The 109,963-nt window shown below is 34.1% G+C and carries 109 protein-coding genes, 4 pseudogenes and 2 other annotated features (1 of these 115 only partly in view); of the genes and pseudogenes, 22 read left to right on the plus strand and 91 right to left on the minus strand.

The window, feature by feature from the left end:
- Positions 1-784: the 3' portion of an LLM class flavin-dependent oxidoreductase gene (locus B5P42_RS15915; RefSeq protein WP_044444231.1), read on the plus strand. 218 nt of this gene lie to the left of the window's left edge; the window shows 784 of its 1,002 coding nt (coding positions 219-1,002); the start codon falls outside the window, past its left edge; its stop codon occupies positions 782-784.
- 52 nt (positions 785-836) lie between these two features.
- Here B5P42_RS15915 and B5P42_RS15920 read toward each other — a convergent pair whose 3' ends face one another.
- The 3 genes from B5P42_RS15920 to B5P42_RS15930 form a co-directional block, all read right to left on the minus strand.
- The gene (locus B5P42_RS15920; protein WP_002189348.1) at positions 837-1,778 is read right to left on the minus strand and encodes an alpha/beta hydrolase; all 942 of its coding nucleotides are present in this window, start codon (positions 1,776-1,778) and stop codon (positions 837-839) included.
- A 254-nt stretch (positions 1,779-2,032) separates the two neighbouring features.
- Positions 2,033-2,497 carry a DUF3939 domain-containing protein gene (locus B5P42_RS15925; RefSeq protein ID WP_000488199.1) on the minus strand — a complete coding sequence of 155 codons (465 nt, stop codon included), beginning with the start codon at positions 2,495-2,497 and terminating at the stop codon, positions 2,033-2,035.
- A 108-nt stretch (positions 2,498-2,605) separates the two neighbouring features.
- Entirely contained in the window at positions 2,606-3,049 is a 444-nt protein-coding gene (locus B5P42_RS15930) for a Dps family protein (protein WP_002012416.1), read from the minus strand.
- A gap of 241 nt (positions 3,050-3,290) precedes the next feature.
- Here B5P42_RS15930 and B5P42_RS15935 point away from each other — a divergent pair, with 241 nt between their 5' ends.
- Positions 3,291-4,331 (plus strand): YkvI family membrane protein, encoded by a 1,041-nt coding sequence (locus tag B5P42_RS15935; RefSeq protein WP_113734633.1) that lies wholly within the window; start codon positions 3,291-3,293, stop codon positions 4,329-4,331.
- A gap of 33 nt (positions 4,332-4,364) precedes the next feature.
- Here B5P42_RS15935 and B5P42_RS15940 read toward each other — a convergent pair whose 3' ends face one another.
- The 6 genes and pseudogenes from B5P42_RS15940 to B5P42_RS15960 all read right to left on the minus strand — a co-directional run bounded on the left by B5P42_RS15940 (position 4,365) and on the right by B5P42_RS15960 (position 9,420).
- Positions 4,365-4,733 (minus strand): DUF3979 family protein, encoded by a 369-nt coding sequence (locus B5P42_RS15940; protein WP_002086098.1) that lies wholly within the window; start codon positions 4,731-4,733, stop codon positions 4,365-4,367.
- A 266-nt stretch (positions 4,734-4,999) separates the two neighbouring features.
- On the minus strand, positions 5,000-5,305 hold the full coding sequence (locus B5P42_RS15945) for a hypothetical protein (RefSeq protein ID WP_002064965.1): 306 nt from the start codon (positions 5,303-5,305) through the stop codon (positions 5,000-5,002).
- Positions 5,306-5,469: 164 nt separating this feature from the next.
- Positions 5,470-6,417 carry a methyl-accepting chemotaxis protein gene (locus B5P42_RS33525; protein WP_483295820.1) on the minus strand — a complete coding sequence of 316 codons (948 nt, stop codon included), beginning with the start codon at positions 6,415-6,417 and terminating at the stop codon, positions 5,470-5,472.
- Positions 6,412-7,476, minus strand: a pseudogene (locus B5P42_RS33530) (HAMP domain-containing protein); the annotation flags it as partial. The pseudogene B5P42_RS33530 and the gene B5P42_RS33525, both read right to left, overlap by 6 nt.
- 184 nt (positions 7,477-7,660) lie before the next feature.
- Positions 7,661-8,710, minus strand: a complete 1,050-nt coding sequence (gene rsgA / locus B5P42_RS15955; protein ID WP_044444234.1) for a ribosome small subunit-dependent GTPase A — start codon at positions 8,708-8,710, stop codon at positions 7,661-7,663.
- Positions 8,711-8,892: 182 nt separating this feature from the next.
- Positions 8,893-9,420, minus strand: a pseudogene (locus tag B5P42_RS15960) (DinB family protein).
- A 196-nt stretch (positions 9,421-9,616) separates the two neighbouring features.
- Here B5P42_RS15960 and B5P42_RS15965 point away from each other — a divergent pair.
- Both B5P42_RS15965 and B5P42_RS15970 read left to right on the plus strand, forming a co-directional pair.
- Positions 9,617-9,964 carry a DUF4257 domain-containing protein gene (locus tag B5P42_RS15965; protein ID WP_000426320.1) on the plus strand — a complete coding sequence of 116 codons (348 nt, stop codon included), beginning with the start codon at positions 9,617-9,619 and terminating at the stop codon, positions 9,962-9,964.
- A gap of 84 nt (positions 9,965-10,048) precedes the next feature.
- Positions 10,049-10,270: pseudogene (locus B5P42_RS15970) on the plus strand (hypothetical protein); the annotation flags it as partial.
- Between the two features lie 47 nt (positions 10,271-10,317).
- Here B5P42_RS15970 and B5P42_RS33140 read toward each other — a convergent pair.
- The gene (locus tag B5P42_RS33140; protein ID WP_113734634.1) at positions 10,318-10,521 is read right to left on the minus strand and encodes a hypothetical protein; all 204 of its coding nucleotides are present in this window, start codon (positions 10,519-10,521) and stop codon (positions 10,318-10,320) included.
- 49 nt (positions 10,522-10,570) lie between these two features.
- The gene (locus B5P42_RS15980) at positions 10,571-11,506 is read right to left on the minus strand and encodes an aldo/keto reductase (RefSeq protein ID WP_113734635.1); all 936 of its coding nucleotides are present in this window, start codon (positions 11,504-11,506) and stop codon (positions 10,571-10,573) included.
- 65 nt (positions 11,507-11,571) lie between these two features.
- On the opposite strand from B5P42_RS15980, the gene B5P42_RS15985 reads away from it, so the two are divergent.
- Positions 11,572-11,880 (plus strand): ArsR/SmtB family transcription factor, encoded by a 309-nt coding sequence (locus B5P42_RS15985; protein WP_113734636.1) that lies wholly within the window; start codon positions 11,572-11,574, stop codon positions 11,878-11,880.
- A gap of 40 nt (positions 11,881-11,920) precedes the next feature.
- On the opposite strand, the gene B5P42_RS15990 is transcribed toward B5P42_RS15985, so the two are convergent.
- From B5P42_RS15990 to B5P42_RS16000, 3 genes are all read right to left on the minus strand, one after another.
- The gene (locus B5P42_RS15990; RefSeq protein WP_002012402.1) at positions 11,921-12,871 is read right to left on the minus strand and encodes a serine protease; all 951 of its coding nucleotides are present in this window, start codon (positions 12,869-12,871) and stop codon (positions 11,921-11,923) included.
- 334 nt (positions 12,872-13,205) lie between these two features.
- Positions 13,206-13,493 (minus strand): AbrB/MazE/SpoVT family DNA-binding domain-containing protein, encoded by a 288-nt coding sequence (locus tag B5P42_RS15995; RefSeq protein WP_002012401.1) that lies wholly within the window; start codon positions 13,491-13,493, stop codon positions 13,206-13,208.
- Between the two features lie 119 nt (positions 13,494-13,612).
- Complete coding sequence (locus tag B5P42_RS16000) at positions 13,613-15,493, minus strand: FtsX-like permease family protein (protein ID WP_113734637.1); 1,881 nt, start codon at positions 15,491-15,493, stop codon at positions 13,613-13,615.
- A gap of 270 nt (positions 15,494-15,763) precedes the next feature.
- Here B5P42_RS16000 and nadE point away from each other — a divergent pair, with 270 nt between their 5' ends.
- A complete protein-coding gene (nadE, locus tag B5P42_RS16005; RefSeq protein ID WP_044444240.1) occupies positions 15,764-16,582 on the plus strand; it encodes an ammonia-dependent NAD(+) synthetase in 819 nt (272 codons plus the stop codon).
- 44 nt (positions 16,583-16,626) lie between these two features.
- Here the strand turns inward: nadE and B5P42_RS16010 are convergent, their stop codons facing one another.
- From B5P42_RS16010 to B5P42_RS16025, 4 genes are all read right to left on the minus strand, one after another.
- Positions 16,627-17,088, minus strand: coding sequence for an NUDIX hydrolase (locus B5P42_RS16010; protein WP_002130989.1), 462 nt, complete (start codon positions 17,086-17,088; stop codon positions 16,627-16,629).
- A 27-nt stretch (positions 17,089-17,115) separates the two neighbouring features.
- Positions 17,116-17,316 carry a DUF4083 domain-containing protein gene (locus B5P42_RS16015; protein ID WP_113734638.1) on the minus strand — a complete coding sequence of 67 codons (201 nt, stop codon included), beginning with the start codon at positions 17,314-17,316 and terminating at the stop codon, positions 17,116-17,118.
- A gap of 108 nt (positions 17,317-17,424) precedes the next feature.
- Positions 17,425-18,585: a transglutaminase domain-containing protein gene (locus tag B5P42_RS16020; RefSeq protein ID WP_088032600.1), complete on the minus strand. Its 1,161-nt coding sequence runs from the start codon at positions 18,583-18,585 to the stop codon at positions 17,425-17,427.
- A 146-nt stretch (positions 18,586-18,731) separates the two neighbouring features.
- Positions 18,732-19,484 carry a YwqG family protein gene (locus B5P42_RS16025; RefSeq protein WP_113734639.1) on the minus strand — a complete coding sequence of 251 codons (753 nt, stop codon included), beginning with the start codon at positions 19,482-19,484 and terminating at the stop codon, positions 18,732-18,734.
- 224 nt (positions 19,485-19,708) lie between these two features.
- On the opposite strand from B5P42_RS16025, the gene B5P42_RS16030 reads away from it, so the two are divergent.
- Positions 19,709-19,870 (plus strand): YjcZ family sporulation protein, encoded by a 162-nt coding sequence (locus tag B5P42_RS16030; RefSeq protein WP_002012392.1) that lies wholly within the window; start codon positions 19,709-19,711, stop codon positions 19,868-19,870.
- 81 nt (positions 19,871-19,951) lie between these two features.
- Positions 19,952-20,917, plus strand: coding sequence for a patatin-like phospholipase family protein (locus tag B5P42_RS16035; RefSeq protein ID WP_113734640.1), 966 nt, complete (start codon positions 19,952-19,954; stop codon positions 20,915-20,917).
- A gap of 95 nt (positions 20,918-21,012) precedes the next feature.
- On the opposite strand, the gene B5P42_RS16040 is transcribed toward B5P42_RS16035, so the two are convergent.
- Positions 21,013-21,180, minus strand: coding sequence for a DUF3933 family protein (locus tag B5P42_RS16040; protein ID WP_002086120.1), 168 nt, complete (start codon positions 21,178-21,180; stop codon positions 21,013-21,015).
- A gap of 12 nt (positions 21,181-21,192) precedes the next feature.
- Positions 21,193-22,635: an aminotransferase-like domain-containing protein gene (locus B5P42_RS16045; RefSeq protein ID WP_113734641.1), complete on the minus strand. Its 1,443-nt coding sequence runs from the start codon at positions 22,633-22,635 to the stop codon at positions 21,193-21,195.
- Between the two features lie 122 nt (positions 22,636-22,757).
- On the opposite strand from B5P42_RS16045, the gene B5P42_RS16050 reads away from it, so the two are divergent.
- Positions 22,758-23,375 carry a LysE/ArgO family amino acid transporter gene (locus tag B5P42_RS16050; protein WP_113734642.1) on the plus strand — a complete coding sequence of 206 codons (618 nt, stop codon included), beginning with the start codon at positions 22,758-22,760 and terminating at the stop codon, positions 23,373-23,375.
- A gap of 48 nt (positions 23,376-23,423) precedes the next feature.
- Here B5P42_RS16050 and bcbE read toward each other — a convergent pair whose 3' ends face one another.
- The 22 genes from bcbE to B5P42_RS16160 all read right to left on the minus strand — a co-directional run bounded on the left by bcbE (position 23,424) and on the right by B5P42_RS16160 (position 48,121).
- Complete coding sequence (bcbE, locus tag B5P42_RS16055; RefSeq protein WP_113734643.1) at positions 23,424-24,674, minus strand: bacillibactin exporter BcbE; 1,251 nt, start codon at positions 24,672-24,674, stop codon at positions 23,424-23,426.
- A 217-nt stretch (positions 24,675-24,891) separates the two neighbouring features.
- Positions 24,892-25,098, minus strand: coding sequence for an alpha/beta-type small acid-soluble spore protein (locus B5P42_RS16060; RefSeq protein ID WP_113734644.1), 207 nt, complete (start codon positions 25,096-25,098; stop codon positions 24,892-24,894).
- Between the two features lie 122 nt (positions 25,099-25,220).
- On the minus strand, positions 25,221-26,063 hold the full coding sequence (locus tag B5P42_RS16065; RefSeq protein WP_113734645.1) for a sugar phosphate isomerase/epimerase family protein: 843 nt from the start codon (positions 26,061-26,063) through the stop codon (positions 25,221-25,223).
- A 14-nt stretch (positions 26,064-26,077) separates the two neighbouring features.
- Entirely contained in the window at positions 26,078-27,082 is a 1,005-nt protein-coding gene (locus B5P42_RS16070) for a DUF6005 family protein (RefSeq protein WP_044444246.1), read from the minus strand.
- Between the two features lie 24 nt (positions 27,083-27,106).
- Positions 27,107-27,382: a petrobactin biosynthesis protein AsbD gene (asbD, locus tag B5P42_RS16075; RefSeq protein ID WP_002064932.1), complete on the minus strand. Its 276-nt coding sequence runs from the start codon at positions 27,380-27,382 to the stop codon at positions 27,107-27,109.
- A complete protein-coding gene (locus B5P42_RS16080; protein WP_113734646.1) occupies positions 27,379-28,617 on the minus strand; it encodes an AMP-binding protein in 1,239 nt (412 codons plus the stop codon). The genes asbD and B5P42_RS16080 overlap by 4 nt, the downstream gene beginning before the upstream one ends.
- Entirely contained in the window at positions 28,604-30,445 is a 1,842-nt protein-coding gene (locus B5P42_RS16085) for an IucA/IucC family protein (RefSeq protein WP_016120048.1), read from the minus strand. The genes B5P42_RS16080 and B5P42_RS16085 overlap by 14 nt, the downstream gene beginning before the upstream one ends.
- A gap of 67 nt (positions 30,446-30,512) precedes the next feature.
- Positions 30,513-32,321, minus strand: a complete 1,809-nt coding sequence (locus B5P42_RS16090; protein ID WP_113734647.1) for an IucA/IucC family protein — start codon at positions 32,319-32,321, stop codon at positions 30,513-30,515.
- Between the two features lie 250 nt (positions 32,322-32,571).
- Positions 32,572-33,108, minus strand: a complete 537-nt coding sequence (locus B5P42_RS16095) for a GNAT family N-acetyltransferase (RefSeq protein ID WP_088032589.1) — start codon at positions 33,106-33,108, stop codon at positions 32,572-32,574.
- 77 nt (positions 33,109-33,185) lie between these two features.
- The gene (locus tag B5P42_RS16100) at positions 33,186-33,866 is read right to left on the minus strand and encodes an MgtC/SapB family protein (RefSeq protein WP_002012374.1); all 681 of its coding nucleotides are present in this window, start codon (positions 33,864-33,866) and stop codon (positions 33,186-33,188) included.
- Between the two features lie 158 nt (positions 33,867-34,024).
- The gene (locus B5P42_RS16105; RefSeq protein WP_113734648.1) at positions 34,025-34,681 is read right to left on the minus strand and encodes a YkyA family protein; all 657 of its coding nucleotides are present in this window, start codon (positions 34,679-34,681) and stop codon (positions 34,025-34,027) included.
- 15 nt (positions 34,682-34,696) lie between these two features.
- Positions 34,697-35,518 (minus strand): peptidoglycan-N-acetylglucosamine deacetylase, encoded by an 822-nt coding sequence (locus B5P42_RS16110; RefSeq protein WP_088032587.1) that lies wholly within the window; start codon positions 35,516-35,518, stop codon positions 34,697-34,699.
- 97 nt (positions 35,519-35,615) lie between these two features.
- Complete coding sequence (locus B5P42_RS16115; protein ID WP_088032586.1) at positions 35,616-36,977, minus strand: sensor histidine kinase; 1,362 nt, start codon at positions 36,975-36,977, stop codon at positions 35,616-35,618.
- Complete coding sequence (locus tag B5P42_RS16120) at positions 36,974-37,663, minus strand: response regulator transcription factor (RefSeq protein ID WP_113734649.1); 690 nt, start codon at positions 37,661-37,663, stop codon at positions 36,974-36,976. The genes B5P42_RS16115 and B5P42_RS16120 overlap by 4 nt, the downstream gene beginning before the upstream one ends.
- 13 nt (positions 37,664-37,676) lie before the next feature.
- Entirely contained in the window at positions 37,677-38,924 is a 1,248-nt protein-coding gene (locus B5P42_RS16125) for a hypothetical protein (protein WP_113734650.1), read from the minus strand.
- A 162-nt stretch (positions 38,925-39,086) separates the two neighbouring features.
- Entirely contained in the window at positions 39,087-40,088 is a 1,002-nt protein-coding gene (locus B5P42_RS16130) for an LCP family protein (protein WP_113734682.1), read from the minus strand.
- 358 nt (positions 40,089-40,446) lie between these two features.
- Entirely contained in the window at positions 40,447-42,750 is a 2,304-nt protein-coding gene (locus tag B5P42_RS16135) for a glycoside hydrolase (protein WP_113734651.1), read from the minus strand.
- A gap of 219 nt (positions 42,751-42,969) precedes the next feature.
- Positions 42,970-43,182: a DUF6366 family protein gene (locus B5P42_RS16140; RefSeq protein ID WP_002031378.1), complete on the minus strand. Its 213-nt coding sequence runs from the start codon at positions 43,180-43,182 to the stop codon at positions 42,970-42,972.
- 92 nt (positions 43,183-43,274) lie between these two features.
- A complete protein-coding gene (thrB, locus tag B5P42_RS16145) occupies positions 43,275-44,168 on the minus strand; it encodes a homoserine kinase (protein WP_002189304.1) in 894 nt (297 codons plus the stop codon).
- A complete protein-coding gene (thrC, locus tag B5P42_RS16150) occupies positions 44,165-45,223 on the minus strand; it encodes a threonine synthase (protein WP_002189302.1) in 1,059 nt (352 codons plus the stop codon). The genes thrB and thrC overlap by 4 nt, the downstream gene beginning before the upstream one ends.
- A complete protein-coding gene (locus B5P42_RS16155; RefSeq protein ID WP_113734652.1) occupies positions 45,216-46,511 on the minus strand; it encodes a homoserine dehydrogenase in 1,296 nt (431 codons plus the stop codon). The genes thrC and B5P42_RS16155 overlap by 8 nt, the downstream gene beginning before the upstream one ends.
- A 155-nt stretch (positions 46,512-46,666) precedes the next feature.
- Positions 46,667-46,898 (minus strand) — a binding site (T-box leader).
- A gap of 116 nt (positions 46,899-47,014) precedes the next feature.
- Positions 47,015-47,246, minus strand: a binding site (T-box leader).
- Between the two features lie 236 nt (positions 47,247-47,482).
- Positions 47,483-48,121, minus strand: a complete 639-nt coding sequence (locus tag B5P42_RS16160) for a pyridoxamine 5'-phosphate oxidase family protein (RefSeq protein ID WP_002012360.1) — start codon at positions 48,119-48,121, stop codon at positions 47,483-47,485.
- Between the two features lie 81 nt (positions 48,122-48,202).
- Between B5P42_RS16160 and B5P42_RS16165 the strand changes: the two genes are divergently transcribed.
- On the plus strand, positions 48,203-48,811 hold the full coding sequence (locus B5P42_RS16165) for an NUDIX hydrolase (RefSeq protein ID WP_113734653.1): 609 nt from the start codon (positions 48,203-48,205) through the stop codon (positions 48,809-48,811).
- Between the two features lie 43 nt (positions 48,812-48,854).
- Here the strand turns inward: B5P42_RS16165 and B5P42_RS16170 are convergent, their stop codons facing one another.
- From B5P42_RS16170 to B5P42_RS16205, 8 genes are all read right to left on the minus strand, one after another.
- Complete coding sequence (locus B5P42_RS16170; RefSeq protein WP_002012358.1) at positions 48,855-49,193, minus strand: SdpI family protein; 339 nt, start codon at positions 49,191-49,193, stop codon at positions 48,855-48,857.
- A 70-nt stretch (positions 49,194-49,263) separates the two neighbouring features.
- Complete coding sequence (locus B5P42_RS16175) at positions 49,264-50,094, minus strand: peptidoglycan-N-acetylglucosamine deacetylase (protein ID WP_002031366.1); 831 nt, start codon at positions 50,092-50,094, stop codon at positions 49,264-49,266.
- A gap of 160 nt (positions 50,095-50,254) precedes the next feature.
- On the minus strand, positions 50,255-51,133 hold the full coding sequence (locus B5P42_RS16180; RefSeq protein ID WP_060752142.1) for an aminoglycoside 6-adenylyltransferase: 879 nt from the start codon (positions 51,131-51,133) through the stop codon (positions 50,255-50,257).
- Between the two features lie 133 nt (positions 51,134-51,266).
- A complete protein-coding gene (locus tag B5P42_RS16185; RefSeq protein WP_060752147.1) occupies positions 51,267-51,938 on the minus strand; it encodes an O-methyltransferase in 672 nt (223 codons plus the stop codon).
- 149 nt (positions 51,939-52,087) lie between these two features.
- Positions 52,088-52,807: a 3-ketoacyl-ACP reductase gene (locus B5P42_RS16190; protein WP_000818985.1), complete on the minus strand. Its 720-nt coding sequence runs from the start codon at positions 52,805-52,807 to the stop codon at positions 52,088-52,090.
- Between the two features lie 168 nt (positions 52,808-52,975).
- Positions 52,976-54,049 (minus strand): envelope stress sensor histidine kinase HitS, encoded by a 1,074-nt coding sequence (gene hitS, locus B5P42_RS16195; protein WP_060752143.1) that lies wholly within the window; start codon positions 54,047-54,049, stop codon positions 52,976-52,978.
- Positions 54,046-54,723, minus strand: coding sequence for an envelope stress response regulator transcription factor HitR (gene hitR, locus B5P42_RS16200; RefSeq protein WP_002031358.1), 678 nt, complete (start codon positions 54,721-54,723; stop codon positions 54,046-54,048). The genes hitS and hitR overlap by 4 nt, the downstream gene beginning before the upstream one ends.
- 86 nt (positions 54,724-54,809) lie before the next feature.
- Complete coding sequence (locus B5P42_RS16205) at positions 54,810-56,570, minus strand: ABC transporter ATP-binding protein (RefSeq protein WP_002189288.1); 1,761 nt, start codon at positions 56,568-56,570, stop codon at positions 54,810-54,812.
- A gap of 275 nt (positions 56,571-56,845) precedes the next feature.
- Between B5P42_RS16205 and B5P42_RS16210 the strand changes: the two genes are divergently transcribed.
- A complete protein-coding gene (locus B5P42_RS16210; protein ID WP_002086164.1) occupies positions 56,846-57,610 on the plus strand; it encodes an alpha/beta fold hydrolase in 765 nt (254 codons plus the stop codon).
- Between the two features lie 167 nt (positions 57,611-57,777).
- Here B5P42_RS16210 and entFM read toward each other — a convergent pair whose 3' ends face one another.
- Positions 57,778-59,049 (minus strand): enterotoxin EntFM, encoded by a 1,272-nt coding sequence (entFM, locus tag B5P42_RS16215; RefSeq protein WP_113734654.1) that lies wholly within the window; start codon positions 59,047-59,049, stop codon positions 57,778-57,780.
- A 704-nt stretch (positions 59,050-59,753) separates the two neighbouring features.
- Here entFM and B5P42_RS16220 point away from each other — a divergent pair.
- Positions 59,754-59,924: a hypothetical protein gene (locus B5P42_RS16220; RefSeq protein ID WP_002086168.1), complete on the plus strand. Its 171-nt coding sequence runs from the start codon at positions 59,754-59,756 to the stop codon at positions 59,922-59,924.
- A gap of 43 nt (positions 59,925-59,967) precedes the next feature.
- Here the strand turns inward: B5P42_RS16220 and B5P42_RS16225 are convergent, their stop codons facing one another.
- The gene (locus tag B5P42_RS16225) at positions 59,968-60,567 is read right to left on the minus strand and encodes a nitroreductase family protein (protein ID WP_002141347.1); all 600 of its coding nucleotides are present in this window, start codon (positions 60,565-60,567) and stop codon (positions 59,968-59,970) included.
- Positions 60,568-60,815: 248 nt separating this feature from the next.
- The gene (locus tag B5P42_RS16230; protein ID WP_088032571.1) at positions 60,816-61,769 is read right to left on the minus strand and encodes a D-alanyl-D-alanine carboxypeptidase family protein; all 954 of its coding nucleotides are present in this window, start codon (positions 61,767-61,769) and stop codon (positions 60,816-60,818) included.
- 219 nt (positions 61,770-61,988) lie between these two features.
- Here B5P42_RS16230 and B5P42_RS16235 point away from each other — a divergent pair, with 219 nt between their 5' ends.
- The 3 genes from B5P42_RS16235 to B5P42_RS16245 all read left to right on the plus strand — a co-directional run bounded on the left by B5P42_RS16235 (position 61,989) and on the right by B5P42_RS16245 (position 63,936).
- Complete coding sequence (locus tag B5P42_RS16235) at positions 61,989-62,990, plus strand: S66 family peptidase (protein ID WP_113734655.1); 1,002 nt, start codon at positions 61,989-61,991, stop codon at positions 62,988-62,990.
- 273 nt (positions 62,991-63,263) lie between these two features.
- Positions 63,264-63,605, plus strand: a complete 342-nt coding sequence (locus B5P42_RS16240; protein ID WP_113734656.1) for an EamA family transporter — start codon at positions 63,264-63,266, stop codon at positions 63,603-63,605.
- Positions 63,598-63,936 (plus strand): EamA family transporter, encoded by a 339-nt coding sequence (locus B5P42_RS16245; RefSeq protein WP_002168608.1) that lies wholly within the window; start codon positions 63,598-63,600, stop codon positions 63,934-63,936. The genes B5P42_RS16240 and B5P42_RS16245 overlap by 8 nt, the downstream gene beginning before the upstream one ends.
- A gap of 35 nt (positions 63,937-63,971) precedes the next feature.
- On the opposite strand, the gene B5P42_RS16250 is transcribed toward B5P42_RS16245, so the two are convergent.
- The 12 genes from B5P42_RS16250 to B5P42_RS16305 all read right to left on the minus strand — a co-directional run bounded on the left by B5P42_RS16250 (position 63,972) and on the right by B5P42_RS16305 (position 75,490).
- Positions 63,972-64,421, minus strand: coding sequence for a DUF6376 family protein (locus B5P42_RS16250; protein WP_002012340.1), 450 nt, complete (start codon positions 64,419-64,421; stop codon positions 63,972-63,974).
- Between the two features lie 244 nt (positions 64,422-64,665).
- The gene (locus B5P42_RS16255) at positions 64,666-64,887 is read right to left on the minus strand and encodes a hypothetical protein (protein ID WP_002031341.1); all 222 of its coding nucleotides are present in this window, start codon (positions 64,885-64,887) and stop codon (positions 64,666-64,668) included.
- 195 nt (positions 64,888-65,082) lie between these two features.
- A complete protein-coding gene (gene cydC, locus B5P42_RS16260) occupies positions 65,083-66,807 on the minus strand; it encodes a thiol reductant ABC exporter subunit CydC (protein ID WP_113734657.1) in 1,725 nt (574 codons plus the stop codon).
- Entirely contained in the window at positions 66,804-68,525 is a 1,722-nt protein-coding gene (gene cydD / locus B5P42_RS16265; RefSeq protein WP_113734658.1) for a thiol reductant ABC exporter subunit CydD, read from the minus strand. Before cydD ends, cydC begins: the two co-directional genes overlap by 4 nt.
- Positions 68,525-69,541, minus strand: a complete 1,017-nt coding sequence (gene cydB / locus B5P42_RS16270) for a cytochrome d ubiquinol oxidase subunit II (protein ID WP_113734659.1) — start codon at positions 69,539-69,541, stop codon at positions 68,525-68,527. The genes cydD and cydB overlap by 1 nt, the downstream gene beginning before the upstream one ends.
- A complete protein-coding gene (cydA, locus tag B5P42_RS16275) occupies positions 69,528-70,931 on the minus strand; it encodes a cytochrome ubiquinol oxidase subunit I (RefSeq protein WP_002012335.1) in 1,404 nt (467 codons plus the stop codon). Before cydA ends, cydB begins: the two co-directional genes overlap by 14 nt.
- Before the next feature lie 626 nt (positions 70,932-71,557).
- Entirely contained in the window at positions 71,558-72,613 is a 1,056-nt protein-coding gene (locus B5P42_RS16280) for an LLM class flavin-dependent oxidoreductase (protein WP_113734660.1), read from the minus strand.
- Positions 72,614-72,629: 16 nt separating this feature from the next.
- Positions 72,630-73,571: a ring-cleaving dioxygenase gene (locus B5P42_RS16285; protein ID WP_002126899.1), complete on the minus strand. Its 942-nt coding sequence runs from the start codon at positions 73,569-73,571 to the stop codon at positions 72,630-72,632.
- A 52-nt stretch (positions 73,572-73,623) separates the two neighbouring features.
- Positions 73,624-74,067 carry a MarR family winged helix-turn-helix transcriptional regulator gene (locus B5P42_RS16290; protein ID WP_060752042.1) on the minus strand — a complete coding sequence of 148 codons (444 nt, stop codon included), beginning with the start codon at positions 74,065-74,067 and terminating at the stop codon, positions 73,624-73,626.
- A 101-nt stretch (positions 74,068-74,168) separates the two neighbouring features.
- Complete coding sequence (locus B5P42_RS16295; protein ID WP_258397503.1) at positions 74,169-74,492, minus strand: carboxymuconolactone decarboxylase family protein; 324 nt, start codon at positions 74,490-74,492, stop codon at positions 74,169-74,171.
- Positions 74,489-74,899 (minus strand): tautomerase family protein, encoded by a 411-nt coding sequence (locus tag B5P42_RS16300; protein WP_113734662.1) that lies wholly within the window; start codon positions 74,897-74,899, stop codon positions 74,489-74,491. The genes B5P42_RS16295 and B5P42_RS16300 overlap by 4 nt, the downstream gene beginning before the upstream one ends.
- Before the next feature lie 45 nt (positions 74,900-74,944).
- On the minus strand, positions 74,945-75,490 hold the full coding sequence (locus B5P42_RS16305; RefSeq protein WP_113734663.1) for a DUF4865 family protein: 546 nt from the start codon (positions 75,488-75,490) through the stop codon (positions 74,945-74,947).
- Positions 75,491-75,610: 120 nt separating this feature from the next.
- Between B5P42_RS16305 and B5P42_RS16310 the strand changes: the two genes are divergently transcribed.
- On the plus strand, positions 75,611-76,399 hold the full coding sequence (locus tag B5P42_RS16310; protein ID WP_002031321.1) for a LysR family transcriptional regulator: 789 nt from the start codon (positions 75,611-75,613) through the stop codon (positions 76,397-76,399).
- 164 nt (positions 76,400-76,563) lie between these two features.
- On the opposite strand, the gene B5P42_RS16315 is transcribed toward B5P42_RS16310, so the two are convergent.
- From B5P42_RS16315 to B5P42_RS16385, 13 genes are all read right to left on the minus strand, one after another.
- Positions 76,564-77,517 (minus strand): branched-chain amino acid ABC transporter permease, encoded by a 954-nt coding sequence (locus B5P42_RS16315; RefSeq protein WP_002126891.1) that lies wholly within the window; start codon positions 77,515-77,517, stop codon positions 76,564-76,566.
- Positions 77,518-77,566: 49 nt separating this feature from the next.
- The gene (locus tag B5P42_RS16320; RefSeq protein WP_113734664.1) at positions 77,567-78,427 is read right to left on the minus strand and encodes a branched-chain amino acid ABC transporter permease; all 861 of its coding nucleotides are present in this window, start codon (positions 78,425-78,427) and stop codon (positions 77,567-77,569) included.
- A 21-nt stretch (positions 78,428-78,448) separates the two neighbouring features.
- A complete protein-coding gene (locus tag B5P42_RS16325; RefSeq protein WP_001196706.1) occupies positions 78,449-79,150 on the minus strand; it encodes a branched-chain amino acid ABC transporter ATP-binding protein in 702 nt (233 codons plus the stop codon).
- Positions 79,128-79,901, minus strand: a complete 774-nt coding sequence (locus tag B5P42_RS16330; RefSeq protein WP_000149306.1) for an ABC transporter ATP-binding protein — start codon at positions 79,899-79,901, stop codon at positions 79,128-79,130. The genes B5P42_RS16325 and B5P42_RS16330 overlap by 23 nt, the downstream gene beginning before the upstream one ends.
- A gap of 91 nt (positions 79,902-79,992) precedes the next feature.
- Positions 79,993-81,210: a substrate-binding domain-containing protein gene (locus B5P42_RS16335; RefSeq protein ID WP_113734665.1), complete on the minus strand. Its 1,218-nt coding sequence runs from the start codon at positions 81,208-81,210 to the stop codon at positions 79,993-79,995.
- Between the two features lie 234 nt (positions 81,211-81,444).
- Positions 81,445-83,241 carry a 6-bladed beta-propeller gene (locus B5P42_RS16340; RefSeq protein WP_113734683.1) on the minus strand — a complete coding sequence of 599 codons (1,797 nt, stop codon included), beginning with the start codon at positions 83,239-83,241 and terminating at the stop codon, positions 81,445-81,447.
- A 62-nt stretch (positions 83,242-83,303) separates the two neighbouring features.
- Positions 83,304-84,299 (minus strand): 3-oxoacyl-ACP synthase, encoded by a 996-nt coding sequence (locus B5P42_RS16345; RefSeq protein WP_001219349.1) that lies wholly within the window; start codon positions 84,297-84,299, stop codon positions 83,304-83,306.
- Positions 84,299-84,715, minus strand: a complete 417-nt coding sequence (locus B5P42_RS16350) for a MaoC family dehydratase (protein ID WP_002012316.1) — start codon at positions 84,713-84,715, stop codon at positions 84,299-84,301. Before B5P42_RS16350 ends, B5P42_RS16345 begins: the two co-directional genes overlap by 1 nt.
- A gap of 4 nt (positions 84,716-84,719) precedes the next feature.
- Positions 84,720-86,210, minus strand: coding sequence for an o-succinylbenzoate--CoA ligase (locus tag B5P42_RS16355; protein ID WP_113734666.1), 1,491 nt, complete (start codon positions 86,208-86,210; stop codon positions 84,720-84,722).
- A 15-nt stretch (positions 86,211-86,225) separates the two neighbouring features.
- Entirely contained in the window at positions 86,226-86,831 is a 606-nt protein-coding gene (locus B5P42_RS16360) for a TetR/AcrR family transcriptional regulator (protein ID WP_113734667.1), read from the minus strand.
- Positions 86,832-86,961: 130 nt separating this feature from the next.
- Complete coding sequence (locus B5P42_RS16365) at positions 86,962-87,885, minus strand: CobW family GTP-binding protein (RefSeq protein WP_181458803.1); 924 nt, start codon at positions 87,883-87,885, stop codon at positions 86,962-86,964.
- A 246-nt stretch (positions 87,886-88,131) separates the two neighbouring features.
- Positions 88,132-89,211: an RNA-guided endonuclease TnpB family protein gene (locus tag B5P42_RS16370; RefSeq protein WP_113734669.1), complete on the minus strand. Its 1,080-nt coding sequence runs from the start codon at positions 89,209-89,211 to the stop codon at positions 88,132-88,134.
- A gap of 321 nt (positions 89,212-89,532) precedes the next feature.
- On the minus strand, positions 89,533-90,969 hold the full coding sequence (locus B5P42_RS16385; protein ID WP_113734670.1) for a flavin monoamine oxidase family protein: 1,437 nt from the start codon (positions 90,967-90,969) through the stop codon (positions 89,533-89,535).
- Between the two features lie 200 nt (positions 90,970-91,169).
- Here B5P42_RS16385 and B5P42_RS16390 point away from each other — a divergent pair, with 200 nt between their 5' ends.
- Together B5P42_RS16390 and B5P42_RS16395 are read left to right on the plus strand one after the other, a co-directional pair.
- On the plus strand, positions 91,170-92,114 hold the full coding sequence (locus B5P42_RS16390) for an L-lactate dehydrogenase (RefSeq protein WP_002012312.1): 945 nt from the start codon (positions 91,170-91,172) through the stop codon (positions 92,112-92,114).
- 112 nt (positions 92,115-92,226) lie between these two features.
- Positions 92,227-92,511: a YesK family protein gene (locus tag B5P42_RS16395; protein ID WP_002086206.1), complete on the plus strand. Its 285-nt coding sequence runs from the start codon at positions 92,227-92,229 to the stop codon at positions 92,509-92,511.
- Positions 92,512-92,557: 46 nt separating this feature from the next.
- Here the strand turns inward: B5P42_RS16395 and B5P42_RS16400 are convergent, their stop codons facing one another.
- From B5P42_RS16400 to B5P42_RS32730, 3 genes and pseudogenes are all read right to left on the minus strand, one after another.
- Entirely contained in the window at positions 92,558-93,577 is a 1,020-nt protein-coding gene (locus tag B5P42_RS16400) for an AI-2E family transporter (protein ID WP_002126875.1), read from the minus strand.
- Between the two features lie 159 nt (positions 93,578-93,736).
- Positions 93,737-95,347: pseudogene (locus B5P42_RS16405) on the minus strand (amidase family protein).
- A gap of 115 nt (positions 95,348-95,462) precedes the next feature.
- Positions 95,463-95,597: a hypothetical protein gene (locus B5P42_RS32730; RefSeq protein ID WP_002012306.1), complete on the minus strand. Its 135-nt coding sequence runs from the start codon at positions 95,595-95,597 to the stop codon at positions 95,463-95,465.
- Positions 95,598-95,787: 190 nt separating this feature from the next.
- Between B5P42_RS32730 and B5P42_RS16410 the strand changes: the two genes are divergently transcribed.
- Positions 95,788-96,207: a GNAT family N-acetyltransferase gene (locus tag B5P42_RS16410; protein WP_002126872.1), complete on the plus strand. Its 420-nt coding sequence runs from the start codon at positions 95,788-95,790 to the stop codon at positions 96,205-96,207.
- 190 nt (positions 96,208-96,397) lie between these two features.
- On the opposite strand, the gene B5P42_RS16415 is transcribed toward B5P42_RS16410, so the two are convergent.
- The 4 genes from B5P42_RS16415 to B5P42_RS16430 all read right to left on the minus strand — a co-directional run bounded on the left by B5P42_RS16415 (position 96,398) and on the right by B5P42_RS16430 (position 99,248).
- On the minus strand, positions 96,398-97,000 hold the full coding sequence (locus tag B5P42_RS16415) for a nitroreductase family protein (RefSeq protein ID WP_002135720.1): 603 nt from the start codon (positions 96,998-97,000) through the stop codon (positions 96,398-96,400).
- Between the two features lie 73 nt (positions 97,001-97,073).
- Positions 97,074-97,724: a DsbA family oxidoreductase gene (locus B5P42_RS16420; RefSeq protein ID WP_107887671.1), complete on the minus strand. Its 651-nt coding sequence runs from the start codon at positions 97,722-97,724 to the stop codon at positions 97,074-97,076.
- Positions 97,725-97,827: 103 nt separating this feature from the next.
- Positions 97,828-98,259 (minus strand): Rrf2 family transcriptional regulator, encoded by a 432-nt coding sequence (locus tag B5P42_RS16425; protein WP_002064865.1) that lies wholly within the window; start codon positions 98,257-98,259, stop codon positions 97,828-97,830.
- Positions 98,260-98,378: 119 nt separating this feature from the next.
- The gene (locus B5P42_RS16430) at positions 98,379-99,248 is read right to left on the minus strand and encodes a LysR family transcriptional regulator (RefSeq protein ID WP_002012297.1); all 870 of its coding nucleotides are present in this window, start codon (positions 99,246-99,248) and stop codon (positions 98,379-98,381) included.
- Positions 99,249-99,345: 97 nt separating this feature from the next.
- Between B5P42_RS16430 and B5P42_RS16435 the strand changes: the two genes are divergently transcribed.
- Both B5P42_RS16435 and B5P42_RS16440 read left to right on the plus strand, forming a co-directional pair.
- A complete protein-coding gene (locus tag B5P42_RS16435; RefSeq protein WP_113734671.1) occupies positions 99,346-100,251 on the plus strand; it encodes a DMT family transporter in 906 nt (301 codons plus the stop codon).
- 185 nt (positions 100,252-100,436) lie between these two features.
- Complete coding sequence (locus B5P42_RS16440; protein WP_113734672.1) at positions 100,437-101,213, plus strand: alpha/beta fold hydrolase; 777 nt, start codon at positions 100,437-100,439, stop codon at positions 101,211-101,213.
- Positions 101,214-101,330: 117 nt separating this feature from the next.
- Here the strand turns inward: B5P42_RS16440 and B5P42_RS16445 are convergent, their stop codons facing one another.
- From B5P42_RS16445 to B5P42_RS16465, 5 genes are all read right to left on the minus strand, one after another.
- Positions 101,331-101,951, minus strand: coding sequence for a YcnI family copper-binding membrane protein (locus B5P42_RS16445; RefSeq protein WP_113734673.1), 621 nt, complete (start codon positions 101,949-101,951; stop codon positions 101,331-101,333).
- 35 nt (positions 101,952-101,986) lie between these two features.
- The gene (locus tag B5P42_RS16450; RefSeq protein WP_107887673.1) at positions 101,987-103,636 is read right to left on the minus strand and encodes a copper resistance CopC/CopD family protein; all 1,650 of its coding nucleotides are present in this window, start codon (positions 103,634-103,636) and stop codon (positions 101,987-101,989) included.
- Between the two features lie 355 nt (positions 103,637-103,991).
- A complete protein-coding gene (locus B5P42_RS16455; protein WP_113734674.1) occupies positions 103,992-104,411 on the minus strand; it encodes a VOC family protein in 420 nt (139 codons plus the stop codon).
- Positions 104,412-104,497: 86 nt separating this feature from the next.
- The gene (brnQ, locus tag B5P42_RS16460; protein ID WP_044444552.1) at positions 104,498-105,856 is read right to left on the minus strand and encodes a branched-chain amino acid transport system II carrier protein; all 1,359 of its coding nucleotides are present in this window, start codon (positions 105,854-105,856) and stop codon (positions 104,498-104,500) included.
- 236 nt (positions 105,857-106,092) lie between these two features.
- On the minus strand, positions 106,093-106,785 hold the full coding sequence (locus tag B5P42_RS16465; RefSeq protein ID WP_113734675.1) for an FMN-dependent NADH-azoreductase: 693 nt from the start codon (positions 106,783-106,785) through the stop codon (positions 106,093-106,095).
- Between the two features lie 312 nt (positions 106,786-107,097).
- Between B5P42_RS16465 and B5P42_RS16470 the strand changes: the two genes are divergently transcribed.
- On the plus strand, positions 107,098-108,063 hold the full coding sequence (locus B5P42_RS16470) for an arsenic resistance protein (RefSeq protein WP_113734676.1): 966 nt from the start codon (positions 107,098-107,100) through the stop codon (positions 108,061-108,063).
- 132 nt (positions 108,064-108,195) lie between these two features.
- Here B5P42_RS16470 and B5P42_RS16475 read toward each other — a convergent pair whose 3' ends face one another.
- Positions 108,196-109,443, minus strand: coding sequence for a DUF4153 domain-containing protein (locus B5P42_RS16475; RefSeq protein ID WP_113734677.1), 1,248 nt, complete (start codon positions 109,441-109,443; stop codon positions 108,196-108,198).
- Positions 109,444-109,963: the final 520 nt, after the last annotated feature.

Genomic DNA, 109,963 nt, shown 5'->3' on the forward strand with positions numbered 1-109,963 from the left:
TTCTGGTGGTGTTATGCTACCACATTATAGTCCATATAAAGTTGCCGAGAATTTCCGCGTTTTAGAAGCACTTTATAGGGGCCGCATCGACCTTGGTGTCGGGAGAGCGCCTGGTGGTATGCCGATAGCAACTCGCGCACTTCAAGAAGGTAAAATGGTCTCACTTGATCAATATCCAGAACAAATTGCAGATGTTGCTATGTACTTACATGATCAAGTACCAGAAAACCATCATTATGCAAACTTAAAGGCTACTCCAGTTATCCCAACATCTCCTGAAATGTGGATGCTCGGTTCTAGCGGAGAAAGTGCAATGATTGCCGCAAAGCAAGGCGCTTCTTTTGCATTTGCACAGTTCATTAACGGATACGGTGGCCCTGAAGTAATGAAGGCTTACCAAGAACAATTCCAACCTTCCTATTTAGGTGATAAACCAAAATCAATCGTATCTATTTTTGTTATTTGCGGAGAAACAAATGAAGAAGCGGAGAAGATTGCATCAAGCCTTGATTTATCGATTTTACTATTAGAACAAGGAAAACGGACTACTGGTACTCCTTCTATTGAAACTGCTCAAAATTATTCGTATAGTGCTTATGATCTATTCCGCATAAAAGAAAATCGTCAACGTATGATTGTCGGTGATCCGTCTTCTGTGAAAGAAAAAATATTAAACTTAAGCAAAGCGTATAATACTGACGAATTTATGATTGTCACGATTACTCATCAATTTGAACATAAATTAAACTCTTATCGCCTATTGGCAGATGCTTTTAATTTATAATAACGAAAAGGAGATGCATCACATATGATGCATCTCCTTTTCTTACTACCAATCAATTGTTTTTGCTTCCTATATATTCAATAGCTTCTTTTAATAACTCATCAAAATTATGAGGATAATCATGATTTAAGTTAGGCACAACTTTATACTTATGTTCTATATTTTTATCCTTTAATAACGTTACAAATTGCTGTGTACCTTCAAAACAATCTTCATCTTGATCCCCACATATTATATATCCTTTTATGCTTTTATCATGCAATATTCCAATCATCTCTTCCCATTCTTCCATTTCCGGAAGCCACGGTGCCACAAAAATAAAACCGTTCACTTCTATTTCACCTTGTAACATGGAATGTAACGCTACTCTTGCCCCAGCAGAAAAGCCACCAATAATAATATTCCCAAATGTTTTATTCACTTTAATCTTATTGTAATGTCCTTTTAACTCTTCTCTGCCTCTTTCGATATTATCCCACACATATCCATCTGAAAATTGAATTTGGGAAGATTGAGGCAATGCTAGCATAAAACCTTGTTCCATTACAGAGTTCCAATATGGTTCTATTATTTGTATATTTTCTTGATCCCCATGCAGTGTTATTAGTAGATTTTCATTTTGTTTGCTGTATTTATATTTCACGTCTGCTTGTTCCGATTTCTTTGCTAATTCTTCTCTTTCTTTACATAATTGAACCATTCTATGAAACTCTTCAAATTTATGTAGTGGTTTTAAATCATCATCGGAAATTAAATACTCACTTCCGTACCAAAATCCATTTTCTATAATTGCTTTCTTCATTAAATGCAACGCTTCTTCTTCAAGTCCTGCTGCACTTGCTAATGCATATTTAAAATTATATATTTGTGCTTCATTACCCATTACATCTTTAGCATTATTCATTATATAAGAATACGCTTCAAAACTTCCTTTATTTGCATAACAATGTAACGTTTCATTTAATAACTTAATATAAGTCATATTATTTTCCATATAGGAATTCCCCCGTAACCTTTTATAATAATTGCTTCTCCAATCTTCCTATCATTCTAGGGTCACGGTATAAGTAGTTAAATTCTACAATTCAACTTAACAATACCTGATTCTCAGAATGATATTTAATAGTTAATGTATGTATACGCATAATACACCACTCCTTCCTATCCACTAGTTGTAGTATAAAGTTAAATAAACTGAAAAATCAATATTTTAATAAAAAAAAGACAACAATAATATTATTGTTGTTCTCATAACATCTGCCCACTATTCTTTTTTTTCTTATCTGGTTTACTTGAAACTAAATAATGCTTTTCTGAAATATATAAGTTTCTTTTTAATATACGATTTAAATATGGTCCTAGCTTCACTCCGCATATGAGGCGATCTTCGCTATCTTCAACAATTGGGAACATTTCTTTTTCTGTTACATATTGATCTACAGCCTTTTGTACGATATCAATTTCTTTAACTAGGTTTAAATTTTCTTCTGTATGTTCAAATACTTCAAGCGTTTCCTTCGTTATCAGAAAAAAATTTGTTGGAAATGCAGGTAAATAGGGCTTTAACAAATCATAATTTACTGTGTAATCATCATTTACTAAAACTGTATAAACGATATTAGCATTCGTTTCTAGAAACTTCGCCATCGCTTGTTCTAATTCATCTTTCGTAATTTCCCTATCTTCTTTTCCAGTTCTGAAAAAGCGAAACATTGTATCGCCTCCTTTTTACTATATTATAGCATAAAAGAAAACTGAAAAATTATAAAAAACTCTATTGAAAGAATTTTTCAATAGAGTTTTTCTTTAATCCATTTATGTTTATTTTAAGAATGCACTTAACATCCATACATGTTGTTCTAATGTCGTATGAATTGCTAATAGCATATCAGCCGATGTTTCATCATCAGCTTCATCAGCTACTTCCATACCTTCTTTTAATTCTTGAATAAGTGCAGAAAAATCGTTTACTAAAATTTGCACCATTTCTTCTGCAGACTCTTTGCTTGTCCCTTCGATTACAGTTGAAGTTGCTAAATACTCTTTCATTGTCGCTAACGGTTTTCCTTCTAACGCTAAAATACGCTCTGCTAACTCATCAATGTATGTTCCTGCTTCATTATAAAACTCTTCAAATTTCTCATGTAATGTAAAGAAGTGCGGTCCTGTCACATACCAATGATAATTATGCAGTTTGACATATAATACATTCCAGTTTGCTACCTGCTTGTTTAATACTTCAACAACATTCGTTTTCGTACTCATACTCATACAATCCACTCCTCTTATCATGTTACTATCTTTTAATGACCTAACTTCATTTTACCATACATTCCCTATTCTTTTGAATGAACAGCTTATATGTAACAAAGTTTTAACAACCTTAATATTTCCCTAATATCATATAATTCATGTATCCTTTCAACTACTTCATATGTCTAATTGTCCAAGCTCACACATATGCATAATAGTAAGTCAAGCTCATCATAGAAGAAAGAGGGATAACATGGACAATCAACAATGGCAAGTAGCAAAGAAAGTCGCTGCTACTTATATCGGAACGGTCGTTGGAGCTGGATTTGCTACTGGGCGAGAAATTGTCGAATTTTTTACAGTTAACGGATTGTACGGAACCATTGGCATATGTATAAGTGGATTTTTTTTTATTTGGCTCGGTACAAAAATGATGTTACTTTCATCACAAATCGGGGCATTTTCAGCGCAAGAATTTAATAAATATTTATTTGGGGATGTATTTGGAAATGTCGTAAATACTTTATTATTACTCGTATTATTTGGCGTAACTAGCGTTATGTTATCAGGAGCCGGGGCAGTATTTGAAGAACAACTTCGTCTCCCGAGACAACTTGGTATTTTCATCACAGTCATCGCCTGCCTCATTATTGGGAGCCGGGGATTACAAGGTGTTTTTGAAGTGAATACACTTGTCGTACCTATTATGATGATTTTCATTATCGGACTTGCTATTACAACCTTTATTCATGGTACAACTCCTATTATTGACACCGTTCCTACAGAAAGTTGGAATATGAAATGGATTACTAGCCCTATTACATATGTTGCATTAAATCTTTCTCTCGCCCAAAGTGTTCTCGTCCCATTGGCCAGTGAAGTAAAAGATCGAAAAGCTATTTTATGGGGTGGTATTTTAGGCGGCGCAGGGCTTTGCTTTATTTTATTATGTAGCCATTTAGCAATATTATCAGTTGAACAATTTTATCAATATAACATCCCAATGGCTGAAGTTGTAAGAAGGTTTAATGCAACTTTCCATTTTTTCTTTGTTCTTATCATTTTTGGTGAAATATTCACAACATTAGTTGGGAATATATTCGGAATGACAAAACAAATGCAATCCATTACCGGATGGAAAAGTAATAACATTATTTACTTCATATTACTAATTAGTTATTGCTTTAGTTTCATTGGATATAGTGAATTACTTCATATTCTATACCCTATTATCGGTTGGGTGAGCATCATTTTACTACCGATTATTGCCTTTAAACAACTTCAAAAAACATAAAAAAACATCCGTGTATACGGATGTTTTTCATCTTCATTCACAGTCTTCACATACTTCCCAGTACGGCCCCATTTCTACTGCAAGATATGGCTTTAATTGCAAACGAATCATTCGACTTGGCATGCGTTCCAATACGAATTGAATGCCGTCTTCCTCTTCATCCAACTCAACTTTTGAAATAGCAATTCTTTGCATAGTAGTAATAGGGCTTCCATCTTTATATAAAGTGATTTTCACCTCATCATACTCATTAAAATACAATTCAACATTCATTTGCTTTTTTAACATTTCATCAACAATTTCATAATTATCATTTTGTTCCTGGATTATATATTTCCATCCGCCTCTATCTAATTCTATCGGAGCAGCTTGGAATAATGTCATCAAATCCTCGTATAGCATAAGATAACCCCTCTCTTACTAAAAAACGATGAGTATTTTATATACCCTTTATCTCTATCACTATCCATGTTTATTGTACCATATATCACAAATCTTACCGCATTCATTTGCTTTATAAACACATACAAAACATATAGTATTTTCAGTTCACTCTCTATTCACTAGTATGTTCCCTTACTGATAACTTATCACTTTCCTTATTTCCTACACACTACTTATAACTCTTAAAAAACCACAAAAAAGAAGAGTAATTTATATCACTCTCCTCATAAGATTTTTCCTGTAGCTGCTAATGCTAACACTATAATTAAACTTGCAAATAATAGTGATACAATTAAACTAAAAATCGGTAATATTTTCTTTTCATTCTTCTTAAATAATAACCTTAAACTAAGAATGATATTTAATGGAACAAATATAAAATAAAAGTATTTAACGATTTGTAATGAGCTATTTGAAAGTGTTTTAAATACAAACACTTCAATTAAAAAAGCAACAAAGAATAAAATGCTTAACCAAAACGAGACATAGCTAAGCCAAGAATGTCTTTTCGTTCCCCAATACACTCCCATACTGATCTCCTTTAAACGTAGTCTGTATTATATTAATTATACACCCGCTTAACAAATCCCTCTATTTTTCGACAAACATTAAATACATTAAACCTCTAATCCGTTTATCAGCTAAAAGACTGTCTCTAATAGCACTAATGCTATTTTGAGACAGCCTCCCCTTTTTATACTTTAAATCTTTCAATTAATACTTGTAACTCTTCAGCCATTTGAGATAGTGTACCAGCTGCAGAACCAATTTCTTCCATAGAAGCTAACTGCTCCTCAGCTGACGCTGCAACACTTTGTGTACTCGTCGCATTATTTTGTGCCGTCATAGCAATTTGACCAACCGAAATAGATACTTCATTTGCACCTTTTGACATCCCATTAGCTGTTTCAACCATCGTTTTAATTTGGTTAGCAATTTCATTTGTAGATTGTAAAATTTCAGTGAAATTTTGTTTTGTTTCATTTGCAATTACAAGTCCAGATTGCACTTCTTCATTTACATTATTCATAGATTTTACTGTCTTACTCATATCATCTTGTATTTCACAAATTAATTTACTAATTTCACTTGATGATACACTAGATTGTTCTGCTAATTTTCGTACTTCATCAGCAACAATTGCAAAGCCTCTTCCATGCTCACCAGCTCTTGCAGCCTCAATTGCTGCATTTAAAGCTAGAAGATTTGTCTGATCTGCAATATTTTGAATAACTTCTAAAATATCACCAATTTGCTTTGATTTGTTATTCAACAACTGAATAACAGCATCTGACTGTGAAACAGATTCCGCAATAGATTGCATTTGATTTACTGTTTTTCCAACTAGCTTTCCACCATCTTCTGCTTTTTCGCGAGTGTGAGCAGAAGCAGTATTAATAGATGATGAGCTATTTGCTACATGCTGAATCCCTTCTGTTACATCAAACAGTAACATAGCACCATTTTCTACGCTTGCTGTTTGCGTCGTTGCCCCACTTGATATTTCATCCATTGCCATTGTAATTTGTTCCGTTGCTTCACTCGCTTGTCTTACACTCGCAGTTAGCTCTTCTGATGCCGCTGCTACATGCCCGGCCGAATCATTAATTCTTCCAATTAACGTTCTTAGTGAATCTGTCATTTCATTAAAACCTTTTGCAAGTTGACCGATTTCATCGTTTGAATGAATTTCAATTGTTTGCGTTAAATCTCCTTCACTTATTTCTTTAGAAGTGGCAACTAATCTCTTTAAAGGTTTTGTAATAGAAAGAGTTACGAAATAAATAAGTGCCCCTCCTACAACTAATGAAATAAGCATAACAATTAACATATTATAAAATACAGGCTGAGCAGCTTCAATTACTTCATTTGAGTACATCGTTCCACCGATTTTCCAACCTGTTTTTAAGTTTGTAGCAAATACCATTTTCTTTTCACTACCATCATACGTGTATGAAAAAGTGCCTTGATTATCTTCGTAAATTCTCTTCGCCCAAGAATCAGCTGCTTTATCCCCTGGTTTTTCTTGAGGATGCGCAATTATTTTTTGTTTTCCATCTAAAATGAAAGTATATCCTTTTTTACCAATATTGATTAACTTTGTTGTTTTCAATAAATTCTCTAAACTTAAATCTACCGCAACAACACCATTTTTATCTTCTGTTTGTTTCGCAATCGTTACGACAATATGTCCATTTCCTTTCGCCTTATACGGTTCAGTGACCACGATTCCACCTTGTTTACTCACTGCATCTTTATACCAAGAACGAGTTGTTGGATCATAATCTGCTGCCATTTGTATATTTGGTTCTTGCACAAACTTCTTATCATTGCCGGCAACATATACTTGTTCAATATCTTTATTCAAATTAATATATTGAGATAATACCTTTCTTAATTCATCTTGATTATCTCCTTGATACATATCACTATGAATCACTCGTGCAAAGTTATTTACTTCGTTAAATTTCGCCTCAATCATTTGATTGATTAAATTATCTAATATTTTTATATTATCGTGAGCACTACTCGTAATTTGTGATTCAAAATTCTTTTTAGCCGTTTGATAAGACATTCCTCCAATAATAGAGACAGCTGCAATTAAAATTATCAAAAATGAAATTAATAGCTTTTTTGCTACTTTTATATCTCGAAACCACCTTAACAGTTTACTCATTATAAACCTCCTGCATTTAAACATTAAGTTTTAAAGATAAATAACCAATTATGAATATATCCCATTCCCTATCCTCTATTTTTACAATTCGTTTTTGATAAACACCTTGTAAAGTTTAAACAAATATTCCCCCTTTGTCTATATATATGAATAATATTATTATAAAATTTACAAATACAAAAAACCAAAGGAATAGTCCTTTGGTTTTTTACATTTTTTTATGTTGTTTAGAAATCTTCTTCCACTTATCACGCTCAGCTCTTGCGAGAATAGCATCTTGTTTTCTCATAAAATACGCCAATTCTCTTTGCAACTTTTTATAGCTTTGCAAACGATTTATCGTCATTAGCCCGTTATCAATTGCTTTATGCACTGCGCATCCTGGTTCATTCTCATGTTTACAATCTCGAAAGCGGCAAGTATTTGCAAGATCTTCAATATCAGAAAATGTAGTTTGAATTGCCGCGCTTCCTTCCCAAAGCTGAAGTTCCCTCATACCAGGAGTATCAATTACTAAACCGCCACTCGGTAATTGGAACAATTCACGGTGAGTTGTCGTATGTCTTCCTTTACTATCTTCTTCACGTATATCTCCGGTTTTTGCTACATCTGTTCCTATTAATGCATTTAACAAAGTAGATTTTCCTGCACCTGAAGATCCAACTAAAGCAACTGTTTTTCCTGGTGAGACAAATTGTTGCAATGATTCTATTCCGACGTACACTAAGCTATCAACAACAAATATAGGAACACCGATTGCTACCGCTTCAGTTTCTGCAATTTTCTGTTCCACATCTTCACATAAACTACTCTTCGTTAAAACAATAACAGGCATTGCACCGCTCTCATAAGCCACCAGCAAATAACGTTCCATCCTTCTTACGTTGAAATCATGGTTAAGTGCATTCACTAAAAATAGATAATCTACATTTGTTGCGATAATTTGTTCTTCAGTTCTGTTACCAGCTTCTTGTCTTGAAAAAGAACTTCTTCTCGGAAAAATACGGTGAATAATTGCCTTTTTCTCATTTTCTATTTTCTTTATATACACCCAATCCCCAACTGCCGGATAATCTCCCTTCGTTAACGCTTCATGACGAAACTTCCCAGACAGTTCCGCTACATATTCACCATCATTACAAATAATCCGATATATATGCTTATGCTCAAGTAAAATACGCCCTACTTCATAGTTCTCTACAGCTTGTTCTTCAAAAAAAGAATCCCATCCGAAAGATTCTAAAATATTTTGATCCAAATTGATATCCTCCCTAGTTTGAACTTAGTGGAAGGATTGTGCGCTCACTTATAGAGTATCGCCCTTTCCGTCCACCTTTGTATTTAATTTATTATTCATTACAGTCATATTCGCCATAATACATCACTCCGATCTTATTTTAATTACTCTCATTATATGGAATATTGATTTAAAAAGCTACCTCATTTGACGTAATTTTCAAATAACTTTCTTTTTAACATTCTAATTTGTCCACGATGACTAATTTCATCTTCTATCACATGAAACCAAAGATAGTGCTGGTTATACGCTACACCGTTAGGTCACTTTCTTTCTGACATTAGCCATGTATCATCTACTTCACTCAAATACTTTAGCGACTCTTCTCGAACACTTTGCAAAAGTTGTACATAATACTGTATTTCATGACCATGAATCGTTCTCCCAACTTCCCCTAAATACAGTGCATCTTCCCATATTTCTAATTCTTCTTTTGTAAAGTCACGATTTTGAAATGAAATAAGCTGATGGGCTTTTTCTATAGCCGCTATATGCTTTAGTAACGCTCCGATGGAATTCCCTCCACTCCGCATAATTAAATCTAATTGCTCAACTGATAGATCGTTTATTTCCTGTAATGTTACAGCCCTCGTATGTTCCAGCATGCTTACTAATTCCCCGATATTTTTTGTATAACCATCTACACTTCTTATTCGATAATCTATATTCATATCACGCACCCCTTTCTACATTCATATTAACGAATAACCGCTTCATACAATAGACTGAAATATATCAGATTTTTCTGTTATAATTAAATTGAATACGGAATAAACCTAAACAAACTTTCTCAATATGCTTATATGAAATATTAAAAGGAATCAATATCAAATTATCGAATCTTATTCACTAAAAGGAGTGGATTCGATGGAAATGTATCAATGGCTAACCGCTGTTCTCGTTGGTGGCATTACTGGCTTCGTTTCCCATCTGATCAATAACCAAGGCAAGTTATTGCTTCCACGCCGTTTAAAAACTTTTTTTCATTTTGGATTTTTAACTGATATTTTTACAGGTAGCCTCGCCGCACTTCTTGGACTCGTTTTATTCGATGTCACCTTAATAAAAGAAATTATAAAAGTCTCCATTGTGACCGCTATTTCCGGTCAAACGTTTTTACTTCACCAAGCTCTTGGTGGTGAACAGGCTAAAAATACGCAAATTGGGAAAGCTGATGAGAAAATCCAAGAAATTGACAAACTATTACGACGTTAGTCTATACTTTCTCTAAAAATTATTGTTATAATAAAAAATAAATATTTTCTATTGCGTCGTTTGTCAGAAGAAAGGGTGTTTCGTATGACAAAAAAGAAAATAGAAGATTTCTTAACAAACACCGAAAAAGAGGAACTGCTAGAAAACTATAAATGTTTACGAGAAGCCCGTACAAAAAGCGAAGCTAACTATTTTGGCGAAGAAGTAAACCATCTACTAAATAAAGCAAAACAACGAATTATTAAAGATGCAGGCATACATGATGAAAATGCAGCAACTGTTCAATCAAAGAGAAAAGCACTGTTTTANNACAGTGCTTTTCTCTTTGCAAAGATTTTCACCATAAGCATTTTTCACATTACTTTCACATCTATTTCACAATTATAAGTAATCCTATATGTTAAACTAAGTATATCCTTTTCCAAGGAACTATATGCCGATATATAAATCCCTATCTCTTTAGGGATTTTTATTTTTGGATTCCCCATAATTTTACTACAATACATTTCTATTATTTGTCTACTTTTTTTACCCCCTGCACTCAAAAGCTCCTTCATGTATTTCTTTTCCTTTTATATAAAAAGAGGGAACTATCCCTCTTTTCAACTAATCTTCTAAAATAGATTCAATCTCTTTCATAACTTTTTCATTCAATGAAACATCCACTGCTCTTACACTTTCTCTTATTTGCTCTGCCCGCTTCCCGCCAGGAATAACAGTATCAATTCCTTTTTTGTTTAATAACCACGCTAAAGCTAAATGCGATACTTCGAGATTCTTTTCTTTAGATAAGCCTTTTAACTTCTCAACTTTCTTAAAGTTACTCTTATATGTATTTTCTTCAAATAGATTTACACTTTGACGCCAATCCCCTTCATCCAATTTAAAATCTTCTGTATATTTCCCGCCTAGTATCCCAAAGGCAAGAGGCCCGTACGGAATAAATGAAATACCTGATTCTATACAATATGGCAAAAGTTCTTCCCCAGCAGCACGATCCAACATATTATACGGTGATTGTACAACATCTATATGTCCGTGCTGATTCGCTTCTTTTAGTTGCTCTACATTTACGTTAGATATTCCAATTGAACGAACTTTCCCTTCTTCTTTTAGACGAGTAAGCTCTCCAATTGAATCTATGTAACTTGTTTCAGGATTTGTAAAATGTAAATAATATAAATCAATATAATCAGTTTGTAATCTTCTTAAGCTATTTTCCACAGCATTTCTTAAATAGCTTCGTTCATTATTAATATGAACCTCTCCATTTAATAACGGCTGAATTCCACCTTTTGTAGCAAGTACAAACTCGTGGCGTTTTCCTTTTAATACTTCTCCTACCAATTCCTCTGATCTACCGAAACCGTATGAATCTGCTGTATCAAAAAATGTAATCCCTTGCTGAATTGCTTCTTCTATTAATCTTTTTCCTTCTTCCTCATTCACATCAGCATATAAATTATGTCCCCCAACAGCGTTTGTTCCTAACCCCAACTTCGAAATATTTAGTCCTACCTTTTGCAATTTTGTATACTTCATTTTTTATCCCCCTATATTTCTATGTTATAGTGCAAATATATTAACTTATACAAGCAGGTGAAAAAATGCGTACTCTCTATCATCCAAATCGAGAAGAAATTCAATTCTCTTCTGTCTTATATGCACTTAGCGATCAAATTCGTTTACAAATTGTAACTATATTACTAGAGAAAAATGAACAATCTTGTGGTGCGTTAAACATTCCAATTGCGAAATCAACTTTATCTCATCATTTCAAAGTTTTACGTGAATCTGGTGTTATGTATACACGCCTTGAAGGCACACAACGTTTCATTTCAATTCGTGAAGATGACTTAAATGCTAGATTCCCCGGTTTATTAGACGTCGTAATACATGCAACAGAACCATACTAAAAAACATCTCATATGAATATGAGATGTTTTTTAGTAATTACTATTCTTTTAATAAATCTATTAATCCATTCCCTTCAGATGTACGTTCATACCCTAAAGGTACAGTCCTTTTTATAAGTTGCGCATATATTTCCGGCTCTGATAATTTTCTACCATACTCTCTCTCACACTGCTTTATGAGAAGTGCTAGCGCCCCAGCGACATGCGGCGTCGCCATTGAAGTACCACTTAATACCGCATATTTCCCCTCTGGATACGTAGACAGTATTTCATCACCCGGCGCTACTAAATCAATTTCTTGATTTGAATTACTAAAGCATGAAATTTTCCGCTCTAAATTAACAGCACCTACTTCAATTACTTCAGAATAAGCACCTGGAAAATCTAATTCTTCAGTATCATCGTTACAATCTCCATCATTTCCTGCAGCGCACACGACAAGTACGTCTTGTTTTACCGCATTTTGAATAGCTTCATGTAACTCTGGTACATCTTGCGGACCACCAAGTGACATTGAAATAATTCTCACTTTCTCTTTATTCGGTCCTCTCCAATTTACAGCATAATGAATGGCCTCAATAATTTGCTCATAACTTCCAGAACCATCTCCAGCTAATACTTTTAAAACTAACATTTTAGAAAGTGGTGCGACTCCTAGTACACCCACTCCATTTTCAGTCGCTGCAATTGTCCCCGCTACATGAGTACCATGCCCATTATTATCAAGATAAATATTGGGATTTCCTTCATAATCTTTTGTGAAATTTCTCCCACCAATAATACGATCTTTTAAATCTACATGATTTACATCACAACCTGTATCTAAAACAGCAACGACAATGTCTTTTCCTTTCGCGCTCTTTTCCCATACTTGCGGAGCATGAATCAATTGTACACCTGGTGGAATTTCATTTACTTGTTCAACCACTTTATTTACAGTAAACGGAATTAATTTAATGCCTTTTTGTTTATTCGCTGTACTACTATTCATCGTAATCCCTCCTGAAAATATATTATTTTCATTTCAGACCACTATTGAATGCGTTTAGATTTAACATTCGTTTTATTCGTTCCATTTCCCTTCCTCTCAAATGTTTCTCAATAAACAAAAGAAAAGGACCATTAATGGTCCTTTTCTTTTTCAGTTTTTCAATAGAATAATATAAAGTGAAACTATAATCAGTGGGTGGTGTTCATCCCCCACTGATTATTAGCCCTCACCAATCGGGCTTTTACGGGCAGTTGATCTCCCACCTAACTTCTTTGCTTCAGCCGAGTTTTGAGGTGGGAGTTTTACTGCCCACAAATAGCGGGATAAATTAAGACTAAATCTTACTCTTGTTCAAAAACTGCTCAATTTCTTTTATTACATGTTTTGCGCCTTCTATACTAACAGTAATGTTTCCATTTGCTAATGAAATATTTTGATCTGAAACATCACCTGTTATTTGACAAGCATTGTATGGTTGATATTTTTGTAAAATGACTTTGTCTTCTTCTACAAAAATTTCAAGTGGTGATTTGATTTGTATTCCTAATACATCCCGTAATTCTTTAGGAATAACTATCCGTCCCAATTCATCTACTTTTCGAATAATTCCTGTTGCTTTCATGTTACTCCCCCCTTACTCTCTATTATTTTTTTCACCTCGCTATTTTCATTTTATCACTATATATTTGGTAATGCCTTACTCTTTTTAGAAAATATAGTACAAAAGTTAAAAAAACACATTTAACGAATATTCAATCTTTCTTTCAATTGTTTTAAATAACGCGATCGTATAATTAAGAAGTATACAACTTGAATACCTACGAAAATACTTAATACAATTGTATTTTCTTTAAACAGTGAGTACTCAAACATTTGTCCTAACGCAGTTAATGCTACTGCCCCGTGTAATGTTGCAACTCCAACTGGAACGAAGAATAAAAGCGCTAAGCGGATTGTGACTACTTTCGATAATTCCCCTCTCGTCAATCCAACTTTTCGAATCATTTCAAATAAACGAGTATCGTCCTCCAAATCTGAAAATAAACGGAAGTAAAGGAAGCTTCCTGCACAAACGAAAAATACAATACCAATAAAGAAACCTACAAATAAAATGGGTCCTGCGATTTGTAGACTTTGATTTTGATCGTACTCTTCTGCACTAAACGTTGCATGTTCTTGATAAGGCTTAATCTGATTCGTAAGCTCTTTACCAACCTCAATTTCATCTTTTGCGGATTGTGTTTTATACATATAATCTTTTTCTTCTTTAAATCCATCTTGTAATGAATCATATTGTTTTTTAGAGATTACATACACATTACCTCTTAGTATTTTACTTAATGAAGAAGTATTAACTTTTTTCACATTTAAAGGGTCATTCATATTTGGTAAAGTAATTTCTTTTCTTTCTTTCATCGGTGGTCCGGGTATTTCGACTGACAAAAATAAAGCCTCTTTATTTGATACAGTATTAAATGGTTCTCCTGTTAACTTTGCATATTCTTTATAATCTGATTCTTTTATAAAAATGACGCTTCTTAACGACTGCTCCTCCGTTTTCTTCGATGAAATATTTATTTTTGAAGCTGCTATATTATGTTTCTTTAATCCTTCGTCAATGATTTTCAGATGCTGTGGCTCATTGCTATTACCTTGCTTAGACTGATAGTGAAACGCAATTGGTCTGTCCATAATTTCTTTCGTCATCGAAGCAAACCCAACCAATGTACCTATTGCTGAAAATGCTACTGTTGAAATAATCGTTACAATAAAGAACATTCTTGCGTTATCTCTCATACGGTATGCTAAATCTGACAAAGTAATAATATTTGTCTGTGTCCAATAGAAACGTTTACTTTTTTTACATAGTCTAATAATAAAGACGCTCAACTGCTTGTACAGCAAATACGTACCAATAATGACTACCGTTGTAACAGGAATCATCATTATAAATACCATTGCACCATGTGACATAAGAGCTCCTGCATAACCAGCACTAAGCAATACTACTGCTAATATAGAAGAAATTATAGATGCCTTCGGTTCTGGCTTCGCCTCTGCTGATCCTCTAAACAATTTCATAATTTTATTTTTACGAACCATTCCTGCACTAAACAATGAAATGATCATAAATAATACGAAAAACATAATACTCGTTACAACAATCGCTTTCATCGGTATGTAATAGGATAAAGAGATATCTAGTTTTAATATCATCGGAGCTACAAATATTAATATTCCTGAAAACAACATACCTGAAAGAATCCCAAAAATTATTGCCCCTATTCCAATCATTATATTTTCAAAGAAGATAAGACGCTTTAATTGATATTTCGTCATACCTAACATCATTAAAATTCCTAGTTCACGCTTTCTCGTTTTTAAAAACATTCCCATTGAATATAAAATAAAAAAGAATGTAAATAAGTAAATAATAGACTGCGCAAAAGACATACTTACGAATACGTACTGTCCTAATTCTCCAGCACTTAATGCCGGATGAAACGCAAAAAATGAATACACAAAAAAGGCCATAATTGCAAATGCACTACTCAAAAAATAAGCTGAGTATGTTCGTCTATTTCGCGTTACATTTCGAAATGCGAGTTCTCTAATGTTCATACTACTTCTCCGCCCTTCTACTAACTATACTTTTATATTAGTAAAGTTCGGAAATACCTTCCATCGATTCAAATGACAAAAACCTTACATTATTGAAAGGTTTTAAACAATTGCTTATATAAAACAGTTTCATTATAATGACTACATTCATATTCATACACGCATCCTATTGTATATTCGTTAGTTTTGCGAAATAATAAAGGATAGAAGTATGTACCAATATACATATAAACTTATTTACCGCTTTAATATGAATAGGAGGAAAACATAATGACATTACAAGAACAAATTATGAAAGCATTACATGTTCAGCCTGTAATTGATCCGAAAGTAGAAATTCGTAAACGAATTGATTTCTTAAAAGCTTATTTAAAAACTACAGGTGCAAAAGGATTTGTACTTGGAATTAGTGGCGGACAAGACTCTACACTGGCAGGACGTTTAGCACAGCTTGCAGTCGAAGAAGTTCGTAATGAAGGTGGTAACGCAACGTTTATCTCCGTACGTCTTCCATACAAAGTACAAAAAGATGAAGATGATGCACAATTAGCATTACAATTTATTCAAGCTGATCAGTCTGTTGCTTTTGATATCGCTTCAACAGTTGATGCCTTCTCAAATCAATACGAAAACTTATTAGGTGAATCATTAACAGATTTCAATAAAGGAAACGTAAAAGCACGCATTCGCATGGTTACACAATACGCAATCGGCGGACAACAAGGGCTACTCGTTATCGGAACTGATCATGCTGCTGAAGCTGTAACAGGTTTCTTCACAAAATTCGGAGATGGCGGTGCAGATTTATTACCATTAACGGGATTAACGAAACGCCAAGGACGTGATTTATTACAAGAATTAGGTGCAGACGAGCGACTTTACTTAAAAATGCCAACAGCTGATTTATTAGATGAAAAACCAGGTCAAGCTGATGAAACAGAGCTAGGCATTACTTACGATCAATTAGATGACTATTTAGAAGGTAAATCCGTTCCAGCTGACGTTGCTGAAAAGATCGAGAAGCGTTATAAAGTGAGTGAACATAAAAGACAAGTACCAGCGTCAATGTTTGATGATTGGTGGAAATAGAACATAAAAAAGAAGCTAATCTCATTTAGCTTCTTTTTTATACGTTAACGATATACCCCTACTCTTTTCTCTAATAAATCCTGTAAGCAATCTTCATGTTGTTTATTAAACAATGGCGGCATTTTGTCTAAAGGGAAAAACTGCAAATCTAACGTTTCATCACCGTCTATTTTTGTATTCCCTCCAACGATTGAAAACTTAAAAAATATTACAATTGCCTGTGCCTGATCTCCATTCGGATATGCTTGAAAATATTTCGTATACACACCAATGAGCTCATCAATTTCCACATCATATCCTGTTTCTTCTTTTATTTCTCGAATCGCAGTTTCTGCCGCAGATTCCCCGATTTCCATTGCACCGCCTGGAAATCCCCAAGCATTAAAGTCTCCTCTTTTTTGCAGAAGCACTTCACCAAATTCATTAAATACACAACCTCCTGCAAAATTCAAAATAACATAATCATGCCCTATTTTTTCACGTAATTCCTTTATATAATTCGCCATCTGCTTCTCCTTTTTATCCATCTTCCATTATTCTTTTTTATCTTTTTCAAGCAATTCAATAATCCGATCTAACTTCTGATCCATATTAATCACATGTTGTTTTTTCATAGTGTTGTTTTGCAATAATCTTTTAATGAACAGAGTAAATGATACAAAAAACAAAACGATAAGTCCGATTACTAGACAAAAATATATCAATGCAAATATATTATTTTCGAACAAATTCATTCAGCTATCACATCCTCTATTTAGAATTATTTTATCACATAATTCTAAATAGTCACTAGAATTATAATCAAACGCAAAAAGAGCACCTTTTAAAGATGCTCTTTTTCATTAATACGTAAATGTAATTGTCGCTAATGAATAACCTGTCATTGCACTATATGGCGCAACTTGATAAGATACACGCTTTGCACCTTTTGGCCAAGTTATTTCATTTAATACTTTCTTTATATCTTGCATCGTTCCATCCATTGACTGCTTATATCGTACTTCTACTTTTTCTGGCTTGGAAGCAAATTGTTGCTGTAATTTTTTCTTAAACTCATTGTAATTTTCCGCTCCGTATTGTGCAGATAAATACTTTAAATTTGTTTCTTTTAACATTTGTTCATATACAGCAGTTTTTGAACTACCGGCTTTTATTTTGCTTGTTAATTCGTTGAAGTAACTTGTAGTTGCCGCTGGATATTCACTACGATCCCATTCATGGTCTTTGCTTAATTGTTCATCAGACATATTAAAATATGAATATGTTACGCGCCCAGCTTTATCAGGAACTGGATCATCGAATGTAGTATCAAGGTGGTACCACTTGTTATCAATGTTCACTAAATTCCATGCGTGAGCTTGTCCATTCCCTGTACCTGTTACAATATGATTTTGAATACCTGCTTCTTTTAGTAATTGATATGTTAACAATGTATATCCTTGGCAAACGGCAGAACGATTCGCTAACGCTTCATACGCTGTATATGCTTGATAAGACGTATCATATGATACTTGTTTCACAACATAATCATGAATAGCTTTCACTTTTTCATGTTCATCCATGCCTTGTTTAATGATAGAATTTACAATTGCTTTCGCCTGAGACTTTACATACTGTGTTTGCTCTTTTGATTCACGATACTTCACTTGTAATGTAAATGTATAATTCCCAGGCATCCCTTTTATAGAATATTTAGTAGACGCTACATTATATTTTACATACTCATCAGCATCTACAATTTTATTAAACTCGCCATACAATTGGTCCATAATATTTCTAGCATTTCTATCTTTTGTTTTATATGTGATTGTAATATTTTCTTCTCTATTATCAATCTGTTTTTTTAATTCTTTTCTGAAATCATTTAACAACTTTGCATCTGATTGTGTTGTCACTGTAGTCGGATTCGTAGCCGCATAAGATACAGCTGACGCCTGTAAGCCTCCCATTACTATAGTTGAACAAAGTGCGGCAGCTGTCACATACTTACTTGTCTTTCCCATCTTGTCACTCCTTACATTCTATAACTATACAAAAAGTATCGTATAGTTTCAGAGTATACAATACTTTTCAAAATAGGTCATATGAGATTATGCATATTTAACATTTTTAAAAGGGTGGTTCTTTTAGAAAAAGAACAACCCTTTTTTTAGCAAGTTTGCAACACACAGCATGTATTTTCAAAATGGCGATTTTTCAAGTCTTCATTTCCAATACAGAAATAAAGCATCCCTAAATCTCCCCACATCATATTACAATTTTTAGTATCTGAATCAATTTGGAATAAGAGCGTCATATGCTGTGGATCTATCCCCATATATTGTCCAGTCTCGTACAATACCTCATCTTGTACAGAGAATGGTTCTCCAAACATTTGATGATTATCATAGTTGTCTGGGATTAGCTCTTCAAGTAATTGCAAGAAACGATCTGAATCCGCCTCATCTTCAATGAAAAGCTCCGGTAATTTATACGTCAGTTCAAAAGTAATTGCACACTGGTTATATTTCGATTGTATTTCATCTGCTCTACGTAATTGCTCTACAGGGATATCATAATAAAGTACACGTCCAGCTTCGGTTGGATCCACATCTTCTTCAAAGTAATTTTCAATACTAAAGAAATATAACATCCCTGTCTTAGGAAGATTATGATCCATACCAACGTTTTGTAAATCACTTAAATTAAATTGTGCGATAAAACGTAACGGATTCTCTTTGTATGTTGGATATTCAAATGTATTTGGCAAATCAGGAACTCCGCCCATTTTCGAACTGCCTATCGCAATTATTTCCTGTTGTTTTGGCACAACTTTTATACAAGGAAATACAGTATTAATAAGTTCCTGTTTCAAATGTGTTAGTTCATATTTATCAATTAATATTTCAATTTTCTGTTCCATAAATTCTCCTTACATTTACATACTTATTTGTATCATAGCACAAAGATTATACTTCATTCATTGTAAATTCAACAAGCCCTCCAAAAAACGGGCTTATCCCTCGTACGCGAACAAGTTTAAAAAAGCATAGTATACATTGTTCCTACAAACACGATAGTTCTTTATTTCTTCCAGTACATTTTCCCCTCGTTCATTTTTATTTTTAATTTAAGGAGGAATTCCACATGGGTTACGGATATAGTTGCGGCGGTTACGGCGGTGGTTACGGTTACGGCGGTAGTTGTGGTGGCGGTTGTGGTTATGGAGGTTTCGCTTTATTAATCGTTTTATTTATCCTTCTAATCATCATCGGAGCTAGCTGTTGGGGCGGCTTTGTAGGCTGCTAGTAAACTTAAAAACTATTGTAAAAAGCACGTACAATACGTGCTTTTTTTCCATTTTCATTTTTTAGAAAGGAAGTATGTTCAATGAAAATTGATGGTGTTTTTGAAGGAGGCGGTGTACGCGGAATTGCTCATGTAGGGGCAATTTGCGCGTTAGCCGAAAAAGGATATGAATGGGAACGTTTAGCTGGAACATCAGCCGGCGCTATTATTGCAGCTCTTCTAGCAGCAGGATATTCTTGTTCCGAATTAAAGACGATTGTAACAGACATTGATTATGAAAAATTCACTAAAAAAACTTTTCTTGATAAAATCCCCTTTATTGGTAAAGGATTAAGCGCTTGGTCTACTCTAGGTATTTATTCAAATGTATTTCTCGAAGAATGGCTAGAAGACCTGCTTAGAAAAAAAGGAATTCATTTGTTTACAGACTTATCCGATTTGAATAAACTCAAAATTATTGCTTCAGATATAAGCAATGGTAAAATGGTTATTTTTCCCGATGACTTACCAAACTACGGATTTTTAAATTACCGCTTCTCTATCGCTAGAGCAGTAAGAATGAGTGGAACCATTCCTTTCTTCTTCGAACCAGTGAAATGGAGAACACCAAAATGGAAGCAGCCTTGTTATATGGTTGACGGCGGTATTTTAAGTAATTACCCAATTTGGATTTTCGATTCACCGACTTCTCCTCGCTGGCCTACCTTTGGATTTCATTTTGTAAAAGATGAGATTCAAGCTGATCCCGCCCACTATGACGAACCTATTTCCATGTTCAAAGGATTATTTAAAACGATGATGCAAGCTCATGATTTACGTCATTTAGATAAAGAATCAAAGGCTAGAACTATTACAATTCCGACAGGAAGCATTACCAGTACTAATTTTCAACTAACTAAAGAAGAGAAAGAATGGCTCTATAACTCTGGTTATAATGCAGCTAATAAGTTTTTACAATCCTGGAACTTCAGACAATATGTTGATGAATATAGAGACGGAAATCAGGATCGAAAAACAAATCGGTATTTCCGTCAACTTGACTCATAATTATATTATTTTCCCTGTCACACTTTAATAGTAAATAAGCCTAATAATATAGTACATTATTAGGCTTATTTACTTCTTATGTACTCTCCCATTATTTAAGGATAAGTTAACCCTTCTGCTTCTTTTGCGGTAATTACTATGTAACGATTTCCAGTTCTTAAACCTAGCAATTCTGCTTTTTCAATTGCATCCTGTTTTGTCTCCGCATAAGCAGCTAAATATTTATCTCCATCAATCATTTGGCAAATCACATATTGTTTCATGGTTTTCTCCTTTTACATTTTAATTAATTGCGCGATCTTTTTTATTCCAACTTCAATTTCTTCTACAGTTGCATAGGAATAAGAAAGACGTAAAAATTGGTTAGCACTTCTATCATACAAAGTGCCTGGGTTTAACAACACCTTTTCTTGTAAAGCTTTTTCAAATAAACTACGATTCGAAATTGGTAGATTTATATGTAGCCAAATGTAAAAGCTTCCTGCTGGCTCATGCCAAGTTGCAATGCCACTACAATACTTTTCTAACATACTTATCATAAAATCTCTACGTTTTTTCAATTCACTTCTTACAAACTGTAAATGTTTATCATACAATCCATTTTCAAACCACTCCGCTGCAATCTGCTGGGATATAGAACTTGAACCATAATCAGTTTGCATTTTTATATCTGCTAATCTTTGAATAACGGATTCTGATCCAACAACCCACCCAATTCTTAAACCAGGACTAATGACTTTGGACATACTTCCAATATGTAGCACGATCCCATTTTTATCATATGCCTTTAAAGGTTTTGAAACTGGTGCATCGAACCATAAATCTTGATATACCGCGTCCTCAATAATAGGTAATCCAATTTCATTACATATATCCATCACTTCTTCCCTCTTCTTAGCGTTCATACTAAAATTGGTCGGATTATGAAAAGATGGGATTGTATATAAAATAGATGCGTTAAATTGTTTCTTATATTTTGTAATGTATGAAGTATTTATACCATTCTCATTCATTGGTATTCCAATCAAGCGCATTCCTGCTGATTGAAATACATTAAGCGAATATAAATATGATGGTTTTTCTAATAAAATTGACGCTCCTTTCGGAAGAAGCCCCATAGAAATAAGCTGCAATGCTTGAATTGCCCCTGAAACAATTAAAATAGAGTCAGGAGATACATATACCCCATGCCCTTTTAAATATTCCGCAATTTTTTCTCTTAAATGGAGATTCCCTTTCGGTTCCTCATACCCAAGTGGAACATTTGATTGTAAAATTTTATTAATAATACCCTTCATCTTTTTCTCAGGTAAGAGACTCGGTGAAAGTTCACCTGTTCCTAATCGAATTACATTGGGAGTAAATTCAGCTTGATTAATCTCTTGTACAGCAGGAAGATTCGGATAATGAAGTCCTGTTTCTACGTAAGACTGCCAGTTTGGAGGCGGGGCATATGTTGAAGTATTCTCACTATTTTTTATAACAATTGTTCCCTTCCGTCCATTCCCCTCAATATACCCTTTTGCTATTAACTCATCGAAAGCCATTACAATTGTACTTCGGTTCACTTCAAACGCATGCGCCAAAGCTCTTTGTGAAGGTAATTTAGTTCCAATTGTCCATTCCCCATTAACAATTCTCTCTTTTATATAAGATTCTATTTGTTTATACAAAGGAATAGATGAAGACATATTAGGTTTCCAAACGAGCCTTTCCATTATATCACCTCACATATTTTATGGTTGGTAACCTATCCAACCATATGGATGGATACAAATTTTCATTTCTTCTATACAATATAGACTATCATAATTAATCAAATTAAGTAGGAGGTAATCTGATGAGTGAAGCAATTATTCACGGGATCATCCTTGCATTTGGTCTTATCATTCCATTAGGTGTCCAAAATGTTTTCGTCTTTAACCAAGGCGCTAGTCAACCAAATATTTGGCGAGCTGCTCCTGTAGTCTTGACTGCATCTATATGTGATACATTATTAATATTAATTGCTGTACAAGGTGTCTCCCTTGTCCTCTTAACTTTCTCTTGGTTAACAACCACCTTGTATATGATTGGATTTTTCTTTCTTATGTATATGGGCTGGGTTATTTGGAGAAGCGATTCTTCAAATGATGTAAAACAAGAAAAAAGCATGCCTTTAAAAAATCAAATTATTTTCGCCGCATCAGTTTCATTACTAAATCCACACGCAATTTTAGACACAATTGGTGTAATCGGAACAAACTCTATACAGTACATAGGAAATGAGAAATGGGCTTTCACTTTTGCAACAATTATAGTTTCTTGGATCTGGTTTATTAGTTTAGCTTTTGCTGGAAAATTTCTAAAAGGATTTGACTCAACAGGAAAAACGATTATAGTATTAAATAAAATTTCAGGGCTACTCATATGGGGAGTCGCACTTTATATGTTAAAACAAGTTGTTTTTCCTAACTAATTAAAGAGAATTGCATGTTATGTAATTGGCATGCAATTCTCTTTCGCATTATGAAGTTGGTTCCGGTTTCTGTTTTAACATCATTTCATCTTTTGCTGGTTTAATCCAAATAATTGCTATGACAGCACCAATAGCAGCGAAGATGCTTGTTAAATAAAACACTTCATGGTCTGCCCCTTTCATAAAAAAAGAATACAGGGGTGGTCCAGCTGCTACACCGATAAATCGCATTGAACTATAAAATGACGTAACTGTCCCCCTCTGCTCTTTTTCAATCCCTTGTGTAATAAGAGCATCTAGACATGGTAACGCCATACCAATTCCTCCCCCCATAATAACGAGACAAAGAAGTAGCAAATAGATTCCTTTTAGAAATAAAGGTAAGAAGACAGATGCAGCAGCCAGTAAAAATCCAATATAGATACACTTTTTCATAATATCTTGTTTATCTCCAATTTTTTTACCAGCCATATATGAGCTAAGTGATAGTACAAGTAAAGGAATAGCGATTACACACCCTTTCCATATACCATGAATATCGTACTTCGACTCCAGTATAGTTGACAGATAAAAAAGTATTCCGAATAAAATAAGCATAATAATTGCACCTAGTATAAAAATGGCAATTAACCATCTTCCCTTTTCTCGAAACGTAGAGATAATAGATTGAATAAATTCCTTAAGTGGTGGGGCTTCTTCTTCTTGTTTCTTCGCCTTTACTAGTACCAGTAGTAAAACAATCGATATTACACATAAAACTGGAATCGCCCAAAATGGTAAGAACCATACAATAGCTGCAAGAGCTGATCCTAATATGGGACTCAATACTTTTCCAAATGTATTTGACGTCTCAATGATTCCTAAACCTGCACTAACCTGTTTTTCATCTTTGTATAAATCACCGACACATGGTATGACAACTGGCATAGCACCAGCAGCACCTATCCCTTGAATTGCTCTTCCGATAAGAATCCAAACATAAGGGTTATCAACTTTCCATGATACCCATCCCGTTATCGCTCCTCCAATAGCTGCAATTAATAAACTTGGAACCATTACCATCTTTCGTCCCCATCTATCTGATAAATAACCAGCAATCGGTATAAGTATAATTGCAATGATAGAATAAATTGTAATTATCATGGATACTTGGAAAGATGAAATATGTAATTTCTTTTCAATGGTTGGCAGGATTGGAATAAGCATTGAATTACCTAGCGTCATAACAAGTGGAACTGATGCAAGTGCAATTAAACAACAGTTTTCTTTTTTTAACATGTTGATTTCGGAACCTTTCATCATATATTTCTTACCATATAATAGCCCTGCTGGAAATTATGTTTACATTCCACCAGGGCTATTTCATCTTTACTACTTTCCATTTACAACAAAAGAAATTGGGTAAAATATAGCATTACTCCTATTCTTTGAATCCTGTTCACAATATATCCATACCAATTAATTGAAAATAAAAAAGAAAGGAAGAATCCTTCCTTTCTCCTATAACCTTCTACATTTAGCGAGTATATCCGCCACCAAGCTGTTGTTCTGCCATCGCTACAAGGCGTTTTGTAATTTCACCGCCTACAGAACCGTTTGCACGTGAAGAAGTATCAGCTCCAAGCTGTACACCAAACTCTTGTGCAATTTCATATTTCATTTGATCTAGAGCTGCTTGTGCTCCATTTGATGCTAATTGATTAGCGTTACGATTTCTAGCCATTACCGATCACCTCCTTATATATATTAAACTGTATCAAATCCGAAATTAAATACATGGTAATTTTTGGTTATTGATAAAATGAAAAAAGAGTCTCCTAAACGAGACTCTTTCATCATTTCACCTTATGAACTTACTACTTCTAATTTTCTATTCGTTAATGCTTTCATTTCTTCTTTCAATATATCTTTCGCATTATGCCCAAACCATTCAAGCGAAGCAAAATGATCAGTATCTCTCACTTCCCGGATGATTTCATCATAGTTTACAATACCTTCAAATAATGGAACCATTCCTATACGACTTCCAGCAGCGGCATATACATTATTTGGTTCAAACACGTGTAAATACTCCGCTGATGATATATTCTTAAAATGGTAATGTTGTATCCACGGCTTTAATCGATGAAAACTATCTACAGGGTCTGCACCAGACTCCCATATATGAAGAAAATCAAGGTTTATTTTTAAATATGGATGATTTACTTCTTCTAACAATTTCAAAGTAGACGGCAAAGTATCCGTTAACGTATTTGGATGTGTTTCTAATAGTATATACATATTATGCTGAGCAAATAGATCACAAATCATGCGAATTCGCTCCACATACTCTTTCCTCTCTTGTTCCGAGAAATCCTCACTACCTTTTTGCCCGGCAAACGTACGAATTTTATTTGTATTAAACCAATTAGCTAGTGTTACCAGCTGTTCACATTTTTCCATCGTTTTTTGAAAATCCGCTAATAATGATATGTCCAAGTAATCACTTATCATCGTAACTTCTAAATTTTTATCCTTTAAATAATCTATTTCTCGTTCTGTCGTTTCACGCTCTTGCATATATAAATTTTGTGCATGGGTCCCCCACAACTCAATTCCTTCAAAACCGTTTTCGTATGCAAATTGAACAATATCAGTAAATGAAATTAGTTGATGGCGAAATGAAATTGTACATAGCGAATATTTCATTGGTTTGAACTCCCTTATCTTAAATTCAATGAACTTGTATTAGTTAAGAAAGACTGATTTGTTATCATTTCTTTCCATAACAGAAACTGTTTCTCTAGTTCATCCTTAATTTGCAGTTCAATTGTATTCATTTCATCAAGTTTCTCAACAATTGGTAATAACATATCTTTATTATTTGTCATTGCCATTTTAATAGCACGGTACTGTACATTTGTAAATCCTTGTACAATGTCTTCCACCCGATCACACCAATAATCAAATTCTTGCTCCGAATATTGTAAAGTTTCACGGAAGTATGCAAAGGCATGTTCATAGCTATATTTACGTATTGCCAATACGGGTATTTGCTTTACTGCCGTTACGAGCCCGGAAAGTGAATACCCACCCTCTTCATTTACCATTTTTATTATTAATTTTTTTAATTCCATTGTTAGTTCATTATCATCTTTTTTGAATGTTTCCATGAAATAACTTTCTACCATCTCTTGTGTTGGCTCCTGAATTCCTTCTATATCAATGAAATAGCCTCCACCAAATGGGTTGTCTTTAACAGAATGGAGCACTTTTTCTCTTTCCATATTCCCTTCCCAGCGAAAATCAGGATCAAGCATGAACCATTCATCTTCTTTCTCTGTCTTCGATATCATTAAGTAATGCGGAAACGGTTTTTGATGAAACTTATTTTCTCTCTCAGGCAATAAAGACATATCAACCATTACAATTACGTAACGATTTTCCGGCTTATTTTCTACTAATTCTAAAAATGTTTCTACATTGCTACTTTTATCTTTTGAATGATCGTACCATTCGTTCACTTTAATGCCATACAATTTTTCATACCAAAGTAAGTAGTTATCATGATTAATGTTTTCGGAATGATAAGAAATAATCCCGTCTTCTGTTATATCAAAATCTCCATCCCATAATCCGAAATAAAATGGACGGAAATCTATATCGCTACGCCTTTTTATAATTTCACAAAAACAACTCACTAAACAGTGAACTTTAATTGAAGTCATACTCTCATCCACTTTCCTAAAAGGTTAGTTATTCACATTTATTTCGTGTAACGGCTGTAACTCTTCCATAAAGTCAAGCAAAGATCCTACAGTAAGAAAAGCCTTTGGGTCTATCTCATCCTCTGGAACGCATAGCTTTAAATCCATTTCTATGTATACTATAAGCTGTAACATCATTACCGAATCTATATATAAATCTTGATTTAAACGCATCGTTTCTTCTAAATGCGTTACATTTTTCAGTTCCATTTTTTCTCTCATAATACTTAAAACTGCTTCTTTTAACATTTCACGACTCATGTTGTTATCTCTCCCATCTCTAATAACTTCCGACTTACTTTCCCTGTTTTATTTTTCGGAATCTCTGCTACATTTTCAATTTCATGTGGCACTTTATAAGACGGTAAATGCTGTATGCACCATTCTCGTATTTGTACTGGTTCAATACGAGAGACTACTTTCGCTTTTACTATTTCTCCCATCGCAGGATGCTTGCCCCGGTATACAATCGCCTCCTGAATACCTTCTAATCGAAGTATCGTTTCTTCCACTTCTATAGGAAATACCTTTAGACCGGACACATTAATAACATCATCTATTCGCCCCATGAAATGAATGCCTTGCTCAGATCTATAACCTAAATCTTTTGTATAAATCTCCTTTTCAGCAATTTTCACTACGATTTCTTCAGGTTCATCTTCATTTGACCCTATGTTAATACTTACATGAGGAAGTGGTTTTCCTAAATCCAAATGTGTTTCCATAGCATGACATATACTAATGCAACCAGCTTCAGAACAGCCGTACTGCTGCATCATGTATTTCGTCATGCCTTTTAACTTATAAAATAGCGTTTCTGGCAAAGGTGATCCTGATGTCATAATTTTATGAAACTGAAAAGTCCCTTGTGGAAAACTCCCCATAATATGTAACATAAGTGGTACTGCGTATATGATATGTTTTTCGGTATTACGAACTATATTTAATGCGAATTTAGGGTTTTTATTTGTAATGATTATAGGCTTACTACCTCTCGTAATTGCTGATAACGTGCCACAAATTAATCCGTATGAATGTGAAACTGGAGCCATTACAATTGGCACTTCGTCTTCTTCACATTTTAAAGCTTCATTGTAAGCAGCAATTTCTGTTTCAATTTCCGTCCATGCTCTACGAATCAGTTTTGGCTCTCCTGTTGTACCTGAACTATACTGCAATAAAGACGGTTCTTCTTGTAATAGATTTGGAACTTCTAATTTTGTAAAGTCGTTACTTTCTCCGTATAAAAGTGCAGTACACTTTGCGCGCTTTGCCATTTCAATAGCTGTATCCTTTGGCGTATCTTCATGAATAAGTAGTACAGATGCTCTTTTTTCTTTTAGGAAAAACACAAGCGTAATAATATCGAATGGATCTTTCAGACAAAGTGCAAATCTATTTCCTTCTGCTTCTTGAAATTGTTCCACTCCCTCGTAACCTTGTAATCTCAATTCAAAATCATATTTGCTAAATTCTTGTTTATTAACGATTAGCATGATTTCCCCCTGTAACAACTGATTTTTGTATTGTAAGTTGCTTTGCTCTATACAATGGATTTGGAACTTCATGAACAAGCGATTCCACATCCATATATAAACGACGCTTCGTTAATTGCTCTGCATGAAATGTAGGTGCATATAATTGTAATGCTTCAAAACGTTCTTTCAAATGCGAAAATCTTTCAAAATGATCTTCTATTTCTTCAACAAGAATGATCCAAAATTGTTCCTCTTTCAACTGATACTCATCTGCCAGCACGAAAGCCAGTTCACCTAGATTGAATAGGAAAAGCGCATCTAAAACCATTTCTTGTAAACATTCAATACGGTCCATTTCAAAGAAATCATTCATTTGACCATTCGCATATGTTTTATGCATTTTAGTAAAGTCAGGACATTTTTCGAGTTCTTTCAAAAATGGACGATAAAACTCCAGTCCTTCATGAAAATCTTTTAGTGCAATACGGACTGGTATTCCCTCTTCATGAACTAAAATCATGTTTTGTCCATGTGATTCTAATGCGACTCCATGCTCTACAACGAGGTGTACAACTGGGATAATTGCTTTTTGAATAAGCAATTGTAACCAGCTTTCTACTCCATATCTCTTTAACCACAAATCAATAGTTGGTGTCCCATTTTTTCCCTTGGCATATAAACCGTTAAATGGGATTGCCTCTTCTTTCTTATCTAAATATTTGTGAACGCTTTCGCGCCAAATACATCCTAATGAGCCATACGTAGCTTTTTTATTCGCATCGTACGTAACACTCGAAAATTCATTTAACAAAATTAAACGCGATTCATCCCTTAAATAAGGGTCATGATTTACTATATCTTTTAACCAATTCGATATAGCAGGTGCACTCACAACCGAATGTGGTTTTAATGTACGGATAGTTGAAGTATTGAGTAAATTCATTGATAACTTTACATATGGTTTCTCTCGATTCGTAACATTTCTTAATGTCCGCATCGACTGCTGCGCGCAATAATCATCTTCTGATTTCCCTAAATAAATAATATATTTATCCTGTATATGGTCAGTATAATTCGGAATAATAAAGTTCTCCCACTGCCAAGGATGAACAGGTATAAACATGTACTTCTTCGAATCACAGTCCATTGTTCGAATACGATCCATATACTCTTCGATTTTCTTTTCACCAATTTCTTCTTTAAAGGTACAGTTATAACTCTCTTCACTTTCATATCCTACAGTCGTATATTTCTCATGAACTGCAATCCATATAATTTTCATTGATTGCATAAATTCAAATCCATATTGAAAATTATCACGATATTGAAACCCGATGCGTGCTTTATAACTAGGATGATACGGGTGTCCATCTATTAAATGACTTTCAAGCTCATCATAAGATTTCGCAAGATAGTCTTCTTCACAACTTCTCTCATATTGTGCAATCGTATCTTTGAAGATTGTTTGTTCTAATTCTTGAATAAAAGAATCCAATTTCGTTCGATCCACTTGAACAATCCGAAAAATCTCCTGTAAAAATTGTGAAACTGATTGTATTTCTTCTTCCTCATCTTGAACTCTCATTATTAATGAGTCATGTAAACAAATACGCCCAAATGTCATACGTTCTTGCCCATAGCATTGGTACATTACATTTTGATCCTTTTCATCAAGACCTTGTATAATAAAAAGTATTTGCTCTCCCTTTTGTATACGAATCGGTGTAATGATCTCTTCATAAATTAACGATTCTACTAATTGCCGGAATACTCTTCTTCTTACTGAAATGTACTCTTTTGATTGGAGTGCCTTCAATATTTTTATGTGATAAACTTCTTCTTTCATAAATCCCTCCGCTATAATACGGAATATCAAATTCCATTATTTGTATTACGTGAAATTTTAGCACTACTTATGAACGAACAGCCACTTCTCTAACGAGTGGATTATCTACTTGTACATAAATTGCTTGCTCTAAAGGATTTGTCAGTTCATCAACATCGAAAAATCTCGTTAGCAAATTTGCTTTACATGCCAATTTATTTTCTTCCAACAATTCACTTAAAAATGTAGAAGGTTCGCGGTTATATGGAAGGAACGCTTCAAGTACAGACCTTAATTCCGAAAGAAGAATTTCCTCCTTTATTAATCCTGCTGTACCAAAACCGTTAATTAGTCCAAACATATGATTAAAAATTAAATAGTAACGAAATCTTTCATCTACAATGTAATCGTCATATAAATTCCCAGTACGTTCGCCAATACCCGCTAGTTCATTATCTAGCACTGACTTCATTGAATTGCAGAAATAAAAACCTTGATTATCACGGAAGTAAAACTTAACTGGATAACCATCTTTCAATTGAACAACACTATTTTGTTGATGCGCTTCTAATGCAACGCCATAACGTAAATACATCCATACCATCGGCTTTAAAGAGATATTCATATATCGTCTAAACCACTCTAAACTTACTTCTTCACAGCTTCTACCTTCTAAATCCGCTAAGCGGTGGATAATATTTGCTAAACGAGTTCTTTCACCCGGAATTGCATCTTGTACTAATCCAGCGATAAGCGTTGCATCATTTTCATTTTCACTATAAAATGTGTTTTCTCGAATAATCACTTCAAATCCAGACTCTTGTGCCCCGTATTTTAAAGTAATAAAGGCCGGATCGCATATAAAATCAAATCCTGGAAACTTTTCTAGCACCTCTCCAATTTTAGTATTCAATATTTCCTTACCTTCAAGTCCACTCTCAAGTTCCTTCAATTTATTAATACGCATTGAATTCGTGACCTTTACAGGGAATGAAAACTTGAACATATACTTCGAATGAGGATGATATAGCGTTCTAAGTGATGATGTCGCCATATAACACTTACCTACTGGACCGATATATTCAAGTACACCTTGATTCATCCAATTTTGCACATAAGATTGATGTAATAGCCATTCTGCTTGTAGCGGATGGATTGGAATTAATGAATATTCATCTTCTTGACAGTACTCTTCAATAAATTCTTGACCTACCTTTTCATCGTTCTTTAATTCCTTTTTTATCATCGCCGTTGTAGAATCTTGTAACAATGACTTTTCACTTACTATACTTTTATGTGCCCGAAAATAGTGAAGTTGGCACTCCCCTTTTAATTCAGGAGAATACATTGAACTTTTCCAATCCAATATACCTTGTCTACTCTTTGGTGTAGGATGAGTTAAATGTCCAAATAATAAAGATTGCTCCGCCTCTATAAAAGTCGTATGAAAACCATATAATTCAGCTGCATCCTGCTCCCTTCCTTGTATAAACTTCTCAATATTTTGACAACTACAGATAACTCGAAGCATAAGTTCATCAGGATTCGTACCTTCTCCATAGTTAATAGACATTTCCTTTATTAAAAACATAATAACCGTAATATAATCTGCTTTAATAACATTTTTATTTTCGCCAATTTGGTAATAAAATTGTTCTCCAAATAGATGACGGTCCGTTGACGATTTATATATAACTTCCCCATACAAAGTAACGTTTTGTGCCGATAACCGACAGCATAAATAAGTGGGGGTAGCGTCTCTTTGAAATGAATGGCAGAAAATATTTTCTATCCTTTTATCCTCCGTAATCCATTCTCCACTTCCTGTTTCTCTTAAATAACAATTTAAAAAGCTTTGTATTGTTGCATGTTCCGCGATTTGTTTCGCATGCTGCATACTGCTCCTCCTCTTTTAGACGAACACTATCATTTTTTTGTGAAACTTCTGACAGTTGAATTTTATTATCAACTATGATTTTAATTGATAATGATAATCATTTCAAGGTATATTTCAGAATTTTTTTATCTAGCTAAACTTTTCACCTTTTCAAAACATTCAATCCGTCAACAAAAAAATACACCAATATAATAATTGATGTATTTTTTCATTCTCGTAAATTAAGTTTACATAATAACATTATCGTTTTCTAGATTGATAGTGATTTGTATAAACAATCCATATCTCGCCAAGCATATGCTATTTCTTCTACATTTAGTCTTTCTAAAAGTTTCGTGTCAATTTTTTCCGGATTATATTTTTCATAAAACTTTTTAGAAGGGTTATTAGCAACAACCCAAACTAAAAGAGATTGCATATTATCTTTTTTACATTCCGATAGCAATGCTTGAAATAATCTTTGTCCTATCTTCATTCCTTGATATTTTTGTAAAATGTATATTGCATATAATTCCCCATCACAATTATATGTACCTGTTCTTTCAACTCCCCCATCGATAAATCCAATTATTTTACCATTTAACGTTTCTGCTACAAACCTAAATTGATGCCCGTCTTCTTTTTGAAATATACTTTCCCATAGCTTTTCTCGTTGGTCATACGTTATATTGTCTAAAATTCCATTAGAGAATATCCCCTTATACGTTGTTTTCCAACTATCCACATGCACTTTTGCAATTGCCGAAATATCATCTTTTATTGCCCTTCTAATATGTATCTCCACCATACTCATCCCCCTTAGAAAATAATTATAGCAAAATGTTTTGTATGCATTAAAAAAAGAGTGAATTTTCATCACTCTTTTTATCTACTTTCAACTTCTACTGAAACAACATGATCGATTTCTTTTAAAGAACTATATAATTCAGTTGTATATAAATCTTCTGGAGCTAAAATGACCATTTCCAATTGCTGAGATGCCCCATTATCAATATCTTTAATTTTCACTCGTTTCACTTGCATATTTAAATTTTTAATTTGCTTAAAAATCCCGTCTAACTCTCGATGTTTGTTTACGGTAATTTTTATAGATAAGTCCTTTTGTCTTAATGAATAAGGGCCTGCAATTTTCACAATTTGCGGAAGTACGTTAATCGCTAATATAATTAAAATCATAGCAACCGTCGCTTGTATATAAAAACCTGCACCAATCGCAATACCTAGTGCTGAAGCGGCCCATACCATAGAGGCTGTCGTTAATCCTGAAATAACGTCATTATTTCTTCGTAAAATTACCCCTGCTCCAAGAAAACCAATCCCACTAACAATTTGAGCGGCGAGACGCATTGGATCCATGTTTGTATGACCCGGTACAGAATAAACATTCACTGATTCAATTGAAACCATTGTAATTAAACAACTCGCTACGGAAATAACCATACTTGTTTTCACACCAAGCGGTTTATTCTTTAGCTGCCTATCTATTCCGATGAATAATCCTAAAAAGAGTGCTAAACCTAATTTGAATAAAAATTCATATGACATAATTCCTTCTCCTTACTTTACAATGTTTCCCTTCGAATATTTCACTATAACTCTTTTATGATATCAATTCCAGTCTTTTCTATTCATTTAAAGTAAAAAACCGAAAAAACATTTTTGACAATGTTTCCCCGGCTTTTTATTATAATTAAGATCTTTCTTTATTTTTGTTCTTTAATTTTAATTTGTGCATCTTTATAAAATGCTAATTTATTATCATTATACTCTTTTGTATGTTTATTAAATTGTTCTTTCGCCTTTTGCGCTTCCACATTTAACTCATTAACAGTTTTAACGTTTTCACCAATTTCTTTTAACTTCGTTTCTTTTACTTTTAATTTTTCATACAGTTCTTTTTCAGTCGCTAACGCCTTCGTGTAATTCTCATTCATCTTTTGGAAGGCATCATAACGATTTTTATACGATTCTTCTACTGCTTTTGCTTGTTTTTGCAATTTCTTATCTTCAAGCTTCTCTATATTGCTTTGAACCGATTTCGTTTCCTTCTGAGCTTTTTCTAACAGTTCTCTCTCGTTTTTCAATACTTTTTCACGCTCATCTACATTTGTAGTAGCTTGCTCAATCTTCTTCGTAACTGCTTCATTATGTTCTTTACCTTCTTGTAAAATTTGAGAATATAGTTCTTGCCCTTGCTTTTCTAATTGCTCTAATTTTTTCGTATCCTCAACTAAAGATTTTTCTTGTGTCGCTGCTGCTTCAAAAGCCGTATGTAAATTTTCTTCTGGCTTTTCACCGAAACAACCTGATAATAATCCTACTGATAATGCTCCAACAACTGCTACTTTTCCATACTTCAACTTCAATTCCTCCAATTACATACGGTTATCATGCCAGAAGTTCACTGGGAAGTGACTCTCTTCATGATATGCTTCAAATTCATAACCTTTTTCTTTTAGACCCTTTAAAATTGCTGGCACAGCAGCAACTGATTGCGGGTGAATGTCATGCATTAAAATGACTTCTTGCGGTTTTGTTGCACCAGCTAATACATTTTGAGCGATTTGCGCTGCTGCTGCATCAACTGGTACTTTATTATATTTCCAGTCTAAAGAATCAATTGTCCAGTCCCACACTTTTAAACCATCCTCAACTACTTTATTTCGGAGACCTTCATTTAAACCAGGCATCGATCCGTATGGAGGACGTGTTAATTTAGGGGCTTTCCCAATAATGTTTGCGATTAAGCCTTGATCTTCTTTCATTTCATTAACATATTCGCCATTTTTATATAACTTCGCAAAATTGTGTGTCATACTATGCATTCCAACATAATGACCCTCTGCATTTTCACGTTTTACTAAATCAGGAAACGCTTTTACATTCGCTCCTATTAAAAAGAATGTCGCCTTCGCATCATGCTGTTTTAACATATTTAATAATTCAGCCGTATATTTCCCTGGCCCATCATCAAATGTAAGATAAGCAACTTTTCTTTCCATTCCGTTAAAACGACTTGGCGCCGTTTTATTCATTTCAACTTTCGATTGTTCACTTGCAAGCTGCACTATATTTTCTTGCTTCGCAACAGCTTTTGCTGGTGAAGTAATAGATTGAAACATGAAATACCCAATAGCTACTATTGCAATCGCTATTAAAACAACTGCAACTCGTTTAATTTTAAAAGCCTTTTCCATTCTATCGAATTCCTCTCCCTATTAATCTCATATATAAATCACCCAATATAATTATACATCTATTTATTTTTATTACACTATATAAACTTTATATAAATTATAGTGGGAGTTTTATCAAAATTGTTGTTCCTACACTTTCTCTACTTGTAATACTAAGCGTACCACCATGAAGCTCCACCATTTTTTTTACAATAGCTAATCCAATGCCTGCGCCTTCAATATGGTTATTAATCTGATAAAATGACTGCTCTATAAATGGTAGATGCTCTTTAGCAATTCCAATACCTTGATCTGTCACCTTAATCACGGCTTGTCCTTCACTTTTGGTCGCTTCAATGTAAACTGTACTTTTTTCATTTGAATATTTAATAGCATTATGAATAATATTTAGAAAAACTTGTTTTAGTCTATTTCGATCTCCTACTAGTTCTACTCGTTCTAAATTAGCAACTAGATGAATCTGTTTCTCTTCTGATTTAGGAGTCAATTGCCAAATCGTCTCTTCTAGTATATCGTACAATTGCACTTTTTGTTTATATAAATTAAAATGATTTGACTGCAATCTTGAAAAATCTAGTAACTCTTCTACTAAATGAATCAATCGGTCTGTTTCACCTGAAATAATTCCCATACCTACCTTTACTTCTTCATCTGTTAAATGATCTACTGTTTTTAACGTCTCACTCCACCCTTTAATTCCTGTTAAAGGTGTTCGTATTTCATGAGAAATAGAGGCAATAAATTCATTTTTCATTTGCTCAGCCTTTTCTATTTTATCGGCCATATAATTTAAACTATGCGCTAACTCACCTAATTCACCAGGATAATCCTCTTTAATTTGCTCCTTTAATGTACCTTCCGCAATTTGCGAAGAAGCATGAATAATAGATTCGATAGGTTTCACAAACGAATTCGCCAATCGTCTACTGATTAAGAATACGATACCTGAAATGACAATTCCAACTGAAATAGTAAACAAAATAATTTCAATAATCTTTGCATTTACATGTGTTAAAACAGTCGTATATTTTAAAACACCGATAGTTTGCCCTTGATGAATAAGTGGACTAAATACTTCTAATTGTTTCACGTTATCTTTCGTAGTAATAACTTGGTGATACATTTCCCCCTCTAGTAAAGAATAAGGAATACTCACTTTACCTTCAACCTTTTGCCCACTTGACGATTGTATAATTGTACCGTGACGATCAATCAATTGTAATTCCGTTCCTTCTAATTGGAAACTCTCAATTATTTCTCCGCTATATTCTTGCAAACGAATAAAATATAGTGAATTGTATTCCGAGAAAAAACGTGTACTGGTCTTTGCATGAGATTCAACATATTGCACAATGCCGTTATAATAATATCGATAAATAGAAACTGAAAATGCTACTTCAAATAATACAAGCATTAGTGTAATGACCGTCATAAAATATAAAGTCACTTTCCGTCTCATCTTATAGTTTCCTTCCACACATATCCTTTTCCCCACACAGTATGGATAAACTCTGGTTCTGACGGATTACATTCTATCTTTTGACGTAATCGTCTCATATTTACATCGACTACTTTCGTCTCGCCTACGTAATTGGTTCCCCAAATCATATTTAGAATTTCATCACGCGAGACCGGCTTTGAAGCCTGATTCATTAAATACTGTAATATCATGTACTCTGTAGGGGTTAAATCAACTAATTGTCCACCTTTATATAATCTTTCTTCTATAATATTTAACGAAAACGGACCAGACGTGATTGTATTCGTTTTTTCTTCATGTACTTCTATTCTTCTTAATAAAGATTGTATACGTGCAGTTAACTCTACTGGACTAAACGGCTTTGCGATATAATCATCTGCACCAATTCCTAACCCTTGTACTTTATCTTCATCTTGTACACGTGCGGTTAACATAATAATACCCATTTTTTTATTTTCTTCTCGGATAGCTTTACAAACTTGAAAACCATCAATCCCTGGTAACATAACATCAAGTAACGCTACATCAACAATATGTTCACTTAAAATCTGTAACGCTTCTTCTCCATTACTAGCTTCTAATACATAAAATCCAGCACGTTTCAAATTTAAGACAATAAAGCTACGGATTGGTATTTCATCTTCTAAAACTAAAATTGTTGACATAATTCCCACCTCCCTACTCTTGTTGATAATCCGCTAGCGGTTTTATATATGCTTTTACCTTTTCAAATTTTGATTGCTTCGGTACTGCATATACATGAGAAGCCGTTTTAACTGCTGCCTCGTATCCTTTTATTTTGAACCATTCTTTCCGCTTAAAAATATGGACTTCAAGCCATGTTTCATTTGTAGTTGCATCTATAAATTTTTGAACATCCGGTGCTTCTTGCTGAACTGGGACAGTTATTTTTCCAATTAGCGCTTGAGGGATTTTGACAAAATAACCTTTCTCTATATTGACATATCTTTCTTCTATCAGTTTAATTCCCTCTTCACTCCACTGTATATAACGCTCAAACATCGTGCTCTCTCCGTACGATACCTCCTCCCAACCTTTTGGACGCACAGTACGAACAAATTCAATAATGCCGTCTTCATTAACGTCTTTACTTTCCACAACATAATCATTGAATAAATCTTCTTTCCCGTCTATAGGTAGCCCCTCATAATGATCCTTATCAAATTTTGCTACATATGTTATACCTGAATGAGCCCCAACTCCTGCATCAATTACAACTGCCTTTGACTTGTTAGAAATACGTCCCATTTGTATTCGTTGAATACTATTTATATATGGATCAAATGTAACTTCAGACATAGTGTTAAACTGTTCAATGAACTCAACTTTTAATTGCTCATCTTTTTTATAAGTAACAAGGCTTATATCATTAAGGCCATTTTTATTTAAATCCTCTATAAATAACTTCGTATATTGCCGATTATAAATCTCCTTCATATCATCATTTTCTTCCGAAAAGACATACATTACATGTTCTAAAGATTCACGACTTACAGAGATTCCAATTAATAACTCTCGCTTTCCGTTCCCTGTAAAATCACCGACTTTAACGATATCTATATTCTCACCATCAAATGTATGAGTGGACTTTAATTTCCAGCCATTGCTGCTTTCCGCATAAATCGCTAAATATATACTCCGATCTTCATTCGGTACTTTATAAAATACGATCGCTTCTTTCTTATTATCTTGTTTAAAATCCATTGACCAAATCATCTGTTTATCTTTATTAGACATTGGAGTAAGCAACCGATAATTAAGTGGCAAATCTTTATCTATTTGCTCTTTTAATTCATTAATCCACTTTTCATTTGCAGGAGCTCCCATTAAACTTGTTGGAGCTTCAGACATTTTACATCCAGTCAATATAAAAATGATTCCCAAAATGCTTATCCATTTCTGCATATGATATCTTTCCTTACTACAAATTTTAAGTATTTTTTATACTATGTGCCTCTCCAATATTCTCATACATATGAGTATAGTTTTTCTAATATAAAAAATCGTTACAGAAAAGTTACAACTATATTTCCATAAAAAAAGATTGGCAAAGGCCAATCTTTTTTACTATTCATTTCGAGTTGGTTTTGGTGTAACACCTAAATGCTCATTTAACTTAGTCGAAATATCTTTCACATTTTTTTCGTTTGGAATGTAATAATAAATACCACCAATACGTTTATCCGTTCCTTCTATTTGCATCTTTTCCATTTGCAAATCTGATCCTGCCATATTTTTCGTAATAGCAAGCATATCATCAAACGTTAAGTTTGTTTTCATGTTGTTATCCACTGCATCAAGTAAAGAGCCCATTTTACTAATTGATTGAACAGACATTGCTTTTTTCGCAATTGCTTCAATTACAAGTTGTTGCCTTTGACCACGCATTGCGTCACTGTCAATTTTACGCGTTCTAGCAAGTGCAAGGGCTTGTTCACCATTTAAATGTTGGTAACCTTTTTCTAAATGGATCATACCTGCTTGGTCTTTACTATCTTGTTCTGTGAAAGTAACCGGTACATCAATATCAATACCACCAATTGAATCTACAATTTGTACAAATGACTCAAAGTTAAACTTCACATAATAATCAACTGGAACATTTAAAAATCTTTCCACTGTATCTCTTGTACTTTCAACACCGCCAAATACGTGTGCGTGTGTAATTTTATCTAATTTCTTTCTAGATGGAATATAAACGCGTGAATCACGCGGAATACTTACTAATTTAACGGATTTATCATCTTTATTAATTGTCGCTAATAAAAGTGCATCTGTCCGAACTGCTTCGCCGTATTGGCTTTTTCTCATTTCACTTCCGTCTACACCCATGATTAAAATCGAAATATTATCCTTTAAAGGTTCCACTTCTTTGTCCCTTTTTGATGACTTATCAATTTTTGCATATGCATCACTTACAACCGCTTTTGCTTTGTTATATATAAACGATCCATATCCTACTCCTCCAAAAATAAGTAGGAAAAATGGAATTAAAATGAACCATTTTATTGACTTTCGTTTAGAACGTTTTTTATTGCTTCTCGTATTTTGTTCTAATTCAGAGCTCATACCCATTCGCCTCTCTTTCTCTTTCCCTAGTATAATGTAAGTCTATTAATCTTCATATTGAATTTCCTTTCAATTACCTTACATTTTTGTAAGGTTACTTCATGAATCCAACATGTATTCCATTTCACATTATACTCTTGTGCTTATTTTTGGCAAGTCACTATTTATCAACTTAAAAAATCCAACACTTCGGAATATTCGAATTTACATATTTATTATTCTGTTATTTGCAGGTAGTAAGATTTTCACCTCACAATTTAGCAAGAATAAAGAGTCAAGTTTGTGCCGTACCATCTTGATTGGTGATGACTAATAATCAGTGAGGGATAAATCCCCCACTGATTAAAGTTTCACTTTATTATTTCTCATTTGGTGTGTATATCATTTGCTTCCCATTATTATTAATTAAAGCTGACTTTGCTTTTATTTTCGTTTTTTCTATTTCTACATCTTTATTTGAGAAATTCACAATGATTTTAATATCTTTTCCATATGAAGTAGATTGTACTAGCTTATCTTCTGACAGATATGCAAAGTTCGTCATTTCTTCTTTTACTGCCTTTTCATGAACTTCATTCCAAACTTTCAGATGCTGCGTAATTTCCTGTTTATGCTTATTCCACTCTACTTCATCTAAATGGTACAACGGAGGCACATTATACAATAACTCATATAACATTCGGTTTCCTACCTCATCTTTTACTTTCAAACTTCCCCATTCCCAGTGGTGCGTTGTAATAACCGAATCATTGTATACTAGTTTATATAATGGCACCGAATATACTGGATTTAAATATACTTGCTTATATTCTTCTTTTAACGGTACTTGTTTTGCATATTTTTCTGGAACATTTTGATTTGGTGACCAATATCCACCGACATAATACGGGCTTGTTTTATTTTTTCTCATATCTTCATCGTCCCACTTAATAACTGGTGTTTCAATTCCATGAGCAAATGCAATCGTACTACTTGCAAAATCATTTCCGCCCTCAGAGCCAACTACCATACCTTTTTCTTGTGCAATATAATCCATTCGTTTTAATCTTGCTTGTAAATCTTGTTCTTGTGTCGTTAAATGTTTTGTTGAATAATCATCATAAATTTCGCCCGTCGCGTCACAATCAATAAACCATGAATTATATTTAGGGCCATTTTGTAATATATCGTTCATTCGTTCTTTTACACTAGGAAGTGATAATGTCGGATTTAATTTTCGGCCTCTCCCTAAAAACCCTTGCACTTTCTCACCATTTTTCTTCGTTACAGTGGCTTCTTCATATAACGATGGGTCATTAAAAGAAGCTGTGTTCCAATTTTTATCACCTTTTTCGTGAATAGAATGGTAAGAATCATACGGACCAACTAAATATCCCATTTCCTTAGCTTCTGTAACGAAATTAGGCTGCATAAATCCTTGTTCCCAGTTCGGTAGACCAATCCACGCTTTGTCTATCCCTACTTTTTTCATTTCCTTTATTATATCCGCTCCATCTGCTTTACCCCATTTACTTACTTCTTCAACTGCATCACCGAGTACTGACTTTAATAAATGTTTATTTAAGCTATACAGCTCTGTCTTCGATAAGTGATCTACACCTTTCTTTAATAACACACTAGCTTCCTGATTAACTTTCGGGAAAATATCCTCTTTATACAATTCCTTCATAGATAATACTTCGTTTGTATAGCGTAAAACAACATTTTTTTGGTACTTATCGATAAAGTCTTGTTTACTCACCTGCTCAAATACATTCAATTCCCCAGGCTCTGAACTATTCTTTTGAATAAGGTCTTTTATATGGCTAAACACCGGGCTATTTATTTGCTCTCTTAGCTTCGGCCAATTCACGTTACTTTCTGATAAACCATTTTGATTCCAAAAGTAAAAATGAGCTGCCCCGTAAAGTTTTTCGATTTCTTTATTTTTTCTTGCCTTTTCTTGTAATGTTTTAAATTCACCTTTTCGAGCAATATTATCCTTATACAGTTTAGCGATACTTACTGCATCATTATTTGTCACATATAATTGAAACCCATATGTTTTATTTTTATTTATACTCGGGAATTCATGTGTAAAATCAAACCCTATTTTCGGATCTGAATGAAATTTCAATTCATTATTAAACATATTGTTCGCAATATATACGATCGAATATTTAGAACCATTTAATGCAAAAAACTTCATAGAAAATGATTCAGCAAATGAATATGCATCATCCTTTAAAAACTTCTTCCAATTCTCATCATTACTCGGAATTTGCTTACCTTCCCATAACGGAAGTGTATAATTTTCAGCTTGCACTTTTGGCCATGTAAAACTTTCTGCACCAGTCGATTCCACTTCAATATTTAAGTGGTCTTTTTTCTTTTCTAAATTTACTTTTACTTTTTGATCCGGATATTCCCATGATGTATGATCCTTGTCTTTTTTCAAATTCGATACCTTCATTTTTGGTAACGGTTGTGATGCCTGTTCTTTTACACCATCATGTTCTACAGTTAACGTAAAAGTCTCAGGATTTACATCGTAAGTAAAATCTTTATACGTCGCTTTCTTTATTTTAGACTCTTGTAAAGCATCATTACCTTTTACATCACACCCGACTAAAGTCGAAAGTGACAATGTTGTAAGAAGACATATCGCTATCATTTTTTTCATCTTCTGCACCTCCACCAATGAATATACAGGAGGTTTGTTACAGGAATATGGCAAAAAAATAATAGAGCTAGCATTATGCTAGCTCTATTATGAGCAAAAAAATTTACGTATTACTATAATCTGTTTAAAGAAAATATGTAATACAGGGGGACTTTAATCCTTTTTTTTTATTCTCACTAATAATTAGATCAAGCAAATCTAAATTCCATCAAGCTTTCCTTAACTGAAAAAGTAACTATATATAATATATCCTAAAACTAGCACTAAAATTAATATCCCTGTACCTTTCCAATTCATACCACCTGTCATATCAGCGGGGCTACCTGATTCCGCCCTGTTGAGTCCATCATTCAAAGAACCGGTAGGATTATTTTTCAATTCACTTTGTCTCATGCGTTCTCTTTTTTCTTCTGGTGACTCTTTTGAACTCATATAATCACCTCTAAAATTAATGTTCATTCCGAAAAATCCCCTTTAAAATAGATTCTCCATAACTTAAAGAAAGCTAGCGATGCTAGCTTTCTTTATAATCCAATATGTTCTTCCTTATTTACAGTAATCCCTTTATGATCAATTTCAAGCTCACATACTTTCATAGCTGCAAATACTCTCGCTAATTGGTCAGCTATTTCTTTACGCTTCTCGTACGGAGTTAAAATAAAAATGGATGGTCCCGCACCACTAAGCGCTGTTCCATATGCTCCGAATTCTTTTGCACATTTACGAATTGATGGTAATAACGGTACAAGTTCTAAACGATATGGCTCGTGGAAATGATCTCTTTCCATCATTTCACCTACAACTTCCCACTTCTTTTGACATAACGCAGCTACTAATACGTTACTTATCGCACTAGCCTTAACCGCTTCATGAAACGGAAACATCTCTGGTAATACAGATCGACTTTCATCCGTATTTAGCTCTTCATTCGGAATAAGAGAAATTACGCCTAATTCCTTACTTTCAATCCTTACAACCGAAACATTTTTTCCATCAAGTGCTCCGATTACAGTTCCACCTAAAATAGAAGCAGCGACATTATCTGGATGTCCTTCAAAGTTTGTAGCAATTTGAACCTTTTGATCAGTTGTTAAATATAAATTTCCAAGTTGATTCGCAAGCTCTATTCCTGCTACAATCGCTGATGCGCTACTTCCTAGCCCTCTTGTCAGCGGAATATTACTAGTAACTTCTATTATATGGGGTGATAAAGAAGGACATACTTTACATGCCGTGCTAACAATTAAATTTTTATCGTCTTTTGGAATTGAATCGTCAAAAGAATGTATCACTTGCCACTTATCAGCTTCTTCCTTTACACTTACTTCTAAATATAATGACAAAGCTATTCCAACAGAATCAAATCCTGGTCCAACATTCGCTGTACTAGCAGGAACACGAACTCTTAATGGTATCACGACATAATCACCCCTTTAATATGATCTTTAATTTGTTCTATATCATTTGACACACTTGCAATATCAAATTTATTAGAAGAAATTGCGATATCAGGATCTTTCAAACCGTTTCCAGTTAAAACTGCAACAACCGTTTCTCCCTTTTTGATTTTTCCAGATTGCACATGTTTAATGACGCCCGCTAATGAAGCATTTGATCCTGGCTCTGCGAAAACTCCTTCAGTTTTTGCTAACAATCTATACGCATGTAAAATCTCCTCATCTGACACCATATCTATTTCACCATTAGACTGTTCGGCAGCCTCTACTGCATACGACCAACTCGCTGGGTTACCAATACGAATCGCTGTTGCAATCGTTTCAGGTGCCTCAATGACATGTCCTTTTACAATTGCCGCCGCTCCTTCCGCTTCAAAGCCGTGAATTCTGGGCTTCTTATAGCCTTTTTCTTTCTCGTATTCACAGAACCCTTTCCAATATGCTGTAATATTCCCAGCATTTCCAACAGGGATAGCTAGAACATCTGGTGCGTTTTGCAACTGGTCACAAATTTCAAATGCCGCTGTTTTTTGCCCTTCAATTCGGTAAGGATTTACTGAGTTTACTAATGTAATCGGCTCTTCTGCAGCAATATTTCTTACAGCCTTAAGTGCATCATCGAAATTCCCTTCTATTGAAATGATCTCCGCTCCATAAGCAACTGCTTGCGCTAATTTCCCATGCGCAATCTTTCCTTCTGGTATTACGATAATACATTTCATTCCGAGGCGTGCCGCATATGCGGCAGCTGATGCCGATGTATTACCTGTAGATGCACAAATAATTGCCTCTGCCCCTTCTTCTTTCGCCTTTGCAACTGCCATTACCATGCCACGGTCTTTAAAAGAACCTGTTGGATTCGCTCCTTCATATTTCCCGTATAACTGAATTCCTAATTGCTTTGATATATTTAATAATGGAATCAGAGGTGTATTCCCTTCCATTAAGCTGACATCAGGTGTGTTTTCATTCACTGGTAAATAAGAAGCATACTGTTTTAATAGTCCTTTATACATATTGTTTTTCCTCCTCAATAATGTAGTAACTGTTTATTTCACTTGCGACATCTTCTATCGCCCCTAAAACTTGTTCGAATTGATATTTTGAAGTTCGATGCGTCACAACAACGACTTCTGCAAGTTCGCGATTTAAAGGTAATTGAATAACTTCTTTTAAACTTACAGAATAATTAACGAAACATTCTGTCACTTTTCGTAACATCCCTGGCTCATCTCGTAATGAAATACGTAAGAAATATTTCGAAACTACTTCTTCATCTCCTTGTAATTCGTAAGGCTCTGGTTCTTTTAACGCACTTTTATTTTTCGGAACTTGATTCATATTTTTAACGATTGAAATAATATCACTTACTACAGCAGAACCAGTTGGTAACTTCCCAGCTCCAGGTCCGTAAAACATCACTTCCCCTACTGCTTGACCGTGAACATACACCGCATTAAATTCATTATTCACATTCGATAGCGGATGATGACGTGGTAATAAAGTCGGTTCTACACTTAAGTGAATGGATGATCCTTGTTTTTCAGCTTTACCAATTAATTTCATTGTAAATCCCAATTTTTCGGCCATCTCTAAATCTTCTTTTTCAACCTTTCGAATACCTCTAACTTGAACATCATTTAAAGAAACATTCATCGAAAAACCTAAGTTTGCAAGAATTGCTACCTTTCTCGCAGCGTCTAGTCCATCTACATCCGCTGTCGGATCTGATTCTGCAAACCCTAATTTTTGCGCTTCCTGTAAAGCCTCTTCATACGACCATCCATTTTGACTCATCTTTGTTAACATATAATTTGTTGTTCCATTTACGATTCCCATTATTTTTTCAATTTGATCTGAAGCTAGCCCGTCTGATAATCCTCTTAATATTGGAATCCCACCGGCTACACTCGCTTCGTAACATAGGTCACATTCATTTTTATTTGCCAGTTGCAGAAGCTCCGCACCATATACAGCCATTAAATCTTTATTTGCTGTTACGACATGTTTCTTACTTTGCAAAGCCTTCACAATATGCTCTTTCGCTTCTTCAATTCCGCCCATTACCTCTACTACAATATCAATATTTGAATCATTTAGAACTTCATCGACATTACTTGTTACTACGATTCCATCAATGCAAACATCACGTTCCTTTTCCAAATCACGTACAACGACTGTCTTTACCTTTACTTCATATCCTGTATCAAGAGTGATTTTTTTATAATGTTCTTTCAAAATATGGACAACACCACTTCCGACAGTACCTAACCCTAATACCCCAACATTAATAACATTATTCATTTTCTAATCTCCTCCTAAATAGTTTAATTGTTACACCTGTGAATCACCTTACTCTGCTTTTTAATCATGCAGGTGGTAGTTATTTCCGTACGTACTAATCGTTTCATGTTACCGCACCTCCTTTCAAAGTAATAAAAAAACACACTCATCCCTAGGAAAGGGACGAATGTGTTTTCGTGGTTCCACCCTTGTTCCAACCTAGACTTACTTTCTTCTAGATTGCTCAAGTTCAGATAACGGCTGATACCGTCAATAATTACTAGATTGCTCGTTCACTATTGAAGTTCAAAGGTGGTAAGATCATTTCTCGTGTTAGGAAGCTCACAGCCTTGGCCTCCCTCTCTGTAAACCGTAAAAATGTTCTCATGTCCTTATCGTTACTTTTTCGCTCATGTTTATTTGTTAACTCATTATACTCGCATAAAAAACAAAATCAATACTATTTTTTAATTATTTTAAATTTTCAATCTTAAAAACTATAAAAAAAACACACTCATCCCTAGGAAAGGGACGAATGTGTTTTCGTGGTTCCACCCTTGTTCCAACCTAGACTTACTTTCTTCTAGATTGCTCAAGTTCAGATAACGGCTGATACCGTCAATAATTACTAGATTACTCGTTCACTATTGAAGTTCAAAGGTGGTAAGATCATTTTTCGTGTTAGGAAGCTCACAGCCTTGTCTTCCCTCTCTGTAAACCGTAAAAATCATCTCATGTCCTTATCGTTACTTTTTCGTTCATGTCTATTTGTTAACTTATTATAGTTATCAACTTTTTAAAAAGCAAGCCTATTTTTCTTCACAATTTTTAAGAATATGAATAATTATATTTTAAAATAACAAATCATCTAATACAGATTTATTCTCTTGCACATATATTCATCACATACAAATTAACAATATTCATAGTTAAAGTCTCACTCTAAAACGTTTAGAGTTTCATACTTCAACACTATATTTAAAAAATAATTTTTAATACAATCTTTCCCTATAACTTTCTTCTAAAGAACGTGCAACTTCCTCTTCTGAAGCATTCACTTTCGCATGCTCCATTAACATTTTCGGTGCTGAAGGTAGCTCTGTTTTATTTAACCATGACTCTGGATCCCACATTTTTGAACGAATAAAAGCTTTTGCACAATGAATATAGCATTCTTCTATTTCAACAACAATTCCAAGTAACGGATTGCGTCCATTCGCCTGCATTTCTTTCAAAATTTCTTCATCGTTCGTAATATATGCTTTACCGTTTATTCGGAGTGTTTCCCCAAGACCCGGAATAAAAAAGATTAACCCTACGTGCGAATTTGAAATTATATTTAAAATAGAGTCTATACGACGATTACCCGGTCTTTCTGGGATGATAATTTTATTTTCATTTAATACATATACAAATCCAGGTGCGTCTCCCCTCGGCGAAGCATCACACTCTCCGAATTTATTTGCAGTAGATAATACTAGAAAAGGCGATTTAGACAGGAAATCTACACAATGGTGATCAAGTGATGAAATAACTTTTTTCAAAGCCCGTTCACTTGGTTGCCCCAATATTTGTCGTAATTCTTCCTCAGTTGAAATTATTGATTTTATTTCCTTATTCTCTATCTTCACTAATAATCACTCCTTTTTCTTTATTTTCCCAAAATTCAATACAAATATTGTATAATAAAATTTGCAGAAAGGGGAATTAAAATGACAGAGTGGTTAACAATATTTGATCCTGAAGGAAATACACTTGGAAAGAAATTACGTGATGACGTGCATCGTGACGGTGATTGGCACGAAACATTTCATTGCTGGTTTATAGAAAAAGATGCTGAGGATATGTTCTTATATTTCCAATTACGCTCTAATAATAAAAAAGAAGCTCCGGGTATATGGGATATTACATCCGCCGGACATATTATGCATGATGAAGATGTACTAATTGGCGGTCTACGTGAAATTGAGGAAGAACTGGGTCTTTCCTTCCAAACGAATGATTTAACATACAAAGGAATCTATAAAATAGATTATGAAATTTCAAGCCTTACTGATCGTGAGTTTTGTCATATGTATTTCCACAATGTAATAAAACCACTTCCATTTGCACCAGGTGAAGAAGTAGACGATGCGATGAAAGTACATGCGACTTCTTTTCTACAACTATTAAGAAGAGAGATTTTATCTTTAACGACTAATTCTGTTTTAAACAATAATCCGATAACGATAACATTTGAAGATATTTATCCTTATGATCTTGAATACTATGAATTTGTTATAGTGCAAGGACAAGAATCGCTAAACAAAAATAGTTTATAAAAAAATAGGACTCCCAGCTTACTTTATTCGGGAGTCTTATTTTTTATTGCTCAAGTATCTTTAATTTTTTCTCTACTCGTATAAATAATCGTATAATTAACAACAGCATAACAATCATAATCGCTATCATTGTATGTGGATATCTAAACAGTATACTAATAACACTTCCAATTAACATCATAATGAATCCATTTTGTTTCATCACTTCTGCACTATACTTGTTACCTGCATCCCATAATTCCTTATTTTTCATAGACCGTTTCGTACGGTAACCATATGCTGCGTTAATATCCGTCGGTGGATTTTTTTGAAGAATAAGTGCCGCAAGTATAAATATAATACCAATCAATATGCTCATTCCTATGTTTACTAGTGCATCCATCAATTATATCCCCCCTAACTTACACCTTCATTATACTATACAACTCTTAAAACCCCAATTATTAACATTTTCATTTTCTCTCTTTAGATGTCTGGAACATACTTGGAAGTGTTACAAAACGTGCCCCTTTCGTTTTTAACTGCGGAATGATTTTGTCTAGTGCATCGACAGATCCTTGCAAATGTCCACCTGGAGTCGAATGTTGAAGTATGACACTTCCTGGAAATGAATTCCCTAGCACATTATTTGTAATCGTATCAGCACTTACCCCTTTCCAATCAACTGTATCAACACTCCACTGTACAATCATAAAATTTTGCTCTGTCGCCCACTTCAATTGATTTTCAAGTATTTCACCGTATGGTGGACGTATAAACTTCGGTGCATAACCAGCTAAATGATTTAATATTTCTTCCGTTTTTATAATTTGATTACGGTATTCAGCCTCATTTACTTTCGCTAAATTCGGATGATTATACGTATGGTTACCAATTACATGCCCTTCATTCGCGATACGCTTTACTACATTCGGAAACTTTTCTGCATTTTCACCAAGTAAGAAAAAAGTAGCTTTTACATTATATTGTTTTAACTTATCTAAAATTTTTGGCGTAAATACTAAATCTGGTCCATCATCAAATGTAAGAGCTACTTCCGCTTTATTGTATGGTCCTGAAAATGCATACGCATATTTTTCAACCCATGAAAAAGGTGTCCATGACCCCCGATTCTCTTCCTTCACTTTGACTTGATCATTTTGCGGAACATTTAATACATACGGCACTGCGTCTATATAGTTTCCATAATAAAATGAATGATATGGCATATAAGCATACGAAACATTTCGTTCTAGTCCCCAATGAAATGGAACGAACATTTCTGGTGCGTAAAAATAATACATGATAAAAACCTCCCTAAAATTTCATATGTGATTCATCTGTACTTTGTTAGAGAAATTCTTATTCATGAACAAAAATAAGACTGTCCGTAATTAGGACAGTCTTACTGCTTTATACAATTAATAAAGTGAAACTTTAATCAGTGGGGTTTTTACTGCCCGTTTATGCGGGATAAATCGATGTACTATCTTTCGGCAAAACTTTCACATGTTTTAAATAGCTTGTCACTTTGTCATCATCATCTTGCGGGTATTGATATCCATATGTGTTAGCAATTTCGTTCGCAACTTCCCTAAATAAATCACCCATTACAAAGAATGACTCCCATATATTTTCATATTCTGCATTTGAAAATGTCTTTCTAAATTGCTCCCACGTATCTTTTTCAACATATTGCTCGAAATGCTTACCAAACTTTCCGGTATTCACTGTAAAATTTGTTTTCATACCAATATGCCATTCTAGCATTACGATTAACATATCACGCATTGGGCCTTCAAGCATTCCTTTCGCATAAGAAAGTTCCTCGCGCCACAATCCTTTTCCTGCATTTGTACTGCACCACCAAAATTCATTACAGCAATCCAAAAACTCTTTTTCTGTAGGATTTTTTATAACGTAATCTTTATCACTTGCTGGCGGAAATTCTCCAATACATTTGTCTTTATCCAGTAGTAATTTACTTAAACTATCCTGTCCAATAAATTTATTTATTAAATCAACTGGAACTAGCATTAAATCAATTCGATTCCCATCCATGAACTGCATTAAATACGGAAATTTCCCGTCTTTATCAGCTGGAAGTAACGACATTTCTTCCGGCATTTGCACAATCATTATTTCTCCAAATCTATTAATCCAACTATGATTACACGTAAAAGATTGTATATCTTTTACAACATAAATAATATCATAGTCTTGAAAACAATCTTTTTTCACATTTGGATTCACACGTGACCCATTCATGATGACAGCTCGAATTCTTTCATCCTCTTTTGCTGTATTTATAATTAAGTCTAACATTTCTTTTTCAGTTCTCATCTTCTTATAGCCTCCAATTTTTTAATATATAATATAAAGCTATGTAAATTGGAGGTCCACGAGCTAAATTCGTTGTACAAGATACACGTTATAATTTTTGAAACTTCTTTTTCATCCCTTTTTCCTCCTTACATTACTCTGTTACGACTGCCATTACAAACCCATCGTACCCTTTACTTCCTACAGTTTGAAGCGCAGTAGCACTTACACGTGGCTCAGTAGCTATTAATTCATAGAATCGGCGTATCCCTTGCACACGAGGGTCGCTGCTAGTATTGTCAATAACTTCTCCTTCACGTACTACATTATCCCCAATAATTACAGTACCCGGTCGTGATAGTTTCAGTGCCCATTCAAAATAAGCAGGGTTATTTTGTTTATCAGCATCTATGAAAATAAAATCAAATGGTTCATACTTCTCATTTTCTATTTGTCTTAAAGAATCTAACGCTAATCCTAATCGTATTTCAATTTTATCATTCAAATTGGCACGCTCAATATTGCTACGTGCAATTTCAGCATGCTTTTCACTTGCTTCTAATGTAACAACTCGGCCTCCCGATGGCAATGCTCTTGCAAGCCATATAGTGCTATATCCGCCTAGAGTGCCAATCTCTAAAATGTTACGCGCTCCTTGAATTTGTACTAATAGTTGTAAAAACTTCCCTTGAGTTGGCGATACATCATGTGCCGGCAAATTAGCTGAAGCATTTGCTTGAAGAACTTCTTCTAATGTAGAGTCTTTCGGTATTAATACATCACTCATATATTGATCAACAGCCGTCCATTTCTCAATCGTACTCATGGAAATACCATCCCCTTCAAGTTTTTCATGCTTTTCTACCATTCACTTCCCATTATACCGACAATTCTGCTTTACATACAAAAAAATAAAAAAGGGACACCCATTCCATTACAGAATAGATGTCCCTTCTTTGTTTATAAATTTACCCCTTACGGATTAGTAGACCAAAGTCCTGCTGATTTAATAAATGTACGTTTATTTAATTTCAGCTGCGCTACGATAAACTCTGCAATATCTTCCGCTTGCATTACTTTATCAGGATTTCCATCAGTTAATCCTAAGTCTACAGCCATGTCAGTTGCTACTGTACTTGGTGTTAAAGCTGTTACACGGATATTATGTTTACGAACTTCCATCGCTAACGATTCTGTTAAACCAAGAACACCAAATTTAGAAGCACTATATGCACTTGTTACAGGTGCACCTTTTTGTCCTGCTGTAGATGAAATATTAATAATATCACCAGATTGTTGTTCAATCATACTTGGTAAAGCTGCACGAGTTGCATAGTATACACCCATTAAGTTTACTTGAATGATTTTTTCCCAATCAGCAACGTCTAATTCTAAAAACTTACCGAATTTAGAAATACCAGCGTTATTAATTAAAATATCGATAGATCCTAAACCGTTTTTTAATGTTTCAATTGCAGTAGTTACCTCTTCATATGAAGATACGTCAGCAGTCGCAATAACAGCTTTTACGCCTTCTGCTTCTACTTCTTTCGCAACTGCTTTTAAGTTTTCTTCTGAACGAGCTAAAAGACCAACATTTACGCCTTCTTTCGCTAATGCGATCGCTACAGCGCGACCAATCCCTCTACCTGCTCCTGTAATTAAAGCATTTTTTCCTTGTAATAATTCTGCCAAGTGTAACACTCCTTAATCTTCTCAGTTGTTTATTATATTAAAAGTGTATCTATGTTTATGTAAAAAGGCAATGATGCACTTTTATGTGCGTAGGTTACTTATAGGTAACTATAGTAATGGTAAATGCATTTTTAAAGAAAAATAGTGTTAGAAGGCCTCCTTCTAACACTATTTTTCTTCATGATTTGGAATACACACAATAAATTCTGTACCATTTCCTTCTACACTCTCAACTTTTATTTTTCCTTGATGAAGGTCGAGTACTTTTTTTACAATTGCTAGACCTAATCCACTTCCTCCATAAGCACGGTTTCGTGAAGAATCCGCTTTATAAAAACGTTCAAAAATATGTTGTTTCTGTTCTTCGGATATACCAATTCCCGTATCATGAATACTTACTTCCAGGAATTCCTTATGTTCTTTTAAATGAATTGTAATCGTGCCACCATTTGGTGTGAATTTAATACTGTTATGAATTAAATTAATCCATACTTGGCTCATACTTTCTTTGTCTGCAGTAACACACACTTTATCCATATCAAGATCTAGCTCAAGTCCTTTTTCATCCCAAAGAGGCTCACTATTTAACACAATTTGTTTCAACTGTTGATCTAATCGATAAGTAGCTCTTTCTGGTGAATACTCCTCTGACTCTAAAAGTGTTAGCTTCAATAAATTTTGACTCAATTTAGATAATCGCGTTGTTTCAGTTTCAATAATAGTAAGATAATGTTTTCTTTTTTCAACTGGTAGATTATCATCTTGTAGCGCTCGAGCAAATCCCTTAATAGATGTTAATGGCGACTGTATTTCATGAGAAACATTCGATACAAATTCTTGTCTCATTTTCTCCATTGCATTAAGTTCATCCGTCATATCGTTAATACTTTTTACAAGCACACCAATTTCGCCATCATACTTTTCTTCATTCCGTATTTTTACAGAGAAGTCCCCTTTTGCAATTTTTTGTATCGGTTCAATGATCGTCCAAATCATCGCCTCTCGCTTCGGTCTCATTAAAATTCCGATTAATATCCAAATAAGAACGATAAAAACAAAGCCGACCATATCACTAATTAGAAAAGTAATAAAAGGCGATACGTTTATTTCAAAAGCTTTCATTACACTAGACGATACAAAAAAGGCTATTGACCAAATTATAGTAAGAAAAGTAAAGAGCGCTACTATCGCCCCCATTACTTTTAACATCTTCATCTTACTCATTCTTTCTCTTTTTCTCATTTACTTACCTCTAAGCGATACCCTAAGCCCCTTATCGTCCTTATGCTAAACTTCGATAACTCTTCTTGAAACTTTTCACGCAACCGATTAATATGAACGTCTAGCGTGCGTTCATTCCCTTCAAAATCATATCCCCATACGTCTTCTATTAATTGCTCTCTTGAACAAGTTCTCCCCGCTTTAGATCCTAATGTAAAGAGCAACTCAAATTCTTTTAGCGGCAGCGTCACCGTTTGTTCTCCAACGTTAACTTCAAATGTTTTACGATTTAACAGTACATTCCCAACTTGAATAGATTGCGATACTGTAATTTGGTAACGTTTCAATAATGCCTTCACTCTCACAACTAATTCTAAAGGATCAAATGGTTTTACAAGATAATCATCTGTTCCGAGGTGAAATCCTTTTACTTTTTGAGATGTTTCACCTTTAGCAGTCAGCATAAGAATTGGGATATCATAGTATTTTCTTAATTCATAACATAAATCAAACCCATCCATATTTGGCATCATAATATCAATAATCGCCATTTCGACTTTCACTTCTTCTATTTTTCGAAGAGCATCTAATCCATCAACGGCCTCATATGTTTGAAAACCTTCTCGTTCCAAAAATACAGAAACAAGTTCTCTAATGTGCGGATCATCATCTACAATTAAAATTTTGGGTATCAAGGAATCATATCCTTTCTGCTTAACATACTTTTTAGCACTCTAAAATCAACAATCAGTGAAGTGCCCCTTCACTGATTGTTTTCATTCTATAATGCTCCTTCTTTAATTTTCAATTGTTGCATTGCAAATTCACGGTACATGTCATGTGTCCGTAATAACTCATCATGTGAGCCACTTCCTGTAAGATTCCCTTTTTCAATAAAGATAATTTTATCTGCATCTACAACAGTAGAAAGTCTATGCGCAATAACTAAAGTTGTTCTACCTTTCATTAAGTTATTTAACGCCTTCTGAACAACCGATTCCGATTTACTATCAAGACTTGACGTCGCTTCATCTAACATAAGGATTTGCGGGTTTCGTAGTAACGCTCGAGCAATCGCAATTCGTTGTCTTTGCCCTCCAGAAAGCTTCACACCACGCTCTCCAACTTCTGTTGCGTATCCACTTGGTAAATCATGAATAAACGCATCAACATACGCCATCGCTGCTACTTTTTCAATTTCTTCATCCGTCACTTCACCCTCAACACCGTAGCAAATATTATCACGAATCGTTCCATCAATTAACGGACTATCTTGTGAAACGTAACCAATTTGACGTCGCCATGATTGTAATGAATATGCTGTAATTGGTTCTTTCCCTAATTTTATGAAACCACTAGTTGGCTCATAAAAACGTTCTAACAGCGAGAATAAAGTTGTTTTTCCACTACCACTTGGTCCTACAATCGCTGTTACTTTTCCAGATTCAATCGTAAAGTCGATATTTTTCAACACTTTCTCTTCTTCGTTATACTCAAAATGTACATTTTCAATAACGATCGACTGCTTCGCATTTGTAACATTCATACCTGTCTCATGATCTTCTACTTCATATTCTAAAATCGTATTAATTCTTTCGGTTGCACCAATTGCTTTTTGGAACTGAGTAAAGAACATTGATAACTGACTCATTGGCATAATAATTTGAACCAAATACAAAATAAATGCTACAAGTTCACCTGTTGTTAATGCACCACTAGAAACTCGCATTCCACCATACCCTACGATAATAACAAGCAATGCCATTAAAACAAACGACATAACAGGTGAAATTAATGCTTGCACTTTTCCTTCTTTCAAACCAAATTGCAATAATTTTTGGATACCTGTATTACCTGTTTCATATTCTTTTTTTTCCGTATTTGAAGATTTTACTAAACGAATTTCTGATAGTACTTGTGTTAATACACTAGTAAAAGAAGCCGTTTCATCTTGAAGTGCTTTTGAAATCTTATACATTTTCCGTCCAAGTGGAACTAAAATTAGTACCGATAATGGAATAACCGTTAAAAGTAAAATTGTCATTTTCCAGTCTAAAACAAATAATACAATTAATGACCCAATAATTGAGATACCGCCTGTTAATAAGTTTGACAAATGCTCAGAAATTAATGTTTTAACAACACCTGTATCATTTGTCATACGACTAATTGTATCTCCCGTTCTGTTTTGATCATAATAAGACACTGGTAAAATAAGTACCTTTTTCCACAATCGTTCCCTAAGTCCAGCCACAATTTTTTGTCCAATATAATTCAGTAAATAAATAGACAATCCCGCAGCAATTGTTTGAATAATAAAGAATGCAATTAATCCAACAATTTGTCCCGTACTAATTGAAGAAAGTGAAAAATTATCAACTAAACCTTTTGTCAGCATTGGAATAAACAAACTCGCTCCAGTAGAAAGTAAGCTCATTATTAATGCAAAAATAAGAATGCCTTTCGGTGGATTTGTATCTTGAATGAGACGTAAAAACTGCCTCCAATTCCCTTTTTTCTTTTCTGTATTCCTAACTTCCATTGTCGTTCATCTCCTCGTTATAAACAAAACTATTCTTTCTAAAACTAGAATACGCTATAAATGTAAACTGAATGTAAACACACTTTTTTCTAATTTTACAAAATATACATATAAACTCATCTTTACAACAAGTATAAATATCTGATATTATTACCTGGTACTTATTATTATTCTATGTAAATTATAGACTACGCATAGAAAATATATAACTAATTTTATCAATTAGCTAATTTAAAACACTATATAAATCTCCAGCATTGAAAGGAGTATCCTTTTTGCAAACAAATAAACATTCCGAAAAGGAAACAATCATTTTTATTCATGGATTAGTTGGAAATCGCCGCGCCTTCAAAAAAGAGCATAAACGATTTTCTGCCTCCTACAACATTATAACTTATGATTTATTAGGTCACGGCGACGATAAAGGAGAAGCTATCGACTTTTCAATCCAGCGCCTCGTAGATCAATTATTGAACTTGTATGAAAAAGAGGGAATTAAAAAGGCTCATATTTGTGCTCTAAGCTATGGCTGTTATATCTCTACGACATTTGCACAAATGCATCCAGAAAAAGTATTGAGTATTTGTCATATTGGTGGACATTATAATAACCCTTCCCGTTTATATAATGTTTTTCAGAAATTTTGGGAAAAACGTGGTGATGAATATTCATCTTGGCTTTCTCAGTATGCTAGTACTATTTTTCCAAGTGGAATACTAAGGGCAAATCCGTTCGCTGTTATTTCACGAAATATTTATTACCGTTTCGGATTACAATTACACTCGTCCATTATTGCTGAGTCATTACGACACCGCTTAGAATTCGACTTAAAATCTAAATTAAAAGCACTTCCCCATCCTATATTATGGGTGATGGGAGAACATGATCATCTCTATAAATCTTGTCTCTTTGATTTGAAGTCCATTCTTCCGAACGTTTTATATAAAGAAATTCCATTAGCAGGTCATGCAGCAAACTTATTCCGTCCAAACTATTTTCATGATTTATATGCTAAGTTTTTGCATGGAAAATTGACATAAAGTGAAACTTTAATCAGCGGGGATTTGTCCATCCCCCGCTGATTATTATCCCGCAAATAGCAGGATAAATACTACTATACTGTTAGTTTATCCAACTATGAAAAAGGCTTCCCAAGTTTCCCTGGAAAGCCTTTTCTCTATACGAAAAGTATATAAAATACTTTTTCTTAGTATGCTTTTGTGTAACCTAATAGGTGCTTACTCCAGTAAGAGTTGCTTACAGAGCTAATGCGTACACCAGTTGCGTCAGTTTCTGCACTGATGAACTGTCCATTACCTAAGTAAACGCCCATGTGAGAAGGACCTGATTTATAAGTATTTTGGAAGTATACTAAATCACCTGGTTGTGGACTGTTAGTCTTTGTTTTAGAGCTCCAGTATCCAGCAACTGTTTGACGAGCGCCTTTATGACCAGTTTGATTTAATACGTAGTGAATGAATCCACTGCAGTCAAAACCAGCAGGTGTTGTACCAGCAGTTCTGTATGGTGAACCATTTAAAGATCTAGCGAATCCAGCGATTGAAGATGTATCTCCACCTGTTGGTGCTGTTGGTTTTTGTACTTGGTTCGTACCTTGGTTACCACCAGTAACTACATTGTTCACTCCGCCTTTTACAAACTTAACAAAGTCTGCACTTACGTAACCAGTGCGGCCATTATGGTTAATTTTATACCAACCATTTTCAGCGCCAGTAACGTTTAATACTGTACCGTTTGTTACCCCACCAATTACAGGGTTATATGTAGCTGGACCTGTACGTACTTTTAAAGCACCTGTGTTAACAACATATGATCCACCAGTTTGAACTGTAGTAGTATTGTTGTTGTTTGTAGTTGGTTGCTGAGTTTCGTTAGATACAGCTGAACCACCTTTTGTTACGAAGTCTTTACTTACGTATCCAGTTCCACCATTGAAGTTAATTTTAAACCAATCTTGAACTTCACCTACAACTTGAACTGTTTTTCCTTTATTTACAGAACCTAAAACAGTATGAGATGCACTTGGGCCTGTACGTACGTTTAATGAAGAAACGTTTACTGTGTAAGTACCTGTTCCTTGCTGAACAGTAGTAGTAGTTCCTTTATTGCCACCAGTTGTTACGAAGTCCCCACTTACATAACCTGTTTGACCATTTACACTAACTTTGAACCAACCGTTTTCTTGTCCAATTACTTGAAGTACTTGACCTGATTTCACTTTAGAAATAACGTTATGTCCTGTACCAGCACCTGAACGTACATTTAATACATCAGCTGTTACTGTGTATTTTAATTCAGAAGTTGTTTCTACCGTTTTTGTTTCAGTTACAGTCGTTTGAGTTTGTCCATTAATTTCTTTTAGCGCATCATTTGAAACTTGTGCATGAGCAGAATCCATTCCAGGAACTGCTACACCTACTACAGATGCTGCTGCTAAACCTGCGATTACTTTTTTCATAAGTTGTCTTTACTTCCTTTCCCTACTATCCTCTTGAGAAAACTATAAACTTAGTACTTTACAATATTATCAAAGTAAAATATTCATCCAGTTCCATTTTTTAGCAAGAGTTTTATTTTTCACACATCGTTTATTTTAAACGATTGAAGTGAATTTAGTGTGAACTTCATGTGAACTTTATCATTAAACAGTGTGTTTTTGCAATGCTTTTTTCAAATTTCTTATGTATTTCATTGAAAATTCGACATTCCATTCATTATCTTAATATATATTTTTCTTTTGCTATCCACTTTAAAAGACTCTATTAATCTAATACAATGCAAAGAATGTATTTTCTAGTAAAGTCCCTTTCATGAAGCATACTCTTATCATGACAAAAAATGCTTTTTTTATCACTAGTATAATATTTTCAGAAAACTTTTTTTGATATTATCCATCGTTTTTAAAAGGTTTGACGATTTGTAAGATTTAACTCCAAAAATCCTGTTCTAATTTGACGAAAATGCACATTCCACTATCTATTTTTCACTATCCATGGAATTTTCAGGATATTTATATTATCATATATAAAGTAGGATTTTAATCCATATAAATTTTATTCACCCCACACTGAAACCAATCTAACTTTTACAGGTCGGTCATTGAATTTTGATATGGAAGCCTTACTGCCCGCAAATAGTGAGATAAAAAAAGGAGATATATTTATGAAAAACATAATAGATGATCCTATAAATAAAAATATAGAACTGTACTATGCTTTTTTTCAATTCGTTTCAATTATAACATTACAAAAAGTATCAACTATTGAAACACGTAAAAACAAATTAAAAAATCAGATGAAAAATTCCTACAAAAAAAATCCTTACTACTTATAAAAGGTGAACAGATTATATCTCTGTTCACCTTTTATTTTTTATTTTATTTGTAAATTTTCACACGAGTTTCTAATGGCTGATATTCTTTATCTCCTGCCGAAACTACCGGTTTACCAAATGGCATTTGCGCAGTTAACTTCCAGTTTTCAGGTACATCCCATTCTTTTTTTACTTCCTCATCAATCAACGGATTATAATGCTGTAGTGTAGCACCAAAACCTTCAATCTCTAATGCTGTCCAAATGGCAAATTGCAACATTCCAGAAGATTGCTGAGACCATGTAGGAAAATTATCTTTATATAGTGCAAAGTTCTCTTGCAAACTTTCTACTACTTTACTATCTTCGAAATACAAAACTGTTCCATAGCCACTTTTAAATGCATTCATTTTCTCTTCAGTAGGTGCAAAATTATTTTCAGGCACAATTTTTCGTAACGTTTCTTTCGTAACATTCCATAATTTGTCGTGTTGTTCACCTAGTAATACAACAACTCTTGCACTTTGAGAATTAAAAGCCGAAGGTGTATGTTTCACAGCATGATAAATCACTTCTTGAATTCTTTCATCAGAAACTACTTGCTCTTTACTAATCGCGTAAATAGATCTTCTGTCTTCAATTGCTGAGTAAAAATCTTTTGCCATTACAATTCCCTCCAATTTTCATTTGAGGCAGTATCATATGTACGAAGCATATAATGCCTCTCGAACTTATTATTAATAAGTTCTTAACTTAATAATATCAACAAACAAAAACAAACTCAAATGATATCACTTGAGTTTTCACTTCCTATACGTCAAAGAATAAAAAAACAGTTTATTGTCACCAAAATCAAGGTTCAATAAACTGTCTGTCTTATTTTTATAACAATCTAAATTACTTCTTTCTTCACCTAATTAAGCAATTGAAATGCATAGGACATTAATTTATTTGTTTCTGTAAAACGTTTTGTTTTACTTTTTGTCCCCATAACAACTGTAATAATGCGATTATCACCTTGTTTTGCAGTACCTGTAAAACAATACCCTGCGCTATCTGTAAATCCTGTTTTTAAGCCGTCTATTCCTTCTATATATAAAGCTTTATTATTTTTGTTTAACATCTCATTTGTGCTTGTAACATTAATATTATTAAATGCTAACTGACTTTGACGTAAGTGAGTCACTTCTAATATCTCTGGATAGTCTTTTATAAGATGATACGCTAATTTTGCTACGTCAGCTGCTGTCATTTTCGTTTCACTTCCGTCGGGCTCCTGTAATCCGGAAGCATTCGCGAATTTAGCTTTATCTGACATTTCTAACTGCTTTGCTTTTTCATTCATAAGTTGAACAAAGTTTTTTTCTGTCTTAGCTACATGTTCCGCTAAAGCGACAGCCGAATTATTAGCCGATTCAATCATTAACGCATGATATAAGTCCTTAACAGTTAATGTATCATTTGCTTGCATAGGGATTTTTGCACCCTCTGTTTGTGCCGACTTTGCACTTATTTTCACTGGATCTTCCCAGTGGACTTTCCCATTATGTATACTCTCTAAAACGAGATATGCTGTCATCATTTTTGACATACTAGCAGGGGCAACAGCTTCATTTTCATTATTTTGATAAATAACTTCTCCATTACTCGCATCGATAATAATAGCTGCTTTTGCATCAATTTCTGGTGGTATATATTTTGGTGGAACTACTTTTTCAGATAGCCCTGTTTTAGGTAGCTCTGCCACTTGTAAAGGCTGAGTATCTACATTTGTTTCACTCTTTTGAACTCCTTGGAAAAAGAACCAACATATACCCAGAATTACTACTAACAGGATTGTTAATCTTCCCCATTTTAACCGCTTCATTCTAAAACTCCTTTAACAAACCTTTTATACACTCATGTTTAACCATAACAACAATTACTTTATATCGTCAAGGTAAAAAGCATATTTATTCATCTATAACAATTATAATTTCAACCTCGTTCTCTTTTTCATATGTGTTACACTAAAAACAACGAAATATAAGAATATTCAATTACATTTAAACACAAAAACACTATATAATAGAAAGGATTTATACAAATGATACTTCCAAAAGCATTAAAATATGGCGATACCATTGGCATCTACTCTCCCTCTTCACCAGTAACCTATACTTCTCCAAAGAGATTTGAGCGCGCAAAATTATACTTAGAACAGAAAGGATTTCATATATTAGAAGGTTCACTAACAGGTCAATATGATTATTATCGTTCCGGGAGCATTAAAGAGCGTGCTGAGGAATTAAATGACTTGATTAGAAACCCTAACGTCTCTTGTATCATGTCGACAATTGGGGGACTGAATTCAAATTCATTATTACCTTATATTGATTATAAGACTTTTCAAAAGAATCCTAAAATAATGATTGGCTATTCAGACACAACAGCATTATTACTAGGAATTTATGCAAAAACAGGAATTCCTACATTTTATGGTCCAGCACTTGTTCCTTCTTTTGGTGAATTTGAGCCTTTCGTAGATTGCACGTACAAATATTTTGCGGATACTTTATTAACTGATCAACACCTTCCTTACAACATAAACCAGCCGTTATTTTGGTCAGATGAATTTATTAATTGGGAAGAAAAAACGAAAGAAAAAGATCTTCGACCGAACAATTGGATTTCAGTAATTGGTGGGAAAGCTACTGGACGTATTATTGGTGGGAATTTAAATACTATACAAGGTATTTGGGGTAGCCCCTATATGCCACTTATTCAAGATGGTGACATTCTCTTTATTGAAGATAGCTCAAAAGATGCAGCTACTATCGAAAGAAGTTTTTCATTACTTAAAATTAACGGCGTTTTTGATAAAGTTTCAGGTATCATCCTTGGAAAACATGAGCAATTTGATGATTGTGGTACAAATAGAAAACCTTACGAAATATTATTAGAAGTATTACAAAATCAAAAACTTCCTTTTCTAGCCGATTTTGATTGTTGTCATACTCATCCAATGATTACTTTGCCAATAGGTATTCAAGTAGAGATGGATGCAACAAATAAAACGATACAAATTATAGAGCGATGGAGAGACTAACGACACTTATTCCACTATCTTGTAATGCTTAAAAATACAATTACATTTTTAATAGAAGGAAGTGGATATCACTCATAACAAATAGTGCCTAATGTCTTCTGTTGTTTTACAATAGAAGACATGTTACTATATATTTTGGAATGTGAAATGATAAGCAACAATCTATGATATGTACTGAAAAAACAATTTCAATGTACATTATGTAATAAGAAACTATTGATTACATACATTCATTTCAAATGTATGTATTTATATGTAAAAGAGAGTGAATATATGAAACCAACTATTAAAAACTATGTATTTCTACATGTAGCCTTCTTGATATATTCTATCATTATGGTTTACATGAAATGGGCAGCTCAATTCCCTGTTGCATCAATCTCATTTTTTATTGCTTTCTTCGGACTTGTTGTACTTTTATTCGGATATGCAATTCTATGGCAACAAGTCATTAAGAATTTTGAAATTTCTAGAGCATATTCACACCGTGGGATTATCATACTATGGTCCATGCTTTGGTCAGTATTCCTATTTGGAGATACGATACAGTGGAATCACATACTTGGCGCAGCTATTATTATCGTCGGAATTGTGGTGGTGACAAAAGATGAATAGTTATATGTTATTATTTATTTTTGGGATAATTTTAGCCAATTACTCACAAATATTATTAAAAAAGGCTACTTTACAACAATACGATTCTAGAATAAAAGAATATGTGAATCCTTATGTTATCATCGGCTACTTTTTATTTGTAATTAATGCCGGATTAAATGTGATCGCCTTAAAGGGCTTGGCATTAAAGCAAGCATCTGCATTAGAATCATTAAGTTATATCATCATTTTAATTTTCAGTTGGTACTTCCTAGGGGAGAAAATCACGAAACGAAAAATCATTGGTAACATTATTATTGTCATTGGTGTAATCATCTATTGTATACAATAACAAAAAGATCCGTTTATGATAAACGGATCTTTTTGTTATTGCCCTAAATTTTGAACCTTATCTTTCAAATCACGAACTTGTTCTATCGTCTGCATAAGCTCAGAGTTTTTAAACTGCTCTACATTCATTTTCCCTTCCTCTATCTTTGTCATAGATGTATCAATTAATGTATTTAACTTTTCATTATACCCGACGATTTGCTGGTGAAGATCCTTCGCTACATCTGGTGGTGTTAATTCATTAAAAGCTGGTATATCTTGTTTAATTTCAGTAAGTTTCGTTTCTAGTTCTTTCCGGGCTTCCCCATCATTAACGGCCTTTTCTGCTAATGCTGGCGCTTCATTTGCAAATGCACTTATTTCATTTACATAGTCTGTCGCTTTTTGAGCGTAATCTATGGAGTTCTTCCCTTCCTCTACTAGCGAACATCCCATCAAACCAATTGAAACTACAATTGAAAGTAACATTGTTTTTGTAAACTTCATTTTTACCTCCTAAATAATTTCCATACTTTTATTCATTTATAAACACTTTATTTTCTTCTTATACACTTTATCACATCATATCTTATTTTTTTAATCTTCCTCTTATACATTCTAGAAAAATCATTATTATCCTGTTCAACATGTACCTCGAAACTATCTTCATTTAAATATAAAAACAGACATACTTATTTTAAGTACGTCTGTTTTCCAGATACTTATAACTCTCACTAATTAAAGTTTCTCTTTATCCTCTCACATGCCCTATTACTGTTATAATATCTATGTCTATATGTACACTAATAATATCTTCTATAATGTCCGTATATCCTTGACCTAAAGGTGTTCCGTAATGTAATAAAATTTCTTTTTTTTCATAAACTGACTTCGGTACTGTAAAAATAAATTTCCTCATATTCCGCTCATCAGCAGGCTCCAGTATTAAAACAATGCCATCCTCTTCAAACATATAATCACGCCTTCCAACAATCCATTCACTATGGCTCAAGTATTGCCTTGAAAGGATAGGTTTTAAACACCCTTTCTAACAATATATAACCCTTTCATGATCAAATAGCTTATACGGCTTATATGATTTCACCACAAATACAAAAAAACTCAAACCTTGAACTACCAAGAATTTGTGTTTTTTTGCATCTCATTCTTATATACCTTTATCAAGCTCATATAACCTACGATATTTCTCATTTTCTTTCAGTAGCTGTTCGTGACTACCTTGCATAGCGATTTGGCCACTATCAAGGAAAATAATTTCATCTACATGTTCAATTCCTACAAGATGATGTGTAATCCAAATAACAGTCTTTTCTTCTGTTGCAGAAAACATTGTTTCTATTAAGGCTAATTCCGTTTTAGGGTCTAAACCGATAGTTGGTTCATCAAGCACAATAATCGATGCTTCTTGCATAAGAGTTCTTGCAAATGCTACCCTTTGCCTTTCTCCGCCAGAAAACCTCTTTCCCATTTCATGCATTTTTGTTTGTAATCCATCAGGAAGAGAAGCAATGTGCGGTGCTAGCTGTGCTTTCTCTAAAGCTCTCCATATCTCTTCATCATTAGCCTCTGGTTTACCGATCCGCACATTATTTCCAATTGTCGTATCGAATAAATGTGGTTTTTGGTTTAATACAGAAATATATTTTGACAAAAAACCCGTACGAGCTTGTTCACCATTCAATATAACTTGCCCACTCACCGGACGTAGCGCCCCAGTTAACAGTTTTAGTAAAGTAGATTTTCCTGTTCCACTTCTACCTAAAATAGCAATTTTCTTTCCTGCCTTTATTTGCAATGATACATCTTTTAATACAGGTTGATTACTATCCGGATAATTATACGACACATTACTCAGTTCAATATCTATATGTTTTTGTGCAACGTAATCTTTATCTCCAGGTAACTCATTTCCATCTTGCAAAATGCTATCACTTTCTACGCTTTTAAGCCTATGAGCAGATTCTACATAAGATGGAATTCGATCAATAGCATCTGATATAGGGATAAGCGCATTTGTCACAGATAATGTCATTAATACGAACGCTGCAATAACTGTAGGTGCAATCTGTTCACTTGCTGCTTGATTTCCAGTCCACATAATCATTGAAATAACTACAATGCCGACTATTAAATGAATGATACTGTCTCGAATATGGTACCAGCGTTTCACTCTCTTTTCTGTCTTTAACAACTGGACATTTTGCGCTACATACTCATTAATAAATTCATCTTTTCTACCACTCGCCTGCCAATCAGATAACCCAAATACAGCATCTGTCAATTGTTGATACAAACGATTTCTTCCTCGCTTCAAAGCAACATGATGTCGTTTCATCAAAAGTAGTGATACGAATGGGAGAAGAAAAACAATAACAGCTAACATACAAGCTGCGATAAGTGCAAATACTAAGTCAAATGCACCGATAACAATTACGAAAATGCTATATACAACTAACGCTAATATACTAGGGAATATTGTACGTAAATATAGATTCTGTAAATGTTCTATATCATCAGACAATACACCTAGTACATCACCAGTTTGAAATCGAGAGCGTAAAAATAACGCCTGTGGTTCTACAATTCTATATAGTTTTGTTCTCATTTTTTCTAAAATTCGTAGAACGACGTCATGCCCTACTAAACGCTCTAAATAATGAAAGACAGCTTGCCCTATACTAAACGCACGCGTTGCAACTATAGGAACATATACAGCCATTACATTTTCTGGTCTGAGAGCAGATTTAGAAATTAAATAACCTGAAATGAAAAGTAGCATCGCACCTGAACTAACTCCAAGAAGCCCGAGGAAAATAGTCAACGTCATTCTACCTTTATTTTGCTGTATATAAGGTTTAATCCAATTACTCATCGCTCTCCCCTCTCTTCCCTATGAAAATGTAATGTCTCATTCTTTAAAAGTTCTTCATATGTTCCACTTTCTTTAATTTCCCCTTTATTTAAAATAAGAATATGATCCATTTGCTTCATCCAATGCAGACGATGCGTTGCAAGAAATACTAACTTGCCTTCAAACAGACGTAACATCGATTGCTTTATTTCAAATTCAGTTTCAATATCAAGATGTGCTGTAGGTTCATCTAATAAAATGATTGGCTTTTTACTTAAAAGTGCACGTGCCATAGCGACACGTTGTTCTTGTCCGCCACTAAGCATACGTCCACCTTCTCCAATTCTTTCGTACATCCCATGTGGTAATGATGCAACGAGCGAACGAAGACCAACTTCATTAATAACTCTCTCAACTTCTTCATCAATTGTATTCGTTTCATAGAAACAAATATTATCTTTTAATGAAAGCGGAAAAATATAAGGTTGCTGCGGAATATAAGCAATATTTTTTTGCCAATCTTCTCGAGTAGATTCACCAATTTCCACACCATTTACTAACATCTTCCCACCCGAAGGCGGTAGAAATCCTGCTAACACATCGATTAGCGTTGATTTTCCTGCCCCACTTTCACCAATAATGCCTATAGCACCGTTACCTTGCCAAGTAAAATCAATTCCCTCTAATATAGCCTTTTCAGATTCATCATTATTTACTTTTACATCTTGTAATTTCAAACTACTAGAAGAATTCCATACTATATCTACATTTGAATCTTTCTTTTCTATTTCTTTTTGTTTCTGTAAAATTTCTTCTATTTGCTCCATTGCAAGTTGTCCATCTAATGTAGCATGATAATTCGCTCCAACTTGCTTAATCGGCAGAAAATATTCCGGCGCTAAAATTAAAATCGTAAGAGCTGGTAACAGTATAATTGTCCCATCTATTAACCGTATCCCTAATCCAACTGCTACAAATGCAATTGATAAACTCGTAAAGAAATCTAATGCAAAAGAAGAAAGAAAAGCAACTCGCAAAGTACGCATCGTTGCTTTTCTATATCGTTTACTTACTTTTTCAATCTTTCCTTCGTGCTGTTTACTTTTCCCTAAATACTTTAATGTTTCTAATCCTTTTAACGTATCTACAAAATGATTAGAAAGTACACGATATGTCTCATATTGGCTATCCGCCATTTTCTGCGCTGCTAATCCTAGAAGAATCATAAATATGATCACAATTGGAATCGTTACAACTAAAATGATTCCAGACTCAATGTCCAGTGTTAAAACATATAGAACAATTAGCCCCGGTACGATACTACTTCTAATCATTTTAGGAATTGTTAATTCAATATATGTTTTAAATTTCTCAATACCTTCTATCGATAAAGTAACCAGATGACCAGTCCCATTCGTTTGGACAAATCTCGGCCCTAACGTAAAATATGCTTCTATTAACTGTTTACGTAATGCAAATCCTGTTTTTTCAGCGAAACGCTCAACCAATATTTGCGATGTTCGCACTAACATTTGGCGTGCTGCAAACGTGATCCCAAAATAAACAGTTTCATTTAGCACAGCTTGCACTGTTTCTCCATGAAATAAAAATGTGATTGCTCGTGCTAAAAATACTGTCTGCGCAATGATACTACACGCCTCTAAAATGCTAATAAGACTTAAAGTTACATATAAAACTCGGCTACCAGGATACGACGGAAGTCCTCTTTTTCTTTTCATTAGTACTCCAAATCTTTGTCTGACTTAACAGGTTGTCTAAATACATAGAAACTCCATATTTGACTACCGATAACAAACGGTAAAATAGCAAGAGAAAAATAGCTCATCAATTTTAATGCATAAGGTCCTGATGCCGCATTATAAATTGTCAAATCATTTACCGCTCCTAATGAGCTAATCATGACACGCGGGAACATACCGATGAACACACTTGCACTTAACAAAATGATTGTTAAACTCGTCATAAAGAAAGCCCAACCATCTCTTCTTCTTTTATTTAATAAAGTAGAAACAAATAGCGCTACAAAAGCTCCAATTGGAACCATTAGCCACTCTGAACCATGTACGGTGAAAATATCTGTTTTCCATAACCCTACAGCTGCAAAAACAAGAAGTGTTATTAATGCAAAAGGTGCAATCTTTGTCGCGGCAATACGTGCGCGTTCTCGTAATTTTCCTGTTGTACGTATAGTAAGGAATTGCAAACCATGAACAATACATAGAAGAAGAAACATAACTCCCCCAAGTAACGCAAATGGGTGAAGTAATTTCATAAATCCGCCTACCATATTTTTACTTCCATCAATTGGTACACCTGTCATAAAGTTTGCGATTGCAACTCCCCAAAGTATGGGAGGTAGCAAACTTCCAATAAACATGCCCCAATCCCAGAAACTCTTCCATTTATGATTTTCTATTTTCGCACGAAATTTAAAGGAAACACCTCTTATAATTAATGCTAGAAGCATAAACACAAATGGAATATAGAACCCACTAAATAAAGTTGCATACCAGTGCGGGAATGCCGCAAACATAGCGCCACCAGCACAAACAAGCCATACTTCATTTGCGTGCCAAAACGGCCCAATTGTATTTAAATATATACGTTTTTCCAAATCGTTTTTCCCTAAAAACCTTGAAACGATTCCTACACCAAAATCGAAACCTTCAAGTACAAAGAAGCCAACGAATAAGGTTGAGATAATTAGAAACCACAACTCATTAAGAGATAACATACTCTTCCTCCTTATCAAATGGATCATGGCTTTGATAATCCTTTTTCGTTTTCTTATTCGCATGTCCTTTAATAATACGAACGAATAAGTAAACAGTAATTCCTCCAACAATTAAATATAGTGATGTGAATGAAACAAGAGAGAATAATACTTCTCCAAATGAAACGTTTGGAGATACAGCATCTTCTGTTTTCATAACACCGAAGACAACCCAAGGCTGACGTCCCATTTCAGTCATAATCCAACCTACTGTATTACCGATAAACGGTAGTGCAATTGCATATACCATTATTTTTAAATACCAAGGGTTTTCAGTTAAGCGATCTTTTCTTGATAAGAACCAGCCGTACATTCCTAAAAGAAGCATGAATGTTCCACTCATTACCATCGCTCTAAAACTCCAGAACATAGTATGTACTGGCGGAATATAATCTCCAGGTCCATATTTTTCTTCATATTGTTTTTGAATTTGATTCATCCCTTCAACTTGACCGCTAAATTTATCGTATGACAATAGACTTAGCATATAAGGGATTTGAATTTCAAACGAATTTTCTTTCTTCTCTGTATCAATTTTTGCAAATACTGTAAATGGAGCTGGATCCTCACTCGTATTCCATAATGCTTCAGCTGCTGCCATTTTCATCGGATGTGTCTTAATTAAATTTTGTGCTTGTGCATGACCGAAAAATAATACCAATGCAGTTGTAATTGTTCCAACAACGATAGAAACTCGGAACGATTTTTTAAACACCGCAGTTTCTTGACCTTTTGATATTTTCCATGCACTTACACCTGCAATAAAGAATGCACCAGTTGCAATTGCCGCTGTAATTGTATGCGGGAATTGCACCCATAATTGTGGATTTTGAATAATCGCCCAAAAATCATTCATTTGCGCACGTCCATCTGCTGCCATTTCATATCCTACTGGGGCATGCATAAATGCACTTGCAGTTAAAATCCAAAATGCTGATAACATTGTTCCTATTGAGAGGAGCCAAATACATAAAAGGTGAACTCGCTTCGGAAGTTTATCCTCACCGAATACCCATAAACCTAGGAATGTAGACTCAATGAAAAATGCTAATAAACCTTCAATTGCAAGTGATGGTCCGAAAACATCACCAACAAAACGTGAATACGTTGACCAGTTCATACCAAACTGAAATTCTTGTAAAATACCTGTTACAACACCTACCGCGAAGTTAACAAGGAATATTTGTGTCCAAAACTTTGTCATCTTCTTATAAATTTCTTGTCCCTTTACCACATACAACGTTTGCATTAACGCAATGATAAAAGCTAAACCTATAGACAGCGGAACGAAAAAGTAATGAAAAATCGTTGTTGATGCAAATTGTATTCGTGCCAATTCGAGCGTTTCCATGCTAAAGTCACTTCCTTCATATTTTTTTATATCGTAATATCGATTGAATTGTATGAATTCACTTCATAACGAACAATTCAATCATTTGGAAATACAAAAAGATAAATTCGTTTATGTACTTTCTGAAAATATAGATTGTCAGTTTTTTAGATAATTACAAAAGAACTTTCTTCATACGATTTACCTTTTCACTATTTCAGTAGTGTTTTATTCGTTAATCGAATTGTATAATATACTTACATAATAAATTCAGGTGATTTTTGACGTATTATTGACAGGATTTTGTCTGAAATATGTCTTTTGTAATTTTTTTGAATTAGATTTCTCACATTTTAAAAACGTACTTTTCAAACATACAACACACTCTTATATCAATTGTTATTATGTTTTTCTCTTCATACGCTTGACTTTCCCTTTGAAAAATGTCCTCGAACCAAACCTAAAAACACGTTAGATTTTTGTCAAGAGAAAAATGTATTTCCAAAATTCAAATCAACAATATTGTTATTCACAAATAGAAAAAAACTCCCCTTTCTCTAGACATAAAATTCGTTTTTTTGTCATTTTTTCAAACTGACTAAATAAAAAAGTACCGAGAATAAATTATATTCCCGGTACTTTTATCATTATTTCGTTGTATATTTTCTAACAGCTGGCATAATTTCGGTAGCAATTAATTCAATGTTTTTCTCAATCTTATCAAATGGTACACCGCCAAAATCAATCTGTGCCATAAAACGTTGCTGTCCAAATAATTCATATTGGTAAAGCATTTTTTCAATAATTTGTTGCGGGCTACCAATCATTAACGCATCACGGTGATCTACTGCATTAGTAAATTGTTGTTTTGGATACCCACCACCGCGTAGCGCAAGCATACCAGCATTAATATGAGGATAATATTCACTAAGTGCATCTTGTGAATTTTCTGCTGTATAAAATAAACTTGTTGTCGCAATTGGTAATGTTGCTGGATCAAAACCACTTTGCTCAGCTGCTTCACGATATGCATCAACCGAAACTTTAAAATTAACAGCTGGGCCACCAAGTGTCGTAAGCATCATTGGTACACCTGCGCGTCCTGCCTTAATTGCACTAGCAGGCGGTCCTCCAACAGCACGCCAAATTGGCATATTGTTATTTTTAGCTCTCGGTATAATTGCCGCATGTTCAAGTGGTGTTCTAAACTGCCCTTTCCATGTTACACTTTCTTCTTTATTTATTTTTAATAAAAGATCCATCTTCTCTTCAAATAGTTCTTCATAATAATTTACATCGTAACCAAGTAAACTATATCCCCCAATACGAGAGCCGCGACCAGCAACGATTTCAGCACGACCATTAGAAATTAAATCAATTGTGGCAAAATCCTCATATACACGAACCGGATCTGACGTACTTAATACTGTTGCAGAACTCGCGATTTTAATGTTTTTCGTAGCTTGTGCAATAGCTCCTAAAATAACTGTATGAGCTTGCGTTGTAAAATGCGCTTGATGACTTTCACCGACAGCAAACACATCAATTCCAACTTCATCTGCTAACTTAGCTGTTTCAATTAGTTCATGAATTCTTTTTTCTGCACTTATTTTCGAACCATCATGCGGATTTAAAATATGATCTCCAATTGAATATAATCCAAATTCAATTCCCTTACTTGTATCAATACGGTATTTTTCCATAGTTGCTCTCTCCCTTTTAATAAAGCGGTATTAATTTCTCTTCAATCTCTTTTCTTCTCTCTTCTAAAAATGGTGGTAAATCCAGCTCTTTTCCTAATTCTTCAACTGTTGAATCTACTGTAAATCCTGGTCCATCCGTTGCAATCTCAAATAAAATGCCATTTGACTCACGGAAATATAAACTTTTAAAATAAAAGCGATCGATAATCCCAGTTGATTGGAACCCTTTATCTTTCACCGCTTCATTCCAATAACTCAGTTCTTCATCATTTTTCACACGAATAGCTAAATGATGAATACTTCCTTTTCCGGGTCTTTCACTCTCTCCATCTTGCTGTTTCACCAAAATTTCTCCAAAAGATTGACCATCGATAGATTGATAAATCCCCTCATCGTCTGAACGAGATACTTCTTTATAACTAAACAAACCTGTTAATGTTTTTGATAATTTATTTAAACTGCGCACTGTCATTTCAACTGTTCCCATGCCTAAAATACGATGATTCTGCTCTACAGAAGATTCATCCCATGCAGTCCAATATTCAGGCACCTCTTCATCTTTATTATTTAACAGCACTAACCGTAGACCATCTGGATCTTCAAAGTGCAGTGCGTCTCTTCCGGCGTAAGTTGTAATTTCCCCATGCGCCACCTGGAGTGACTCAAAACGTCTCTTCCAAAATGTAAGACTTTCTATTGAAGGTACGAGCAAGCCTATTTGTGTTATTGCATTTGTACCACGGATTGTTCTACCTACATTCGGCATTTCAAAAAATGATAATTCAGTTCCGGCACTCCCTGTTAAATCACCATAAAACAAATGATACATAAATGGATTATCTTGATTGACTGTCTTTTTCACCCGGCGTAATCCTAAGACATCTCGATAAAAATTATTATTCGTTTTCGCATTTTTAGTCACCATAGAAATGTGGTGATGTCCTGGAATTGTATACATAAAACTTCCTCCTCTTTATCACTTGATTAGTCAATTGATTAGGTAAAAAAAATTACTCATTCGGTAATTCTTTTTTTTCACTATGCTTATGAACTTTTGACATCAACTCGTATAGTATTTTCTGCTCTTCTTCATTTAATACATCATCAAAAAATGATGATTGAAATGCAAGTTGCTCTGGCAATGCTCTTTCTAAAGCCGCTTCCCCTTGCTTTGTAAGACTAATTGTTTTCGTTTTCCAATCTTGTTTTCGTATAATATATCCTTCTTTTTCAAGACGTGTTAACATTCGAGAAATACCGCCTTGTGTAACGGTAACCTTTTCTGCTAACTCCATTTGTGTTAATGGCTGATAAGTCCGTATTTGCAAAAGCACATCAAATTGGGCTGTTGTTAAATCAAAACGTTTTAAAAACTCATTTGACATTTGATTACTTTGGTTCGTAAATCGTATTAAACGTAGCCATATTAACGATCCTATCGTATTTTCACGCATGTTTCATCACTTCCTAGCGTTGATCTTACTATCACTTTACCACTCAAGTGATAGTAATGCAAGTAGAAATATGTTAAAAATACCTCCCAAAATCATTATTCTTAACTTTCCATTTCATTCATTGCTATATTTAAAGCTGCCACAGCTTTTGGCCAACCAACGTAAAAAGCCATATGTGTTATTAATGCAACTAATTCATTCTCCATTATCCCATTTTGTTTAGCTAGCTTCAGATGAAATGGTAATTGTTCTGTATTACCAAGACTGACTAGTGCCGACAATGTACATAAGCTTCTTTCTCTTAATGTTAAAGCGGCATCCCGCCACACTTCCTCAAATAATATCTCTTCACTATAATGAGAAAATACAGGTGCTACTTCTCTCATTTTCTTTGGAATATAGAATTCAATTGGTTCATTCATCATTTTGCTCCCTTCATTTTTACCAATTGTGCCATCCCTTGACCAAATGACCAGTTTTCAGCAGCTATCTCATGTAATGTAATAAAAATGTCAGTAACTTTCACATTAGAACATGCTGAAATTTCAAAGGATATAGATTGATACAAACCTTTTTTCTGTTGCACTGTTCTTCCAGGTCCACATGTAATAGAAACATAAATCATATTCTCAGTTCTCATTTCTCCTCTTTCCAACAAATAATATGGATTATACAAAAATTGATTTCGTTGATAAGGTATAAATATTTGAAAATAATCATTTTCAGGGATGTTAAAATGTTCAATTAATGAAAGATGGATACATTCACCTATCTTTTTCAACTCTTCTTTATTTAATATATCTTCATGATAATAAACGTTCACAAATGGCATACATTTTCATTCCTTTTTCTTAATTTAGCATTCAACAACATATCCTCATGAAATATGTAAAATCTCATAAATAGTAACATCGTCCATTACATCTATTTCAGGCTTTTCCTTATAAAAACTGAATTGACTATATCCCCACTTATCTGGATTATAAACTATTACATTCCCTAAACATTTTTCTATGTTTTGCACATTTTCATTTACTTTATTTAATTGCGTCCCAATCAGCGATTTACTTTGAGAAATACTCCCTGCATATTCAACAGCATATCTACTTTTTCTAAAATCATTACTTAAATTAACAACTAATGGAACACCTATATTTATTTGTTGCCACCCAAACGATTGCAAAATATTATCGTAATACCCTTCGAATATAAATTTGTTCATCCCTTCATGACCATTCCACATATATAAAGGTGCATAACAGTTATAGAAATTCCCATCCTTACCTGTCTCAGTAATTAAATAAGCCTTAAAATTTAGTTCTTGAAAACCATCAGTTTTAAACCCATTATCCTTTACCCTTTTTTTAATAATCTCCATGTCATAATCCTTTGGTAAAATGACCTTATATTGCATACCAATCATGTTTATCACTCACTTTCGGTCTTATATACATAATGATAAACCGATGATCGGCTGACGTAAAATAGGTATAAATTATGTTTGATATCATTTATAATGATACCGTATAAGGGGCTGAAATGAATGGAAATAAATGATCTTATTATATTTAAAACTGTAGCTAACGAAGGATCTATTAGTAAAGCTGCTAAAGAGCTAGGCTATGTACAACCAAATGTAACTGAGCGAATCAAAAAATTAGAACAAGAATTAGAAACACCTTTACTACATAGAGATAACAAAGGTGTCTCCCTGTTACCTTCTGGTGACATTTTATTAGACTACACGAATAAAATATTAGCTCTTTTAGAAGAAGCGAAAGATGAAATTAAAACAAGTGCTTCTTCTTATGTAATAGCGACGTCACAATCTATTTTGACTAATTATTTAAGTATGCGTATTAAAGAAAATTTCAGAAATTATCAAATATATATAGAAAGTAGTAGCCATTTACAAAAACTACTACAGCAACAAAAAGTTGATATGGTCATAACTTATGAGGATTATCCCGACGCAGCGTTTAAAAAAGTATTCACCACTTCAATTTCTGTAGGCTTATTAAAAGCGAAAGAACAGTGTAACATTGACTTTTCAAAAGAACTTTTCTTTGTTAGTAACGATAAAAAGTGCCCTTTTAGAAATATGACAATACAATTTCTAAAAGAAAACAATCTATCTCAGCATCAACTTCAACAGTTAGATTCTTATTCGCTTATTGAAGAGTTTATTGTTGAGGGAAATGGGATAGCTTTTTTACCGATTAGAAATGATAAATTAGTTCCAGTTGAAAATGTCGCGGTTGAAAAACTACCTATTAACTTCTTTACAACTCGAGACTTAGATAAAGTGATTCCAGGTGAACTATTTAATTAATAAAGAGGCTACACTTATCGTATTTTACGGGCAAATAGATATCCCTTTTCGAATCGCTAATATAACTTCATATACTATCGTACGGCCTAATAAAATAAAAAGGGATGTTACCTAGTTAATATGTTTAACTACTAGGACATCCCTTTTCATCTTGAAGACTTATTTTACACGTTCTGTTCCACCCCTGTACTCTTCTCCTTCTTACTTCTTTTAAAATTCTTCAACTTCTTAACCGTTCCAACTAATCCTTTTGGAAAAACTAATAACACGATAATGTATAATAAACCTAGAATAATCGTCCACCTTTCAAAAATCGGATACTCTGTAGCTAGTTCTGATAAATAATATTTCAGTGATTCAATAATCCCCGCTCCAGCAATAGCTCCGATTAACGTTCCAACTCCCCCAATCATTGTCATCAATAATGCATTTAACGTCATTTCAATTGAAAATACAGTTGTATTAACAAAGCGTAATGTGATGACAAATAAACCACCGCTAATCGCTGCAACTACTCCTGCAACAACACTAGCAATAATTTTATAATGAAGAACTTTATAGCCAAGTGCTTCAACTCGTTGTTCATTTTGTGAAATCGCCTTTAACACTTTCCCAATTGAAGATTTTGTGAAAAGACGTAACAAAATGAAAATACTGATTAGACATATAAATGTTATATAATAAAATGTAAAACGATCACGGAATATATCTGGTACACGAAATGTAAATCCATCTCCTCCATGAGTCAGTGAACGCCATTTTTCAGCAAGTACAAAAAACAGCTGGGAAATAGCGAGCGTTAACATTGCATAAAAATGACTTTTCAGCCGTAAAGAAAGCAAACCGATTATATAACTAACGATGGCTGATACAATAATTGCGGCTGCTATTCCTATAAAAAAGTTTGTGATAGACACCCCTTGTCGATCAAATAAAAGTGCTACCCCATACGCCCCTATACCAAAGAACATACAATGACCGAATGAAACAATACCTGTATATCCAAGGAGAACATCAAAACTCATAGCGAAAATAGCAAAGATGAAGATTTGAGTGAACAAAATTAACAAGCTCCGTGAATCATTTACGAATGGAAATACACTTAAACAAATGAGCATAAATACTCCGAAGTATACTTTAATTCGATTCGATGTGCTGTTCACCATTTCACCCCTTTTCACCAACAAGTCCCGTTGGCTTCACTATTAAGAAAAATAGTAACATTAACATATTAATTGCAAGTGATAAATCCGGTATAAAATATGCTGTAAAAGCACCAGCTAATCCAACAATTAAAGAAGCGATTGCTGAACCTTGTACGCTTCCTAATCCTCCAATTATCACTACTATAAAAGCTAAAATCGCATACTGCATACCCATATCGGCGAAAATAACACCTGAATACGGTGCTAATAAGAAGCCTCCCAAAGCCGCCATCCCTGCTCCTAATAAAAAGACGAAAGAAAATATCGCTTTTACATTAATACCGAGCGCTTGAACCATCTCTTTATCCATTACACCTGCGCGAATCATAAGACCTATCTTTGTTTTTTTGAGCAATAATAGTAAGGCAATGTAAATGATGATCCCAATTAAAATAACGAATAGACGATATTTAATTAATATAACGCCTTCAAATGTATAACTACCCTGTAACCATAACGGTAATTTAGCACCAATTGGATTTGGCCCCCAAAATACTTTAATACATTCACTAAGTACAAGCATTCCTCCAAGCGTCACAAGAAGTTGGCGAACATGATTTCCATATACCGGTCTAATAAGGAATCTTTCTAAAATGAATCCAAGAAACATCCCCATAGCAATTGCTCCAATTAAAGCGAGTAAATAGCTTCCAGTTGTATTAAATATCCATACACCTGTAAAAGCTCCCCATGCAAATAACCCACCATGTGCGAAGTTTAGAACGCTCATTAAACCGAAAATAAGTGAAAGACCTGACGCTAATAAAAAAATGAGCATCCCTGTTGAAATCCCATTTACAAATAAATTGATTAACACATCCATCCTTCTCACCCCGGATTCATGTTAAGAGATTCCTAAATATTTGTGACACATTTCCTTATCCTCTTTTAATTCATGCATAAAACCGTTATGAACAATTCTTCCGTTATCCATAATATAAAAGTAATCACCAATTTGACTAGCCATCATAAAGTTTTGTTCAACGAGTAAAACTGTTGTTTTCTCTTTCATTTTCAAAATGGCTATCATTAATTTTTCTATCATAATGGGCGACAAGCCTTTACTCGGCTCATCAATAAGTAATAAACCATCACTATTAATAAATGCTCTTGAAATTGCTAGCATTTGCTTTTGCCCTCCGCTTAAGAGTCCGCTTTTTTTGTGCCAAAATTGCTTTAAATCTGGAAATAATTCAAGCATCCAGTCTATTTTTTCTTCCGCTTCTTCTCCCTTCCCCCTAGCAAGAGCGAATGTTTCTTCTACTGTCAGGTCGTGAAAAATACCTTGATTTTCTGGTACATACCCTATTCCTTTCCTTGAAATTAAATGTGTAGATAATCCATTTACTTGTGTACTATCATAATAAATTTCACCATGTGCGATATGGTGAAATCCCATAACCGAACGTAATGTCGTAGTCTTCCCTGCCCCATTTCTTCCAAACAGTACAGTAATCGTTCCTTTCTCAACAGTAAGAGATACCCCTTGTAAAATATGAAACTGATCTAAATACGTCTCTATATTATTCACTTGTAATAGTGCCACTATATAATCCCCCTAAATAAGCACTTTGTACACGCTCATCTTTCATCATTTCTTCGGGCAAACCTTCAGCCAATAACTCTCCATGGAATAAAACGATAAGATGGTCTGACAAACCTAGTACCATATCCATTTTGTGTTCAATAAGTACAATTGTACTCTCTGGATGTTTCTTAATATTTTCAATCACTTGTAAAATAGCCGGTACCTCCTCAACTGATATACCTGCCGTCGGCTCATCAAGTAGTAACACATCCGTTTTTAAAGCTAATAACATCGCAAGCTCTAACTTTCGTTTTTCCCCATGCGCTAGATCTTTCGCTAATACATGTTCTTTCTCGTGAAGTAATACTGTTTTTAAGAAACGTCTCGCCTCTCCAACTTGTTGCTTAAATTTTGCCGAACTCGGAAAAAAACTATAGTAATCTTGCACAAATGATTGAACACTTAAACGAACATTTTCAAGTACCGTTAACTCTGGGAATATATTTGTAAGTTGAAAAGAACGACCAATTCCTAATCGAGTACGATCCGAAATTGATAAATTTGTAATCTCTTGTCCTTTAAAATATACTTCACCCTTTGTTGGAGAAATTTGTCCACTTAGTAAATTGAATAGCGTTGTCTTTCCTGCACCATTTGGTCCAATAATTGAAATGAGCTTTCCTTTTTGTACTGTTAAATTCACATCCTTAATAACATGATGCTCGCCAAAAGATACGCAAAGATTTTTCGTTTCTAGCAAATGTGTCACGAAATCCCTCCCTTTAAAGCTTTAAGTATGAAAGAAATACGTATAAAGAGGGTGTACTCCCTCTTTATACGAAAACAACAGAAAATTCAGTCTATTTATTTTGAACTTGGGGTTCTGTCTCTTTCATCGTTAATTCTCGCTCTAATACTGGCACCGGATAATCAACACCATCTTGCTTTTTCAATGTGATAGAATAAAGTGTCTGCATCGCTTGATGATCCTTCTCTCTAAATTTCATCTTTCCTTTCGGTGTATCAAATTCCATTCCTTCCATTTTCTTAATCAATGTATCTACATCTGTATCACCTTTTGTTTTCTTTAAAGCTTCTACAATTGAAATTGCCGCTGACATTCCTCCTGCTGTAAATAAATCTGGCACCGCACCATTAAATCGTTTTTTATGTTCTTCAACTAACCAATCATTCACCTTATTTTTCGGAAGTGTGTGATAATAAACAGAAAAACCTTGCATTCCTACTAACGCATCCATCGTTTTTAATGCCGGTATATCTGGTGCACCGGTAGAAATTTTAATACCCTGCGCTTCCACATTCATATCTTTTAACTGTTTCCAAGGTGAATTCGCACCTGCCCAAACGATAAATAAATAATCTGGTTTTGAGCTAATAATATTTTGAATATTTGCAGTGAAGTCAGTCGAATTTGTATCAGCATATTGCTCGTTTACAATATTCGCACCTAATTTCTTCGCTCCAGCTTTAAATGCCGCAATTCCCTCACGGCCGTAAGCATTATCTTGTGCTAACGTTGCTATTTTTACATCTTTTTTAGCAATTGCCGCAGCACCAGCGACTGCATCTTGAGATGAATTTCTACCTGTTCTAAAAATATATTTATTCCAGTTCTTCCCGGTAATACTATCAGCTACTGCTGGTTCTACAACCATTATTTTTTCATATTCCTCTGCAAGTGGTAAAACCGCTAATGTATCACTTGAACTAGACGATCCGACTAAAAAATCGACTTTCTCTTCTTCTAATAACTTCGTAGCTTTTTTAACCGCTACATCAGCTTTCGTTTCCGTATCTTCTACAACAAACTTAATCTTCTTCCCTTCCACTTTCCCAGTTCCACCAGTTGCATAGTCTAACCCTAATTCAAATCCGTTCACTGTTTGTTTTCCATATGATTCTAATGGACCTGTTAATGAAGCAAGAACCCCTACCTTAATCGTCTTTTCATCCTCTGTACTTGTTTTCTTTCCTGAACAAGCTGCCGTTATTAATAACGAACCTAAAACACAACCAGCAGCCACCATTTTTAGGCATTTACGTTTTTTCATCGACATTGTGATCCTCCCCATACTTTACTTTCTGATAGAGTCAAACACGCCAAAGTTACCCATCCGTAATTATGACTTTTCCTTTGAATAATATAAACGAGATTGTTAGTATACATGTATCTTCTCCGATTTCCATTAAACACCTTTACAATTTCATATAAATATTTTATTCCTACCTATACCGCATTCCCAAACTATTAAACTTCTATCCTTTCTAACAAGCATTTTGAGTCTCCAATATTAATTAGCTTTCTTAAAAAATTGAATTCTTTGGAGTAAACCATCTGTAATAATGATATTCCCTTGACTATCCACATCTATTCCTTGTGGTGAGAAAAACTGCCCTGACATACCATTAAAACTTCCAAAAGACTCTAAAAAATCCCCATTTTCATTGTAAATATTCACACGATTATTAGAAGTATCTGTGACATATACCGTATTATTTATATCGATTTCAATTCCTATTGGCAAAAAAAGATCTCCTGGACCCTCTCTCCAATTTTCTAGTGGATCTAAGTTTCCAGCTCCATGATTTGTACCCCATTTTGTAAGAAAATTACCCTCATTATCAAATTTTTGAACCCTATTATTAATCCGATCAACAACATAAACATTATCTTTTGAATCAATTGCTAATTGCATAGGTTGAAAAAACTCTCCCTCTCCACTTCCTTTTCTCCCCCATTCTTTCATATATACAAAGAATGGATTAAATTTTTGAATACGATGATTTTCTGAATCAGCTATAAATATGTTTCCTTTACTATCAATAGCTATTCCAGATGGAAATTGAAAAAAACCTGGTAATACTCCAAATGAACCATATGAAGCAAGCGCTATCCCTGAATTGGTGAATTTTTGGATACGATGATTTACAGAATCAGATACATACACATTATTGTAACGATCCGTTGCAACCTGTCTTGGAACAAAAAACTGTCCTGGAAGACTTCCGAACCCAAGTGGCCCACCAGTACCAAATAAACTTCCCCACTTAGCAACAATCTTCCCAGATATATCATATTTCAAAATTCGATGATTAAAAGAATCAGATACAAAAACATTTCCATTCGTGTCTCTTTCGACATCATAAGGTCCTGCATATTGTGTATTTCCATTCCTTTCATTACCTATGGTTTTCTTCATTACCGCTGTTAGGCCTACCTCATTATATAAAAGTACACGATTATTTCCCGTATCCGTTATATAGATATTCCCTTTACCATCCGGAAAAACTTGATTAGGATGAACAAACTGAAAAAAGTTACCTACTGTATATAAAAATTGATCTTTATTTGTAAATTTCATTATCCGATTGTTATATGTATCTGCTACATATAGCGATCCAGATGTTGAGTCAAAATTTATTCCTCTTGGATGGTAGAATTGATATGGGCCTAAACCTGCAATTCCTGTTCCGATTACTCGCTGAAACTCCCCTTTTTTATCAAACACTTGAATACGATTGTTATATGTGTCTGCAATATAGACCTCGTCTTGTTTATTTATCGCAATTCCTTGTGGTAAAGCCATTTCTCCATTCGCCTTTCCATAACTCCCTATTGTTTGAATATACTGCCCATCCGGGCTATATTTTTGAATACGATGATTGTATTCATCCGTAATATAGTAATTGTTATCGCTATCTACTGCAATTTCCCTAGGAAACGAGAACTGCTCACTTCCTTTACCTTTTGTGCCCCAACTTTTAATAAATTGAAACTCCTCATTAAATTTTTGAATACGATAATTCGCTGTATCCGCAACTAAAATATTACCTTCTTTATCAACAGCAATACCAAATGGCATATTAAACTGTCCCGGACCTTCACCTAAAGTTCCTATAGCATCAACAACTTCTCCATTCTTATCTATTTTCAAAATCCTATTATTCCCCATATCAACAACATACAAAAATCCTTTTGCATCCCTCGCCATCGCCACTGGTGTCCTTAATAACTTAGAAGTATCTAGCTCACTCCCCCATGATTTCACATATTTTACAGCAGAAGCACTTCCTACAGAAGCAAACATCCCTAGACTCACAGTAACAATGAAAAAACAACATATAATTTTTTTGATAAAATCCATGCTTACTACCATCTAATCACAGTAGCTGCCCAAGTATACCCAGTACCTGCACTAACCACTACTGCAATATCTCCAGGCTGTAATTTCCCTTGCTCATTTGCAAAATGAAGACCTATACATGGGTCAAGTGCTGACATATGCCCATAATGATCTAAATATACAACTTGCTCTTCTACTAAGCCCAGCCCCTGTAACAATTCTATTAGCATAGAGCGTTTTGTATGCAGTGGTAACAATACTTTAATATCTTTAGGAGTAAATCCACTTTTTCTTAACGCCTCCCGAATAACCTTATCAAAATTAGGGGTTGAAATTGGATCTAAACGTTCTTTCATACTAATAGGATCTATTACATCAATATAATGTTGTCGATTCTCAACTGTATCATAGCTCGCAACCTGCTTCGATCCACCAGCTGGAATACGAACATCGTCATGAAATGAACCATCCGTTATAATCGCACTGCCTAATATTTCACCGTTGCTAGCTCCCTTTTTTACTAAAGCTGCACTTCCGCCATCAGCAAAATTAAACATAAAACGTGAGCGTGGATTATCATAATCTACAATTTGAGATTCTTTACATCCACCTACTAATAATATATTTTCAATTGATTTATCAGAGTAGAGCATATCCTTTGCGACTTTGAGAGCGATTGGAAAGCAAGAACTAACATTCATAATTTCAAAAGCATAAGCATTTTTCAATCCAAGTTCATGCTGAATTTTTGGGGCACTAGACCATACGTGGTAATCTTTATGTGGACTGCCAAAATAAATGACTACATCAATAGATTGAGGATCTACTTGTAATAATATTGGCTTTGCAGCAGCAATAGCTAAATCTGATGCATGCATCGTTTCGTCTGCGACATGTTTTTCATATAACCCAAACTTTTCTATAATAATATTCTCAGGAATACCTGTTTTTTTAGATAAATCTGCGGCCGTCTCTACGTCTTTTGGGAAGAAAACACCAGTTGCTTCAATCCCAATTCTCATTAGACAATTCCTCCTTCTTTTGGCACCATCATAGTCGCTACACCTGTTAACACTAAATCTCCTTTTTGGTTATGACACTCAGTTAACAATTTCAAAACTCTCTTTTCTATCATAAATTCTTGTACTGTTGCCGTAGCTGTAATCGTATCTCCTATAAAAACTGGCGCTGTAAATTTAATAGTTTGTTCCATATAAACGGAACCCTTTCCTGGTAAATGAACGCCTAACAATTGTGATAATAAACTAGAAGTTAATAAACCATGTGCGATTCTTTGATTAAATCTAGTTTGTTTTGCATACTCATGATCAATATGAATTGGATTAAAATCCCCGCTCAAACCCGCAAATAATACAAAATCCGTTTCTGTTATTGTTTTACTACATGATGCCTGTTGACCGGAACTATACATAATCATCCCTTCACCTACTTTTCAGTTGATTTGCTAACTGTGCTTTTTGAATTTTACCAGTTGCATTTTTAGGCAATTCCTCTAGAAACACAATTTCTTTTGGAACTTTATATTTGGCTAGAAATAAACGACAATGATCAATGACTTCCTTTTCAGTTAATACACTGCAACTCTTTTTCACAATAAAGGCGATTGGAATCTCTCCCCACTTTACATGTTGTGTACCAATTACTGCTACCTCACATACTTCTGATAGTTTATTAATAACTTGCTCTACTTCAAGGGGATAAATATTTTCACCACCGGAAATTATCATTTCTTTTTTTCTACCGACAATGTATACAAAACCATCTTCATCAACTTTAGCTAAATCTCCCGTATATAACCAACCATCTTGAATCGTTTCTTCTGTTGCATCTGGCCGATTCCAATACCCTTTCATTACATTTGGTCCTCTTATTAGTAACTCTCCAACTTCACCAATCTCAACTTTATTTTTGTTTTCATCAATAAGTACATAATCACAAAACAGAACAGGTTTTCCAATTGAGCCTACTTTACGTCTTGCATCTTCTTCTGAAAGCATAAATACGGTTGGTGATGTTTCAGTCATACCAAAGCCTTGACCAAATAAAAATCCTCTATCTATAAATTCTCCCATCAACTCTTCTGGACATGGTGCACCACCGTTATAAAACCAGCGAACTGATTGTAAATTTGTAGTTTCAAACTTTGCGCAATTAATTAATGCTTGGTGAATTGTAGGTACTCCCATTACAACAGTCACTTTATATTTTTCTATCATAGAAAGAGCTATGGTTGGCTCAAATTTTCTCGGAACAATGATTATTCCACCTGCAAATAAAGTTGGAAATGCGAATAAACCAATCCCACCAATATGAAATAAAGGCAATAACACAATGGAGCGGTCATGAACAGTTAGGTCAATCGCAAATGTATTATTAAGCGCATTCCAAAACATATTCTCTTGTGTAAGTACAGCTCCTTTCGGTTGTCCTGTTGTCCCCGAGGTATAACATATAATAAAGGATGCGCTTTCATTTATCTCTTCAAAGTTGTCAATTTTTCTATCTTCTATTTCTTTTAAACTTTTAATCGAAATAACTCTTTGTACATATGTTACATTCTGCATTGACAGTGCCATATTTTGAAATGTTTCCTCTACAAATAAAACTGTAGCTCCACTATCTTTTAACTGAAATATAAGTTCATTTTCTGTTAACCGTATATTCAGTGGAACAGCAATACATTCTACCTTTGCTATAGCAAATAAAAGTACAATATATTCCAAGCTATTTTGTGATAAAATAGCTATCCTCTCTCCTTTTTGCACATTTAAGTCGTAAATTAAATATGCTGCTACTTTACTTACATACTCATGTAACTGTTTATATGTCATTTCCTCCTCTTCTGTAATAATGGCAATGCGATCTGGATGTAAATAGGCCCGTTTTTCAATCCAATAAGCAATGCCTTGCATATTTTCCCCACTCCCTTATCTCTTTCTCAATCCTTCAAATATTAATGACATCGCTGCTTCAAATACATCTTCCGGAACATCTTTCTCTTCCCAATAGCCCCATCGCATTCCTAACAATTGACCAATTGACATAAGACAATACGCAATTGTTTCTTTATCAAGTTGTTTAAATTCTCCCGCTTCCATGCCAGCCGATAAACTTTTTAAAAATCCATTTGCGAGCTTTGCATAATACCATCTATATAAATTATCATCAACAACTACCGCCTGTTGTACAATGTTATATAGATTAGGACGATCTTTCACCCATCGAAAAAAGGCCTGAAAACCTCTTCTTTGTGCCTCTTCATAACTTGATATCCCCTTCATTTCTTCTTTAATAATTAAGCGTAACTCACGGTTCAATCTGCGAATCAATTCATCAAATATATCTTTTTTAGATGGAAAGTAATTATAGAAAGTTCCGTGCGCTACCGTTGCTTCTTGTGTAATATTCACGATAGAAGCTTCGTAATATCCTTTATTACCAAATACCTCTTCTGCAGCACACAATAATTTCTCTCTCGTTTCTAACCCTTTTGTTGTTAGGTTTTTTACATCCATTATTATTTTTTCTGACACCTGAATCACCTCTTAGATTTGATTATAAATATATTTCTGAATTTTTCAATTATTTCCATTAGACAAAATCCGCAAGCGTTTTTCTACATACAAAAAAGGACTAACTTATTTTGAAGTTAGTCCTTTAATCTTAATTAGAATTAAGTTCTACTTTCTCTAACCCCTCAACCAATTGCTTCTTATCTAATCCTTCCCCTATTACTACTAAGTTTATCGGGAAACCGAAGTCTTGCTCCAGTAAAGTTGGTACGCCAAATGAATATTGGAATAAGTGAGGGTATTTATCTCCATGGAATTTCACAAATCCTTTTACACGATAAATGCTATCTGGTAAATTCGAAAGCCATTCGTATAATTTATCTTGATCAATCGATTTCGTAAATTGATACGTCATCGTTTGTATATGTAAATGCTGTTTGACATGTAGTGTCTCATGTTCTCCATCTCTCACAAATTCAGCTTCTTCTATATCTTTTAAAGATATATTACAATACTTTGTTTCAAACAATTTCGCATGATTATTTATTGCTTTTACGTCTTCAAGTACTTTGTTCTTATCCGAATCTGTTAATAAATCTAATTTATTAATAAGAATATGACTTCCATATTTCATTTGCTCATGTAATAGCTGTTGTACATTTGCACTTAATATACTTCGGTTTAACCATCTTACTGCATCTAATACGACTACTATAGATTTCACTTCAAGGAAAGGGGCTAAAATTGGTGATACACATGCATCTAACACTTCAATTGGATGTGCGACACCTGTTGTTTCTATATAAATTACATCTGGTCTTTCTTGTTGATATAAAGAATGTAATTGAATTTCAAGCTCTTCTTTTAACGTACAACAAATACATCCTTTCAGAAGTTCCCTTAACACATTCTCTTTTCCAATAATATCTGTATCTACCGAGTATTCACCGATTTCATTCATCAAAACTGCAACTTTTCGATTTTTCTTCTTTTCTGCTAATAATAAATTTTGCAGCAATGTTGATTTTCCGCTACCTAAAAAACCACCTAATATATGAATTTCTACTTTACTCATTCGACCGACCATCCATTTCTCTACTTCAAATTTCTTCAAAGCGTAATTATTACGATTTATATTTATCATTTTATTAAAAGAATACCTATTTTTGAGACTCCCACGACTAAAGTCGCAAGCCCGAATCCTTACGGATTAACGGGTGGGATTCTTGAATGACTAAGCGTTCGCAAGCCATTTCTGTTTTGAACAGCCTTCAAGATAAGGGCATCTCATTGCCCCTCCTAAACCAGACCATATAGGTGCTTAGGCTGATTGACTGTTACCATCAATCACAGTTGCGTAGCGAATATTCATCGCTCCAACGATATCACGATGTGTCTTAAACCCACATGGACACTTGTATTTTCTATCTCGAGCCTTATTCTTTTCAGCACATTTCGGACAACTTTGACTTGTATAAGCTGGATTCACATATTCAATCTGAATACCAGCTATCGTTGCTTTATAAGCAATAAATTGTGCCAAACGATAGAATGACCAAGTGTGTAGGTTCTTTTCGTTTTTACGGCTTGTTCTTGCCGTCTGTCTTATATTCGTTAGTTGTTCTAATCGAATGACAGAAATCTGATTAGCAATCGCAAAACCAATGATTTCACGACTTGTTTTGTGATCTTTTTCTTGCATCCATCTTTGTTCTTTATCATCAAATCGCCGAATGGCATTCACTTTTTTGTCTTTTCCTAACTTCTTACGAACACTCCGAAACTTACGCTTCCTATATTTGTTTTGCCTACCATTCCCAAAGAAACGAACCTTGTCATCATCTGTGATTGCTACTGCAGGGACCTTGAGACCTAGGTCTATCCCTAAAACTTTCATTCCTGCTTTTTCATTTGTAGGAAGTGTGACAGATATTTGGGCCATCCACTTATTCGATTTCTTTGTGATACGAAGTGTACCTAACTTATGTTTTAACAAATCCAAATTGTGATTTTTTTTATCGATTAATAAAGCACGGACCTTTAAACGAGTGGACTTTCCCTTTACCTTAAACGGGATTGAAATATGAGTGGAGTCAAATGAATAATTTTGATTGTTCCATACACAAACAGGTTTCTTTAGAATCGGAATGATTTTATAATTACTTTTCTTTACTTTTGTAGCAAACATACTTTTCGCATCTTTAATCGCTTGATTCTTCACTGCACTTGGGATATTTGCTTCAATATCTTTTGTGCTTTTTTTCGTACTTTTCTTTGCTTCCACCATTTCCGATACAAGTGTATTTATAACTTTGATATATTCTTGACTGCTTTGTTCCAATAAACGGATTTGTTCTTTTGTTGGAATCAATTTCACTTTCACTGTTAGGGTCTGTGACATACGTTTCATCCCCTTGTTTTTTGATTTTCAACATATTTTCATTTGCTACATTTTTAGCTGTAGAAACAAAATAAGAACGTGTCCATAAACTTTGCAACGTTCTTCTATAATCATTTACCATAGTTACAATGTATCATTTATTTTCGAAAAATCACAACAAAAAGCCCCAATGAAACTACCTATACTTTGTATACTTAAAGTACCACGAACCTTACGATTTTTAGTGGTACTCCGTATCCAACCTCACTTTCATCACATGTCTAAAGGCGATGGGCTTTCTCGTTCGGAAAGGGCTGTAAACAAAACTACTAGATTATCGTTTCATTTTCCATTCACTTCATGAGCAACTCTAATTCCAGACTCGATTGCCCCTTGCATCCATCCATGTGTTAATGTCGTATGTTCTCCTGCAAAGTGCACTCTACCCGCTGGCGGCGTAATATATGGAAACAATTCAAGCTCTTGCCCTGGTTCAAAAGCTGTAAATGCTCCGCAAGAATACGGATTTTGACTCCAGCTAAAAGATTCTCCCGCAACATACTCACTATAAACCACATTTCCATATATTTGCGCTAAATTTTTCAACGCATAACGAATACGTTCTCTATTCGAGAGACTATCCCACGTTAACGCCTCATCTGCCCACGTATAACTCACTAAAACGATAGCCGCCCCTGGTCTATGAATGCCGTAGCTCGGATAATATGTAAAGCGGATAGGTAAATCTGTAATTGACTTACCACCATATTGTCCTGCTCTTTCCCAAAATCTACTTTTAAACTCTATCGCAATTTTAGTTGAAGCAATATAATTTAATTCACGAATTGCCCGCCTTTTATAATAAGAGAATAAATGATATGGCTGAACTTCTACAAATCGCAAAGCTGAAAATGGAATTGTGACAATAGCGATGTCACCAGTTACTATAAATGAATTTAACGTTTGTTCATGTGTTACTTGCATCATTACTTTATTATCTTCCTGTATAATTTTTTCTACTTTATACGGCATAAAAATATTATCCTTTAGCTCTGGTAAAAATGAATTTGGTAATGCATCCATCCCGCCCGTTATCTCATAATATTTCGTCGTTGAAGTGAAAAAGATCATTTCGCGTAATACTTCAATTAAAGACATTCCCATGTATGCTTCCATATCAAGAAGTACTCCGATCATATCTATTGCCCCATCTGAATAATACTCGGTTAAAAATGAACCGAGCGAATATGTTTTATACTTTTTTTCAACAATAATCCAGTTTTTATCCGGATCTTTCTTAATATAATTAAGTATCGGTTCCAATACCCCTAACATTAACCCTTCTGCTGTTTTCCCTCTTTCTTTATCTAAAACTGGATATCCAAGTACACTTGGATCCTTTTCAAACACATCCAATCTCGTTCTTTTGTTATTCGTATAAATTATATCTGAAGAAGTTTTATTAATAAAAAGGTTTAACGGTAGTTTAAATTTACGAATGTAGGCTAAAGTTAAATCATGAGTATCCGGAATACGCATAGGACCTGCGTTAAAATATAATCCTGCACTAAATGGTTCCCGAATCGTATACACCCTGCCACCTATTCTGTTATTTGCTTCTATAATCGTTACCTCGTGCCCAGCCTCTTTTAATAAAGATGCTGCAACTAATCCAGACATCCCTGCACCGGCAATTGTAATCCGTTTGGGGTTATTTGTTTTGGCAAGCCCCTCGTGAATAATTTGAAGCATTTTTTCCATCGATAATGGATTCCCCATGCCAATTCCCCTTTTACGAAGGATTTTACTGAATTATATTCGTTTAACAGAATTCCTATGTTTCATTCAAGTAATTGAGCGGATACATTTTCAATTTCTTGAATATCTTTTATAAAATGTAATAAAATAGATATGAAACTATAGAAGTAAGACGTATTATCTTACATAATAAAATTAATGAAATAGCGAGGAATTTTGAAATGAAAAAAGGTATTAACCGTGTTGTATTAGTAGGAACAGGAGCAGTTGGATGTAGCTATGCTTACTGCATGATTAACCAAGCTGTAGCTGAAGAATTTGTTTTAGTTGATGTAAATGAAGCAAAAGCTGAAGGAGAAGCAATGGACTTAAGCCATGCCGTTCCTTTCGCACCAGCTCCAACAAAGGTTTGGAAAGGTAGTTATGAAGATTGTAAAGACGCAGACCTTGTTGTAATTACAGCTGGATTGCCACAAAAGCCAGGTGAAACACGCTTAGATTTAGTTGAGAAAAACGCTAAAATTTTCAAGCAAATTGTTCGTAGCATTATGGATAGTGGATTTGACGGTATCTTCTTAATCGCAACAAACCCTGTAGATATTTTAACTTACGTAACTTGGAAAGAATCTGGATTACCGAAAGAACGCGTAATCGGTTCTGGTACAACTCTTGACTCAGCTCGTTTCCGCTATATGTTAGGTGAGTACTTCGATATTGGACCTCATAACATTCACGCTTATATTATCGGAGAGCATGGTGATACAGAACTTCCGGTGTGGAGTCACGTATCAATTGGTATTCAAAAACTACAAACGCTTCTTGAAAAAGACAACACATATAACCAAAAAGATTTAGATGATATTTTCGTAAACGTTCGTGATGCAGCTTATCACATTATTGAACGAAAAGGTGCTACATACTACGGCATCGGCATGTCACTTTTACGTGTTACGAAAGCAATCTTAAGCAATGAAAACAGCGTATTAACTGTATCAGCATATCTTGAAGGTCAATACGGCCAACAAGATGTTTATATCGGCGTACCTGCTGTTTTAAACCGCGGCGGTGTTCGTGAAATTTTAGAAGTTGAACTAAGTGAAGAGGAAGAATTAAAATTCGATCACTCTGTTCAAGTGTTGAAAGAAACAATGGCTCCTGTTCTTTAATCATATTTTTCAATCAAAAAAGCAATCCGATTTATATTGGATTGCTTTTTTATATTTTTATAGTTCCCCCTCAATTTAAACGGTAATATTATCTATAAAAAGGGGTGATTTCATGAATGATTCTTTGACGATTGCAATCCTCTTACTAGCTGTAGCATCCTTAATACTTTTCCTCTTCTTAATCATCAGAACGCTATTCCCAACTAAAAAATATGATAAGAATCTCGGATTGATTCTAATTATTTTAAGCTTGTTAGCAATACCGATAAGTATCTTCCTTGTAGGAGGATGGGCAGGTATGGGAGTTAGTGTAATCGCAGTCTTTATTTTTGCTGCTGTTATTATAGCTTTAATTGCAAATACCTTTATTAAACTACCTCCTCCAAAGAAAAAATAATAAATGAACGATGTTTTCATCAAGAGAAAACATCGTTCATTTTCTATCACTTATTATCTTTAATCGGTTCATCATTATTTACATCAAGTACATCTAATAAAAAGATAAAGATTGGAATCCCAATAATAAGCCCCCATATTCCGAGGAAATGCTCTGAAAAGATAAGAATCATAAATGTATAAAAAACAGGTAAATTCGTTTTTGCAGACATAAATTTTGGATTTAATAAATAACTTTCAAGAGCGTGGATTACTGTAATGAACACTAGTATGTAAACAACATACACAACCCCGCCGACGTTATAGGCAATGATACAAAGTGGAAACAAGGAAATAATAACACCAGCAACCGGAATCAAACCGAGTAGAAAGACCATGACAGCCAATACAAGAAGCTGTGGAAATCCTAAAATGACAAGTGCAATTACAGTGAGTACACAATTTACAACCGCAATTAAAAACTGTGCTTCAATCACTTTTCCGAACGATCTTGCAAACCTTTCACCGAAATATGCAATCTCCTCATAAAAAATTTTCAGCTTACTATCTTTAAATTTCGAAGTAAATGCTATAATGCGTTCTTTTTCTAATAGGAAAAATAAGCTTAAAATAAGAGAAAGTAGTATTTGTAAACTGACTTTTCCTATATTTGCTATCGATTGATAAATGACATCTACACCTTGTTCGATATATTTCGATACTTCCATTCCATTAATTGTCGAAAGTGCATATTTAATTATCTCGTTATCAGGTGGGTTTTGAAAAAACAATTTAAATTGATAAATTAATTGTGAAATTTGTATCGTTAGTACAGGCAAATATTTATATAGTGTAGTTACAATAAACGTCACTAACACAATATATAAACCAGCAATAACCACTTTCCTATTTACTTTCAATTTTTTTGAAATAAACTTTTGAAATCGATCCATCAAAAACGTGAGAATAAACGTAATTAATATTAAATTAATCATACTTTTTAATCCATACAATACAAGCGCTAATATTATTAAAACGAGAAACCGTTGAAACCCTCTGCTTCGAAAGAAATTTTTCACTTCATTCATTAAGAATTAACCTCTCCCTTCAATGGATGGAAATCGGATATATTACATTTTATGAACTTCTATAGACAATCTTTCTTACTAATTGGAAAGAATCCTTTTTTTCTTTTTTATTGTCGGATTTTTTTATCTAATACTTTTCTAAAAACTACTTTATCAACTCTATATTTTAGGAGATCTTCTATTTTTAGATTGCTGTTCATACGCATATCCAATATTAAAAAGTTCTTTTTCACCAAACTGTTTCCCAACAAACACTACGCCTACCGGCTGACCATCAGAATCATACCCTGCCGGCACTGCTAATTCTGGATAACCAGCCACAGCTGATAGAAGAACTTCATCGTTATTAATCATCACAAGAGCATCCAAACCTTTTTCTACTAAATACCTATCTAGCTCTTTTCTTGCATTTTCTTGACTCGTTTGAACTACTTTTTCAAACTCACCTTTCGTTATAGCAGATTTTTCAGAGCCCTCAATTAATGTTTGTCCATATTTCATTCGTCTTTTACTATCTTTTTTATTAAACGCTATAATCTCTTCTAACGATTTTACAGGCACATTTTTTTGCTTCGAAAGATAGTCGTTAACATTATGCTTGAACTCATATTCTAATGTTTGCAGATTATCTACACCCTCGCTGTTTAACTGAATATCATCAGTCAATATCGCACCTGCATCTTGAATGTCTTTTCTAATCTTTTCTGCTACTGCTTTTCTATTTTCATCTTGTTGATCTACAGAAAAAAGAATCCCTATCTTTTTCCCTTTTAATCCATCTATCGATAAATCATTCGTATAATTTATTCTATCTCTATCTTTCATTTTTTCTGTCATAGCATCTTTTTCATCATAACTTACCATTGTATTAAATAACGTTGCCGCGTCTTTTACCGTTCTTGCCATAGGCCCTGCAGTATCAAGCGTTTCAGCTAACGGAATAATTCCAGTTCTACTAATCATACCTAAAGATGGACGTAATCCAACTACTGATTGCTGAGATGCTGGTGCTACAATTGATCCAGTCGTTTCTGTGCCAATCGCAAGCGGTGCAAAATCTGCTGTAACTACTGTAGCAGATCCAGAACTTGATCCCGATGTATCAAACGTAATCGGACCGTATGGATTTAAATTTTGTCCTTTCTTCCCACTATATCCACTTGGCATTGTAAAAGATAAATAATTTGCCCATTCAGACATATTCGCTTTTCCTAAAACAAAAGCACCTTCTTCTTTCAACTTCTTCACGATCGTCGCATCTTCATCTGCAATTCAATCTTTTAATACATAAGTTCCTGCGCTTGTCGGCATCACTTTTTCCGTTTGTATATTATCTTTTACAATGACAGGAATGCCATATAAGTTCGATTTCTTATTTAACGCTCTCTCTTTATCTAACTTTCGTGCTACTTCCATCGCATCAGGATTAATCTCTGTAACAGCATTTAATGATATTCCACTTTGGTCGTGTTCTTGTATTCTAAAAAGATAAATACTCGTTAATTCTTCATATGATAATTTCCCATCATCAACCATTTTTTGAAGCTCATCCACAGTCGCATTTACAACTTCTTTTTCTTTTATCTTTATATTATCTATGTCGATCCCCTTAAGCTGATTATGTATCGGTTTTAACACTCTGTCTTTATCATATACAATACGCTCAGGTTCCTTTGGAAAATAATTTTTATACACGTAATATCCTCCGGCACACGCCAATAGAACAATACCTCCGGCGATAGACAACGTTATCTTTACCCATTTTTTCATGTTGCTTCCTCCACTCTAAAAGTTGCTCATTTATATAAAAAAGAGAGTTACCTTTTACTTAACTCTCTCCAATCAAAATGCTAAATGAAAAAATGAAAAAATGAAAGATTTCAATCTAATTACTTTTTTTTTGCATTTGCTTTGCTAACAATTCCTTCACCTGATTATATGTTAATCCTGAATTTTTATTTAAACGTTTCACTTCATCAACATCAGTACCTACCACTGTATATTTTTTCTCATCATTCATTTTTCTACTTCCTTTCTCACCGGATTATTTCTTATATTTCTTCCCTAAACTCTTATAAATTAACACAAATACAAATAAGGAAACTACACTAAATTCAATAACTAAAAGGAGTTCTGTTGCGTAAGAGGAATAGATAGAAAAATGTCGAATTTATTATACTTGTTGAATTTGAGGACTTGGAGGATACATTTTGAAAAAATATGAGTTTAAAAATAACATTCCAACATTGGAAGAATACAAATATTTGTGCGAGTCTGTTGGATGGACTAATTATATGAATTTTGAAGTGGTGGAAACATCACTGAAGAATTCTGTTCACTGCATCACAGTCAAGGATAATGAACAAATTGTGGGTATGGGGAGAATTGTTGGTGATGGGGCTATCTATTTCTATATTCAAGATATAGTAGTCCATCCAGATTATCAGAAAAATGGAATCGGGAAAGAAATCATGCATATTTTGGTTGAATACTTAAATCAGAATGCCCCTGATAAGGCATTTGTCGGTTTGTTTGCATCACAAGGTAAAGAATCTTTCTATGAAAAATATGATTTTAAAGATTACTCACCAAACATGACGGGGATGTTTACTGTCATTTCAAAAAAATAAACATAATAGATTTTTAATTATACGTCATCAATATTGAAGAAATTGTTCTCACAGTAATGCTTATCTTAAATAAGATCTTCCACGATTGGGTGTGAATATTAAATAAGAAAGGACAGTAGATAGTATATATACTATCTACTGTCCTTTCATTTATCTAACTTTTTTTAATTTTGATTTTGAATTGTATTTTTTAATAAAATTTCACTACATCTTCAGTAGGTAAGAATGTTCTTTCCCCTGGTTGTTCATTTGGCTCACCAAATGGCATTTGTCCTACTAAGCTCCACTCTGCTGGAATGTTCCAAGTTGCTTTCACTTCAGCATCTACGATTGGATTGTAATGTTGTAATGACGCTCCAATTCCTTCAGCCGATAATAGCATCCATACAGTATGTTGTAGCATTGCATTTCCTTGATGAGACCAGAATGGGAACTGATCTTTATACAATGGTGCATTTTCTTGCATTTTTTCTACTGTTGCTTGATCTTCAAAGAATAGAACTGTTCCTACACCTGCATGGAAGCCTTTTAGTCTTTCTACTGTTGCTTCAAAATTTTCTGCTGGCACGCGTGATCTAAGCGTTTCTTTTACGATATCCCAAAACTTTTCATGCTCTCCATCCATTAATACAACCATACGGCCACTTTGCATATTGAAAGAAGTTGGTGCGTGTAAAGCTGTTTTTAAAACTTCTTCAATTCTTTCTTTTGTAATTGTAGCGTTTTTTGTTACTTTACGAATTGAACGACGGTTCACGATTGCTTCTTTTAAATTTGTTGTAGTTGCTGACATTTTAATTCCTCCAAATATATGTTTTATTATTTTTATTTAAACAAATCAACTTGAGTCTTTCATGCAAGACGAATTAGCAATATCCATCCGTCTTACATTGCATACCTTCAAATGAATTTGTTTTATCCTTTTCGATTTCTTTATCAATTACTCTTTCTAACGTTTCTTTACTAGCAAGCCCTTGAATGACTTCATCACCAATCATGACAGTTGGAACAGCCATAATATTTGCTTCATCATATGCATGTTGAATTGCTTCTTGATGTTGTTCTTTATATTTACGAGTTACTAAAGCATCTTTAAATTCTGCTTCAGGAAGCCCTACTTCTACCGCTAATTTCGTTAATACATCAATATCTTCAATGTTTTGCTCTTCTTGGAAAAACGCAGTAAATACGCGGTGATGATACTCATTTCCAAGTCCACGCTCTTTCGCGAATTGGCACCCTTCAAAAGCTAAATGTGTATATGGATGCGGAGAAACGCGGGGCAGACGCATTTCAACCCCTAATTTTTTTGCAGTAGGAAGAATGAAAGAATCCCATGAACCTAACTTATCTGGCTCGTTCCAAGGATCTATTTTAGAATATGGACTTGGACGCAATTCAAATGGCATCCATTCGATTTCTACATCTTTCTCTTTCGCTACTTCATCTAATGGGCCTTTTGCTAAAAAGCAAAACGGGCATATAAAATCTGAGTATACTTTCATTTTTACAGTCATATCTTTTACACCTTACCTTCTTTTTATTTTCAGATGTAACCAAAACAGTTACAATTTTAAGAAAAAAATATGCATTCTCTTTTAGAGACTTGCAATTATCATATTATGCATTCATTTTTTGTTGTAAAGATTCAAATAACTGCCCCATCGTAATATTTCTCAACACTTCTTCCATCGCAGATTGCGCCTGAACTAAAATAACCTCTAAAACAGCTTGAATATTCGCCCCAATTGGACAGTCTGGATTCGGTTTTTCATGAATGTGAAATAGTTTGTCTTCTTCCACTACATTCACTGCATGATACACATCTAACAATGTGATTTCATGTAAATCCTTTAATAATCCCGCGCCACCTGGTCCGCGATTTACGTAAACAAATCCAGATTGTTTCAAGTAAGACATTATTTTACGAATGACTACCGGATTTGTATTTACACTCTCGGCCATATAGTCTGAAGTGCAAACTGAAGATGGATTGTTTTTCAAAATAGATAAAATATGAACAGCTATAGAAAAGCGGCTACTAATTTTCATCGTGATCACCACCTCGATGTAATCATTATAGTTACAACCGGAATATAAGTCAATCCTTTTTACAAATTTTTAAAAGCAAATAAAAAAGTGCCCCATTACAATATATGAGACACCTCTTCTTATTCTGCAAACAAGTCTTGAAATTCTTCAATAAATAGCTGCACAGCGATTGAAGAATCCTTTAATGAAGGAACAGCTAAAGCAATTTCTCTCCATACTTGTGGTTCCAATTCTCTCGTTTGTATATTCTTTGGTAAACTCGTTAAAGATAACTCAGCCAAAATTGCGATTCCTAATCCTTCTTGAATCATATTTAAAGCTGTTGTAACTGTGGAAATTATATATTCAGCCCGAAGTGGTACGTTCGCTTGTTTAAACATATCGATAATGGGTGGTTCGTACCCACCCTTACATAATATGATCGGTTCATTCTCTAAATCACCTATTGTAATAGAATCGTTCTTACAAAGAGGATGATCCTCTCTTAAGACAACAACCATTTTCCCCTTCGTTAAGGGCACGATCTCCATATCTTTATTAGGCAAAATAACAATTCCTATATCAACAACCCTCGATACTAACCAATCTTCAACTTCTTTAATCGTGCCTTCACAAAGAACGACTTCTAAGTTCGGATACTTCTCCTTAAAAAGATTTATCATTTTGGGTAAGAAATGTGCAGAAGCACTCGGAAAACTCCCAATTCGAATCGTCCCAACTTCGTGCCCTTTCTCCATCGCTACTTCTTGTTCAATCTTCTCAACGCCGTTTAAGATTTCTCTAATATGTACAAGAATTCTATTTCCAACATCCGTAACGATTAGCCCTTTTCGTTTATCGCGTATAAGAATGGTAACTCCTAACTCTGACTCAATGCTTGAAATCGCATGACTTACAGCTGGCTGTGTCATATTTAACATCCCGGCAGCCTTCGTAAAACTCCCTAATTCAACCGTTTTAATTAAAACTTGAAGTTGTGTAATGGTCATAACTAATCACTTATACTCCTTATAAAAAAGATTCATTTTATTTATCATAGTCGATATCATATCATAGTGAAATGGAATACAACAAGGAGGGATTACAGTGACACAGCTTTCTCGAACTAAGACGGCCATAATCCTTACATTTCTCGTTATTATGTGGGGAATTAATTGGCCGTTATCAAAATTCGCTCTGCATTACACACCACCCGTATTCTTTGCAGGGATTAGAACATTAATAGGAGGATTTATCTTACTTACTTTCGCATTACCGAAATACAAACAATTAAATTTAAAGGAAACTTGGCATTTATACTTTATTTCATCTTTACTCAATATTATTTTGTTTTACGGACTACAAACTGTCGGACTTCAGTATATGCCCGCCGGACTCTTCTCCGCAATCGTATTTCTCCAACCTGTCTTACTCGGCATTTTCTCATGGATTTGGCTTGAAGAATCTATGTACGGCTTGAAAATTTTCGGACTTATTCTTGGCTTTATTGGTGTTGGGGTTATTAGCTCTAGTAGTTTAACTGGACATATTTCTATTATCGGTGTACTACTTGCTTTAGGGTGCGCTATCGGCTGGGCACTCGGCACAGTATTTATTAAGAAAACTGGACACCGCGTTAATGCCATTTGGATGGTAACACTTCAGCTTATTATTGGCGGACTTTGCTTAATCGGATTTGGTTCAGAATTTGAGAGCTGGTCTAACATCGCTTGGAGTATACCATTTGTAAGTGTACTACTATTCATCTCGTTCTTTGTTATTGCAATGGGATGGCTCGCTTACTTTACACTTGTAGGAGCTGGTGAGGCAAGTAAAGTTGGGGCTTATACGTTCCTTATCCCACTGATCGCTATTATTGTAAGTTCAATTTTCTTACATGAGGCCATTACAATTAGCTTATTCATCGGACTTTTATTTATTATCGTAAGCATTTGTTTTGTAAATATAAAGCCGAAAGCACTTGCTGTAAGGCAGCAAGTTGAAGTGAAATAAATAGATATGAGAAAGAGTCTACCACTTGTAGGCTCTTTCTTTTTTATCATTTTATGAGTACAGTCACTTAACATCTTAGCAAAAGGAAAATTTTTCTTTTTTATTGTATGATGATAATTAAGTAGAAAATATTATCTCTAATACATATGTATGGACTAACAATTCTAATCATAAGGGGGAATTATATGGTTTTACAGTATAAAGAATTTGGAGATTCAAGCTCTCCACTTATGGTTTTTATTCATGGGGGCGGAGTCAGTGGATGGATGTGGGACAAACAAATTAAACATTTTACTAACTTTCACTGCCTTGTTCCTGATTTACCCGAGCAAGGGGAAAATAGTAGTAAGGATCATTTTTCAATACACTTTAGTGCTGAAAAAATCATCGAATTAGTTGAAGAAAAAGGACAAGGTAAAACTGTTATAGTAATCGGTTTTTCGTTAGGTGCTCAAGTATTAATTGCAATGCTCAGCATGAAACCAAACTTAATTCAATACGCTATGATAAATAGCGCATTAGTTAAACTAATTCCTTTCGCTAAAACATTAATAAGATCCCTTGGCTTAACCTATCCACTTATAAAGAGTAAGACGTTTTCCAAAATACAAGCAAAATCAATGTGCATAGATGAAACACAATTTGATAACTATTATCATGAAAGTTGTCAAATAAGTAAAAATACATTTGTGAGGATATTAGAAGAAAATATGTCGTTTACAATACCAAAAGGTTTCGAGAATGCTAGTAGCAATATATTAGTGACTGTTGGAGAAAACGAAAAAAGAATCATGAAAGACTCGATGACTACAATCCTTGAAAGCAATCCTAATTGCACAGGTATTATCATTCCTAAAATCGGTCATGGAATCCCTTTAGCAAATCCCAAACTATTTAATACTTTAATTGAAAACCGGCTTAAGCATGATAACCTACCAGAAGAAGTAATGACAGTCAATTGAGTTCCTTATCTTAATAAACCATGTTGTATTTGTAGCTCTCCCCCCCTCGAAGCTGCTTAATCTCAAAATTTTATTAACAAAGGTCTCATTACTTTCAATGAGACCTTTCAATGTTCCCTACTTTTTACGACGTACTACAAAAACACACGTACCTATGGAAGATACAATCGCTAAAACTGATAAGACAATTGCTATTGTTTGCATATTACTTGTACTTTCATTTTTTTCCACACTAGATACTTCACCATGTTCTCCTGTTAATGATGTACCTTTTGCAATCGTAGTAAGTGAGTGGGGCTTTTCAGCTTTCTCATCGCCTGTCCATTCAACAATTTCTCCATCTTTATATTGTTGATATGCATTCCAAGCTATTTGTTGCTCTTTATCTGGATTTTTAGCAACGAAAGTAAATGGTTGGAACTGACCAGGTAAAATCCCTTCTCCTGTTGCTTCCCATATTACAGTTTTAACTTTTCCAGCTGCATCTTTTTGTTCTTCCACTTTCCACCCTGGCACTGGCTCGTACTGTTGAAACTCGACTCCAGACGGTATTTTCAGTGTGACTTTTGTTGTTGCCATATTCTTTTCAACAGGTACCTTTATTGTATAAGTCTCCCAAGAGCTAACGTCAGAAGTTGCTGGTTTCACAGTTACGTGAGCACTAACAGGTAACGAAAAAATCCCCATTGCAATTATTGTTGCGATCATTGTTGTTCCTAATTTTTTTATACGTTTCATTTTCTATAAACTCCTTTTCATTTATAACGTCTTTTTTATCTGCCACCTACAATAAATTTATAATCCGTATCGAAACTATCAAGAGATTTTGTTAATCCGTGAACTTGTATATTCCAGTTTCCTGTCATATTAATATACATACCTTCCGCTTCATATTCTCCCGGTGACACCGCCGAAACTTTAAATGAACCTTTGCCCATATTCATATCTAAAGATTGAGTCGTCAATACAATTTGTTCCATATCAGTAACAGGCTGTCCATTCTCATCCTTCAAAGTAATATGAAATGTATTCTGTCCTACCTTATTAGGACTTACATGTAAAGTAAGTTCATATCCATTATCTAATTGTTTACTCTCTGTAAAAGGTCCCGTAGGAGGCATCGGCGGCGTTTGTACATTTGTCATAAAAGCTACGATTACGAAAACGATAATTCCAATGATAAACTCTACTTTCACCGTAGCTCCTAACCTTTGCTGCGCTCGCATTCTCCCTTTCACATAATGAATAATTCCCAATATCCCCATACACACGAATAAAAGTATCTTTGCTAATAAGGCCAATCCATACTTCGTATCAAATAGGGAATGGATCGTGGGAATAAAAAATGTACTGTTAAAAAGACCCGTTAATAAAATCACTATAACAGTACCTGTTGCCCATGGTGAAAAACGCTTAATCGCATCCCAATACATAGTCCACTTGTCATCCTCTTTACGTAAAAGAAGAACAATCGATGATAGCCCCCCCATCCATAACGAAGCTGCGAATAAATGTAGAAAGTCCATAACGACAGCAATTTCTTTAAACTTTAATCCATATGCATGACTATTGAAGGCTTTCATAACAAGTAACCCAATAAATAATACAATTGGAATGCTCCATACTTTAAACGACGAAAGCCTCTCACTCTTCACTGCAAAATATGTAACAATCATAAGCGTACTAATAAGAGCCATTTGAGTGATCCATACATAACCAAAAACAGATAGCTGTAATGTTTCTTTTAATAATAAAGGATCGAATGCTTCTAGCCATGAAACATCAGCATTTATTTTCGCTTGCAACGGTAAATTGAAAAGTAAACTAATGAATATCCCAAATAATGATATCCATATTATTTTCTTACTCCTCGACTGAACTTGACTTGCACTTCCTTTATAAAGGATAAGATTAAATAATAGAACACCGATAAATAGAGAAAAACTTGTATATAAAATTCCGCGTTCCATAATCATATCGATTTGGGGAACATAGCCCATCTCTTCTACTTTTATATCATCTGTTCCCGCTTCTGCTAATCCAATACGGAATGGAATAACTCCTTGAATCGGATGTCCATCAGCTGAAATAGCTTTCCACTGAATAGAGTAGAGACCATTTTTGAGATTCTCTTTTAACCCAGCCTCTAATATTTTTTTGTTTTTCTTATCAATATGTGCATCTTTTAAATCTACTCTTTTACCTGAGGTGTCTCTTACGAACAATGTATTAAAACTTGAAACTTGTATGTCCTCATCGAATTCAATTTTCACAACAGATGGTGCTTTCTTTAACGTTTCATTTTCAGCAGGATTTGATTTCACAACATACGCATGAGCAGATGCGCTTTTTGGTATCAATATGATAAACACGCACGCTATTAATAGCCATGCCCCTAACCTTCGTATTACTTTCACAATCATTTCACTTCTTTCTTTTTCGTCACTACACTTTCATTACTTTTTACTTCCAAATTTTTATTTCTTGATAAAATATTAACCTGATTAAGTATAAGGATTTATTTAGTATCACTCTCTATTTATTCCTCACCTCTACACTTCTAACAAAATAGTAGCTACTTATATATATATTACTTATATTTTTAAAGTGGATTATCATTATAGCATAAAATATATTTATGTAAGTTTCTAAAGAAGAAAAGTTATCGTGAATCATTTGTGAAAAAAGTGTGAAATAACCTCCCATATAAAGAGAAATACATAAATTAAAAAGGCGTTACGTTATTACGTAACACCTTTTCTCAAGGATAAACTTCCTTTATTTCGCTTCCGGATAATCACAATATTCAATGATTGTTCCCTCTGTATCCGCTGGGTTAAGATATATTAATCTTCTACCGTGTTTATTAATTCGAAGTGTATGTTCTAACGTTCGAATCCCTTGTTCCTTTAATTCTTCTAAAGCTACATCTAAATCGTCTACACGATACGCAACATGATGGACACCTTTCCCTTTTTGCTTTATAAATCGTGCTATTGGAGAAGTTTTATTATTCGTTGGCGCAAGTAATTCGATTCTATCACCATCAACTTCAAGAATAGCTACTTCGCTTTCAACACCAGGTGCTTCACTTACGTATCGATCTATTAAAGTTCCTGATAAAACCTTTTCATAAAACTGTATCGTACTATCTATATCACGAACTGCGATCCCGATATGGTCAATTGTTTTTTTCATTTTATTTCCCCTATTACTTTATTTTTTCTATTCTTATCAATAGTAACAAAAAAAGTTATAGAATCAAATTCTATAACTTTTTTCATTTAACTTATTTTCTTATTCGCACTAGCTGCTGGGCGAACTCCATTTTTCATTTTCACAACGCTAATGCCGTATCCAATTAATCCACCAATTACTGCTGGTAACACCCAGCCTAATCCAACCTCATGCATTGGAAGTAACTTAGTAAGAATATCGCTCACTACTGCTAATTTCACACCAGCAGCACTTAATCCATCAAACATACTTACAATAAATGTTACTAATAAACTTCCCTGATACACTTCAGCTCTTCCATTGAACAATGGGTGAAGGAACGTTAGGAAAATTAATACGATTGCTAATGGATAAATCGCTGTTAATACAGGAACTGAAATTGAGATTAATTGTGTTAAACCTACATTTGCAACAACTGCACTGAAAACTGATAACGTAATTGCAATCGTTTTATATGGAATACTTGGGAATAGCTTATGGAAAAATGAAGAACACGCTGAGACAAGTCCAACACTAGTTGTTAAACACGCTGCTATAACCATTATACCTAATATAACTCCGCCATATGAACCAAAATAATAGCTTGAAACTTTTGCTAACACTGCACCACCGTTATCTAAGTGACCAAGTTTTGCAACACTTGAAGCTCCCATAAATGAAAGTGCTGAATAAATTATTGCTAAAATAGATGCAGCGATCAATGTTGCTTTTGCACAAACAATCATAATTTCTTTTTTTGTTTTTGCGCCCTTTTCTTTAATAGCATTGATAATGATAATACCAAATACGAATGATGCTAACGTATCCATTGTTAAGTATCCTTCTTGGAACCCTTTAAAGAACGCATGTGATGTATAAGCCTCTGCAGGTGCTTGCATTTCTCCCATTGGATGAATAAAAGCAAAGACTACCAAAATTCCAATAAACGTTAATTTAATTGGCGTCAAGATTTTTCCAACAATATCGACAATTTTCGCAGGATTTAGCGAAAAAAAACAAGTGATGCTAAAGAATACAATTGTAAAAAGAATTAGCGCTGTAGAACTTAAGCCTTCTGGCACGAAAGGCTTAATACCAATTTCATAAGAAACGCTTCCTGTTCTAGGAATAGCGAATAACGGACCGATTGCTAAGTATAAAACTGTCGTAAATACAATTCCGAATACTGGATGCACTCGGCTTGCTAATGACTGTAAATCTTCTTTACCTGAAATCCCAAATGCTAATACACCTAGTAATGGTAAACCTACTCCTGTTACTAAAAATCCAGCGTTAGCAATCCATACATTCTCACCAGCTGATTGACCAAGCATTGCTGGGAATATTAAATTCCCTGCTCCAAAAAATAGTGCAAATAACATTAATCCGATAACTACTATGAACGAAAACGGTACTTTATTCGCCATAATATAACCCCCATTCAAAATTTCTTATCTCATTTCCAATTTTAACTAATTGAATTTTCTGAATATTTAACTTAAATATCAACTATTCTTGAACTCATTATAGTTTGTTATATAATATTTTGCAATACTATTTTCAAACTTTTCATTTATTTTATGAATATACATTTTTTAACATGGAAACTAGACTAAAAAACCAACATGGTCATCCATGTTGGTTTTACATTTACTATCATTAATTAAAATTTCGCCGCTACTTTCTTAACGTTCTCTAAACCTTCTTCAACAATTTGCTGTGAGCGATCTGGATATTGATTGTGTCCTTCAATTACAACTGTCTCTGGATTTGCAATTCCCCAGAACCCAAGTACGTTTGTAACGTAATTAACAGCCATTTCCATAGGAGCCATTTGTTCAGAAGAGTAATCTGAACCACGAGCACCTAAAACAACTACTTTCTTATCACCCACTAAACCTTCTGGACCGTTCGCTGTATATTTAAACGTTTTTCCCGCTTGAGAAAGATATGAAATATACGTGATTAATGGTGCTGGTACTGTAAAGTTCCATAATGGGAATGCAAATACTACTTTTTCAGCTTCTAAAAACTGGTTTAAGTACTTATCCACTGTAGCAACTGCCTTCTCTTCTTCAGCTGTTATCTCCATTCCTTGACTACGTTTATATCCACCTGAAATAGCGATATTTCCGTAATACGGAAGATCTAATGCGAATAAATCTAACTCCGTAATTTCTGTATTCGGATTTGCTTCCTTATAAGCACTTACAAATGTTTCATACATTTTTGAACTAATCGCTTGCTCCGCTGGACGATCGTTTGCTTTTACAAATAATACTTTTGACATTGTTTTATTCTCCTCTACTTTTGTATTTTCTTCTTTTTTACCAAACAATGAGCTAAATAATCCCATTTTCTTCACCTAAACTTTCTTATCATATTCATTATTCATCATCATAAAAATTCTTATTCTAATAAAAAGTTCCAATAGATACCTTAACCTAAGTAACTCAAAACTTTTTGTTATTTAATTACCTTATGTAAGTGATTGTAATACATCTACTTACTTTAGTCAAGTAACTTCTCAAAAAGAAAAATATCTCGGATTAAAAATAATAAAGAAATATATTTCCTCATTCAAAATGATAAATTCGAAAACACATAAGTGAAATCCCTTGTATAATACAACTAGAGAGAGAAATTCATCTATAGAGAGGATTAATTAATGAGTACTTTAGAAAAGATTCAAACCTTTATCATTCTTGCAGCTGTTATATTCGGGGTTATATTAGGACAATTTAATATGATACATATGTATTCGGAAAAATTTATTGTTCCCTTCTTATTTTTCATGCTTTATGGATTATTCCTCAGCATCCCATTAAAGGAAATAAAAAATGGATTCCGCAACTTAAAATTCGCTGAAACAAGCCTAGGTATTAACTTTATATGGACACCTTTTCTTGCTTGGGGATTAGGCGCGTTATTTCTTTCAGATCACCCAGCACTTTGGGTCGGCTTTATTATGTTAATGGTTACTCCGTGTACAGACTGGTATTTAATTTTCACAGAGATCGCAAAAGGTAACGTCGCATTATCTACATCAATTCTACCAGTAAATTTAATTTTACAAGTACTATTGCTTCCAATATATTTATTTTTATTTGCTGGTGTAATGAAGACTGTAGCGGTTTCTATTTTAGTAGAAAGTATTGTTATCGTAATCGTCTTACCATTTTTACTTGCGCACGCTACAAAATTCATTATGTATAAAATGAAAAAAGCTGAAACACTTGAGAATAAACTCATTCCGTTTTTTAGCTCTGCTCAAATTGTATTTTTAAGTTTAGCAATAGTAGCGATGTTCGCCTCACAAGGTAAGTACTTATTACAAAATATGAATGTTGTTTTATTGTTACTTATACCAGTATTACTGTTCTTCATAATTAACTTTATACTAGGACAGTTTGTAGGACGTATGATGCATTTATCCTATGAAGACACTGTAAGCCTAAGCTTAACAACATTAGCGAGAAACTCGCCTGTTGCACTCGCAATTGCTGTGACTGCTTTTCCAGACGAGCCTCTTATTGCACTTGCACTCGTTATTGGGCCGTTAATTGAGTTGCCCGTTCTGGCTTGTGTTTCACAAGTGTTATTGCTTATCAAGAAAAAGCAACAATACACATAATAAAAAACGTCCCACTGCGGGACGTTTTTTATTATCGAGAAATTATAGAATTAACAATAATTATCGCCTCTTACTCATTAATAAAAATGATATAATAGAAGATTAACTTTTCGTTACATTAGCAGAGCCTTTCTAATTAAAAATTATAGGGAAAGTAAATATAACGAAAGCTGCCCAAAGTCCGTAAATTGGCAAATACTTCGTAACGGCATCTTGGATAGCTGTCGGTCCTGATTTGTTTTGTAGAAAACGCATATAGGAAAACATAATCCAAATTAGATTTGCCCAGATCAGTATGTTTACTCCTAAGACAGCAAGTCTATTAGGTGTAATCCCATAAGAAGAAAGTCTGAATACGATGGCTGACAAAGCTACAGTGTCAATAACAAGCGCAAGAACAATTAAGGCAAAATTGATATAATCTGAAATGTTCTTTTTCTCGTCTGATTCACTCTCAACAATGGAAAATATGGTAACAGCCAATACACCAAGGAGTATTCCGTTGAAGGCCATTAGGAAATTGCGGTCCAAGAACGGATTTTTCCCGACCCATATAACCGTTATAAGATAAATCAACAATGTGATCAAGACGAGAGGACTAAAAATTTTAGATATGTATGGTGTAATATTCTTAGCAAGTTTAAGATTCATTGATGCCAAGTATGCAGCCACAATAGCGAGAGCGGCAGCACCAAATAAAATAACATTACTAAAATAGAAGTCTTCTATATTCAAGTCAACAAACCTAAATAACTGCATGGTTAATGCTGCTAGTACCATTCCGCTCACTGCCATGCTGGCGTAGAGAATACCATATTCCAAATTAAATTTAATATAAGCTAATCTCGTACTTCCTTTTGAATATTCATTTCCTGTAAACGCAAGCCCTACTAAGACCCATAAGAATATAGGAAGATGTAAATAAGCAAGGATAATGCTGTCTTTATAAGTTAATGGCAACATATTAAGATACAACCCGGAAATTAGGAACAACGCTACAAGGGAATAAATAATACTTTTTTTCGGAGTATTATTGTAAACAAAATAAGCAGTAATAAAGGGAATTACACCAAAAGCCAAGTTAATTGGAGCAATTGCTCCCTGTTCGACAAAATGGAAGATTACCCTGGTGCTTAGCCCTGCCAGAATAGCTAAAATCCCCATGAATAAGAAACCTTTTTGAAACAATGAAGGTTTTTCTGTATTTGCCGTCTCCTTGAAATGCAATCTTTCATACCAAGCACCAAGAACCTGAGAATCAGGGTTTTCATCCCATGCTTGTGAGAATGACTTTTTAAAAGCTTTCGGGTCTTTTCTATACATTCTCTCCAACTCATGAGGGTTATCCATATTTTCAATTATCACATTGTTAACCTCCATATTTATACCTCCTCTAATTTTAAAAATAACGTTGTTACCTTTTCCATAAAAAGCACCACACTTATTTATTCTGATTTTGATTTTAATATAAAATTTATCGTTTTGCAATAAATTTTTATCACTTTAGATAATGTTTTTGTTGTATGTTTTTATTCCAAGCAAAAACAAAAAGCATTCCTCATTCAAAGAAATGCTCTATAACTTTTTATAAACATCGGTGTAAGCTACTTTCAGCTGTTCTCTTCATTGCTTGTTTTTATTTTCTAATTTCTTATTTTTCCTTTATATAAAAGAAATGATCAAAATGATATAAACGCCCAATTTAATAACACCTTTTCAAACAATTATTTCAAATAAATTTTAGTGCTAGTATACAAAACTCTGTAATTATAAAATAAAAAAGCATGACATAAAATAATCTGTACCCTTTGTAAAGGACATTTTGAAAAAAGTTAGGCAACATCAAGGAGATGATTTCTGTATCCAACAGGAGTCATCTTTTTTAAATTCCATTGATCTC

The sequence above is a fragment of the Bacillus sp. SRB_331 genome, from assembly GCF_003264175.1.
In the GTDB taxonomy this organism is placed as follows: domain Bacteria; phylum Bacillota; class Bacilli; order Bacillales; family Bacillaceae_G; genus Bacillus_A; species Bacillus_A mycoides.

Bases quoted from the DNA above. Each gene is read 5' to 3' on its own strand.
- B5P42_RS15920 (WP_002189348.1), bottom strand. From the start codon at position 1,778: ATGGAAAATAATATGACTTATATTAAGTTATTAAATGAAACGTTACAT.
- B5P42_RS15925 (WP_000488199.1), bottom strand. From the start codon at position 2,497: ATGTTTCGCTTTTTCAGAACTGGAAAAGAAGATAGGGAAATTACGAAA.
- B5P42_RS15930 (WP_002012416.1), bottom strand. From the start codon at position 3,049: ATGAGTACGAAAACGAATGTTGTTGAAGTATTAAACAAGCAGGTAGCA.
- B5P42_RS15935 (WP_113734633.1), top strand. From the start codon at position 3,291: ATGGACAATCAACAATGGCAAGTAGCAAAGAAAGTCGCTGCTACTTAT.
- B5P42_RS15940 (WP_002086098.1), bottom strand. From the start codon at position 4,733: ATGCTATACGAGGATTTGATGACATTATTCCAAGCTGCTCCGATAGAA.
- B5P42_RS15945 (WP_002064965.1), bottom strand. From the start codon at position 5,305: ATGGGAGTGTATTGGGGAACGAAAAGACATTCTTGGCTTAGCTATGTC.
- B5P42_RS33525 (WP_483295820.1), bottom strand. From the start codon at position 6,417: ATGACAGATTCACTAAGAACGTTAATTGGAAGAATTAATGATTCGGCC.
- B5P42_RS15965 (WP_000426320.1), top strand. From the start codon at position 9,617: ATGGAAATGTATCAATGGCTAACCGCTGTTCTCGTTGGTGGCATTACT.
- B5P42_RS33140 (WP_113734634.1), bottom strand. From the start codon at position 10,521: ATGAAGGAGCTTTTGAGTGCAGGGGGTAAAAAAAGTAGACAAATAATA.
- B5P42_RS15980 (WP_113734635.1), bottom strand. From the start codon at position 11,506: ATGAAGTATACAAAATTGCAAAAGGTAGGACTAAATATTTCGAAGTTG.
- B5P42_RS15985 (WP_113734636.1), top strand. From the start codon at position 11,572: ATGCGTACTCTCTATCATCCAAATCGAGAAGAAATTCAATTCTCTTCT.
- B5P42_RS15990 (WP_002012402.1), bottom strand. From the start codon at position 12,871: ATGAATAGTAGTACAGCGAATAAACAAAAAGGCATTAAATTAATTCCG.
- B5P42_RS15995 (WP_002012401.1), bottom strand. From the start codon at position 13,493: ATGAAAGCAACAGGAATTATTCGAAAAGTAGATGAATTGGGACGGATA.
- B5P42_RS16000 (WP_113734637.1), bottom strand. From the start codon at position 15,493: ATGAACATTAGAGAACTCGCATTTCGAAATGTAACGCGAAATAGACGA.
- nadE (WP_044444240.1), top strand. From the start codon at position 15,764: ATGACATTACAAGAACAAATTATGAAAGCATTACATGTTCAGCCTGTA.
- B5P42_RS16010 (WP_002130989.1), bottom strand. From the start codon at position 17,088: ATGGCGAATTATATAAAGGAATTACGTGAAAAAATAGGGCATGATTAT.
- B5P42_RS16015 (WP_113734638.1), bottom strand. From the start codon at position 17,316: ATGAATTTGTTCGAAAATAATATATTTGCATTGATATATTTTTGTCTA.
- B5P42_RS16020 (WP_088032600.1), bottom strand. From the start codon at position 18,585: ATGGGAAAGACAAGTAAGTATGTGACAGCTGCCGCACTTTGTTCAACT.
- B5P42_RS16025 (WP_113734639.1), bottom strand. From the start codon at position 19,484: ATGGAACAGAAAATTGAAATATTAATTGATAAATATGAACTAACACAT.
- B5P42_RS16030 (WP_002012392.1), top strand. From the start codon at position 19,709: ATGGGTTACGGATATAGTTGCGGCGGTTACGGCGGTGGTTACGGTTAC.
- B5P42_RS16035 (WP_113734640.1), top strand. From the start codon at position 19,952: ATGAAAATTGATGGTGTTTTTGAAGGAGGCGGTGTACGCGGAATTGCT.
- B5P42_RS16040 (WP_002086120.1), bottom strand. From the start codon at position 21,180: ATGAAACAATATGTGATTTGCCAAATGATTGATGGAGATAAATATTTA.
- B5P42_RS16045 (WP_113734641.1), bottom strand. From the start codon at position 22,635: ATGGAAAGGCTCGTTTGGAAACCTAATATGTCTTCATCTATTCCTTTG.
- B5P42_RS16050 (WP_113734642.1), top strand. From the start codon at position 22,758: ATGAGTGAAGCAATTATTCACGGGATCATCCTTGCATTTGGTCTTATC.
- bcbE (WP_113734643.1), bottom strand. From the start codon at position 24,674: ATGAAAGGTTCCGAAATCAACATGTTAAAAAAAGAAAACTGTTGTTTA.
- B5P42_RS16060 (WP_113734644.1), bottom strand. From the start codon at position 25,098: ATGGCTAGAAATCGTAACGCTAATCAATTAGCATCAAATGGAGCACAA.
- B5P42_RS16065 (WP_113734645.1), bottom strand. From the start codon at position 26,063: ATGAAATATTCGCTATGTACAATTTCATTTCGCCATCAACTAATTTCA.
- B5P42_RS16070 (WP_044444246.1), bottom strand. From the start codon at position 27,082: ATGACTTCAATTAAAGTTCACTGTTTAGTGAGTTGTTTTTGTGAAATT.
- asbD (WP_002064932.1), bottom strand. From the start codon at position 27,382: ATGAGTCGTGAAATGTTAAAAGAAGCAGTTTTAAGTATTATGAGAGAA.
- B5P42_RS16080 (WP_113734646.1), bottom strand. From the start codon at position 28,617: ATGCTAATCGTTAATAAACAAGAATTTAGCAAATATGATTTTGAATTG.
- B5P42_RS16085 (WP_016120048.1), bottom strand. From the start codon at position 30,445: ATGAAAGAAGAAGTTTATCACATAAAAATATTGAAGGCACTCCAATCA.
- B5P42_RS16090 (WP_113734647.1), bottom strand. From the start codon at position 32,321: ATGCAGCATGCGAAACAAATCGCGGAACATGCAACAATACAAAGCTTT.
- B5P42_RS16095 (WP_088032589.1), bottom strand. From the start codon at position 33,108: ATGGTGGAGATACATATTAGAAGGGCAATAAAAGATGATATTTCGGCA.
- B5P42_RS16100 (WP_002012374.1), bottom strand. From the start codon at position 33,866: ATGTCATATGAATTTTTATTCAAATTAGGTTTAGCACTCTTTTTAGGA.
- B5P42_RS16110 (WP_088032587.1), bottom strand. From the start codon at position 35,518: ATGGAAAAGGCTTTTAAAATTAAACGAGTTGCAGTTGTTTTAATAGCG.
- B5P42_RS16115 (WP_088032586.1), bottom strand. From the start codon at position 36,977: ATGAGACGGAAAGTGACTTTATATTTTATGACGGTCATTACACTAATG.
- B5P42_RS16120 (WP_113734649.1), bottom strand. From the start codon at position 37,663: ATGTCAACAATTTTAGTTTTAGAAGATGAAATACCAATCCGTAGCTTT.
- B5P42_RS16125 (WP_113734650.1), bottom strand. From the start codon at position 38,924: ATGCAGAAATGGATAAGCATTTTGGGAATCATTTTTATATTGACTGGA.
- B5P42_RS16130 (WP_113734682.1), bottom strand. From the start codon at position 40,088: ATGAGCTCTGAATTAGAACAAAATACGAGAAGCAATAAAAAACGTTCT.
- B5P42_RS16135 (WP_113734651.1), bottom strand. From the start codon at position 42,750: ATGAAAAAAATGATAGCGATATGTCTTCTTACAACATTGTCACTTTCG.
- B5P42_RS16140 (WP_002031378.1), bottom strand. From the start codon at position 43,182: ATGAGTTCAAAAGAGTCACCAGAAGAAAAAAGAGAACGCATGAGACAA.
- thrC (WP_002189302.1), bottom strand. From the start codon at position 45,223: ATGTATAAAGGACTATTAAAACAGTATGCTTCTTATTTACCAGTGAAT.
- B5P42_RS16155 (WP_113734652.1), bottom strand. From the start codon at position 46,511: ATGAATAATGTTATTAATGTTGGGGTATTAGGGTTAGGTACTGTCGGA.
- B5P42_RS16165 (WP_113734653.1), top strand. From the start codon at position 48,203: ATGACAGAGTGGTTAACAATATTTGATCCTGAAGGAAATACACTTGGA.
- B5P42_RS16170 (WP_002012358.1), bottom strand. From the start codon at position 49,193: ATGGATGCACTAGTAAACATAGGAATGAGCATATTGATTGGTATTATA.
- B5P42_RS16175 (WP_002031366.1), bottom strand. From the start codon at position 50,094: ATGTATTATTTTTACGCACCAGAAATGTTCGTTCCATTTCATTGGGGA.
- B5P42_RS16180 (WP_060752142.1), bottom strand. From the start codon at position 51,133: ATGAGAACTGAAAAAGAAATGTTAGACTTAATTATAAATACAGCAAAA.
- B5P42_RS16185 (WP_060752147.1), bottom strand. From the start codon at position 51,938: ATGAGTACGATTGAGAAATGGACGGCTGTTGATCAATATATGAGTGAT.
- hitS (WP_060752143.1), bottom strand. From the start codon at position 54,049: ATGAGAAAAAGAGAAAGAATGAGTAAGATGAAGATGTTAAAAGTAATG.
- B5P42_RS16205 (WP_002189288.1), bottom strand. From the start codon at position 56,570: ATGGAAGTTAGGAATACAGAAAAGAAAAAAGGGAATTGGAGGCAGTTT.
- entFM (WP_113734654.1), bottom strand. From the start codon at position 59,049: ATGAAAAAAGTAATCGCAGGTTTAGCAGCAGCATCTGTAGTAGGTGTA.
- B5P42_RS16220 (WP_002086168.1), top strand. From the start codon at position 59,754: ATGAAAAACATAATAGATGATCCTATAAATAAAAATATAGAACTGTAC.
- B5P42_RS16225 (WP_002141347.1), bottom strand. From the start codon at position 60,567: ATGGCAAAAGATTTTTACTCAGCAATTGAAGACAGAAGATCTATTTAC.
- B5P42_RS16230 (WP_088032571.1), bottom strand. From the start codon at position 61,769: ATGAAGCGGTTAAAATGGGGAAGATTAACAATCCTGTTAGTAGTAATT.
- B5P42_RS16235 (WP_113734655.1), top strand. From the start codon at position 61,989: ATGATACTTCCAAAAGCATTAAAATATGGCGATACCATTGGCATCTAC.
- B5P42_RS16240 (WP_113734656.1), top strand. From the start codon at position 63,264: ATGAAACCAACTATTAAAAACTATGTATTTCTACATGTAGCCTTCTTG.
- B5P42_RS16245 (WP_002168608.1), top strand. From the start codon at position 63,598: ATGAATAGTTATATGTTATTATTTATTTTTGGGATAATTTTAGCCAAT.
- B5P42_RS16250 (WP_002012340.1), bottom strand. From the start codon at position 64,421: ATGAAGTTTACAAAAACAATGTTACTTTCAATTGTAGTTTCAATTGGT.
- B5P42_RS16255 (WP_002031341.1), bottom strand. From the start codon at position 64,887: ATGTTTGAAGAGGATGGCATTGTTTTAATACTGGAGCCTGCTGATGAG.
- cydC (WP_113734657.1), bottom strand. From the start codon at position 66,807: ATGAGTAATTGGATTAAACCTTATATACAGCAAAATAAAGGTAGAATG.
- cydD (WP_113734658.1), bottom strand. From the start codon at position 68,525: ATGAAAAGAAAAAGAGGACTTCCGTCGTATCCTGGTAGCCGAGTTTTA.
- cydB (WP_113734659.1), bottom strand. From the start codon at position 69,541: ATGTTATCTCTTAATGAGTTGTGGTTTCTAATTATCTCAACCTTATTC.
- cydA (WP_002012335.1), bottom strand. From the start codon at position 70,931: ATGGAAACGCTCGAATTGGCACGAATACAATTTGCATCAACAACGATT.
- B5P42_RS16280 (WP_113734660.1), bottom strand. From the start codon at position 72,613: ATGGAAAAATACCGTATTGATACAAGTAAGGGAATTGAATTTGGATTA.
- B5P42_RS16285 (WP_002126899.1), bottom strand. From the start codon at position 73,571: ATGTATACAATTCCAGGACATCACCACATTTCTATGGTGACTAAAAAT.
- B5P42_RS16290 (WP_060752042.1), bottom strand. From the start codon at position 74,067: ATGCGTGAAAATACGATAGGATCGTTAATATGGCTACGTTTAATACGA.
- B5P42_RS16295 (WP_258397503.1), bottom strand. From the start codon at position 74,492: ATGATGAATGAACCAATTGAATTCTATATTCCAAAGAAAATGAGAGAA.
- B5P42_RS16300 (WP_113734662.1), bottom strand. From the start codon at position 74,899: ATGCCATTTGTGAACGTTTATTATCATGAAGATATATTAAATAAAGAA.
- B5P42_RS16305 (WP_113734663.1), bottom strand. From the start codon at position 75,490: ATGATTGGTATGCAATATAAGGTCATTTTACCAAAGGATTATGACATG.
- B5P42_RS16310 (WP_002031321.1), top strand. From the start codon at position 75,611: ATGGAAATAAATGATCTTATTATATTTAAAACTGTAGCTAACGAAGGA.
- B5P42_RS16315 (WP_002126891.1), bottom strand. From the start codon at position 77,517: ATGCTCATTTGTTTAAGTGTATTTCCATTCGTAAATGATTCACGGAGC.
- B5P42_RS16320 (WP_113734664.1), bottom strand. From the start codon at position 78,427: ATGGATGTGTTAATCAATTTATTTGTAAATGGGATTTCAACAGGGATG.
- B5P42_RS16335 (WP_113734665.1), bottom strand. From the start codon at position 81,210: ATGTCGATGAAAAAACGTAAATGCCTAAAAATGGTGGCTGCTGGTTGT.
- B5P42_RS16340 (WP_113734683.1), bottom strand. From the start codon at position 83,241: ATGTTTGCTTCTGTAGGAAGTGCTTCTGCTGTAAAATATGTGAAATCA.
- B5P42_RS16345 (WP_001219349.1), bottom strand. From the start codon at position 84,299: ATGAGAATTGGGATTGAAGCAACTGGTGTTTTCTTCCCAAAAGACGTA.
- B5P42_RS16350 (WP_002012316.1), bottom strand. From the start codon at position 84,715: ATGATTATGTATAGTTCCGGTCAACAGGCATCATGTAGTAAAACAATA.
- B5P42_RS16355 (WP_113734666.1), bottom strand. From the start codon at position 86,210: ATGCAAGGCATTGCTTATTGGATTGAAAAACGGGCCTATTTACATCCA.
- B5P42_RS16365 (WP_181458803.1), bottom strand. From the start codon at position 87,885: ATGAGTAAAGTAGAAATTCATATATTAGGTGGTTTTTTAGGTAGCGGA.
- B5P42_RS16370 (WP_113734669.1), bottom strand. From the start codon at position 89,211: ATGTCACAGACCCTAACAGTGAAAGTGAAATTGATTCCAACAAAAGAA.
- B5P42_RS16385 (WP_113734670.1), bottom strand. From the start codon at position 90,969: ATGGGGAATCCATTATCGATGGAAAAAATGCTTCAAATTATTCACGAG.
- B5P42_RS16390 (WP_002012312.1), top strand. From the start codon at position 91,170: ATGAAAAAAGGTATTAACCGTGTTGTATTAGTAGGAACAGGAGCAGTT.
- B5P42_RS16395 (WP_002086206.1), top strand. From the start codon at position 92,227: ATGAATGATTCTTTGACGATTGCAATCCTCTTACTAGCTGTAGCATCC.
- B5P42_RS16400 (WP_002126875.1), bottom strand. From the start codon at position 93,577: ATGAATGAAGTGAAAAATTTCTTTCGAAGCAGAGGGTTTCAACGGTTT.
- B5P42_RS32730 (WP_002012306.1), bottom strand. From the start codon at position 95,597: ATGAATGATGAGAAAAAATATACAGTGGTAGGTACTGATGTTGATGAA.
- B5P42_RS16415 (WP_002135720.1), bottom strand. From the start codon at position 97,000: ATGTCAGCAACTACAACAAATTTAAAAGAAGCAATCGTGAACCGTCGT.
- B5P42_RS16420 (WP_107887671.1), bottom strand. From the start codon at position 97,724: ATGACTGTAAAAATGAAAGTATACTCAGATTTTATATGCCCGTTTTGC.
- B5P42_RS16425 (WP_002064865.1), bottom strand. From the start codon at position 98,259: ATGAAAATTAGTAGCCGCTTTTCTATAGCTGTTCATATTTTATCTATT.
- B5P42_RS16430 (WP_002012297.1), bottom strand. From the start codon at position 99,248: ATGACCATTACACAACTTCAAGTTTTAATTAAAACGGTTGAATTAGGG.
- B5P42_RS16440 (WP_113734672.1), top strand. From the start codon at position 100,437: ATGGTTTTACAGTATAAAGAATTTGGAGATTCAAGCTCTCCACTTATG.
- B5P42_RS16445 (WP_113734673.1), bottom strand. From the start codon at position 101,951: ATGAAACGTATAAAAAAATTAGGAACAACAATGATCGCAACAATAATT.
- B5P42_RS16450 (WP_107887673.1), bottom strand. From the start codon at position 103,636: ATGATTGTGAAAGTAATACGAAGGTTAGGGGCATGGCTATTAATAGCG.
- B5P42_RS16455 (WP_113734674.1), bottom strand. From the start codon at position 104,411: ATGAAAAAAACAATTGACCATATCGGGATCGCAGTTCGTGATATAGAT.
- brnQ (WP_044444552.1), bottom strand. From the start codon at position 105,856: ATGGCGAATAAAGTACCGTTTTCGTTCATAGTAGTTATCGGATTAATG.
- B5P42_RS16465 (WP_113734675.1), bottom strand. From the start codon at position 106,785: ATGGGATTATTTAGCTCATTGTTTGGTAAAAAAGAAGAAAATACAAAA.
- B5P42_RS16470 (WP_113734676.1), top strand. From the start codon at position 107,098: ATGAGTACTTTAGAAAAGATTCAAACCTTTATCATTCTTGCAGCTGTT.
- B5P42_RS16475 (WP_113734677.1), bottom strand. From the start codon at position 109,443: ATGGAGGTTAACAATGTGATAATTGAAAATATGGATAACCCTCATGAG.